At 69.6% G+C, this 115033-nt stretch carries 92 protein-coding genes and 1 pseudogene (2 of these 93 only partly in view); 47 read left to right on the top strand and 46 right to left on the bottom strand.

Translation table 11 applies throughout. From position 1 onward, the window contains the following. The 3 genes in view from aceE to gstA are tightly spaced (at most 50 nt apart) and all read right to left on the bottom strand, a layout consistent with a single transcriptional unit that may run on beyond the window. On the bottom strand, window positions 1-2359 hold the 5' portion of the coding sequence (aceE, locus tag AB5T46_RS12540; RefSeq protein ID WP_370564311.1) for a pyruvate dehydrogenase (acetyl-transferring), homodimeric type. 332 nt of this gene lie to the left of the window's left edge; only the first 2359 of its 2691 coding nucleotides appear in the window; it begins with the start codon at window positions 2357-2359; the stop codon falls past the left edge of the window. Window positions 2360-2409: 50 nt separating this feature from the next. After that, window positions 2410-2733, bottom strand: a complete 324-nt coding sequence (locus AB5T46_RS12535) for a DMT family transporter (protein ID WP_370564310.1) — start codon at window positions 2731-2733, stop codon at window positions 2410-2412. Window positions 2734-2746: 13 nt separating this feature from the next. Beyond that, window positions 2747-3361, bottom strand: coding sequence for a glutathione transferase GstA (gene gstA / locus AB5T46_RS12530; RefSeq protein WP_370564309.1), 615 nt, complete (start codon window positions 3359-3361; stop codon window positions 2747-2749). An 83-nt stretch (window positions 3362-3444) separates the two neighbouring features. Here gstA and AB5T46_RS12525 point away from each other — a divergent pair, with 83 nt between their 5' ends. The 3 genes from AB5T46_RS12525 (at window position 3445) to AB5T46_RS12515 (ending at window position 6770) form a co-directional block, all read left to right on the top strand. Next, the gene (locus AB5T46_RS12525; RefSeq protein WP_370564308.1) at window positions 3445-4311 is read left to right on the top strand and encodes a LysR family transcriptional regulator; all 867 of its coding nucleotides are present in this window, start codon (window positions 3445-3447) and stop codon (window positions 4309-4311) included. Window positions 4312-4530: 219 nt separating this feature from the next. Next, window positions 4531-6333 (top strand): sensor histidine kinase, encoded by a 1803-nt coding sequence (locus tag AB5T46_RS12520; RefSeq protein ID WP_370564307.1) that lies wholly within the window; start codon window positions 4531-4533, stop codon window positions 6331-6333. Next, window positions 6330-6770: a response regulator gene (locus AB5T46_RS12515; RefSeq protein ID WP_370564306.1), complete on the top strand. Its 441-nt coding sequence runs from the start codon at window positions 6330-6332 to the stop codon at window positions 6768-6770. Before AB5T46_RS12520 ends, AB5T46_RS12515 begins: the two co-directional genes overlap by 4 nt. 188 nt (window positions 6771-6958) lie before the next feature. On the opposite strand, the gene AB5T46_RS12510 is transcribed toward AB5T46_RS12515, so the two are convergent. Then, the gene (locus tag AB5T46_RS12510) at window positions 6959-9271 is read right to left on the bottom strand and encodes an NADP-dependent malic enzyme (RefSeq protein ID WP_370564305.1); all 2313 of its coding nucleotides are present in this window, start codon (window positions 9269-9271) and stop codon (window positions 6959-6961) included. 303 nt (window positions 9272-9574) lie between these two features. Here AB5T46_RS12510 and dgcN point away from each other — a divergent pair, with 303 nt between their 5' ends. The 4 genes from dgcN (at window position 9575) to AB5T46_RS12490 (ending at window position 14021) form a co-directional block, all read left to right on the top strand. After that, window positions 9575-10627 (top strand): N-acetyltransferase DgcN, encoded by a 1053-nt coding sequence (dgcN, locus tag AB5T46_RS12505; RefSeq protein WP_370564303.1) that lies wholly within the window; start codon window positions 9575-9577, stop codon window positions 10625-10627. After that, complete coding sequence (dgcA, locus tag AB5T46_RS12500) at window positions 10612-11628, top strand: N-acetyl-D-Glu racemase DgcA (protein WP_370564302.1); 1017 nt, start codon at window positions 10612-10614, stop codon at window positions 11626-11628. The genes dgcN and dgcA overlap by 16 nt, the downstream gene beginning before the upstream one ends. A 176-nt stretch (window positions 11629-11804) precedes the next feature. Next, a complete protein-coding gene (gene gltS / locus AB5T46_RS12495) occupies window positions 11805-13016 on the top strand; it encodes a sodium/glutamate symporter (RefSeq protein ID WP_370564300.1) in 1212 nt (403 codons plus the stop codon). A gap of 105 nt (window positions 13017-13121) precedes the next feature. Then, window positions 13122-14021 (top strand): LysR family transcriptional regulator, encoded by a 900-nt coding sequence (locus AB5T46_RS12490; RefSeq protein ID WP_370564299.1) that lies wholly within the window; start codon window positions 13122-13124, stop codon window positions 14019-14021. 48 nt (window positions 14022-14069) lie between these two features. Here the strand turns inward: AB5T46_RS12490 and AB5T46_RS12485 are convergent, their stop codons facing one another. From AB5T46_RS12485 to AB5T46_RS12470, 4 genes are read right to left on the bottom strand one after another with little or no spacing between them, the layout of a single operon-like run. Next, window positions 14070-14822, bottom strand: coding sequence for an SDR family NAD(P)-dependent oxidoreductase (locus AB5T46_RS12485; RefSeq protein ID WP_370564297.1), 753 nt, complete (start codon window positions 14820-14822; stop codon window positions 14070-14072). Window positions 14823-14854: 32 nt separating this feature from the next. Beyond that, window positions 14855-16135, bottom strand: a complete 1281-nt coding sequence (locus AB5T46_RS12480; RefSeq protein WP_370564296.1) for an MFS transporter — start codon at window positions 16133-16135, stop codon at window positions 14855-14857. Next, window positions 16132-18402, bottom strand: a complete 2271-nt coding sequence (locus AB5T46_RS12475) for an alginate lyase family protein (protein ID WP_370564295.1) — start codon at window positions 18400-18402, stop codon at window positions 16132-16134. Before AB5T46_RS12475 ends, AB5T46_RS12480 begins: the two co-directional genes overlap by 4 nt. Beyond that, window positions 18399-20618: a polysaccharide lyase 6 family protein gene (locus AB5T46_RS12470; protein ID WP_370564294.1), complete on the bottom strand. Its 2220-nt coding sequence runs from the start codon at window positions 20616-20618 to the stop codon at window positions 18399-18401. The genes AB5T46_RS12475 and AB5T46_RS12470 overlap by 4 nt, the downstream gene beginning before the upstream one ends. Window positions 20619-20852: 234 nt before the next feature. Between AB5T46_RS12470 and AB5T46_RS12465 the strand changes: the two genes are divergently transcribed. From AB5T46_RS12465 to mddA, 3 genes are all read left to right on the top strand, one after another. Further along, on the top strand, window positions 20853-23813 hold the full coding sequence (locus tag AB5T46_RS12465; RefSeq protein ID WP_370564293.1) for a TonB-dependent receptor: 2961 nt from the start codon (window positions 20853-20855) through the stop codon (window positions 23811-23813). Window positions 23814-23890: 77 nt separating this feature from the next. Then, entirely contained in the window at window positions 23891-24631 is a 741-nt protein-coding gene (locus AB5T46_RS12460) for a FadR/GntR family transcriptional regulator (RefSeq protein WP_370564292.1), read from the top strand. 511 nt (window positions 24632-25142) lie between these two features. Beyond that, window positions 25143-25898: a methanethiol S-methyltransferase gene (mddA, locus tag AB5T46_RS12455; protein ID WP_370564291.1), complete on the top strand. Its 756-nt coding sequence runs from the start codon at window positions 25143-25145 to the stop codon at window positions 25896-25898. A gap of 120 nt (window positions 25899-26018) precedes the next feature. Here the strand turns inward: mddA and rsgA are convergent, their stop codons facing one another. Next, on the bottom strand, window positions 26019-27128 hold the full coding sequence (gene rsgA / locus AB5T46_RS12450; protein WP_370564290.1) for a ribosome small subunit-dependent GTPase A: 1110 nt from the start codon (window positions 27126-27128) through the stop codon (window positions 26019-26021). 4 nt (window positions 27129-27132) lie between these two features. Here rsgA and AB5T46_RS12445 point away from each other — a divergent pair, with 4 nt between their 5' ends. The 6 genes from AB5T46_RS12445 to AB5T46_RS12420 all read left to right on the top strand — a co-directional run bounded on the left by AB5T46_RS12445 (window position 27133) and on the right by AB5T46_RS12420 (window position 35511). Further along, window positions 27133-27840: an RNA polymerase sigma factor gene (locus AB5T46_RS12445; protein ID WP_370564289.1), complete on the top strand. Its 708-nt coding sequence runs from the start codon at window positions 27133-27135 to the stop codon at window positions 27838-27840. Further along, window positions 27837-28820 (top strand): FecR family protein, encoded by a 984-nt coding sequence (locus tag AB5T46_RS12440; protein WP_370564288.1) that lies wholly within the window; start codon window positions 27837-27839, stop codon window positions 28818-28820. Before AB5T46_RS12445 ends, AB5T46_RS12440 begins: the two co-directional genes overlap by 4 nt. A gap of 90 nt (window positions 28821-28910) precedes the next feature. Then, window positions 28911-32135, top strand: coding sequence for a TonB-dependent receptor (locus AB5T46_RS12435; RefSeq protein WP_370564287.1), 3225 nt, complete (start codon window positions 28911-28913; stop codon window positions 32133-32135). Continuing rightward, entirely contained in the window at window positions 32135-33424 is a 1290-nt protein-coding gene (locus AB5T46_RS12430) for a M14 family metallopeptidase (protein WP_370564286.1), read from the top strand. Before AB5T46_RS12435 ends, AB5T46_RS12430 begins: the two co-directional genes overlap by 1 nt. A 133-nt stretch (window positions 33425-33557) precedes the next feature. Next, window positions 33558-34814: an aminotransferase class I/II-fold pyridoxal phosphate-dependent enzyme gene (locus tag AB5T46_RS12425; RefSeq protein ID WP_370564285.1), complete on the top strand. Its 1257-nt coding sequence runs from the start codon at window positions 33558-33560 to the stop codon at window positions 34812-34814. Window positions 34815-34878: 64 nt separating this feature from the next. After that, complete coding sequence (locus AB5T46_RS12420; protein WP_370564349.1) at window positions 34879-35511, top strand: SGNH/GDSL hydrolase family protein; 633 nt, start codon at window positions 34879-34881, stop codon at window positions 35509-35511. Here the strand turns inward: AB5T46_RS12420 and AB5T46_RS12415 are convergent. Continuing rightward, window positions 35466-35909 (bottom strand): hypothetical protein, encoded by a 444-nt coding sequence (locus AB5T46_RS12415; protein WP_370564283.1) that lies wholly within the window; start codon window positions 35907-35909, stop codon window positions 35466-35468. The two genes, AB5T46_RS12420 and AB5T46_RS12415, sit on opposite strands and share 46 nt — an antisense overlap. A gap of 45 nt (window positions 35910-35954) precedes the next feature. On the opposite strand from AB5T46_RS12415, the gene AB5T46_RS12410 reads away from it, so the two are divergent. Continuing rightward, window positions 35955-36689: a methyltransferase domain-containing protein gene (locus AB5T46_RS12410; protein ID WP_370564282.1), complete on the top strand. Its 735-nt coding sequence runs from the start codon at window positions 35955-35957 to the stop codon at window positions 36687-36689. Between the two features lie 96 nt (window positions 36690-36785). Here AB5T46_RS12410 and AB5T46_RS12405 read toward each other — a convergent pair whose 3' ends face one another. After that, complete coding sequence (locus AB5T46_RS12405) at window positions 36786-37610, bottom strand: polysaccharide deacetylase family protein (protein WP_370564281.1); 825 nt, start codon at window positions 37608-37610, stop codon at window positions 36786-36788. 55 nt (window positions 37611-37665) lie between these two features. Between AB5T46_RS12405 and grxD the strand changes: the two genes are divergently transcribed. Next, window positions 37666-38598 (top strand): Grx4 family monothiol glutaredoxin, encoded by a 933-nt coding sequence (gene grxD, locus AB5T46_RS12400; protein ID WP_370564280.1) that lies wholly within the window; start codon window positions 37666-37668, stop codon window positions 38596-38598. 323 nt (window positions 38599-38921) lie between these two features. Here grxD and AB5T46_RS12395 read toward each other — a convergent pair whose 3' ends face one another. Both AB5T46_RS12395 and AB5T46_RS12390 read right to left on the bottom strand, forming a co-directional pair. Beyond that, complete coding sequence (locus AB5T46_RS12395) at window positions 38922-39458, bottom strand: DUF924 family protein (RefSeq protein ID WP_370564279.1); 537 nt, start codon at window positions 39456-39458, stop codon at window positions 38922-38924. Between the two features lie 129 nt (window positions 39459-39587). After that, window positions 39588-40358, bottom strand: coding sequence for an AMP nucleosidase (locus tag AB5T46_RS12390; RefSeq protein ID WP_370564278.1), 771 nt, complete (start codon window positions 40356-40358; stop codon window positions 39588-39590). A 269-nt stretch (window positions 40359-40627) separates the two neighbouring features. On the opposite strand from AB5T46_RS12390, the gene AB5T46_RS12385 reads away from it, so the two are divergent. From AB5T46_RS12385 to AB5T46_RS12360, 6 genes are all read left to right on the top strand, one after another. Continuing rightward, window positions 40628-42055, top strand: a complete 1428-nt coding sequence (locus AB5T46_RS12385) for an amidohydrolase (protein WP_370564277.1) — start codon at window positions 40628-40630, stop codon at window positions 42053-42055. A 152-nt stretch (window positions 42056-42207) separates the two neighbouring features. Further along, complete coding sequence (locus tag AB5T46_RS12380; protein WP_370564276.1) at window positions 42208-43518, top strand: amidohydrolase family protein; 1311 nt, start codon at window positions 42208-42210, stop codon at window positions 43516-43518. 372 nt (window positions 43519-43890) lie between these two features. Then, window positions 43891-44511 carry a 2-hydroxychromene-2-carboxylate isomerase gene (locus AB5T46_RS12375; RefSeq protein WP_370564275.1) on the top strand — a complete coding sequence of 207 codons (621 nt, stop codon included), beginning with the start codon at window positions 43891-43893 and terminating at the stop codon, window positions 44509-44511. A gap of 71 nt (window positions 44512-44582) precedes the next feature. Continuing rightward, on the top strand, window positions 44583-45524 hold the full coding sequence (locus AB5T46_RS12370; RefSeq protein ID WP_370564274.1) for a DegV family protein: 942 nt from the start codon (window positions 44583-44585) through the stop codon (window positions 45522-45524). A gap of 55 nt (window positions 45525-45579) precedes the next feature. Then, complete coding sequence (locus tag AB5T46_RS12365; protein ID WP_370564273.1) at window positions 45580-45921, top strand: hypothetical protein; 342 nt, start codon at window positions 45580-45582, stop codon at window positions 45919-45921. Continuing rightward, window positions 45918-46658 carry a Dph6-related ATP pyrophosphatase gene (locus AB5T46_RS12360; protein ID WP_370564272.1) on the top strand — a complete coding sequence of 247 codons (741 nt, stop codon included), beginning with the start codon at window positions 45918-45920 and terminating at the stop codon, window positions 46656-46658. Before AB5T46_RS12365 ends, AB5T46_RS12360 begins: the two co-directional genes overlap by 4 nt. 126 nt (window positions 46659-46784) lie before the next feature. On the opposite strand, the gene fghA is transcribed toward AB5T46_RS12360, so the two are convergent. From fghA to ppc, 4 genes are all read right to left on the bottom strand, one after another. Beyond that, on the bottom strand, window positions 46785-47639 hold the full coding sequence (gene fghA, locus AB5T46_RS12355; protein ID WP_370564271.1) for an S-formylglutathione hydrolase: 855 nt from the start codon (window positions 47637-47639) through the stop codon (window positions 46785-46787). Window positions 47640-47734: 95 nt separating this feature from the next. Further along, a complete protein-coding gene (locus AB5T46_RS12350) occupies window positions 47735-48844 on the bottom strand; it encodes an S-(hydroxymethyl)glutathione dehydrogenase/class III alcohol dehydrogenase (protein ID WP_370564270.1) in 1110 nt (369 codons plus the stop codon). Window positions 48845-48880: 36 nt separating this feature from the next. Then, window positions 48881-49156: a formaldehyde-responsive transcriptional repressor FrmR gene (gene frmR / locus AB5T46_RS12345; RefSeq protein ID WP_149195883.1), complete on the bottom strand. Its 276-nt coding sequence runs from the start codon at window positions 49154-49156 to the stop codon at window positions 48881-48883. A 334-nt stretch (window positions 49157-49490) separates the two neighbouring features. Then, the gene (gene ppc / locus AB5T46_RS12340) at window positions 49491-52214 is read right to left on the bottom strand and encodes a phosphoenolpyruvate carboxylase (protein ID WP_370564269.1); all 2724 of its coding nucleotides are present in this window, start codon (window positions 52212-52214) and stop codon (window positions 49491-49493) included. A 158-nt stretch (window positions 52215-52372) separates the two neighbouring features. On the opposite strand from ppc, the gene AB5T46_RS12335 reads away from it, so the two are divergent. After that, complete coding sequence (locus AB5T46_RS12335; protein ID WP_370564268.1) at window positions 52373-52918, top strand: hypothetical protein; 546 nt, start codon at window positions 52373-52375, stop codon at window positions 52916-52918. Between the two features lie 67 nt (window positions 52919-52985). Here the strand turns inward: AB5T46_RS12335 and AB5T46_RS12330 are convergent, their stop codons facing one another. The 3 genes from AB5T46_RS12330 to yihA form a co-directional block, all read right to left on the bottom strand. Then, on the bottom strand, window positions 52986-54380 hold the full coding sequence (locus tag AB5T46_RS12330; protein WP_370564267.1) for a glutamate--cysteine ligase: 1395 nt from the start codon (window positions 54378-54380) through the stop codon (window positions 52986-52988). Window positions 54381-54523: 143 nt separating this feature from the next. Continuing rightward, window positions 54524-55087, bottom strand: a complete 564-nt coding sequence (locus AB5T46_RS12325) for a hypothetical protein (RefSeq protein WP_370564266.1) — start codon at window positions 55085-55087, stop codon at window positions 54524-54526. Between the two features lie 130 nt (window positions 55088-55217). Next, a complete protein-coding gene (gene yihA, locus AB5T46_RS12320) occupies window positions 55218-55823 on the bottom strand; it encodes a ribosome biogenesis GTP-binding protein YihA/YsxC (protein ID WP_370564265.1) in 606 nt (201 codons plus the stop codon). Window positions 55824-55958: 135 nt separating this feature from the next. Between yihA and AB5T46_RS12315 the strand changes: the two are divergent. The 4 genes and pseudogenes from AB5T46_RS12315 to AB5T46_RS12300 all read left to right on the top strand — a co-directional run. Then, window positions 55959-56732 (top strand): annotated as a pseudogene (locus AB5T46_RS12315) (c-type cytochrome); the annotation flags it as partial. 286 nt (window positions 56733-57018) lie between these two features. Further along, complete coding sequence (locus AB5T46_RS12310; protein WP_370564264.1) at window positions 57019-57678, top strand: thiol:disulfide interchange protein DsbA/DsbL; 660 nt, start codon at window positions 57019-57021, stop codon at window positions 57676-57678. A 52-nt stretch (window positions 57679-57730) separates the two neighbouring features. Beyond that, the gene (locus tag AB5T46_RS12305; protein WP_370564263.1) at window positions 57731-58561 is read left to right on the top strand and encodes a thiol:disulfide interchange protein DsbA/DsbL; all 831 of its coding nucleotides are present in this window, start codon (window positions 57731-57733) and stop codon (window positions 58559-58561) included. Between the two features lie 34 nt (window positions 58562-58595). Further along, a complete protein-coding gene (locus AB5T46_RS12300) occupies window positions 58596-59378 on the top strand; it encodes an endonuclease/exonuclease/phosphatase family protein (protein ID WP_370564262.1) in 783 nt (260 codons plus the stop codon). A 240-nt stretch (window positions 59379-59618) separates the two neighbouring features. On the opposite strand, the gene AB5T46_RS12295 is transcribed toward AB5T46_RS12300, so the two are convergent. The 3 genes from AB5T46_RS12295 to AB5T46_RS12285 all read right to left on the bottom strand — a co-directional run bounded on the left by AB5T46_RS12295 (window position 59619) and on the right by AB5T46_RS12285 (window position 64680). Continuing rightward, a complete protein-coding gene (locus AB5T46_RS12295; protein ID WP_370564261.1) occupies window positions 59619-62522 on the bottom strand; it encodes a TonB-dependent receptor in 2904 nt (967 codons plus the stop codon). Between the two features lie 161 nt (window positions 62523-62683). Next, window positions 62684-63895: an MFS transporter gene (locus tag AB5T46_RS12290; RefSeq protein WP_370564260.1), complete on the bottom strand. Its 1212-nt coding sequence runs from the start codon at window positions 63893-63895 to the stop codon at window positions 62684-62686. Then, complete coding sequence (locus AB5T46_RS12285; protein WP_370564258.1) at window positions 63892-64680, bottom strand: sulfite exporter TauE/SafE family protein; 789 nt, start codon at window positions 64678-64680, stop codon at window positions 63892-63894. Before AB5T46_RS12285 ends, AB5T46_RS12290 begins: the two co-directional genes overlap by 4 nt. 245 nt (window positions 64681-64925) lie before the next feature. Between AB5T46_RS12285 and AB5T46_RS12280 the strand changes: the two genes are divergently transcribed. The 4 genes from AB5T46_RS12280 (at window position 64926) to AB5T46_RS12265 (ending at window position 70111) form a co-directional block, all read left to right on the top strand. Then, complete coding sequence (locus AB5T46_RS12280; protein WP_370564257.1) at window positions 64926-66878, top strand: lytic transglycosylase domain-containing protein; 1953 nt, start codon at window positions 64926-64928, stop codon at window positions 66876-66878. A 174-nt stretch (window positions 66879-67052) separates the two neighbouring features. Continuing rightward, entirely contained in the window at window positions 67053-68273 is a 1221-nt protein-coding gene (locus tag AB5T46_RS12275; RefSeq protein ID WP_370564348.1) for a multifunctional CCA addition/repair protein, read from the top strand. A 168-nt stretch (window positions 68274-68441) separates the two neighbouring features. Further along, window positions 68442-69125 carry a class I SAM-dependent methyltransferase gene (locus AB5T46_RS12270; RefSeq protein WP_370564255.1) on the top strand — a complete coding sequence of 228 codons (684 nt, stop codon included), beginning with the start codon at window positions 68442-68444 and terminating at the stop codon, window positions 69123-69125. Then, window positions 69122-70111, top strand: a complete 990-nt coding sequence (locus AB5T46_RS12265) for a glycosyltransferase family 61 protein (RefSeq protein WP_370564254.1) — start codon at window positions 69122-69124, stop codon at window positions 70109-70111. Before AB5T46_RS12270 ends, AB5T46_RS12265 begins: the two co-directional genes overlap by 4 nt. 137 nt (window positions 70112-70248) lie before the next feature. Here the strand turns inward: AB5T46_RS12265 and AB5T46_RS12260 are convergent, their stop codons facing one another. From AB5T46_RS12260 to AB5T46_RS12245, 4 genes are all read right to left on the bottom strand, one after another. Next, window positions 70249-72006, bottom strand: coding sequence for a glycosyltransferase family protein (locus AB5T46_RS12260; protein ID WP_370564253.1), 1758 nt, complete (start codon window positions 72004-72006; stop codon window positions 70249-70251). Further along, a complete protein-coding gene (locus AB5T46_RS12255) occupies window positions 72003-75947 on the bottom strand; it encodes a glycosyltransferase (RefSeq protein ID WP_370564252.1) in 3945 nt (1314 codons plus the stop codon). Before AB5T46_RS12255 ends, AB5T46_RS12260 begins: the two co-directional genes overlap by 4 nt. A gap of 179 nt (window positions 75948-76126) precedes the next feature. Further along, complete coding sequence (locus tag AB5T46_RS12250) at window positions 76127-76432, bottom strand: helix-turn-helix domain-containing protein (protein WP_370564347.1); 306 nt, start codon at window positions 76430-76432, stop codon at window positions 76127-76129. Between the two features lie 201 nt (window positions 76433-76633). Beyond that, window positions 76634-77503 carry a LysR family transcriptional regulator gene (locus AB5T46_RS12245; RefSeq protein ID WP_370564251.1) on the bottom strand — a complete coding sequence of 290 codons (870 nt, stop codon included), beginning with the start codon at window positions 77501-77503 and terminating at the stop codon, window positions 76634-76636. A gap of 122 nt (window positions 77504-77625) precedes the next feature. Here AB5T46_RS12245 and bla (AB5T46_RS12240) point away from each other — a divergent pair, with 122 nt between their 5' ends. The 3 genes from bla (AB5T46_RS12240) (at window position 77626) to AB5T46_RS12230 (ending at window position 80583) form a co-directional block, all read left to right on the top strand. Next, window positions 77626-78501, top strand: a complete 876-nt coding sequence (gene bla / locus AB5T46_RS12240) for a subclass B3 metallo-beta-lactamase (RefSeq protein ID WP_370564250.1) — start codon at window positions 77626-77628, stop codon at window positions 78499-78501. Between the two features lie 100 nt (window positions 78502-78601). Next, entirely contained in the window at window positions 78602-79501 is a 900-nt protein-coding gene (bla, locus tag AB5T46_RS12235) for a class A beta-lactamase (RefSeq protein WP_370564249.1), read from the top strand. Beyond that, a complete protein-coding gene (locus tag AB5T46_RS12230) occupies window positions 79411-80583 on the top strand; it encodes a DUF2961 domain-containing protein (RefSeq protein ID WP_370564346.1) in 1173 nt (390 codons plus the stop codon). The genes bla (AB5T46_RS12235) and AB5T46_RS12230 overlap by 91 nt, the downstream gene beginning before the upstream one ends. Window positions 80584-80821: 238 nt before the next feature. Here the strand turns inward: AB5T46_RS12230 and AB5T46_RS12225 are convergent, their stop codons facing one another. The 7 genes from AB5T46_RS12225 to AB5T46_RS12195 form a co-directional block, all read right to left on the bottom strand. Continuing rightward, on the bottom strand, window positions 80822-81652 hold the full coding sequence (locus AB5T46_RS12225; protein WP_370564248.1) for a DUF72 domain-containing protein: 831 nt from the start codon (window positions 81650-81652) through the stop codon (window positions 80822-80824). 280 nt (window positions 81653-81932) lie between these two features. After that, complete coding sequence (locus AB5T46_RS12220) at window positions 81933-82961, bottom strand: aminoglycoside phosphotransferase family protein (RefSeq protein ID WP_370564246.1); 1029 nt, start codon at window positions 82959-82961, stop codon at window positions 81933-81935. 54 nt (window positions 82962-83015) lie between these two features. Beyond that, a complete protein-coding gene (locus tag AB5T46_RS12215) occupies window positions 83016-84092 on the bottom strand; it encodes an acyltransferase family protein (RefSeq protein ID WP_370564245.1) in 1077 nt (358 codons plus the stop codon). Between the two features lie 245 nt (window positions 84093-84337). Further along, window positions 84338-85498 (bottom strand): N-acetylglucosamine-6-phosphate deacetylase, encoded by a 1161-nt coding sequence (gene nagA, locus AB5T46_RS12210; RefSeq protein WP_370564244.1) that lies wholly within the window; start codon window positions 85496-85498, stop codon window positions 84338-84340. Next, window positions 85498-86574: an SIS domain-containing protein gene (locus tag AB5T46_RS12205; protein WP_370564242.1), complete on the bottom strand. Its 1077-nt coding sequence runs from the start codon at window positions 86572-86574 to the stop codon at window positions 85498-85500. The genes nagA and AB5T46_RS12205 overlap by 1 nt, the downstream gene beginning before the upstream one ends. 2 nt (window positions 86575-86576) lie before the next feature. Continuing rightward, entirely contained in the window at window positions 86577-87638 is a 1062-nt protein-coding gene (locus AB5T46_RS12200; RefSeq protein ID WP_370564240.1) for a LacI family DNA-binding transcriptional regulator, read from the bottom strand. 43 nt (window positions 87639-87681) lie between these two features. After that, window positions 87682-88974 (bottom strand): sugar MFS transporter, encoded by a 1293-nt coding sequence (locus AB5T46_RS12195; RefSeq protein WP_370564239.1) that lies wholly within the window; start codon window positions 88972-88974, stop codon window positions 87682-87684. Window positions 88975-89402: 428 nt separating this feature from the next. Between AB5T46_RS12195 and AB5T46_RS12190 the strand changes: the two genes are divergently transcribed. From AB5T46_RS12190 to AB5T46_RS12180, 3 genes are all read left to right on the top strand, one after another. Next, entirely contained in the window at window positions 89403-90395 is a 993-nt protein-coding gene (locus AB5T46_RS12190) for a glucokinase family protein (RefSeq protein WP_370564238.1), read from the top strand. A 135-nt stretch (window positions 90396-90530) separates the two neighbouring features. Continuing rightward, window positions 90531-93311 carry a TonB-dependent receptor gene (locus AB5T46_RS12185; RefSeq protein WP_370564237.1) on the top strand — a complete coding sequence of 927 codons (2781 nt, stop codon included), beginning with the start codon at window positions 90531-90533 and terminating at the stop codon, window positions 93309-93311. Window positions 93312-93571: 260 nt separating this feature from the next. Further along, on the top strand, window positions 93572-95833 hold the full coding sequence (locus AB5T46_RS12180; RefSeq protein ID WP_370564236.1) for a family 20 glycosylhydrolase: 2262 nt from the start codon (window positions 93572-93574) through the stop codon (window positions 95831-95833). 101 nt (window positions 95834-95934) lie between these two features. Here the strand turns inward: AB5T46_RS12180 and AB5T46_RS12175 are convergent, their stop codons facing one another. Together AB5T46_RS12175 and AB5T46_RS12170 are read right to left on the bottom strand one after the other, a co-directional pair. After that, entirely contained in the window at window positions 95935-96351 is a 417-nt protein-coding gene (locus tag AB5T46_RS12175; protein WP_370564235.1) for a VanZ family protein, read from the bottom strand. Continuing rightward, the gene (locus tag AB5T46_RS12170) at window positions 96348-97529 is read right to left on the bottom strand and encodes a class I SAM-dependent methyltransferase (protein WP_370564234.1); all 1182 of its coding nucleotides are present in this window, start codon (window positions 97527-97529) and stop codon (window positions 96348-96350) included. Before AB5T46_RS12170 ends, AB5T46_RS12175 begins: the two co-directional genes overlap by 4 nt. A 684-nt stretch (window positions 97530-98213) precedes the next feature. Here AB5T46_RS12170 and AB5T46_RS12165 point away from each other — a divergent pair. Next, window positions 98214-98954 (top strand): pteridine reductase, encoded by a 741-nt coding sequence (locus AB5T46_RS12165; RefSeq protein WP_370564233.1) that lies wholly within the window; start codon window positions 98214-98216, stop codon window positions 98952-98954. A 247-nt stretch (window positions 98955-99201) separates the two neighbouring features. Here the strand turns inward: AB5T46_RS12165 and AB5T46_RS12160 are convergent, their stop codons facing one another. The 5 genes from AB5T46_RS12160 to tsaD all read right to left on the bottom strand — a co-directional run bounded on the left by AB5T46_RS12160 (window position 99202) and on the right by tsaD (window position 103682). Continuing rightward, a complete protein-coding gene (locus tag AB5T46_RS12160) occupies window positions 99202-100032 on the bottom strand; it encodes a DUF6159 family protein (protein WP_370564232.1) in 831 nt (276 codons plus the stop codon). A 359-nt stretch (window positions 100033-100391) separates the two neighbouring features. Next, a complete protein-coding gene (gene folK, locus AB5T46_RS12155; protein WP_370564231.1) occupies window positions 100392-100874 on the bottom strand; it encodes a 2-amino-4-hydroxy-6-hydroxymethyldihydropteridine diphosphokinase in 483 nt (160 codons plus the stop codon). A gap of 1 nt (window position 100875) precedes the next feature. After that, window positions 100876-102144, bottom strand: coding sequence for a mechanosensitive ion channel family protein (locus tag AB5T46_RS12150; protein WP_370564230.1), 1269 nt, complete (start codon window positions 102142-102144; stop codon window positions 100876-100878). Window positions 102145-102182: 38 nt separating this feature from the next. After that, entirely contained in the window at window positions 102183-102539 is a 357-nt protein-coding gene (folB, locus tag AB5T46_RS12145; RefSeq protein ID WP_370564229.1) for a dihydroneopterin aldolase, read from the bottom strand. Window positions 102540-102599: 60 nt separating this feature from the next. Next, on the bottom strand, window positions 102600-103682 hold the full coding sequence (gene tsaD / locus AB5T46_RS12140) for a tRNA (adenosine(37)-N6)-threonylcarbamoyltransferase complex transferase subunit TsaD (protein WP_370564228.1): 1083 nt from the start codon (window positions 103680-103682) through the stop codon (window positions 102600-102602). Between the two features lie 134 nt (window positions 103683-103816). Here tsaD and rpsU point away from each other — a divergent pair, with 134 nt between their 5' ends. The 6 genes from rpsU (at window position 103817) to AB5T46_RS12110 (ending at window position 110408) form a co-directional block, all read left to right on the top strand. Next, entirely contained in the window at window positions 103817-104032 is a 216-nt protein-coding gene (rpsU, locus tag AB5T46_RS12135; protein ID WP_111267721.1) for a 30S ribosomal protein S21, read from the top strand. Window positions 104033-104231: 199 nt separating this feature from the next. Then, window positions 104232-104693, top strand: coding sequence for a GatB/YqeY domain-containing protein (locus tag AB5T46_RS12130; RefSeq protein ID WP_370564227.1), 462 nt, complete (start codon window positions 104232-104234; stop codon window positions 104691-104693). A gap of 9 nt (window positions 104694-104702) precedes the next feature. After that, window positions 104703-105212 (top strand): GNAT family N-acetyltransferase, encoded by a 510-nt coding sequence (locus tag AB5T46_RS12125; RefSeq protein WP_459558941.1) that lies wholly within the window; start codon window positions 104703-104705, stop codon window positions 105210-105212. Window positions 105213-105397: 185 nt separating this feature from the next. Continuing rightward, complete coding sequence (locus tag AB5T46_RS12120) at window positions 105398-106315, top strand: YihY/virulence factor BrkB family protein (protein ID WP_370564225.1); 918 nt, start codon at window positions 105398-105400, stop codon at window positions 106313-106315. A gap of 33 nt (window positions 106316-106348) precedes the next feature. Beyond that, window positions 106349-108094, top strand: a complete 1746-nt coding sequence (gene dnaG, locus AB5T46_RS12115; protein ID WP_370564224.1) for a DNA primase — start codon at window positions 106349-106351, stop codon at window positions 108092-108094. A gap of 304 nt (window positions 108095-108398) precedes the next feature. Continuing rightward, window positions 108399-110408 (top strand): S9 family peptidase, encoded by a 2010-nt coding sequence (locus AB5T46_RS12110; RefSeq protein ID WP_370564223.1) that lies wholly within the window; start codon window positions 108399-108401, stop codon window positions 110406-110408. A gap of 60 nt (window positions 110409-110468) precedes the next feature. Here the strand turns inward: AB5T46_RS12110 and cyoE are convergent, their stop codons facing one another. From cyoE to AB5T46_RS12090, 4 genes are all read right to left on the bottom strand, one after another. Continuing rightward, complete coding sequence (gene cyoE, locus AB5T46_RS12105) at window positions 110469-111377, bottom strand: heme o synthase (RefSeq protein ID WP_370564222.1); 909 nt, start codon at window positions 111375-111377, stop codon at window positions 110469-110471. Between the two features lie 126 nt (window positions 111378-111503). Beyond that, window positions 111504-112679, bottom strand: coding sequence for a COX15/CtaA family protein (locus AB5T46_RS12100; RefSeq protein WP_370564221.1), 1176 nt, complete (start codon window positions 112677-112679; stop codon window positions 111504-111506). After that, window positions 112679-113257: a hypothetical protein gene (locus AB5T46_RS12095; RefSeq protein WP_370564220.1), complete on the bottom strand. Its 579-nt coding sequence runs from the start codon at window positions 113255-113257 to the stop codon at window positions 112679-112681. The genes AB5T46_RS12100 and AB5T46_RS12095 overlap by 1 nt, the downstream gene beginning before the upstream one ends. Further along, window positions 113254-113952, bottom strand: coding sequence for an SURF1 family protein (locus tag AB5T46_RS12090; RefSeq protein WP_370564345.1), 699 nt, complete (start codon window positions 113950-113952; stop codon window positions 113254-113256). Before AB5T46_RS12090 ends, AB5T46_RS12095 begins: the two co-directional genes overlap by 4 nt. 99 nt (window positions 113953-114051) lie before the next feature. On the opposite strand from AB5T46_RS12090, the gene AB5T46_RS12085 reads away from it, so the two are divergent. Further along, window positions 114052-114270: a twin transmembrane helix small protein gene (locus AB5T46_RS12085; RefSeq protein WP_370564219.1), complete on the top strand. Its 219-nt coding sequence runs from the start codon at window positions 114052-114054 to the stop codon at window positions 114268-114270. Window positions 114271-114404: 134 nt separating this feature from the next. Here the strand turns inward: AB5T46_RS12085 and AB5T46_RS12080 are convergent, their stop codons facing one another. Further along, window positions 114405-115033 carry the 3' portion of a cytochrome c oxidase subunit 3 gene (locus AB5T46_RS12080; RefSeq protein ID WP_370564218.1) on the bottom strand. 262 nt of this gene lie beyond the right edge of the window, so 629 of the gene's 891 nt are visible here — the last part of the coding sequence; its start codon lies beyond the right edge, outside the window; the stop codon is at window positions 114405-114407.

Raw genomic sequence — 115033 nt, 5'->3', positions numbered from 1 at the left:
GGTTCAGGCGGTTGTGGCGGGCGGCGTCCAGGCCGTCGCGGCGCAACTCGTTGAAGCTGGGGCAGGACCAGATGTCGGCGGTGACGCCGAAGTCCTTGTCCAGCAGCTCGGCGGCGGCGATGGCCTCGCGCAGGATGGTGCCCGAGCCCAGCAGCTGCACGCGGTGCTCGCCCTTCTTCGGCTTGCCCGCGTCCTTGAGCAGGTACATGCCCTTGATGATCCCCTCGGCGGCGCCCTCGGGCATGTCCGGGTGGGCGTAGTTCTCGTTCATCAGGGTGAGGTAGTAGTACTCGTCCACCTGCTCTTCCAGCATGCGCTGCATGCCGTGCTGCAGGATCACGGTGACCTCGTAGCCGAAGGTGGGGTCGTAGGCGCGGCAGTTGGGGATGGCGCCGGCCAGCAGGTGGCTGTGCCCGTCCTCGTGCTGCAAACCCTCGCCATTCAGCGTGGTGCGGCCGGCGGTGGCGCCGAGCAGGAAGCCGCGCGCGCGCATGTCGCCGGCCATCCAGGCCAGGTCGCCGATGCGCTGGAAGCCGAACATCGAGTAGTAGATGTAGAACGGCAGCATCGGCAAATCGTTGGTGCTGTAGCTGGTGGCCGCGGCCAGCCACGACGAGAACGCGCCGGCCTCGGTGATGCCCTCCTCCAGCACCTGCCCGGCGGCGTCCTCGCGGTAGTACATGAGCTGGTCGCGGTCGACCGGCTTGTACTTCTGGCCCTGCGGGGCGTAGATGCCGAGCTGGCGGAACATGCCTTCCATGCCGAAGGTGCGCGCCTCGTCGGCGACGATCGGCACCACGTGCGGCGCCACCTGCTTGTCGCGCAGCACGATGCCCAGCGCCTGCACGAAGGCCATGGTGGTGCTGATGGTGCGCTCGCCGGTGGACTTGAGCAGGCGGTCGAACACCTCGAGCTTCGGCGCCTTGAGTTGCTGCGTGGTCTTGCGGCGGCGCTGCGGCAGGTAGCCGCCGAGCTGCTTGCGGCGCTCCTTGAGGTAGTTGACCTCGTCGGACTTCTCGCCCGGGTGGTAGAACGGCACCTGGCCGTCCTTGAGCTGGTCGTCGTCCACCGGGATCTTGAAGCGGTCGCGGAAGGCGCGCACGGCGGCGTCGTCGAGCTTCTTGGTCTGGTGGGTGGGGTTGAGCGCCTCGCCGGCGCTGCCCATGCCGTAGCCCTTGACCGTCTTGGCCAGGATCACGGTGGGCTGGCCCTTGGTCTTGACCGCGTTGTCGTAGGCGGCGAAGACCTTGTGCGGGTCGTGCCCGCCGCGGTTGAGGCGCCAGATGTCGTCGTCGGAAAGGTTGGCCACCATCTCCGCGGTCTCGGGGTATTTGCCGAAGAAGTTCTCGCGGGTGTAGGCGCCGCCGAAGGCCTTGCAGTTCTGGTACTCGCCGTCGACGGTTTCCATCATCAGCTTGCGCAGCATGCCGTCCTTGTCCTTGGCCAGCAGCGGATCCCAGTAGCTGCCCCAGACCAGCTTGGTGACGTTCCAGCCGGCGCCGCGGAAGCCGCCCTCCAGCTCCTGGATGATCTTGCCGTTGCCGCGCACCGGGCCGTCCAGGCGCTGCAGGTTGCAGTTGATGACGAACACCAGGTTGTCCAGGCCCTCGCGGCCGGCGACCGAGATCGCGCCCAGGCTCTCGGGCTCGTCGGTCTCGCCGTCGCCCAGGAAGCACCACACCTTGCGGTCGGTCTTGGGGATCAGGCCGCGCGCTTCCAGGTACTTCCAGTTGCGCGCCTGGTAGATGGCGGCGATCGGTCCCAGGCCCATGCTCACCGTGGGCGTCTGCCAGTAGTCAGGCATCAGCCACGGGTGCGGGTAGGAGCTGATGCCGCGGCCGTCCACCTCCATGCGGAAGTGGTCGAGCTGCGATTCGTTGAAGCGGCCCTCGAGGAACGAGCGCGCATAGATGCCGGGCGAGCTGTGGCCCTGCACGTACAGCAGGTCGCCGGGGTGCTCGCCCTCGGGCCCGCGCCAGAAATGGTTGAAGCCGACGTCGTACAGGGTGGCGGAGCTGGCGAAGCTGGCGATGTGGCCGCCCAGGTCGCCGGGCTTGCGGTTGGCGCGTACCACCATCGCCATCGCGTTCCAGCGGATGATCGAGCGGATGCGCCATTCCAGCTGCGCGTCGCCGGGCATCCGCGGCTCGAGGTGCGGCGGGATGGTGTTGATGTATTCGGTGGTCGGCGCGAACGGCAGGTGCGCGCCGGCGCGGCGGGTGAGCTCGACCATGTTGTCGAGCAGCTGGTGCGCACGCCCGGGGCCGTCGGCGTCGATGACGGCCTTGAGCGACTCGACCCACTCGCGGGTCTCGGTGGGGTCGGGATCGTTCTGCAGGATGTCGTTGAGCCAGTTCATGTGGGGGGAGCGCTCCGCCGCGGCCCGCCGGCCGCGCATTGGTCGTGAAATTAGAGTCGGGATTCTAGCAGGCGGTCGCGGCGGGACTGCCTGTCCGCGGGACAGTGGACGGGGAGCGTGGTGCGGGCGAGCAACACGCTGCCGGCCAGCACCGTGCCGGCGGCGCCGATGCCGGTCCACGCGGCATAGGCGCCGCTCACCGGCAATACGGTGAGCGCGCGTCCCAGCAGCCATACGAATAGCGCCAACGACAGCAGCGACGCCACGCTCCACAGCGGCCGCGTGTAGCCCTGCGACAGCTTCATGGTGATGGCCCAGACCACGTCGGCCAGGCCGGCGGCGACCAGCATGATCGAGGCGGTGGCGGGATTCATGCGCGCGACCCGTTCATGCCGCCTTTTCCAGCCGCAGCGCCTGCGCCACGCTGTCGCGGCCGCGCACGCGTTCCAGGTATGCGGCAAGCGCGGGCCAGGCGGCCAGCGGCATCTTCAGCGGCCGGGTCCAGTCGGCCACGGTGAACAGGTAGGCATCGGCAACGCTGAAGGTCTCGCCCAGCAGGTACGGATGCGTCTGCAGGTGCCGCTCGACATGCGTGAAGCGGCTGTCGATGCGCTGGCGCGCCACCTGTGCCGCCTGCTCGCCGTACTCGGGATGGAACAGCCACGGGCTGAAGGACTTGTGCAGTTCGGAACTGATGAAGGTCAGCCATTGCTGCAGCGTGGTGCGTTCGCGGCTGCCGGCGGGCGGCGCCAGGCCGGCTTCGGGCGCGAGGTCGGACAGGTACTGCAGCATCGCGACGCCTTCGGTAAGCAACGAGCCGTCGTCGAGCTCCAGTACCGGCACGTAGCCGAGCGGGTTGATGCGGCGGAAGTCGCTGCCGTCGGCGACGAGCACCGGCTCGGGGCCGATGCGCACGCGCCGCAGTTGCACGTCGAGGCCGAGTTCGCGGATCGCGATGTGCGGGGCCAGTGAACAGGTGCCGGGGGTGAAATAGAGTTTCATGACGGTCTCCGTGACGGGAACCGCTAATCTTTGTGCACCGCCCCGCCCGGCCAACACGGCGGGCCGACAAGGATCGCTTGCGCATGCGCCACCATCGGCTGTCCCTGGAAGACCTGGAGCTGGTCCACGCGATCGGCGCGCATGGCAGCCTCACCGGCGCGGCCAGGGCGCTGGCGCTGGATCATTCCAGCGCCTTCCGGCGCCTGGCCGCGATCGAAGCGCGGCTGGAGGGCACGCTGTTCCGCCGCAGCCGCCGCGGCTATGCACCCACCGAGAGCGGAGAACTGGTGATCGCCGGCGCCGGGCGCATCCTCGCCGACAGCGAGCGCCTGCAGCGCGCGCTGGAAGGCCGCGACACGCGGGTCGAGGGCCGCATCCGCATCACCATTCCCGACACGCTGACCGGAATCGCGGCCGCGATGTGCGCCGCGTTCACGCGGAAGCATCCGGGCATCCGCTGCGACCTGATCGTCGGCAACCGTTTCTTCGACCTGCAGCAACCCGACGCGGAGGTCGCGCTGCGCGCCAGCGTTTCGCCGCCGGACGGGTTGTCGGCCACGCGGATCGGCACGATCGCCACCGCCGCCTACGCGCCTGCAGGCGAGGCCGGCGCGTCGTGGGACGGTCCGTGGATCGGGTTCGACGACAGCCTGGGCCACTTGTCGTCCGCGCATTGGCTGCGCACGCACGTGGCGGACGCCGACATCGCGATGCGGGTCAATTCGCTTCCCGCGGCATTGGCCGCGTGCCGCGCCGGCATCGGCCGCGCGCTGTTGCCGCGCTACCTGGCCGATCCGGCGCCGGAGGTGACGCGGCTTTCGCCGCCACTGCCGGAGATCCGCACCGACCTGTGGTTCGCGATCCACGCCGACCTGCGCCGCATCGCACGGATCCGTTTGCTGCGCGGCTTCGTTCGCGACTGGTTTCCGTCCCGCCTGGACGGCGGCTGACGCGCACGCGGATCCGGTCATCGCACGGCCTTAACGCCGGGCGTCGATCATGCACGGTTCCGCGGACACCAAGATGCGCCGCAGGCAACGCGGTCGCGCGACGCGCGCGGCTGCCGGCCGCAATGGCCCGGCGGTGATCCGCGGTCCGGGGAGCGGGGCCTGAGCCGTGCGCCGATGTCCCGAACGTCGCAATTTCACGGCTGGCGGTTCCATTCATCGATGTATTCCACGACTCGCTACAACCCGTTCCCGCAATGGCGGCTCCTCGCGCTGGGCGCGGCGATCGTGCTGATCGTGGTGGCGCCATTCATGCTGCTGCGCAAGGCGACGCTGGACAGCCGCGAGGCCTGGGAGCGGGTGACCCATACCCACAACGTGGCCGCCGCCATGCGCGCGCTGGCCTCGGACGTGCGCAGCCTGGAGGCAGGCGCGTTGGCGATCGCGGCCGGCGTGGACAACGCCTCGGTGCGCATGCGCATCGCCGAGAGCCGAGAGCGGATCGCACCGACGGTGCTCGAGGTGCAGCGCCTGACCCGCGACGACGCCGACCAGCAGGTGCGGATCGGCGCGCTGCAGTCCAACATCGCGCTGCGGGCGCACCAGGCCGATCGGATCGTCGACGCCGGTGCCGGCGCCTCCCGCGAAGCCATCGAACGGCTGGTGACGGACTACCCGATCCAGCGCCTGATCGAGGAGATCATCACCGAGGAACAGGCGCGGCTGGAATCGCGCCAGGCGCGGGCCGAGCGCATCGGCCAACGCGCGACGATGACGAGCTGGGCGGCGATGATCGCGCAGCTGCTGCTGCTCGGCGGCGTGGTCTGGTTCTCGGCGCGGCAGCTGTGGCGCCGCGTGGACGCCGAACGCACCGCATCGCGCGCCAGCGCGCGCGCCGCGGTGGTGCTGGACACGGTGCGCGAGCCGATCGTGCTGGTCGACGGCGCGATGCGGGTGGTGATGCACAACGCCGCCTTCTCCGAACTCTACGGGGTGGAGGAGGACATCCAGGACAGGCCGCTGGCCGCGATCGGCGGCGGCGCCTGGGAGGACGACGAGATCCTGCGCCGCCTGTCCGACGTGCTCACCCGCGGGCGCGAGCTGTGGGACCACGAGCAGCGGCAGCGCACAGCGGACGGCGTCGAGCGCGCGATGCTGATCAACGCACGGCGGATGCCGCTGCCCGACAGCGCCGACGCGGTGGTGCTGGTCACCGTGAGTGACGTGAGCGCGCAGAAGGACAGCGAACAGCGGATCCACGACCTCAATCGCCAGCTGCAGGGCAAGGTGGAGCAGGTCTCGGACGTGAACCGCGAGCTGGAGGCCTTCAGCTACTCGGTCTCGCACGACCTGCGCGCGCCGCTGCGGCACATCGCCGGCTTCGGCGGCAAGCTGGAACGGCACCTGGGCGATGCGGTCGACGCCAAGGGCCGGCATTACCTGGAAGTGATGGTCGGCTCCGCCGGGCGCATGTCGGCGCTGATCGACGACCTGCTGGTGTACTCGCGCCTGGGCCGCAGCGCGCTGCGGCTGCAGCTGGTCGACATGCAGTCGCTGGTGGCCGAGACGCGCGCGATGCTCGATGCCAACAACGCCGCCGACAACCCCGGCCATCGCATCGAATGGCGCATCGGCCCGCTGCCGGTGGTGACCGGCGACGAGAACATGCTGCGCCAGGTGTGGCTGAACCTGCTCGGCAACGCGGTCAAGTACAGCCGCGACCGCGAGCCGGCGGTGATCGAGGTCGGCTGCGTGCGCGACGACGGCAACCACCGCTTCCATGTGCGCGACAACGGCGCCGGCTTCGACATGAAATACGCCGACAAGCTGTTCGGCGTGTTCCAGCGCCTGCACGCGGCCGACGAGTTTCCCGGCACCGGCATCGGCCTGGCGAGCGTGCGCCGGGTGTTGGTCCGCCACGGCGGACGCATCTGGGCCGAGGCCGCGCCCGGCGAAGGCGCCACCTTCCGTTTCATCCTTTCCGCCGCGGGCGACGCGCCCGCACCTGACGGGACTCCGACATGACCGAGATCCGCACCATCCTGCTGGCCGAGGACAGTCCGCACGACGCCGAGATGACGATCGACGCGCTGCGCGAGGCGCACCTGGCCAACCCCATCGTGCACGTCGAGGACGGCGTGGAGACGCTGGACTACCTGCGACAGCGCGGCCGCCACGCCGACCGCGAGGAGGGCCTGCCGGCGGTGCTGCTGCTGGACATCAAGATGCCGCGCATGGACGGGCTGGAGGTGTTGACGGAACTGCGCAACGACCCGCACCTCAAGCGCCTGCCGGTGGTGATCCTGTCGTCCTCGCGCGAGGAGAGCGACCTGGTGCGCAGCTGGGACCTGGGCGTGAACGCGTACGTGGTCAAGCCGGTGGACGCGGACCGCTTCTTCGAGGCGGTGCGCACCCTCGGCCGGTTCTGGGCGGTGCTCAACGAATCGCCGGACGAGGACTGACGCGCCTCGCATTCCGTAGGAGCGCGCCATGCGCGCGATGCCGCGGGTGCCGGCAGGATCCGGCGGATGCCGCGATTCCGGACCGGCAGGCGCGCCGGTCGGCAGAATTTTCGGGCGGCGAAATGCCCGCGGCATCGCGCGCATGGCGCGCTCCTACGAAGAACCGTCGCTGCGGCGCGGCTGCAGGGTCAGCCGCCCCCGCCGCGCTGGGCCTTGCGGATCTGCGCCTCGACGGCGGCGATCGCGGTCATGTTGATCACCCGCCGCGGGGTGGAGGTGGGGGTCATGACGTGCGCGGGGCGGCTGATGCCCATCAGGATCGGGCCCAGCGCGACGCCGTCGGTCATCACCCGCACCATGTTGTAGGTGATGTTGGCCGCGTCCAGGTTCGGCAGCACGAACAGGTTGGGGCGCCCGGCCAGCGTGGTGTTGGGGAAGATGCGCCGGCGCAGGATCTCGTCCCAGGCGGTGTCCGCCATCATCTCGCCGTCGACCTCCAGGTCCGGCTTGCGCTGGATGAGGATCTCGCGCACGCGGCGCATCTTGGCGGCGCTGGGATTGTCGTGGCTGCCGAAATTGGAGTGCGACAGCAGCGCCACCTTCGGCTCGATGCCGAACAGCCTGAGCCGGTAGCTGGCCTGCAGGGTGCTCTCGGCGATCTGCTCGGCGCTGGGGTCGAGCTGCACGTGGGTGTCGAGGAAGAACCACAGGCCGCGGTCGTTGACCACGCCGGTCATCGCCGAGGTGCTCTGCACGCCCGGATCGAGCGGGAACACGCTGCGGATGTAGCCGAGCTTCTTGTGGAAGCGCCCGACCAGTCCGCAGATCATCGCGTCGGCCTCGCCGCGCTCGACCATCAGCGCGGCGATCAGCGACGGCCGCGAGCGCAGCAGGTTCTTGGCCGAGTCCGGGGTGACGCCGCGGCGCTCGGTGATGGCGTGGTACTGCTGCCAGTACTCGTTGAAGCGCGGGTCGTCGTTGATGTTGGTGAGTTCGAAATCGCGCCCGGCCTGCAGCCGCAGGCCCATCCGCTCGATCCGGTTCTCGATCACGTCGGGGCGGCCGATCAGGATCGGGAAGGCGAGTTTCTCGTCGACCACGGTCTGCACCGCACGCAACACCTGCTCCTCCTCGCCCTCGGCGTAGACCACGCGCTGGCGGTCGCTGCGGGCGCGGTCGTAGACCGGCTTCATCACCAGGCCGGTGCGGTAGAGGAACTGGCCGAGCCGCTCGCGGTAGGCGTCGAGGTCGGCGATCGGGCGCAGGGCGATGCCCGAGTCCATCGCCGCCTGGGCCACGGCCGGCGCCAGCATGGTCAGCAGGCGCTGGTCGAACGGGCGCGGGATGATGTAGTCGGGACCGAAGGTGGGGGTGTCGTCGCCGTAGGCGCTGCCGAGGTCGCTGGCCTCGATCTTGGCCAGCCCGGCGATCGCCTTGACGCAGGCCAGCTTCATCGCCTCGTCGATGCCGGTGGCGCCGACGTCGAGCGCGCCGCGGAAGATGTACGGGAAGCAGAGCGCGTTGTTGACCTGGTTGGGATAGTCGCTGCGGCCGGTGGCGATGATGCAGTCGGGGCGCACCCGCTTCGCCTCCTCCGGCAGGATCTCCGGGTAGGGATTGGCCAGCGCCAGGATGATCGGGCGCTCGGCCATGGTGGCGACCATCTCCGCCTTGAGCACGCCGCCGGCGGACAGGCCGAGGAAGATGTCGGCGCCCTCGGCGATGTCGGCCAGGGTGCGCTTGTCGGTGTCGCGGGCGTAGCGCTGCTTGTCCGGATCCATGTCGCCGCGGCCGGTGTACAGCACGCCGTGGCGGTCGACGGCGAGGATGTGCTCGGGCTTCATGCCCAGCGCCACCAGCATGTCGAGGCAGGCGATGCCGGCGGCGCCGGCGCCGGCGGTGGCGAGTTTCACGTCCTCGATCTTCTTGCCGGCGATCTCCAGCGCGTTGATCACCGCGGCGCCGACGATGATCGCGGTGCCGTGCTGGTCGTCGTGGAAGACCGGGATGTTGAGGCGTTCGCGCAGCTTGCGCTCGACGATGAAGCACTCCGGCGCCTTGATGTCCTCGAGGTTGATGCCGCCGAAGGTCGGCTCGAGGCTGGCGATGATGTCGACCAGCTTGTCGGGGTCGCGCTCGTCGACCTCGATGTCGAACACGTCGATGCCGGCGAACGTCTGGAACAGCACGCCCTTGCCTTCCATCACCGGCTTGCCGGCCAGCGGGCCGATGTCGCCCAGGCCCAGCACCGCGGTGCCGTTGCTGATCACCGCCACCAGGTTGCCGCGCGCGGTCAGCTCGCTGGCGACATTGGGATCGGCGACGATCGCTTCGCAGGCATGGGCCACGCCGGGCGAATACGCCAGCGCCAGGTCGCGCTGGGTGAGCATCGGCTTGGTGGCGCCGACCTTGATCTTGCCCGGGGGCGCGAGGCGGTGGTAGTCGAGCGCGGCGTTGCGGAAATCCTCGGCGGTTTCGGTGCTGCTGGGTTTTTCGGACATCGGCCTTGGCGCTCTGGGTCTGTGCACGGGATTCTAATGGCAAAGCCCGGATCGCCGGCGGGAGCGGCGTCCGGCCGGTGCACGGCAGGCGACACGTCCGGACGCCACTTCCGCACCCGGCGCGTGCACGGCCTGCGCATCGGGCAGACCGTCCCGCCCCGCGCATAACCTGCGGCTATGCGTGACGGGCGTCTTTTCAATGGCGCGCGCGCGGCGCGGTGCCTATGGTGGCCGCAGGGCCGGCGCGCTCGGCGGTAGCGCCGGCCCCACCCCGGAACCTGCCGACAAGGAATGCGTGATCCGATGTCCCGACCCGACGAAGCCCGCGCTCATTTCGATCCCGCGGCGGGCTGGCCGCCGCCGTTCCTGCTGTACCTGGGCAACGCGCACGACGACCTCGCCGCCAAGACCGCGCGCGGCCTGGCGTTCTGGCGGCCCGAGTGGTGTGTGGGCCAGTTCCGCGACGCCGACTGCCGCACCACGCTCGGCCTGGCCGACATGGATTTCGCGCAGGCGCGCGCCGCCGGCGTGAACACCATGATCGTCGGCGTGGCCAATGCCGGCGGCCGGATGGACCCGCGCACGGTCGCGCACGTGGTCGCGGCGCTCGACGCCGGCATGAACGTGGCGTCCGGCCTGCACGAGCGGCTCGGCTCCCATCCCGAGATCACGGCCGCTGCGCAGCGCAACGGCCGCGTACTGTTCGACGCGCGCGAGCCGCCGAGGACGCCGGTCGGCACCGGCGCACGCCGCGCCGGCCGTCGCCTGCTCACCGTCGGCACCGACTGCTCGGTGGGCAAGATGTACACCACGCTGGCGCTGGAGCGCGAACTGCACCGGCGCGGCGTGCGTGCGGATTTCCGCGCCACCGGCCAGACCGGGATCTTCATCGCCGGGCGCGGCGTGCCGATCGACGCGGTGGTGGCCGACTTCATCTCCGGCGGCGTCGAATGGGTCTCGCCGGCGCGGCTGGACGACGGCTGGGAGCTGATCGAGGGCCAGGGCTCTCTGTACCACCCGTCCTATGCCGGGGTGTCGCTCGGCCTGCTGCACGGCGCGCAGCCGGACGCGCTGGTGCTCTGCCACGAGCCCGGCCGCCCGCACATGCGCGCGTTGCCGCATTTTCCGCTGCCCGACCTGCGCGAGTGCCTGGAGGCCAACCTGCGCGCAGCGCGGCTGACCAACCCGGACGTGCAGGCGGTCGGCGTGGCGCTGAACACCTCGCGACTGGCGCCGGCAGCCGCCGGGCGCGCCTGCCGCGAAGTGGAGGACCTCCTGGGCCTGCCCGCGCAGGACCCGGTGACCATGGGCATGGACCGGATCGTCGATCGGCTGCTGTCGTGCTTCGGCGGCTGAGCGCCCGCCACCAGAGCTGGCCGCTGGCCGCGCCGTTCCGCATCTCGCGCGGGGTCAAGCATTCGGCCGAGGTGGTGGTGGTGAAAATCCGCCAGGGCGCCTTGAGCGGCCGCGGCGAGGGCGTGCCTTACGCGCGCTACGGCGAGTCGATCGACTCGGTGCTGATGCAGGTGCGCGCTGTCGCCGGCCTGGTGGAGGCGGGCGCGACGCGCGGGGATCTCGCGCGGGCGCTGCCGCCGGGGGCCGCGCGCAGCGCGATCGACGCCGCGCTGTGGGACCTGGAGGCGGCCGCCAGCGGCGAGGCGGTCTCCACCGCCCTCGGCCACGGCCCGCCGCAGCCGCTGACCACGGCGCTGACCGTCGGCCTGGACACCCCCGAGCGCATGGCCGAGGCGGCGCGGTCGCTGGCCGGCGCGGCGCTGGTCAAGATAAAGGTCGACGCGAGCCGTCCGGAGGCGCAGATCCGCGCGGTGCGTCGGCACTGCCCGGACGCGCGGCTGATCGTGGATCCGAACGAGAGCTGGAACATCGACCTGCTGCGCACGCTGCAACCGGTGCTGGCCGAGGCGCGCGTGGACCTGGTCGAACAGCCGCTGCCGGCCGCCGACGATGCGGCGCTGGCCGGGCTGGGCCCGGCGGTGCCGATGTGCGCCGACGAGTCCTGCCATGTCGGCGACGACCTGCCGCGCCTGCGCGGCCTGTACCAGGCGGTGAACATCAAGCTCGACAAGACCGGCGGCCTGACCGAGGCGCTGCGGCTGCTCGCCGCCGCGCGCGCGGACGGCTTCCGGATCATGGTCGGCTGCATGATCTGCAGTTCGCTCGGCATCGCCCCGGCGCTGCAGGTGGCGCGCGAGGCGGAGTTCGTCGACCTGGACGGCCCGCTGTGGCTGCAGCGCGACCACGCCGGCGGCGCACGCACGCGCGCCGGGCTGCTGTCCCCGCCCGAGCCGGGGTTCTGGGGCGAACCGGTACCGCTGGCGTTGCGGGGCGCACGATGAGGCGCATGCTGGGCGGCGCGCTGCCATGCGCAGCGCTGGCGGCCTGCGCTGCTACGGACCAGACTACCCGCGCGCGCGCCGACCTGATCATCGCCGGCGGCCGGGCCGCGCGTGCTGCGGCACCGGCTACGGCGGGAACCTGTCCAACCCAACCCGGAGTTCCGGAACCATGACGCATGCTTGAACTCGATGCGGTACAGACGCTGGCCCTGGGAGGCCTGACCCTGTTTCTCGGCTATGCGCTGTGCCGCGCGATTCCGGTGCTGTCGCGCTACAACCTGCCCGCGCCGGTGATCGGCGGGCTGGTGGTGGCGCTGGCGGTGCTGGCGGCGCACACGCAGGACACCGTGCTGTTCACGCTGGACACCAGCCTGCAGACGCCGCTGATGATCGCGTTCTTCACCACCATCGGCGTCAACGCCAGCGTTGCGCTGCTGAAGATCAGCGGCCGCCAGGTGTTGCTGTTCCTGGCGCTGGCCAGCGGCTTCGCGGTGGTGCAGAACCTGCTCGGCATCCTGGTCGCGACCGGCTTCGGCCTGCACCCGCTGTTCGGGGTGCTGGCCGGATCGACCACGCTGACCGGCGGGCCGGCCACCGGGCTGGCGTTCGCGCCGCTGTTCGAGGAAGCGGGCGTGGCCGGCGCCGAATCGGTGGCGCTGGCCTCGGCGATGGCCGGCATCGTCTGCGGCGGCCTGGTGGGCGGCCCGGTGGCGACGATGCTGATCCGGCGCTTGCGCCTGCGTACGCCGGAGTCGTCACCGGACGCTGCGATGGTGGCGGCGATGGCGACCGTGGACGGCGACGGCGATCCGGCCCCGGACGAGGCGGCGCGCGAGTTCGGCGCGCTCAAGAGCATCGTGGTGATCCTGGTGGCGATGTGGCTCGGATCGTGGGTCAGCGCCGGCATCTCCGCGACCGGACTCACCCTGCCCGCCTACGTCGGCGCGATGCTGGTGGGCGCGCTGATCCGCAACATCGACGATCGCACCGGCTGGATCGGCCTGCCGGTGCGCACCACCGACCTGATCGGCAACATCTGCCTGGCGCTGTTCCTGGCGGTGGCGCTGATGAACCTGAAACTGTGGGAGCTGGCCGGCCTGGCCACGCCGCTGCTGGTGAACCTGGCGCTGCAGGTCCTGATCGTGGCGCTGTTCTGCGGCGTGGTGTTCCGGCTGATGGGCCGCGACTACGACGCGGCGGTGATGGGCGGCGGCTTCGTCGGCTTCATGCTGGGCACCACCGCCAACGCGATGGCGGTGATGCGCACCCTGGTCGAGCGCTACGGCCCGGCGCCGCGCGCGTTCCTGGTGGCGCCGCTGGTGGGTGCGTTCTTCATCGATTTCACCAATGCGCTGGTGATCACCGGGTTCATCAACTTCTGGCACTGAGCCCGCGCCGCCGGACCGCCGCGGCACCGGCGCTGCTGGCCGCCGCGCGCGCGGTGGCCCGGCGCGGCATGCTCCATAAGTGGTAACAGGCCCTAGAATCGGCCGATGCGCTTTCGCCAGATCGAAGTCTTCTACGCCGTCTACACCACCGGCTCCATCAGCGCCGCCGCGCGCTCGCTGCATGTCTCGCAGCCCTCGGTCAGCAAGGTGCTGCACCACACCCAGTCGCAGCTGGGACTGACGCTGTTCACGCTGGTGCGCGGCCGCCTGGTCGCCACCGACGAGGCGCATGCGCTGTTCATCGAGGTCGCCGAGATCTTCAAGCGCCTCACCTCGCTGCAGAAGACGGTGAGCAACATCAAGAACCTCGGCGGCAGCCACATCCGCCTGGCGGTGGTGCCCTCGCTCGGCCTGCACGTGGCGCCGCTGGCGATCATGCGCTTCCGCCGCCAGCACCCGGAAGTGACGTTCGACGTGCAGACGCTGCACCACGACAATCTGTTCGAGGCGCTGTACGAGCGGACCTGCGACATCGCCGTGGCCTACGACCCGCCGGCCCATCCGCGCATGCAGCGGCGCGAACTGGACACCGGCGAGCTGATGCTGCTGTTCCAGAAGGACAGTCTGCCGGACGTGGGGAAAAGCGTGCCGCTGCGGCTGTTGGACCGCCAGGACATGGTGGGGTTGACCACCAGCGGCCCGGTCGGCGACCTGTTCGCGGGCGAGGTGCAGCGCCACAACGTCTCGATCCGCGAGGTGGTCTCGAACCAGACCTTCTACATCGCCGCCGCGCTGACCCGTTGTGGCGCGGGGATGGCGGTGGTGGACGAATTCACGGCGCGCGCCAGCATCGACCGGGCCACCGCCTTCCGCCCGTTCGATCCGGCGATCCGCTTCAAGGTCGAATGCGTGTACCTGGAGGACCGCCCGCCGTCGAAGGCGGCCGACGCATTCGTCGCCATGCTCGCCTCGACGCTGCGCGAAATGCGCGTCACCACGGAATGACCGTGCCGCGGCGCATTGCCTTCGCCGCCCTGCCGCGGAATTCCGTGCTCAGGAGAAGAAGACGCCGCCGTTGACGTCGAGGTTGGCGCCGTTGATGAAGCTGGCGGCATCCGACGCCAGGTACAGCGCCGCGTCGGCCGCTTCCTCGGCACGTCCCTCGCGCCGCAGCGGCGTGGCGTTGGCTACCGCCTGGCGCACCTCCGGCTTGGTGAACTCGTCGTGGAAGCGGGTCGCGATCATGCCGCAGCACAGCGCGTTGATGCGGATGCCGCGCGGGCCGAGTTCCTTGGCCATGGCGCGGGTGAAGGTCATCACCGCGGCCTTGGAGGTGGCGTAGATCGCGGCGCCGGGGCCACCGCCGTCGCGCCCGGCGAGCGAGGCGAAGTTCACGATCGCTGAACCTTCCCGCATCAGCGGCGCCACCGCCCGGGTGGTGAGGTACACCGACTTCAGGTTGAGGTCCATGACCTTGTGGAAGTAGGCCTCGTCGATCTCGGCCAGCGGCTTCCGCGCGACCATGCCGCCGGCGACGTTGAGCAGCAGGTCGACGTGTTCGCCGAACGCGGCCCGGGTTGCCGCGACGAGTCCGGCGACAGCGTCCGCGGAGGTCACGTCGGCGCGATGCACGATGGCGGTGCCGCCGTCGGCCTCGACCTGGCGCAGGGTGTCCTGCGCGTTCGCCTCGTCGTTGGCGTAGTTGATGCACACGCGCGCACCCGCCGCCGCCAGCTTCAGCGAGATCGCGCGGCCGATGTCGCGGCCGCCGCCGGTCACGATCGCCACCTTGTTGTTGAAGTCCATAGCGTTGCTTTCCTCGGAATGTTGAGCGGCAGTCACTTGCCTGCCGGGGGGCCGTCGAGCTTCCTGATCGGGCCGGCGATCCACCAGATCGCGATCAACGACAGCGGCACCAGCACCGCGACCAGGATGAAGATGGGAGCGAAGGATTGTTTGGTCATCACCGGCACGAGCCAGGTCGTGACCAGGGTGCCGGCGACCGCCGCCATGCCGCCGATGCCGGCGAGCGATCCGACCGACCTGCCGTGGAACACGTCGCTCGGCAGGGTCTGGATGTTGCCGATGGCAACCTGGAAGCCGAACAGCACCGCGGCGATGGTCAGCACCGCGAAGACCGGTTGCACGGCCAGCACCGCGCCGAGCAGTCCCGGTGCCATGATCGCGCCGCCGACGGTGATGCTCCATTTGCGTGCGCGTTCCACGCTCCATCCGCGGGCGATCAGCCGGCCCGACAGCCAGCCGCCGAACAGGCTGCCGAACATGGCGCCGACGTACGGCACCCACGCGAAGAGGCCGATCTGCTTGATGTCGAAGCCGAAGGTTTCCGCCAGGTAGATCGGCAGCCACGCCAGGAACAGCCACCAGATCGGGTCGAGGAAGAACCGCGCCAGCACGATGCCCCAGCTCTGGCGATGCGACATCAATCCGCGCACGCCGGGCGCATAGACCGGCTGCACGGCGTCGCCGGCATCCTCCGGTGCGTCCAGGATCAGCACGCGCTCGGCTTCGCTCACCCAGGGATGGCGATCCGGGCCGGAACGGTAGATCACCAGCCACGGCAGCAGCCAGACGAAGCCGAGGGCGCCGATCACCACGAAGGTGCTCTTCCAGCCCAGCGACAGGAACAGCAGCGCGATCAGCGGCGCGGAGACGACCGAGCCGAGCGACGCCCCGGCGTTGAAGATGCCCTGCGCGAACGCGCGCTCCCGCGACGGGAACCACTCGGCGATCGCCTTGACCGCACCCGGCCAGGCGCCCGCCTCGCTGATGCCGAGCATGGCGCGGAACACGCCGAACGACAGGATCGAACTGGCGACGGCATGCAGTGCGATCGACACCGACCACGCCGCGATCGACAGCGTGAAGCCGAGCCGCACCCCGATGATGTCGAACAGCCGCCCGAACCCGAACTGGCCGGCGGCGTAGAACAGCATGAACACGGTGACCAGCAGCGCGTAGTCTTCCTTGGTCGCGCCGATCTGGCCGGCAATCTCCGGCCACATCACGGCGAGTGCGTTGCGGTCGATGTAGTTGACGATGGTGGCGACCGAGATCAGGCCGATGATGATCCAGCGCACGGCGGAGCGTTGCTTCACGGCATTTCCTCGGTCCGGGGTCGGTTGCTGCCGTCGTCGCCCGCCCGCGCGTCGAAGCGGGCATACGCGCCGGTCCAGGCATAGGTCCGGCCGTCCGCGGCCACGCGGTGGGCGCGGCCGGCGTCGGCATCGTCGGCCACCGCAAGCGCCAGGATGGCGCCGGAGGCGAGCGTCAGCACGATGACGTCGGCGTCCTCGCCGCGGACATGGACGACGCCGCGGATGCGGCTGTCGGCGCCGTGCACGGTCTCGGCGGTGCCGTCGTAGGCACCGTGCGGTTCCAGCACGCTAAAGAACGCGGCGTCGGTGCGGCCGTCCATGCGCCGCACCAGGGCGGGCTCGCGGCGCAGGTTGAACTCGGGATCGTTGGCGCCGCTCTCCACCAGCAGCGCGCGCGTCGGCGCGCTGGCGCCGAAGCGGTAGGTGTAGAAGCGGCCATCGAGCAGCCAGGTCAGCGAGCGGGTCCGGTCCGAGGCTTCGCTGTCCGCGTCCACCCACAGGTGCTGGTAGCCGTTGGCCTCGCCCAGCACCGGGCGCTCTTCGATGTTGCGACTTGCCTCGAACCCCACGGTCATGACGTGGCCGTTGAAGTGCAGCGGCAGGTCGTAGCGCGCCGGCCCTGCGCCGTCGACGCGCAGCAGATCCACCACCACGGGGAACGGCAACTCGGGATGCGCCACCAGCGCCTGGGTCCGGGTGAACGCGACGCCGTCGTATGCGCCGGCCATGCGCGCCGACACGATCTGCACGCCGTCGGCCACGTCGAACAGCAGCGGTGTCGGCGCATGCGCCTCTCCCCGCTTCCAGTCGCCGTCGAAGTGGCTGCGCTCGTCGACCACCAGTGTGTTGTGCGCGATCGTCTGCTTGGCCCAGCTGCTGTTCTCCGGCAGGTAGGTGCCGCCGGACTTGGCCTCGACGTTGAGGAAGCGCGCGGCGCCGTAGTCGGTGACCACGCGCTGGCCGTTGTCGTAGAACAGCCAGTTCAGCCTGTCGAAATGGCCGTGGCCCATGCCCTGCGAGGTGTTCTTCATCACCAGCGCCTGGCCGTCCTCGCCGCCCTCGCGAAGGATCGCCAGGCCGCCGCCGTTGCCTTCGGCGCCGTCGCGCAACATCATCGAACGGAACCGGTAGGGCTCGGCACGGCCCGCCGCCAGCGCTTCCGCCACGCCCAGGCCCTCGGGCGTCAGCACGGTGCGCCCCTGCCGCTGCGCGATCGACAGCAACCGGTCGTCGCCGCTGCGCGCGTACACGATCGCGATCGCGGCGACCAGTTCCGCGGTGTCCAGGCCCTTGTCGAGCATGGCGTCGTTGATGGGGAAGAAATAGCCGGCGTAGCTGCTCTGGATCAGCGCATCGACCGCCTTGAGCAGCACCCCGTCCTTGTGCGCGAAGATCTTCCGCTGCGGCTCGTTGCGCGCGATCGCGTTGGCGAAGATCACGAATGGCGCCAGTGCGTAGCGCTGGTAGTAGGGGCCTTCCTCGTAATAGCCGTCCGGCGAGAACAGGTCGTCGATCTGCTTGAGGAACCCGGCCTCGCCGTCTCGCGACAGGCCCAGCAGGGCCTTTTCCACCATCTCGCGATCGCGCAGTACGTAGCCGGTCATGCCCACGCCGGCGACCGCCCAGGTGGCGTGGTTGTGGATGCGGTTGAAGTTCTCCGGCGTTTCGTCGGACAGGAAACGCGCCGCGCGCCGGAACAGCGCGTCGACGCGACGGCGGTCCCGCGGATCGAGGGTTTCGCGGATGGCGTCGTAGCCCTGGATGGCGTGCACCAGCCACACCGAATCGTTCAACGTCTGCCAGAACAGGCGTCCGGGGATCTGGCCGCGGCCGGCGGGATGCGGGCCGAGGGTTGGATACAGGCGCGCGTAGGCCAGCAGCAGGTCGCGCGCGAAATCCGCGTAGGCGCGGTCGCCGGTCAGGCGATACAGGGTGCCGGCGCCCTGGATGACCAGGTAGTTGCGCTTGTGCTGCTCGTGGGTGTAGCCGCCGCCGGGGTCCTTCGGCTGCGGCACGACCACGCCTTCGGCCATCGCCGCGCGCACGCTGCGGGCGACGCGCGCCTGTTCGCCCGCGAACAGCGGGTAGCGCTTGCCCTCCTCCCGCATCCGCTGCCACTCCGGCGCGGAGACCAGTACCGGCGCCAGCACATCGGATGCGACCGCGGACGCGGACGCACCCGCCTGCGCCGCGCGCGACGGGCCGACGGCGCCGTCGGCGCCGTCGGCGGCGAGCAGCGCGGCGGCGAGCAGCACGGCGCCCCTCATTGCAGCGTCACCGCGGGAACGTCGGAGCGGATCTCCGGAGTGCCGTCGAACCCGTTGCGCTCCGCCACCAGCAACGGCGTGCCGACGGTGCGTTCGAACAGGACCGCGGCGCTGTCCTTGAAATCGTTGCCGACCAGCACGGCGCGCTGCACGCCGTGCAGGCGCAGCGAGGCGCCGGACCGGGTGCCGATGCGATCGAAAGTGGAGTCATGGACGCGGATCTTCGGTCCGAAGGTGCTCTCGTCGGTGCCGCCGCGGTACAGGTCGACCACCGCGCCGCCCACCCGGTGGAACCGCGACGCCTCGATCTCGACCAGTTCCACGTTGTAGGTACCGCGGTCGTCGGTCTCCGCGGCGGCCGACAGCACGTTGCCGCTGATGTCGTCGACCTCGACCCGGCGCAGCACGATCGAATCCGCCATGGTGTCCTTGCCGGTGGCGATGACGTCGAAGCCGCGGTTGACGGTGAGGCCTGCGATCCGCAGGTCTTCGAGCACCAGCACGTAGTTCGCCGCGCCGGAACCCGGAGGCACGCGGATCACCGCGTTGCCGGCCTGGTCGGGCGCGGTCTCCCCGACGATCGCCAGCCGGCCGAGTTTCAGCGAGCCGCCGCGCTGGATCTCGAACAGCGTCGAGCGCGAGAAGGCGATCGTCGCCACGCCGTCGCGCGGCCCGTACAGCGACAGCGGGCGATCGATCTTCAGCACCTGGTTGATCACGTAGCGGCCCGGCGCCAGTTGCAGCCTGTCGCCCGGGGCGGCGGCGGCCACGGCCGCCGACAGCGTGTCCTCGCCCGGTGCCACGCCGCGCTCGCTGCCGCCGTCGATGGCGGCGACCGGGATGTCCTTCGGATACCACGACACGCCGACCTCGTCGCGCGGGATCGGGCGCAGGTCGCGGCGCGCGCCGGCGTCTTCCGGCTGCGCCGGCACCTGCAGTCCGGTCGCCGCGCGGGTCATGGCGACCTCGCGGCCCTCGATGCCGCCGGGGATCCGCGGCGACGCGGCCGGGCTCTGCACGTTGCCTTCGAAGGCGATGCCGCCCATGTCGCCGAGCACCTCGACCGGGTCGCGCTCGGCCGCGATCAGGTTGCGGGCGAAGCGGCTGTCCACCGGCGCGGCCGAGCGCTCCTCGTCCATGCCCAGGCCCAGCAGGATGCTGCGCACGTCGACGAAGGTGTTGTCCTCGATCACCGCGTCGTCGACCCGGGTGTAGCGGTTGAGCGGCGAGTCCGGCACGCCGTACATCACGCTCAGCGCAGAACCGAAGCCGTCGCCGGCCAGGCCTTCCAGGTAGTTGTTGCGCACCGTCTGGCTGCGGTTGATGACGCGGATGCCGCCGGTGTGCGGCTTGTTGCCGCCGAGGAACACGTTGTCCTCCACCAGGTTGCCGTCGCCGTGGCGCAGCACCATCGCCCCGCGCGACTGGAAGAAGACGTTGCCGCGATAGACGTTGCCGCCGGACTTGTTGGAGACGATCTCGACCTCGCCGTCGCAGTGCTCGAACCAGTTGTACTCGACCGCGGTGTGGGAATCGGAAAGCGAGTCGTGGCTGGTGCCGACGCGGATGGTCTCGCCGCCGTTGGAGCCGAGGTTGGGGCGCGGACCGAACCAGTTGTGGTCGATGCGGTGGCGGTTGTCCAGCCCCTGCTGCTCGTCGCGGACGACCACCAGGGTCGTGCCGGCATTGGTCTTGCCGACGATGTGGTTGTGGTCGAAGCGGTTGTCGTGTCCGTACAGCGCGACCCAGTGGTCGGACAGGCGGCGGTCGGGGTTGTTGAAGCGATCGATGACGATGCCGGAAACGCGGCTGTGGTTGGCGCGCTGCTCGCGGGTGCGGCGGAAGGAGACGACCTCGCCGGTCGGCGACCAGCCGTCGCGGAACACCAGGTCGGAGACGTGCAGGTGTTCGCCGGCCATCCGCAGGTTCGACCGGCCGGTGAGGATCACTTTTCCGGGTGTCTGCGCGGTCAGGGTGATCGGCCGTCCCGATTCGCCCTTCCCGGTCAGTACGACCTGGAAGTCGCGCCATTCCCCGTCCGCAAGCACCAAGGTGTCGCCGGGCTGCAGGGAGTCGACGGCGTCGGCGTATTCGGCCTGGGTGGAGACCCGCAGCGACCGTCCCTGTGCCGCGCTTGCGGCCGCCGGTATCAAGATGCAAAGGGCCACCAGGCTGCAGCGCAGGCGCCAGGATCGTGTCGATGGAATGTCCCGCATCTCGTTCCTCCGCGCCCGGCTGCCGTTCGCTGCACCAGCAAGTGGTCAGGCCAATGAAGGTTATCTGGTCCGTACATCCGGCGCAAACTTTGCTGCACCCGCACATCAAAACTCGCCAAAATGGCCTAGCCAATGAATTAGTGCGATTAAATCTACCAATTGTTTGACATTGGCCGGCAATGGGTGAAATCTCCCGTCGAGCCCGACTACGGGCGCCAAATCCGGAGGGAGCACATGCGTCGCCAGCAACAGGTTGCCCGCGTTCACCCGATACGACCCTCGGCGCTGCGCAATGCGCTGTTCTGCGCCATTTGCGCCGCGTTCGCCGCCCAGGCGGCGCAAGCGCAGGGAACGCCGGCCCAGCCGCCGCCGGCCGGCCAGCCTACCGAACCCGTGCAGACGCCGACCCCCGAGGGCCAGGACGCCACGGAACTCGACGCGGTCGTGGTCACCGGCATCCGCGCCTCGATCCAGTCCTCGATCCAGAACAAGCGCGATGCCACCGTGGTCTCGGACGCGCTGTCGGCCAAGGACATCGGCGACCTGCCGGCGCTGTCGATCGGCGAGGCGATCGAGACCATCACCGGCGCGTCCACCCACCGCGAGAAGGGCGGCGCGACCGAGATCTCGATCCGCGGCCTGGGGCCGTTCCTGGGCTCGGCCAGCTTCAACGGCCGCGAGGCGACCAACGGCAGCGGCGACCGTTCGGTCAACTTCAACCAGTTCCCCTCCGAACTGATCAATACCGTCGAGATCTACAAGACCCAGCGCGCCGACTTCATCGAGGGCGGCATCGCCGGCACCATCAACATGGAAACGGTCAAGCCGCTGTCGTTCGGCGAGCGCCGGATCCAGTTCGATGGGCGGGCGACCTACCCGGAATACGACAGCAAGCTCAACGACGGCGAGGGCATCGGCTGGCGCGGCACGGCCAGCTACCTGGACCAGTTCGAGTTCGCCAACGGCGGCAAGCTCGGCGTCTCGCTCGGCGTGCAGAGCCTGGAAAGCAGCAATCCGGAGGAAGTGGCGGCCACCAGCTCCACCTGGACCGCCTGCGACGCGACGGTGGAACTGACTGGCAATTGCGACGGCGACATCACCGATGACATCCCGGGCAGCATCGTCCCGGGCGATCCCAGGGTGGGCAATACGCCGTTCTATCTGGTGCCAAATGGCCGCACCTATCGCCAGATCGTCGAGCACGACAAACGCGACGCGGTGTTCGCGGCGCTGCAGTGGCAGCCCAACGACACGATGGAGGTCAACTTCGACTACCAGTGGTCGGATCGGACCTTCACCGAGGACCGCAGCGAACTCGTACTTTCCGAAGGCAGGCGCGGGATCAGGAACGCGGTGTTCGACGAAAACGGCGCGCTGGAATCGTTCGACGGCCAGAGCGCGATCGAGGCCAATTCCAACTACAAGATCCGCGCCGAGGAATACGAGGGCGCGGGGCTCAACTTCCAGTGGCGGCCGAGTGCGGCATGGCTGTTCTCCACCGACCTGGCGTACTCGCACACCCTGCGCACCGAGAACGACTGGACCACGCGCCTGCGCGCCGACGACGAGGACATCGACGGCGAAGACGTGGCCGGCATCGTCGACTCGCGCCGCGTGAACTACCGCTACGACTATCAAGGCGATGTGCCGTCGGTGATCATCGATCCGGCCTTCGACATCACCCGCTGGGAGAACTTCGGCGACGTCCCGCGCATGCGCCGCGACGAACAGCAGCGCGAGCACACCCTGCGCGCGTTCCGCTTCGACGGCGCCTACTTCCCCGAGCGCGGCTTCCTCACCGCGGTCAAGGCCGGCGTGCGCCATGCCCAGTCGGATTATCGCGACTACGACGACCGGGTCGAGATCGAACTGGACCGTGACGACAACCTGGACCTGATCCGCGAGGCCAACATCGGCTGCCGGATCGACTTCCCGCAGGACGATTTCCTGGACGAGGCCGGCGGCAACACCATCGACCGTTGGGCGACCTTCGACTCGCGTTGCCTGTTCCGGGCGCTGACCGGGGTGGACGACACCGGCCGCAACCCGGACCTGCGCAACCCGGCCAACAACGACGTGGGCGAGAAGACGCAGGCGATCTACCTGATGGGCGAATTCGCTTCGGAGTGGTTCAGCCTGCCGGTCACCGGCAACTTCGGCGTGCGCTGGGTCAAGACCGACGTGCGCGCACTGGGCCTGCGCAGCGATCTGGACGTGATACGCAACGCCGACGGCAGCATCCGCCTGGAACCCACGGACGAGTTCGAGACCGAGGTCATCAAGGCATCCAACGACGTGCTGCTGCCCAGCTTCAACGCCGCGCTGGAACTGACCGAGGACAAGATCCTGCGCCTGGGCGTGTACCGCGCCATGGCCCGGCCCGACCTGAGCGCCATGGGCGCGGGCCGCGAAATCGACATCGAGGACGGCGAATTCGACAACATCGGAGACGCGATCGACGCCATTACCGCCACCGGCAACCCGCGCACCAGGCCGCTGCTGTCCTGGAACGGCGATGTCTCCTTCGAGTGGTATCCGAACCCCGACTCGCTGCTCGCCGTGGCGCTCTACTACAAGCAGTTCACCGGCGGCGAGATCCCGGTCCTGGTCGACGAGACGTTCGTGATCGACGGCGAGACCGTGGTGGTGCCGGTGGAGCAGCTCGACACCACCGACAGGAAGAGCGACCTGTTCGGCTTCGAGTTCACCGGCTCGCACCGCTTCTCCTACCTGCCTGCGCCGTTCGACGGCCTGGGCATCAAGGCCAGCTACAACTACGCCGACTCGAACTTCGAGAACCACGACCTCAGGCTCGGCGACCAGATCGACCCCGAAACCGGCGAGACCACGCCGGGGCTGGTCGAGCCGGCGAACATCTTCGGCCTGTCGAAGCACGTGGCGTCCGGGTCGCTGTACTGGACGTTGGGGCCGGTCGATCTGCAGGCGATCTACAAGTACCGTTCCGAGTACTACCAGCGCTTCGTCGGGGGCCCGTCCCAGAACCGCTATATCCAGAGCGGCAGCACGGTCGACTTCCGCGCCACCTGGCGCGCGAACGACCAGCTCTCGTTCTCGCTGGAGGCTTCCAACCTGACCGACGAACCGCGCATTTCCTACATGCCGGTGCCTGGCAATTTCCATGAGTACCATGGCTACGGACGACGCTATTATTTGGGTGTACGCTACCGCTTCTGAGCACCGGTGCGGTCCGGGACCCCGGTCCGGTGCGGTGGCGGATGCCCCACGTTCTCCAGAGTGCAGACGATCCCGAAATGTCCGAGAGCCGCCTTTACCAGTCCATCGTCGCGGAACTGCTGAAACTGATCGAATCGGGAGAATTCCCGCCGGGGTCGCGCCTGCCGGGGGAGCGCGACCTGGCCGAACGGTTCGGCGTCAGCCGGGTCACGGTCCGCGAAGCCGAGATCGCGCTGGAGGCCCGCGGCTGGATCACGATCAAGACCGGCTCGGGCGTCTACGTGAAATCTCGGCTCGACGCGCCGGGCGCGCTTCCCGACGTCACCGCGTTCGACGTCACCGCCGCGCGCTCGGTGATCGAAGCGGAGGCGGCTGCGCTGGCGGCCAGCCGGATCAGCGACGAGGAGATCGGCGAGTTGGAGGCATTGATCGCGGTCATGGCGGAGCCGAGCGCCACCGACCGGACGGCCGGGGAGGCCGACCAGTCGTTCCACATGGCGATCGCAAGGATCGCCGGAAATCCCGTCATCGAGCACTGCATCCAGCTGATATGGCGCATGCGCAACGACCTGCCGCGGGTCCGGCAGGTCTACGGCCGCGTCTGCCACAACGATGCCAGCGACCGGACGCGGGAACATGCGGCGATCCTGGCCGCATTGCGCGACCGGAATCCCGCTGCCGCCCGCACCGCGATGCAGAACCATTTCCAGCGCCTGTTCGAATCGATGCTCGAGGCCACCGAGAGCGATGCACTGGCCGAGGTCAAGCAGCGCATGCAGCAACATCGCGAACGATTCCTGGCGGCCACGCGGCTCTGATCGAGCGGCCGCGGGCGCAACCTGCGCTCGACGATGAAACCCTCCGGCGCCTTGCTGTCCTCCGGGATTGATGCCGCCGTCGGTCGGACATCGGGCTGGCGCGGCGAGGGAAACCGGGGATTGCCGCCGCCGCGGATGGCGCGCGGAGTCGGGCATACGGCCGGTTTCGGTCTCCCGCTACGTTTATTCCCGCATCCGGAGAAGCGCTCCCATTCCCGGCGCGGACACCGGAGCGGCGGTGGGAAAAGCCATCCCTCCCTCTCACCCCCGCGGTCCGCTCCCTCTCCCAAGGGACGGGGGAAGGCCCGAACCTGAGGTTCTTCCGCCGAACGGAGAAGGGAAGGACCTGGTGCCATGCCGCAAGCCGTTGATTCCGCTCGAGGTCACCGGATGACTATCACCGGCCGGGCGCTGGTCGCCGACCGGTCATGACCGGTCGGCCGCCGCGACCGGGAGTGTGGGCCACGGATGCCGCGTGGCGGCCCATCCGTCGATTTGCTGGAGACCCGCCATGAAACGCTTGCTCGTACTGCTCTACGGCGTCGTCAGCTATGCCGTGTTCTTCGCCACCTTCCTCTACGCGATCGGCTTCGTCGGCAACCTGTTGGTGCCGCGCTCGATCGATTCGCCGGCGCTCGTGCCGCTGGGGCAGGCGCTGCTGGTCGACCTGGGCCTGCTCGCCGTGTTCGCGGTGCAGCACAGCGTGATGGCGCGGCCGGCGTTCAAGCGCTGGCTGACCCGGTTCATCCCCGAGGCCGCCGAACGCAGCACCTACACGCTGGTCTCCAGCCTGGCGCTGATCGCGCTGTTCGCGCTGTGGCAGCCGATGGGCGGCGTGATCTGGCACGTCGAGAATCCGATCGGCACCGGCGTGCTCTACGGCCTGTTCGCCTTCGGCTGGGCGCTGGTGCTGATCTCGACCTTCCTGATCAACCACTTCGACCTGTTCGGCCTGCGCCAGGTGTGGCTGTACTTCCTTGGCAGGCCCTACACGTCGCTCAGGTTCAACACGCCCGGTCCGTACCGGTGGGTGCGGCACCCGCTCTACGTCGGCTGGCTGTTCGCGTTCTGGGCAACACCGACCATGACCGTCGCGCACCTGGTGTTCGCACTGTTGACCACCGCCTACATCCTGGTGGCGATCCAGCTGGAAGAGCGCGACCTGATCAAGGCGCATCCCGAGTACAGCGGCTATCGGCAACGCGTGCCGATGTTGATCCCCGGCCTCAGGCGCCGCGCCGCACGAGCCCGGGCCGCTGTCCACTGATCTTCTGCCCGAGGCGTGCGCGAATCATTCCCCCGATTCGCGCACGCCCGGCGGGAGGGGCGCCGCCGCACTTCGGCGGCGCTTTTTCCCGATCGCCCCGACACGGGAAAACCCTGCGATTCAGCGCTTCCCGTATTTGTCGTCCAGCCGCTTGTTCGAGGCCTTGCCCGCCACCTTCTGCTCGGCGTTCTGCGCCTTGCGGTGGGCCAGCTGACCCGCCGCGCCGGCCACCTCGTCGCGCAGCTTCAGGTAGCTGGCGAAACGCTGCGGGGCCAGCTGGCCCACCTCGATCGCCGCGCGCACCGCGCAGCCGGGTTCGCGCGCATGCGAACAGTCGCGGAACCTGCACTGCTCGGCCAGAGCTTCGATGTCGGCGAAATTCTCGGCGACGTCTTCCTCGCCGGTGGGCTTGAGTTCGCGCATGCCCGGCGTATCGATCAGGCAGGCGCCGGAGGGCAGCGGGATCAGGGCGCGGTGGGTGGTGGTGTGGCGGCCGCGTTCGTCGCTCTCGCGCACCGCGGCGGTCTTCATGCGCTCACTGCCGAGCAGGGTGTTGGTGAGGGTGGACTTGCCGGCGCCGGAGCTGCCGACCAGCACCGCGCTGACGCCCGGGCGCAACCACGCCTCGAGCGCGGCGACGCTGTCGCGTTCCTTGGCGTTGACCGCGAGCACCGGCACCTCGGCGCCGGCGACGTCGGCCAGCGCGGCCAGGGCAGCGTCCACGTCGGCGCCGGGCTTGTCGGCCTTGGTCAGCACCACCACCGGCTCGGCGCCGCCGCCGCGCACCAGCAGCAGGTAGCGTTCGATCCGGCGCGGGTTGAAGTCGGCGTCCAGGCCGCACACCACCAGCACCACGTCGACGTTGGCGGCGATCACCTGCTGGCGGTAGTGCTCGCCGGCGGCGCCGCGCTTGATCACCGTGCGCCTCGGCAGCAGCGCGACGATGCGCGCACCCTCCAGCAGCACCCAGTCGCCGACCGCGGCGCGCTGTTCGGGCGGCAGGGTCGCCCGCTGCCATTCCGGCGGCGACTCGACCGGAAAACCCGCGGACGGGCCTTCGGCCACCAGGTAACCGGTGCGGTGCTGCTCGACCACCCGCGCCGGCCGCGCCCGCGGGTGTGCCGCCAGCGGCGCGCGCCAGTCCTCCGGAACCTCCCCTCCCGCTACGGCCGACGGCCAGCCGATCGCGTGCAGCGCGGCGTCGCCGACGGCGGCGGGGCCGGGGTTCAAACGGATGCGGAAGTCGGTGCCATGCGGCGATTCTAGCGCCGACGCGGGCGGCGGGTGCTTGGCAATCCGCCTGTCAACTGCCACCATCCGGCGACGCCACCCACGGAATACGACGATGGGATGCGATCATGACGAACGCGCATACTGGCTGGCCGACCGGATCCTGCCCCATGAGCCGGCACTGCGGCGCTGGCTGCACCGCCTGACTTCGGCCCGGATCGAGGTCGACGACGTGGTCCAGGAAACCTACGGCGTGCTCTCCGCCCTGGGCAACGTGTCCCACATCCGCGACCCGCGCGCCTACCTGTTCACCACGGCACGTTCGATCCTGCTGCAGCAGGTACGGCGAGCGCGCATCGTGCAGATCGAATCGGTGGCGGAAATCGAGGCCATGATCATCCATCAGGATGAATCCCCGGTGGAGAGCGCCGTTTCCGACCACCAGCAGCTGTCCCTGCTCGCCGAACAGATCGCGCGGCTTCCTGGCAAGTGCCGCGAAGCCTTCGTGCTGCGCAAGATCCATGGCTGCAGCCAGCGCGAGATCGCGACGCGGATGGGCATCTCGGAGAACACGGTCGAGAAGCACATCGGCAAGGGCCTGCGCCTGCTGATGCGGGCGATGGCCGTGGAGGCCCCCGCAGCGAAGCAGCGCGGCGACGGGCCCGCACGACAGGGACTGCTGCGCCGGCCCCGGAACGGAGAACAGGCATGAACGCGTCACGGATCGACGACATCGCAGCGGACTGGGTGGCACGGCTCGATGCCGGCCCGCTGCCGCCCGAGTCGGCCGCCCTGCTCGACCGCTGGCTGGCGGAGGACCCGCGCCATGCCGGCGCGTATGCGCGCGCACGCGCCGTGTTCGCGCAGCTGGACCGCGCGCGCGCGCTGGGGCCGGGCTACGATCCGCGGCGCCATGCCCGCGACGGGGGGGCTGTGTCGCCGCGCATGCGGCGGCGCGGATGGATCATGGCCAGCGCGGCGACGGTGCTGCTTGCACTCGGGGCCGGCTTCGGCCTGCAACTGCTGACCGGCGGCGGCAGCACGTACGGCACGTCGCTGGGCGAAGTGCGGCACCTGCCGCTCGACGATGGTTCGACCATGAGCCTCAACACCGGATCCCGCGCGCGGGTCGTGTTTTCGGCGCAGGAGCGCCGGGTCCTGCTGCTGGAGGGCGAAGCGCTTTTCGACGTCGCCCGCGATCCGCTGCGGCCGTTCGTGGTGGAGTCCGGCGGCATCCGCGTGCAGGCGATCGGCACCAGTTTCACGGTGCGCCGCCTGCCCGGTGCGACGGTCGAGGTGACCGTGCGCGAGGGCGAGGTCCGGTTGCAACGGGCCGACGATCCGGAGGCGGCGCCGGCTTCGCTGGTTGCGAACATGCGCGCGCTCTCGATGCCGGGCAAGCGGCCACAGGTCCAACGAATCGACAGCAGACGCGTCGAGCAGCGCCTGAGCTGGCGCGACGGCATGCTGTCGTTCAACGGCGACACCCTGGCCGAGGCCGCCGCGGAATTCTCGCGCTACAGCCGCACCCGGATCCTGATCGAGGACGATGAAGTGGCGCGCCTGCGCGTCGTCGGGCTGTACGCCGCCAACGATCCGGGCGGTTTTGCGCAGGCGGTGGCATTGAGCCAGGGGCTCGATTCGGAGCGGGTGGACGGCGACGTACGCCTGAGGAAGCGCGCGCGGCACTAGCGAGATGGCGGAATCCCCGCGTTCATGCATCCAGATGCATGTGGCCGCCACCGTGCGGCCCCTCTCGACCATCACTCCGGGGAGGAGACCATGCGGAAATCCGCAATCCGCCATTCCGCGATCTGCGCCGCCGTGCTGCTGGCCCTCGCGGGCATGCAGGTGCATGCGCAGGTACAGGATCCACCGCCGGCCAGCGTCCAGCAGCGCAGTTTCGATGTTCCGGCCGGTACGGCCACCACCTCGATCCCGGAGTTCGCCCGACAGGCCGGCGTGCAGATCGTCGCGCCGGGTGAACGGCTGGCCGAACAGCGCACGCCGCCGGTGCGCGGCACCATGGACAGGCGCGCCGCGCTGGCGCAACTGCTGTCCGGCACCGAACTTCAGGTGGCGAGCGACGACGGACGCACCATCACCCTGACAGGCGACAGTACGGGCGTGGGGAACGGTGGCGTATCGGAGCCGCAGGAGACGCAGGGCGGTGGCGCCGACAATGCGCAGCCGCCGCCATCCGGACCACCACCCGTGGATCCAGCCGTCTCGCAGCCCCCGTTGCCGGCACCACGGCGCGAACGCGTCGCCGAAGTCGATGCGGTGATCGTCACCGGTACGTTCCTGCGCCGTACCGACGCCGAAACCGTGCTGCCGGTGACCACGATCGGCCAGACCGAGATCGAGTTGAGCGGCGTCAACACCGCCTCCGAACTGCTCTCGCAGCTGCCGCAGTCGGCGGCGTTCGACAACGCCGAAACCGCCACCGGCCCCAACGACGCGCGCGGCGACGCCGCCTCGGTCAACCTGCGCGGGCTGGGCTCGGGCAACACCCTGGTACTGCTCAACGGACGCCGCATCGCTCCGCACCCGATCTCGGCGGGCGCGGTGCCGCGGCTGTCGAGCAACATCAACCAGATCCCGCTGGGCGCGGTGCAGAGCATCGAAGTGCTGCGCGACGGCGCTTCGGCCCTGTATGGCTCCGATGCGGTCGCCGGCGTGATCAACACCCGGCTCAAGCGCGACTACCAGGGTTTCGAGACCAGCCTGCGCTACGGCAATGTCAGCGACGGCGGCCTCGACGAGATCTCGGCCTCGGCCCTGGGGGGCGTGACCTTCAACGGCGGCCGCAGCAACTGGATGGGTTTCGCCAGCCTCTACGACCGCGACAGCCTGAGTGGCGCCGAGCGCGGTATCACCGCCGACCTGCGCGAGCGCGCGGGCAGCGACGCGGCGGCCTGGAACAACACCTCGGTCAGCTCGCCCTGGGGCCGGTTCACCGCCGGCATCGCCAATCCCGACGGCAGCTTCACGCCGCACCAGACGCCCGGCGGCGCCGAAAACGGCCAGTTCCATACTCGTCCGGAAGACGGCGGCGCCGGCGTCGCGCCGGGCGCACTGCCGACCGCGTTGCGCTACGACTTCGCGCCGGAGTACATCCTGATCCCGGAAACCCGGCGCGTGCAGCTGTTCTCGTCGCTGAGCCACGACTTCAGCGGCACCCTGAGCGGCTTCGTCGACGCGTTCTACTACAACGCGGATTCGCACATGTCCAACGCCACCGCGCCGGTGTCGGCCAACTCGGACAACCAGATCCACGTTCCCGCCAGCAACTACTGGAACCCATACGGCACGCGCTTCTACGGCCCCGGCACGGCCAACCCGGACATCGCGCCGTCCGACGTGCTGATCCGCAACTACCGCCCGCTCGAGATCGGGCCGCGCACGGCGGACGTCGAGTCCACCTCGTACCAGGTGCTGACCGGACTGCGGGGACTGCTCGGCAGCTGGGACTGGGAAGTGGGCGCCGCCTGGGGCGAGGGCCGTACCACCGACATCGGCCGCAACATGATCAGCGAGAGCCGCCTGCGCCAGCAGCTGGCGCTGGACACGCCGGACGCCTTCAACGTATTCGGCGGCCCCGGCGTCAATCCCGCGCACGTGCTCGACGCCGTGCGCGTGGACACCTGGCGCCGGGGCGAGAGCGGGCTGGGACTGCTGGACGCCAAGGCCACCGGACCGCTGTTCGAGCTGCCGGGCGGCGAGGTGCTGGGCGCGGTCGGCGTCGAGTACCGCTACGAGGATTTCAGCGACCGGCGCGACGAGCTCTCCAACGGCGACGACATCATCGCCCAGAGCCAGAGCAGCGATTCGGACGGCAGCCGCAACGTGAAGTCGGCGTTCCTGGAACTGTCGGTGCCGCTGTTCGGCGAGAACAATGCGATCCCCGGCCTGCGCCGGCTGGAACTGTCGCTGGCCGGGCGCACCGAGCACTACAGCGATTTCGGCTCCGCCACCAAGCCCAAGGTCGGCCTGGCGTGGTCACCGGTGTCGTGGCTGATGCTGCGCGGCTCCTACAACGAGGGATTCCGCGCGCCGACCCTGGCGCAGGTGTTCGTGGGCGAGATCATCCGCCGCAACACCGGCACGCCCGACCCCTGGCGCGCCGACGTCACCGGTACCGCCGCCGACCTGGGCGTGGAGTCGCGCCAGGTGATCCGCGGCGGCAATCCCGGCCTGGGCCCCGAGGAAGCCAAGGCGCGCAACTTCGGCATCGTGCTGGACGTGCCGTTCGTCGAAGGCCTGTCGTTCACCGCCGACTATTTCCACATCCGCCAGAGCGACGTGATCGACACCTTCGGCGAATCCGACCAGCTGGCTCTCGACTTCCTGCTGCGCAGCACCGGGCAGGGCTTCAATCCCGACGTGGTGCGCCTGCCGGTGACGGCGGGCGACCAGGCCGCGTTCGACGACTACAACGCCGCCAATCCCGGCGCGACGCGGCAGGCGACGGGCGCGGTGGACTACATCCTCGACACCTACATCAACATCTCCTCTCGCGAGGTGTCGGGCGTCGACCTGGGCATGCGCTACCGGATGCCGGAAACCCGGCTCGGCCGCTTCACCCTGCGCGCCGACATGGCGCGCCTGAACCGCTTCGAGCAGCGCCGCGACGACGACGCGCCGACGGTGTCGCAGATCGGCGTCAACGGCCTGCCGCGCACCCGTGGCGTGGCCAGCGTGCACTGGCGCCGGGAAGCGGTGAACGCCGGACTGCAGGCCAACTACGTCTCCAGCTTCCAGGACACCAGCGCGCCGGCCGACGCCAACGGCTCGCCCTACACCGTCGGTTCCTGGACGACCTGGAACGCCTTCTTCGGCTACCGCTTCGAAGCCAGCGCGCTCGACGGCACGGCGTTGCGGCTGGGCATGAACAACCTGTTCGACCGCGCGCCGCCGCTGGCCGACGACGATCGCGGCTTCGACGCCGGCGTGCACGACCCGCGTGGCCGCTTCATCTATGCCGAAGTACGCAAGCGCTGGTGATGGCGTCGCTCGCCCGGCGGCGCGTGTTGCCGCGCCTTTGCCTGCTGCTGGTCGCGGCCTGCACGTTGTCGGCCTGCGCCATCGGCGGCCGGCCCGCCTCCACGCCCGGTCCCGACGCGGAAGTCGCAATCGCGGTGCAGGAACGGCGCGAATGGGTGTTCCACGAGGACGGGGTGCGCTTCGACAACCACCTGCCGGCAGCGCGCCTGAACGCGGTGACGCGCGTGGCGGCGCAGCACTACCTCGTCACGGTCACGCCGGAAACCGAGCCGGTCAATCCCAGCCCCTGGTACGGCTTCCGCGTGGTCACAACCCGCCCGCAAACGTTGCGCATCGATTTCGACTACCCGGGATACCGACATCGCTACCACCCCAAGCTCGGCAGTGGAGACGGACGCTGGCGCGAAGCTTCGGCCCGGGAGTTCGTGCCTGAGCGGGACGGCCGCCCGGCGCGGCTGCAGGTCGAAGCCGGGCCGCAGCCGCTGCTGGTCTTCGCGCAACCGCCGCTCGTTCCCGACGATTTCGAGGCCTGGATCGACTCGATCGGGCGCACGCTGCCGATCGAGCACAGCGTCTTCGGCCGTTCGGTGCAGGGCCGGCCGCTGCATCTGTTCGAGTTCGGCGGCAGCGACGGCTCACCGCTGCTGATCGTGATCGGGCGCCAGCACCCGCCCGAGAACACCGGCTCGCAGGCGCTGTTCGGTTTCGTGGAAACCCTGGCCGCCGATACGCCGCAGGCGCGCGCGTTCCGCGAACGCGTGCGCACGGTGGTGGTGCCGCTGGTCAATCCCGACGGCATCGTCGAGGGCCACTGGCGCAGCAACCTGCACGGCAAGGACCTCAACCGCGACTGGGGGCCCTTCGACGAGCCGGAAACCCGGGCCCTGGCGCAGGCACTGTTGGTGCGCAGCGAAGGCGCCGGGCGCCGGGTCGCGTTCGCGATCGACTTCCACTCCACCTTCCGCGACGTGCTGTACACGGTGGCCGAGGACCCTTCGCGACGGCTGGACGGGGTCCTCGGGCAATGGATCGCGGCGATGCGCACACAATCGCCCGGGCTGGAGGAAAAAGCCTATGCCGCCACCAGTTCGGTGTTCAAGAACTGGGCCTGGTGCCGGTTCGGTGCGCCTGCGGTGACCTACGAAGTGGGCGACGCCACCTCCGCGGACGCGCTCGACGCGCTCTCCCGCCACGCCGCCGGCAGCCTGATGGCCCTGCTCGACGCCACCGGCACCGATGCCGCACCGGCGGCACCCGGCTGCGAGGCCGCCGCGCCGGCGCCAGGGTGACGCCCGCGGCACGCAGTGCGCGCCGGTTGCCCACCTGTAACCCCGCTCCGGGCGGCCCGGACCTGACGGAGGCATGGGCGCCGCATTTCCGCTAGGCTTTGCCGCTGTTTCGCCGCATCCACGTGTGCCGCCCATGCCCCCGCTCAAGACCCGCGAACGCCTGTCCGAAGTCCGCTACGAGATCCGCGGCGAGCTCGCCCGTCGCGCGCGCGAACTGGAGGGCCAGGGACGCACGCTGATCAAGCTCAACATCGGCAATCCCGGCGCGTTCGGATTCCGCGCGCCGGAACACCTGCAGCGCGCGATCGCCGACCACATCCACGATACCGATCCCTACACCCACCAGCAGGGCCTGCCGGAGGCGCGCGAGGCGATCGCCGCGCACCATCGGCGCCGCGGCACGCCGAATGCCTCGCCGGAGCGCGTGTTCATCGGCAACGGCGTCAGCGAGCTGATCGACATCTCGCTGCGCGCACTGCTCAATCCCGACGACGAGGTGCTGCTGCCCTCGCCCGACTACCCGCTGTGGTCGGCGGCGACGATCCTCAACGACGGCCGCCCGGTGTTCTACCGCTGCAACCCCGAGAACGGCTTCCTGCCCGACCCGGACGAGATCGAGTCGCTGGTCTCCGCGCGCACCCGCGCGATCGTGCTGATCAACCCGAACAACCCGACCGGCGCGGTCTATCCGCGCGCGCTGCTCGAGCGCATCGTCGCCGTCGCCGAGAAACACCGCCTGCTGCTGATGGTCGACGAGATCTACGACGGCGTGCTCTATGGGGACGCGAAGTTCGAACCGCTGGCGCCGCTGGCCGGCAACCTGCCCTGCCTGTCGTTCAGCGGCCTGTCCAAGGTGCACCGCGCCTGCGGCTGGCGCGTGGGCTGGGCGGTGCTGTCGGGCGACCCCACCGCCTGCGGCGACTTCCACCACGCCATGGACCTGCTCGGGGCGCTGCGACTGTGCGCCAACGTGCCGGGGCAGTTCGCGATCGAGGCGGCGCTCGACGGCGGCGACACCATCGGTCCGCTGTGCGCGTCCGGCGGCCGCCTGTTCGAGGCGCGGCGCGCGGTGATCGAGAGCTGCGAGGCCAGCGAGTCCCTGCGCCTGGTGGCCCCGGCCGGCGCGCTGTACGCGTTCCCGGGCGTGGCCGGCGCCGCCGCGGAAGGCTTCGACGACCACGCCTTCGCACTGGAGATGCTGGAGACCGAGGACGTGCTGATCGTGCCCGGCTCCAGCTTCAACGTGCCCTATCGCAACCATTTCCGCGTCACCCTGCTGCCGGAGCCGGCGCTGCTGCGCGAGGTGTTCCACCGCATCGACCGGGTGCTGCAGCGGCACGCCGGCCGCGCGCGATCGCCCGGGGAAGTCTCGCGTGCCGCGGTGGCCTGAGGCGGTGAGGGTGGTCGCGCTGGCCGCCGCGGGCGCCTGCACCATCGGCGCGCATGCCGGCGAGGTGTCGTACCTGGCCCTCGGCGACAGCTACACCATCGGTGAATCGGTGCCCGAGGCCGGCCGCTGGCCGCTGCAGCTGGCGCGGACGTTGCGCGCGGAAGGCATTCCGTTGGCCGATCCGCACATCATCGCCGTCACCGGCTGGACCACCGACGAGCTGTCGGCGGCGATCGACGCCGCCGAACCGCTCGGGACGTACGGCTTCGTCAGTCTGCTGGTCGGCGTCAACAACCAGTATCGCGGCCGCGACGTGGACGACTACCGCGAGCAGTTCGCGGCGTTGCTGCAACGCGCGATCGGCTTCGCCGGCGGCCGCGCCGACCGCGTGCTGGTGCTGTCGATCCCGGATTGGGGCGTGACCCCGTTCGCGGCGCAGTCGGGGCGCGATCCGGCGCGGATCGCGCGCGAGCTCGATGCCTACAACGACGCCGCGGCGCGGGTCTGCGCCGCACACGGCGTTGCCTTCGTCGACATCACCGCGGTCAGTCGCGCGCGCGGCGCCGAGGCGGACATGCTGGCCGAAGACGGCCTGCACCCCTCGGCCGCGATGTACACGGAGTGGACTCAGCTGGCGCTGCCGGTCGCGCGTCAACGGCTGTCGCTGTCGGGGCCGGGCGGCATGCCCGGGAACTGATACGCCAGCGTCATCGCCGCCGCGACCAGCAGCGGCGAGGCCAGCATCAGCAGACCGACGCCGATGTCGGCATCAGCGGTCGCCGACGCCGTCGCCCGCCACCCGGCCCAGCCGTGGTACAGCGCCCAGAATGCGGAGGTCGCCAGCGTGCCGGCGAACAGCGCGCGCAGCGCACGCCGGTGCTCGAGCCTGACCGCGACCATGAGCGCCGCCAGCAGCAGCACCGGTCCGCCGCAGATCAGCGACAGCACCGGCAGCAGCGTGGGCGCGTCCAGCGGCGTCGGGCGATCGAGCCAACGGTCCAGCAGCAGCGGCACCGCCAATACCCAGACCAGCACCAGCGCCAGGGCGACGCCCAGCGCGGCCGCGGCGAGCTTCGGCTGGCGACGGAGGCTCATGGCGGCATGGTAGCGTGTCGGCAACGCGGCGCCATGACCCCACGCATGCAAACCCCGTCTCTCGAATCCGCTCCCGCGGACCCGCCGCCCGGCACCGGCCAGCCGCTCGACCGCGCGCGTTCGGCGCGGATCGCCCGCGCGTTCCTGCCGAAGCATCCGCTGGGCAACCGCCACGATTATTTCTACACGCTGTTCAAGCTGCGCAGCGACCCGCTGTATCCGGGGGTGCTGGCGGCGCTGCGCGGCAGCCACGCGCCGCTGCTCGACCTCGGCTGCGGCCTCGGCCTGCTGGCGCACGCGCTGCGCAGCGACGCGCAGGCGATGCCCTACCGGGGCGTCGACATCGACGCGGCGAAGATCGCGCGGGCGCAGCGCAGCGCCGCCGCGACCGGCCTGGCCGATGCCACGTTCGAAACCGCCGATCTCGCCCACGGCATGCCGCCGCATCGCGGCAGCGTCGCCATCCTCGACGTGCTGCAGTACCTCTCGCACGCGGCACAGCGCGAACTGCTGACCACGGCGTCCGCGATGCTCACCGCGGACGCGCGGCTGGTGATCCGCACCGGCCTGGGCGACCGCACGCACCGCGGCCGCACCACCCGCGTCACCGACCGCCTCGCCAACCTGATCGGCTGGATGCAGGAGCGGCCGAAGTGCTACCCGACCGCCGACGGCCTGCGTGCGGTGCTCGCGGATGCGGGCCTGCAGGTGACGTTCGCCCCGCTGTACGGCCGGACCCCATTCAACAACTGGCTGGTGGTGGCGCGGCCGCGCGGGTGATCGCGCATCCGTCTCCGTTCTTGTGGGAGTGGCGGTGACATGTCACCGCCGGGAATTCGCGACGCCGGCGAACTCAGGGTTGCGGAGGTCGCACGTCTAGCTCGCAGCGGCGTCCACGTGAACGGACTGCACCGCGGGCGCGGCGTCGGATGGCAGCACGGTCCGGTAGCCCAGCGCCTCCAACCGCTCCAGCAGGCGCTCGATCGTCTCGACGCTGCGCCCGTGCGGCGCGCCCTCGTGCAGCAGCACGATCGCCCCCGGCGCCAGGTCGCGCTCGATGCGCGCGACGGCCGCCGCGGGATCGCCGTGCACGGCGTCGTAGCCGCGCGCGCTCCAGGCCACGCGCGCCAGGCCGTGCCGCCGCAGTGGCGCCGCCACGAACGGATTGGTCATGCCGACGACCGAACGGAACCAGCGCGGCGCCGTGCCGGACAGCGCGGCCAGCGTCGCCTGCGCTTCGCCGATCTCGCGCGCCATCCGCCGCGGCCCCAGCGCCCAGAACCAGGCCTGCGGATGGGTCTGGCTGTGGTTGCCGATGTCGTGGCCGCGGCGCAGGATCTCGCGCACCAGTTCCGGCCGCGCCGCGGCGCGGGCACCGACCAGGAAGAACGTCGCCCGTGCGCGATGCCGGTCGAGCAGGTCTAGGACCGCGGCGGTATCGTCCGAAGGCCCGTCGTCGATCGTCAGCCACACGGCCGGCCCGGCCAGCGGCAGGCGCGCCAGCACCGGGCCGTAGAGCGTGGCGCGCGGCAGCAGCACCGACAGCCAGAACGGCAGGTGGCTGAGCATCATCGCCGGCAGCCCGATCTGCCAGCCGAACCCCCACCACAGCGCGATCACCAGCGCCTGCGAGGGCAGCAGCCAGGCCAGCCATGCGTATGGACGGCGGGGAATGCGATGCAGTGTTTGCCGGCCGCTCATGCCGCGATGATGCCACGCGCGTAAAATGGCCGGTTCTCCCGCACCGAGCTCCGCCATGACCCTCGATCCCGCCCTGCGCGAACGCATCGACACGCTGCTGCACGGCAACCGCGTGGTGCTGTTCATGAAAGGCCGGCCGGACATGCCGCAGTGCGGCTTCTCGGCCAAGGCGACCGGCCTCCTCAGTGGTCTCGGCGTCGACTTCGCGCACGTCGACGTGCTGGCCGATCAGGAGATCCGCGAAGGCATCAAGGCCTACGGCAACTGGCCGACGATCCCGCAGCTGTACATCGACGGCGAGCTGGTCGGCGGCAGCGACATCATCGAGGAGATGGCCAACTCCGGCGAGCTGAACCAGGCGCTCGGGCTGCCGCCGGTCGACCGCACGCCGCCCAGGGACGTCACCGTCACCCCGGCCGCCGCGCAGATGCTGCGCCAGGCGCTGGCCGATGCCGGCGCCGGGACCGCGCTGGCGCTGGCGATCGACGCGCGCTTCCAGCCGCGCTTCCAGATCGCCGCGGCCGGCGACGACGCGATCGCGGTCGAGTGCGAGGGCGTGCGCATCCAGTTCGATCCGGCCAGCGCGCGCCGCGCCGACGGCATCACCATCGACTGGGTCGACGACATCCGCGGCAAGGGCCTGGCGATCGACAATCCCAACGCGCCCAAGCCGGTGCAGGCGTTGACGCCGGCCGAGGCCGACGCCCGCGTGCGCGCCGGCACCCTGACCCTGGTCGACGTACGCCCGCCGGAAGAGCGCGCGCAGGCATCGTTGAACACCCCGTTCGAGGTGCTCGACGGCGACGCCCGGCGCACGCTCGAGGCGCTGCCCAAGGACACCCCGCTGGCGTTCCTGTGCCACACCGGCCAGCGCAGCCGGGAGGCGGCGGAGCATTTCCGCGGGCTGGGCTTCGGCGGGGTGTACAACGTCGAGGGCGGGATCGAGGCCTGGGCGCAGGACGTGGACGCGTCGATTCCGCGGTATTGATCGGCGATCCGTTGGCAGCAGGAATGACCCGACGGCCCGTAGGAGCGCCCCATGGGCGCGATACCGCGCCAGGCAGCCTTCTCCGTTGCGGCGAGACAAGCCCCGTCGCCACGGGCGGTACCAATCAATAGCCAAGCCCATCACGATGGACCTCATCTTTTGGCTTGGGGTGTGGGCTATTCACTGACACCGCCCCGTGGCGACGGGGCTGGCTGCGTCGCAACGGAAAGGACTGCCTGACGCGGCATCGCGCGCATGGCGCGCTCCTACGGGGAGGTTCGGTTCATGCGGGGAAATCCGCGTTCGCGCCGGTGGGTGGGCAATCAGAATCCGCCGCCGGCGTCCAGCCACACCTGTTCCTCGGGCGTGCTCTCGCGCCCCAGCGCGCGGTTGCGGTGCGGGAAGCGGCCGAAGCGCCAGATCACGTCCTGGTGCGCGATCGCGTACTTGTCGTAGTCGACGTCGCCGATCGTGGCGAACAGCTCCACCGAGCGCTGCTGGTCGTCCGGATCCTCGGAGTGCTCGAACGGCAGGTAGAGGAAGGCGCGCAGGGTCGGCTCGATCTCGCGGTCCAGCCCGGCCGACACCGCGCGCCGGGCGTAGTGCAGCGCCAGCCCGTCGGTGGCGAACGCGTGGCCGCTGCCGCGGAACACGTTGCGTGGGATCTGGTCGAGCAACAGCACCAGGCCGAGCGCGCCCTCGGCCGTTTCCATCCAGGCCTCGTATTCGCGGCGCGCGGCGCACAGGTGCGCATCGAGGAAGCGCGTCTCGCACTCGCGGTCGAAGGCGTCGCCGCCCTGGAACCATTTCTTGTAGCCGGCTTCACGCCAGAAGGTGACGACGTCCAGGGCGGTGGTCATGGGGCTGCGCTCTCCCGAAGCAGGCCCGCAGGATAGCCGGCGCGCCGGTTTCCGGCACCCGTCGCGCGGGCGGCCTGCGGATGGCGCATCCTTGCCGGATGGACCTGCGAACTGAGCGGGCCTGCCGCCTCAGAACCGCAGGTGCCGCACCGACTTGCCGTTGCGGCGGATCAGGCGCAGCGCCTCGATGCCGATCTGGATATGGCTCTCGACGTATTCGTTGCTGACCCGCGCGTCGCTGGCCTCGGTCTTCACCCCTTCCGGGATCATCGGCTGGTCCGAGACCAGCAGCAGCGCGCCGGCAGGGATGCGGTTGGCGAAGCCGGCGGCGAAGATGGTCGCGGTCTCCATGTCGATCGCCATGCAGCGCAACCGACGCAGGTAGCGCTTGAAGGTCTCGTCGTGCTCCCACACCCGCCGGTTGGTGGTGAACACGGTGCCGGTCCAGTAGTCGTGGCCGAGGTCGCGGATCATCGTCGAGGCGGCGCGCTGCAGGGCGAACGCCGGCAGCGCCGGCACCTCCGGCGGCAGGTAGTCGTTGCTGGTGCCGTCGCCGCGGATCGCCGCGATCGGCAGGATCAGGTCGCCGAGCTGGTTCTTCTTCTTCAGCCCGCCGCACTTGCCCAGGAACAGCGCCGCCTTCGGCCGAATCGCCGACAGCAGGTCCATCATCGTCGCCGCGTTGGGGCTGCCCATGCCGAAGTTGATCATGGTGATGCCGTCGGCGGTGGCGCTGGGCATCGGCCGGTCGATACCGACCACCTCGGCACCGGTCAACTTGGCGAAATGGCCGAGGTAACCGCCGAAGTTGGTCAGCAGGATATGTTCGCCGAACGACTCGAGCGGCACGCCGGTGTAGCGCGGCAGCCAGTTTTCTACGATCTGTTCTTTTTCCTTCATGGGACCGCATGGTAACCGAGGCTTTCTCACCGTAGAGCGGAGCTTGCTCCGCTGCTTTCGGCTCCGGAGACCGCACAGCCGAGCAAGCTCGGCTCTACGGGGATGGGCTCCGGAGGCCGCGCAGCCGAGCAAGCTCGGCTCTACCGGGGAGGGGCTCCGGGGATCACGTCGCGGGCGCAGCCTTTCATGCCATGACTTTCGCCGGGTTGGCAGCCGGCCCGGCGCGGGCTAGCTTGGGGGTTTGCTCCGTCGCTCCCGGGGAACCGCCGATGCTCCGACCCTTGACCGCCGCGCTGGCCGCGGTGCTGCTGATCGCTCCCGTCCACGCCGACGACGGCGCGCGCAAGTCGCGTTTCGCCGACGATCCCTATGCCAGCACCTACCGTCCGGTCGCGGCGCCGCCGCTGCTGATTACCGACGCAGTGGTGCTGACCGGCACCGGCGAACGCCTCGACGGCGCCGACGTGCTGCTGGTCGACGGCAAGGTGGCCGCGGTCGGCGCCGGCCTGCAGGCGCCGGAAGGCGCCACGCGGGTCGACGGCAGCGGCAAGTGGGTCACGCCCGGGCTGATCGACGTGCACTCGCACCTGGGCGTGTATCCCAGCCCGGGCATGCGCGCGCACAGCGACGGCAACGAGATGACCGACCCGGTCACCGCCGAGGTCTGGGCCGAGCACTCGGTCTGGCCGCAGGATCCCGGCTTCGCCGCGGCGCTCGCCGGCGGCGTGACGGCGCTGCAGATCCTGCCCGGTTCGGCCAACCTGGTCGGCGGCCGCGGGGTCACGCTGAAGAACGTCGCGGCCACCTCCGTGCAGGGCATGAAGTTCCCCGGTGCGCCGCACGGGCTGAAGATGGCCTGCGGCGAGAACCCCAAGCGCGTCTACGGCGAGAAGGGCGGACCGGCCACGCGCATGGGCAACGTCGCCGGCTACCGCGCCGCGTTCATCGACGCCGCCGAGTACCTCGGCAAGCACAAGCCGAAGGACGAAAAGCCCCGCCGCTGGTGGCAGTCGTCGTCCAATGACGACGACAACGGCGACAACGGCGACAACGGCAAGCGCGATCTCAAGCTCGACACCCTGGGAGGCGCCATCAACGGCGACATCCTGGTGCACATCCACTGCTACCGCGCCGACGAGATGGCGGTGATGATGGACCTGGCGAAGGAGTTCGACTTCAGGATCGCCGCCTTCCACCACGGCGTGGAGGCCTACAAGTTGTCCGACCGGCTGGCCGAGGAGGGCATCTGCGGCGCGCTGTGGGCCGACTGGTGGGGCTTCAAGATGGAAGCCTTCGACGGCATCCAGGAGAACATCGCCCTCGTCGATCGCCCCGCCAACAGCTGCGCGATCGTGCACTCGGACTCGAGCGAGGGCATCCAGCGCCTCAACCAGGAGGCGGCCAAGGTGATGGCCAACGCCCGCCGCGCGGGCATGGACATCCCGCCGGAACGCGCGATCCGCTGGGTCACGCGCAATCCGGCGCTGTCGATGGGCATCCTCGAGCAGACCGGCACCCTGGAGCCCGGCAAGATGGCCGACGTGGTGCTGTGGAACGGCAATCCCTTCAGCGTGTATGCGCACGCCGAACAGGTCTACGTCGACGGCGCCCGCATCTACGACCGCGACGACCGTTCGCGGCAGCCGGTTTCGGACTTCATGCTCGGCCAGTCCGGCCCGCAGGGAGGTGTGCGATGAACGCCGCGGGCACGTTCGTTTCGCCGTCATCCCGGCGCACGCCGGAGCGCTTTACAACAGCCGCAGGCGGGTCATCCATGGCCCTCGATCGCACATGCGGCAACGGCGCCGGGAAACCGCGCGAAAGGCGCTGGGTCCCGGCATGCGCCGGGATGACGGGCAAGCTGGTCTTCGCTGTCGTGCTGGCGTTCTGCCTGCTTCCCGTGTTCGCACAGGATCCCGGATCGAATCCGGGCCAGGGGCTGCTGATCCGCAACGCCACCGTGCACACCGCGACCGATCGCGGCACGCTGCGGAACGCCGACGTGCTGGTGCGCGGCGGCCGCATCGCCCGGGTCGGCAGCGGACTGGTCGCCGACGGCGTACAGACGATCGACGCGCAGGGCAAGCCGCTGACCCCGGCGCTGTTCGGCGGCATCACCGGCCTCGGCATCGAGGAGGTGTCCGCCGAGGACACGACCAACGACACCGCGCTGGCGCTGGGCATGGATGCCAAGCACATGGTGGTGCGGCCGGAGTTCGACGTCACCCTGGGCTACAACCCGGAATCGGTGCTGATCCCGGTCTCGACGATCGAGGGCATCGGCTTCACCCTGCTCGGCGCCGGCAGCAACGCCGGCGGATCGATCATCGGCGGCCAGGGCGCGGTGATGCGCCTGGACGGCGATCCGGAGCCGACCGGGCCGAAGCTGCTGTTCGTGCAGATCGGCGCGCGTACGGCCGAACTGACCGGCAACGCGCGCGCGGCGCAGTGGATGCTGCTCGACCAGCTGGTGGACGAGGCCCGCGGCCGCATCGCAGCCGATTCCCACGCCGCCCTGCTCACGCCCGCCGGCCGCGCCGCCCTGGCGCGCTACCTCGACGGCAACGGCCGCATCGTGGTCGGCGTGCATCGCGCCGCCGACATCCGCCAGCTGCTGCGCTGGGCGAAGAAGCACGGCGTAAGCATCGCCATCAGCGGCGGCGCAGAGGCCTGGAAGCTGGCACCGCAGCTGGCGGCGGCGAAGGTGCCGGTGTTCGTCGATCCGCTCGCCAACCTGCCCGCCAGCTTCGACCAGATCGGCGCCACGCTGGAGAACGCGGCGCGGCTGCGCGCGGCCGGTGTCGAGGTCGGCTTCACCCAGTCCGGCGACGCCTCGCACAACGCCCGCAAGGTGCGCCAGCTGGCCGGCAACGCGGTCGCCAACGGCCTGCCCTGGGAGGACGGCCTCGCCGGGCTGACCCGGGTGCCCGCCGAGGCCTTCGGCGTCGCCGACCGCATCGGCACCATCGCCCCGGGCATGCGCGCGGACCTGGCGCTGTGGAGCGGCGATCCGCTCGACATCGCCAATGTCGCCGAGCAGGTCTGGTTCGACGGCCGCGCGATCCCGATGCGCTCGCGTCAGACGGAGCTGCGCGACCGCTACCTGCGCACGCTGACGCCGGCGTCGGAGGGCGGGCTGCCAAGGGCCTATTCGCACTGACGGAACGGCGGTCCGATCGCCGCTCCCGAGCGTCGGCGGCGACGAATCGTGTCGTGGGTCTATGATTGTGGGAGCGGCGGAAGTCGCGACGGACGGGGATCGGTCGCCGGTTTAGAGGGCTGCCGAAGCGATGCGTTGCACTGCAGGAGCGACCCTGCGGCATGCTCGGGGCAGCCTTCGTCGCGGCTGGGGATCAGCGGCGTCGCGACGTAAGTGTTGGCGATGTCGTGACTCCCCGGCAGTGGCATGCCACCGCCACTCCCACAACGGCAACCGCGACTACGCCGGCAGCGCGGAGACCGGCACAGGCCACCCGATCAGCGCCGGGCGCATTTGCGGATAATGCCGACATCTCCCGCTCAGGAGCGCGGCATGACGGTCCGATGGTACTTCGATTTCATCTCGCCCTATTCCTATCTGCAGTGGCACAAGCTGCGCGAGCTGCTGGACGAGCACGGCATCGTACCGGTGCCGATCCTGTTCGCGGCGGTGCTCGACGCGGTCGGCAACCGGGGGCCGGCCGAGATTTCCGGCAAGCGCGAGTTCGCCTATCGCCACATCCTGTGGCGCGCGCGCCGCGACGGCGTGCCGCTGCGGTTCCCGCCGGCACATCCGTTCAACCCGCTGGCGGCGCTGCGGCTGTGCATCGCCGCCGGCAGCACGGCGGCTGCCATCGACGCCGTGTTCGACTGGATCTGGGCGCAGGGCAACGCCGGCGACAGCGTGCTGGCGCTGGCACCGGTGATCGAGCGCCTGGGCCTGCGGGCCGCGGCGGTGTCCGATCCGTCGGTCAAATCCGCGCTGCACGCCAACACCCGCGCCGCGATCGAGGCCGGCGTGTTCGGGGTGCCGACCCTGGCGATCGGCGACGACCGTTTCTGGGGCGACGACGCGCACGAGTTCGCGATGGCGGTGCTGCGCCAGCCGGACCTGCTCGAGGATCCGGAGATGCAACGGCTGGCCTCGCTGCCGGTCGGCGTCACGCGCGGTTGACCGCGACGGTGATCGCCGCCGCAAGGATGGCGTAGAGTGCGCCAGGGGACCGCTCCCAGGGAGGGATGCACATGCGCATCGGCATCGTGGTCGACTCGGCCTGCGACCTGCCACTGGCGTGGCTGGAGGCCAACGACGTGCGGCTGCTGCCGGTCACCGTGCGCATCGGCGGGGCCGAACTGGCCGACCATCGCGACGAGCAGGCCACCCTCGATTTCGTCAATGCCCACGTGGTCGAACGCGGACACACCGCCGAGACATCGGCGTTCCCGGCCGAGAGGATCAAGGACCTGTTCCTCGACCAGCTGGTGATCGATTACGACTACGTGTTCTGCCTGACGGTGACCCGGAGCCGCAGCCAGATCCACGACAACGCCACCGCGGCCAGTTTCGCGATCCTCAACGAATACCGGCCGATCCGCGCCCGGGCCGGGCACAACACTCCGTTCGCGCTGCGGGTGATCGACTCGCAGCAGGTGTTCGCCGGGCAGGGCATCCTGCCGGTGGAGGCGGTGCGCCTGCGCGACGCCGGCGCCGCCGCGCCGGACATCCGTTCGCGGCTCGAGCTCCTCGCCGGCCACAGCTACGCCTACATGGTGCCGCGCGACCTCGGCTACCTGCGCGCGCGCACCAAGCACCGCGGCGACCGCAGCGTCGGCCTGCTGGCGGCGACCATCGGCGGCGCGCTGGACATCAAGCCGATCCTGCACTGCCATCGCGGCGACACCGGCCCGGTCGCCAAGCTGCGCGGGTTCGAGCCTGCCATCGAGAAACTGTTCGGGTTCGCGACACGACGCGTCGAGGCCGGCCTGCTCACCCCGACGCTGTGCCTGAGCTACGGCGGCGAACTCGAGGCGATGCGCTGGCTACCCGGCTATGAAGCGCTGATCGCGGCCTGCAAGGCGCACAACATCGAGGTGTTCGAGACGGTGATGAGCCTGACCGGCATGGTGAACGTCGGCGTCGGCTCGCTGACGATCGGCTTCGCCGCCGAGGCGCACGCGTTCTCGTGACGAACCGCTCACGGCTTGCACGGCACGCTGTCGTTCCGTCACCATCCGACCGATCATGACCGCACGCTACTTCATCCGCCTGCCTGACCCGGACGCGCTGCGCGGCAACGGCGAGTTCTCGTTCCGCTCGCAGGGCGCAGAGGGATTCGCCGGCGAGCTGCAGGATGCGCTGCGCAACGACGCCCTGTTCTCGCGCTGGCGCGACGCGCAGGAGGATCCGGACAGCGTCGACCCGGGCCTGGGCGCCACCGATCCGGAGGCGCACGTGCACGGCGAGCAGCACGACCTGCAGATCGACCTGGTCGCCACCACCTCGATTCCCGGCAATGTGTTCAAACACCGCCTGCGGCTGCTGGCCGGCAGTGCGTGGGAGTTGCGCGACGTCCGCGCGGGATGAGCCTGGCCCGCGACGCAATGGAGGGCAACGACGGGAGCGCCGCGGTGAGCCGTCCCGATCCGGCGCTGCTGTCGTGGAGCGGCGGCAAGGATTCGGCGTGGACCCTGCATGTGTTGCGGCAGCGCAGCGACGTCGAGGTGGTCGCGCTGGTCACCACGCTCACCGAGGGCTACGGCCGTTCGTCGATGCAGGGCGTCCGGCGCGAGGTGCTGCTGGCGCAGGCGGCCGCGGCCGGGTTGCCGCTGGTCGAAGCATGCATTCCGCGCGACTGCGACAACGCGATCTACGAGGCCGCGTTCGCCGAGGCGCTGGCGCAGGCGCGGCGGCGCTGGCCGGACCTGCGGCGGATCGCGTTCGGCGACCTGTTCCTGGCCGATATCCGCGCCTGGCGCGAGGCGCTGTGCGAACGGCTCGGCTGGACGCCGCTGTTCCCGCTGTTCGGCGCCGGCACCGCGGCGCTGGCCGGCGAAATGATCGCCGCCGGCATGCGCACGTACCTGTGCTGCGTGGACACGCAGCAGCTGGATGCGGGGTTCGCCGGCCGCGATTTCGATCGAACGCTGCTGGCCGACCTGCCGGAAGGGGTCGACCCCTGCGGCGAGAACGGCGAGTTCCATACCTGCGTCGGCGACGGCCCGATGTTCGCGTATCCGCTCGACCTCGCACGCGGCGAGACCGTGCTGCGCGACGGGCGCTTCGCCTACACCGACTTCCTGCTGTCCATGGATTCCCCGTAGAGCGGAGCTTGCTCCGCTGCGCGGGCTCCGAAGCCGGCTCCTGTAGAGCCGAGCTTGCTCGACTGCATGGGCTCCGGAACCGGAAGCAGCGGAGCAAGCTCCGCTCTACGTCACAGCGGATGCGCCTCAGGCCTTCAGGGCGCGGGCGTGATGGGCGATGTGCTCACCGATGAAGCTGGCGATGAAGTAGTAGCTGTGGTCGTAGCCGGGCCGCATGCGCAGCCGCAACGGGTGGCCGACGGCCTCGCAGGCGGCCTGCAGCAGCTGCGGACGCAGCTGGACATCGAGGAACTCGTCGCCTCCGCCCTGGTCGACGAGCAGCGGCAGTCTTTCGGTGGCCGAGCGCACGAGCTCGGTGGCGTCATGGGCCTTCCATGCCTCGCAATCCTCGCCGAGGTAGGCGGCGAACGCCTTCTCGCCCCAGGGCACCTGCGACGGCGCCACGATCGGCGAGAACGCCGAGACGCTGCGGTAGCGCCCGGGGTTCTTCAGCGCGATCGTCAGCGCGCCGTGGCCGCCCATCGAATGGCCGCTGATCGCGCGCGCGTCGCTGGCCGCCGGATCGGCTTCCACCCAGGCCGGCAGCTCGTCGACGATGTAGTCGTACATCCGGTAGTGCCGCGCCCACGGCTCGCGCGTGGCGTTGAGGTAGAAGCCGGCGCCCTGGCCGAGATCGTAGCCCTCGGCATCGGCGACGCCTTCGCCGCGCGGACTGGTGTCCGGTGCCACCAGGATGATCCCGTGCTCGGCCGCGTAGCGCTGCGCACCGGCCTTGGTGATGAAGTTCTGCTCGTTGCAGGTCAGTCCCGACAGCCAGTACAGCACCGGGCACGGCGCGTGCCGCGGATGCGCCGGATCGGCCTGCGGCGGAAGGTACACGCCGACCGTCATCTCGCAGCCGAGCACTTCAGAACGATGCCGGTAGACGTCCTGCCAACCGCCGAAGCAGGCGTGGTGTTCTAAACGCTCGAGATTAGGCATTGGGGATTAGGGATTCGTAGAAGCGGGTTCGCGGCGAGTGGATGATCGGGCGGGGTGCTCTTGCCAATCCCGAGTCCCCAATCTCCAATCCCGGCTCAAAAATGAATGACCGTCCGGATCGACTTGCCTTCATGCATCAGCTCGAAGGCTTCGTTGATGCGCTCCAGCGGCAGGGTGTGGGTGATGAACGGGTCGAGGTCGATCTCGCCGCGCATGGACTGTTCCACCATGCCCGGCAGCTGGGTGCGGCCCTTGACGCCGCCGAACGCCGAGCCGCGCCAGACGCGGCCGGTGACCAGCTGGAACGGCCGGGTGCGGATCTCCTGGCCGGCGCCGGCGACGCCGATGATCACCGATTCGCCCCAGCCCTTGTGGCAGCACTCGAGCGCGGCGCGCATGACGTCGACGTTGCCGATGCACTCGAAGCTGTAGTCGACGCCGCCGTCGGTCATCTCGACGATGACCTCCTGGATCGGCTTGTCGTGGTCCTTCGGATTGACCGTGTCGGTAGCGCCCATCGACCTGGCCAGCTCGAACTTGCCCGGGTTGGTGTCGACGGCGATGATGCGAGCCGCCTTCGCCTGCACCGCGCCCTGGATCACCGCCAGGCCGATGCCGCCGAGGCCGAACACCGCGACCGTCGCGCCCTCCTCCACCTTCGCGGTGTTGTGCACCGCGCCGATGCCGGTGGTGACGCCGCAACCGAGCAGGCAGACCTTCTCCAGCGGCGCCTCGGGATCGATCTTCGCCAGCGAGATCTCCGGCACGACCGTGTACTCGCTGAAGGTGCTGGTGCCCATGTAGTGGTAGATGGGCTTGCCCTGGTAGGAGAAGCGCGTGGTGCCGTCGGGCATCAGGCCCTTGCCCTGGGTGGCGCGCACGGCCTGGCACAGGTTGGTCTTGCCCGACTTGCAGAACTTGCACTCGCGGCACTCGGCCGTGTACAGCGGGATCACGTGGTCGCCCGGCGCGAGTGAGGTCACGCCCTGGCCGACCTCGACCACCACGCCGCCGCCCTCGTGGCCCAGCACCGCCGGGAACACGCCCTCCGGATCGTCCCCGGACAGGGTGAAGGCATCGGTGTGACAGACGCCGGTGTGGGTGATCTTCACCAGCACCTCGCCCTTCTTCGGCGGCTCGACGTCGATCTCGACGATCTCCAGCGGCTTGCCGGCTGCGAACGCGACGGCGGCACGTGACTTCATGGGGTTTCCTCCCGGATCCGGATCATTTGTGGCAGCTCATTTCAGATAGGAGCGGACCAGCGCGACGGCGTCGTCGATGCTGGCCTGGCTGCGCGGCGACGGCGCGGCGATCTGTCCGAGCTCCTCGCGCAGGTGGCTCTGCAGCACCTCCGACATCAGCCCGTTGACGGCGCCGCGGATGGCGGCGATCTGCTGCAGCACCGCGCCGCACTCGGCCCCGGCTTCGAGCGCGCGCTCGAGGGCCTCGGCCTGGCCGCGGATGCGGCGCAGGCGGGTGAGGACGCGCTTCTTTTCGGCGGGGGAGTGGGGCATCGCGGCGCCCTCAATACTGGAGGGGAGTATAGCGCGTAGGAGCGCGCCATGCGCGCGATACCGCCGCGGTGGGAAGCCGCCGCGGTTCGCCGCCACGGCAACCGGAGCCACCCGCGGCTTCGCGGCCATGGGCCGCTCCTACGCGGGCGGTGGCACGTAGGAGCGCGCCATGCGCGCGATACCGCGGGTATCGTGCCGCCCGCGAATTCCGGTGACCGGCGCGCCGGCCGGTCCAGAATTGCGGCGTCCACCGGATCCTGCCGGCACCCGCGGCATCGCGCGCACGGCGCGCTCCTACGAGGGCGGGCGTGTCGGCGGCGCGATTCGTCGCCGCTCACCCCGTGTTCTGGATGCCCGCGGCGATGCCGTTGACGGTCGCGATCAGCGCGCGCAGGGTGGCGGCGTCCTCGCCGCCGCCGGCGCGCCAGCGCCGCAGCAGTTCCACCTGCAGCAGGCTGATCGGATCGACGTAGGGATTGCGCAGCCGGATCGACAGCCGCAGGCGGTAGTCGTCGGCGAGGATCTCGTCGCGCTGCTTCAGCGCCAGGATCGCATCACGGGTGCGCGCGAACTCGCCGGCAATGTCGTCGAAGAACGCCGCATGCGCCTTGCCGGCCAGCAGCGAGTAGCGCTCGAAGATCGCCAGGTCGGACTTGGCCAGCAGCATCTCGACGTCGTCGATGGCGGCGGCGAAGAACGGCCACTCGCGCGCCAGCCCCCGCATCTCCTCCAGGCCATGGCGTTCGATGCCGTGCGCGAGCGCGGTGCCGACGCCGTACCAGCCGGTCAGGCCGGAGCGGTTCTGCGACCAGGCGAACACCCACGGGATCGCGCGCAGGTTGCCGACCCCGCCGTCGCGGCGCCGCGACGGCCGCGAGCCGATCTGCAGGCGCTCGATGACGTCGATCGGGGTGGCGGCGCGGAAGTAGTCGACGAAACCCTCGCGCTCGTGCACCAGTGCGCGGTAGTGCGAACGCGACACCGACGCCAGCTCCGACATGATCGCGCGCCAGCGGTCTTCGCGTGGCTCCGGCGGGCGCGGGCGCAGGCTGGCGCGCAGCACCGCGCCGGTTGCCTGCTCCAGGTTGCGCAGCGCCAGCGCGCGGATGCCGTATTTGCGGTGGATCACCTCGCCCTGCTCGGTCACGCGCAGGCTGCCGTCGACCGAGCCGCGCGGCGCGGCGATGATCGCGCGCTCGGTCTTGCCGCCGCCGCGGCTGACCGAACCGCCGCGGCCGTGGAAGAACACGATGCGCACGCCGGCCTGCTTCGCCAGTGCGGTCAGTTCCACCTGGGTGCGCTGCAGCGCCCAGCGCGAGGCCAGCAGGCCACCGTCCTTGGCGCTGTCGGAATAACCCAGCATCACCGTCTGCCGCCCGCCGCGTGCGGCCAGGTGCCGGCGGTACAGCGGATCCTCGAACAGCGCGCGCATCACGCCGGGCGCGGCCTCGAGGTCGTCGACGGTCTCGAACAGCGGCGCCACGTCCAGCGGCACCGCGTCGTCCTCGACGCAGCCGGCGATGCGCGCCAGCGCCAGCACCGCCAGCGCGTCGGCGGCGTTGCGGCTCATGCTGATGATGTACGGCCCGAACGCATGTTCGCCGTAGCGTTCGCGCGCGCTGCGCACGGCGCGGAACACGGCGAGGGTCGACTCCGCCTCGGCGGCGTCCGGCAGCGCCGGTGCCTCGCCCTCGATCCAGGCGTGCAGGTCGCCGGTGCGGGTGGCCAGCGCGCGCGACGGCCACTCGGGATCGTCGCGCAGCGCGGCGATCGCGGCATCGTGCACGGCCGAGTCCTGGCGCAGGTCGAGCGCGGCGAGGTGAAAGCCGAAACTGCGCGCGCGCAGCAGCACCCGCTGCAGCGCGTAGCGGCCGGCGTGCTCGCCGCGGCCGTTGGCCAGGCTGGCGTCGATCAGGGCGAGATCGGCGATGAAGTCCGAGGCGCTGCCGTAGCCGCTCGCGTCCTCGCGCTCGGTCGCCGACAGGCGCGCGACCATCAGCGCCAGCAGCTGGCGGTAGACCATGTCCGCCTGCCGCGGCTTGAGCCGCGCCGCCGCGCCCGGCAGCAGCGTGCGGTACTCCTCGATGCGCCGCGTCACCGCGTCGTCGATCGTCACCCGGTCCTGCGTCTGGGTCAGGATGCTCATCAGCCGGCGCAGGTCCTGGCGGTAGTTGCCCAGCACCTGCGCGCGCTGCGCGGCCAGCGTCGCCAGGATCGTGTCGGCGCCGACGTTGGGATTGCCGTCCATGTCGCCGCCGACCCAGGTGCCGAACTTCAACAGCGTCGGCAGCGCGAGCGGGCGGCCGTAGACGCGCTCGATCGCCTCGGAAAAGGTGCGGAAGAACGCCGGCAGCACCCGGTACAGCGCGTCGCCGAGATAGAAGCCGACGTGCTCCATCTCGTCGATCACGGTCGGCCGCGTCGGCGGCGCCTCCGAGGTCTGCCAGGTCGCGGTGAGCGCCTGGCGGATGCGCTCTGTGTCCGACACGCGTTCGTCCGGTGTGCGGCCGCGGTCGATGTCGACGACCAGGCGACGCACGATGTCGCGTTCCTTCTCCAGCAGCGCGCGGCGGATCGCCTCGGTCGGATGCGCGGTGAACACCGGCTCGATGCGCAGGCGCGGCAGCAGCGCGTCGAGCTCGTCGAGGGTGACGCCGTCGGCGCGCAGCTGCGCCAGCACCGCCTCCAGGCCGCCCGGCTGCGGCGAACCGCCGACGCGCTGGTAGTCGCGGCGGCGGCGGATGCGGTGCACGCGCTCGGCCAGGTTGATCGCGCCGAAATAGGCGGCGAAGGCGCGCACCAGCGCCTCGGCGTCGGCCAGCGGCACCCGCGCCAGCTGCTCGGCCAGTTCGTCGACCGGCTCGCCGGCCTCGCGGCGCGCGATGGCCGCGCGGCGCACCGCCTCGACCTCGTCCAGCAGCGCCGGCGAGCCCTGCTCGGCCAGCACCTCGCCGACCAGCGCGCCGAGCCGGCGCACATCGTCGCGCAGCAGTGCATCGGTGTCGGCGAATTCGATCTCGCGCAGCGGTTCTTCGCGCGTGGGTGTTGTCGTGCTCATCCCCTGAGACTAACGCAGGATCGCCGTCGTCGCGCGGGCGGCGGCGTATGTCCCAGGACAGGCAGCCGTCGTGATCGCATGCCGTCGCAGCTGTCACCGCCGCTCGTGCGGCGCATGCGTCGACCCGCAGGTCGGGCCTGCTTGAAAGAGACCGGGACTTGAACGAGACTGCCGCGGCGCGAGGGCCGAAACGGCCCGAGCCGATCCTCCCGACACGCCCTTCGCAACAAGGATGTCATCCGATGCCGAATCAATTCCGCCCGCTTTCCACCCTTCTGCTGTTCACCATCATTTTCGCCGCTGCGGGCATGACCGCCTGCTCCGGGCCGGCCTCCCCGGGCGGCAACGCCGCGAGCGACGCGGCAACCGGCCAGGCCGAGCTCGATCCGATCCTGGCCGATCCCAGGCCTGGCGACCTGTACGCCGCGGAGCTTTCCCATTTCTCCGGCGCCACGTTCAGCGAGGACGAGGACCAGTCGGCCTACGGCCTCATGAAAGTGAGCGAAGTGTCGCCCGACCAGGTCATCGTCATCACCGAAACCGGCGCCTGGCCGAAGGGCCGCGGCGCCATCAACGAGCTGCGCGGCGATCTCGCCGATATCACCTGGGACGAAGAGGAAGTCATCCCGCTGTATCGCACCGAGCTTGCCAAGCTGGTCGCCGACGGGAAGATCCTCGAGGTCCGCCGGCTCGACGCCGAGTAAGCGGCCGCACCGGCTCCGATACAGCGCCGCGGACGCCAGTTTCCGGACGGCTTTCAACCGGACGACTTCAATAGGCGAACTCGCGGAACACCCGGTCGATGTCGCCGCCCCACTCGCCGTGGTACAGCGCGAGCTTGCGCTCGGCCGGGGTCTCGCCGGATTCGGCGAACTCGATCAGCGGCTCGAGGAAGCGCGTCTCGTCGGCGCCCTGGGCGTTGCGCGCGTCGCGGCGGCGCAGGCCGGCGGCGGAGATCTTCAGCGCCTCCATCGCCAGTTCGCGGACGCTGGCGCCGCGGACGTTACCGATTCGAGCCGGCAGCCGCAGCGCGTGCCGGGGCACGCCGTCGCGCAGCGTGTGGCGCTCGGCCAGGGTGAAGTCCTTCACCAGGTCCCAGGCGGCGTCGAGCGCGGCATCGTCGTACAGCAGTCCGGTCCAGAACGCCGGCAGCGCGCACAGCCGGTTCCAGGGGCCGCCGTCGGCGCCGCGCATCTCCAGGTATTTCTTCAGCCGCACTTCCGGGAAGGCGGTGGTCATGTGGTCCGACCAGTCGCGCAGCGTCGGCAGCACCCCGGGCGCGGCCGGCAGGCGGCCGTCGAGGAAGTCGCGGAAGCTCTGCCCGCTGGCATCAGCGTAATTCTGTCCTGAAGCCGCGCCGGCGCGGTAGACGAAGTACATCGGCACGTCGAGGATGTAGTCGACGTAGCGCTCGTAGCCGAAGCCGTCGTCGAACACGAAGTCGAGCATGCCGGTGCGGTCCGGATCGGTGTCGGTCCAGATGTGCGAGCGGTAGCTGAGATAGCCGTTGGGCCGACCCTCGGTGAACGGCGAGTCGGCGAACAGCGCGGTGGCGACCGGCTGCAGCGCCAGCGACACGCGGAACTTCTTCACCATGTCGGCCTCGTCGGCATAGTCGAGGTTGACCTGCACGGTGCAGGTGCGGGTCATCATGTCGAGGCCGAGGTCGCCGACCTTGGGCATGTAGGCGCGCATGATCCCGTAGCGGCCCTTGGGCATCCACGGCATCTCGTCGCGCCGCCACTTCGGCTGGAACCCCATGCCGAGGAAGCCCAGGCGCAGCTCGTCGGCGACGGTCTTGACCTCGAGCAGGTGCGCGCCGACCTCGCTGCAGGTCTGGTGGATGCTTTCCAGCGGCGCGCCGGACAGTTCCAGCTGCCCCGCGGGCTCCAGGGTGACCGAAGCGCCGTCGCGCAGCAGCGCGATGGTGCGGCCGCGCTCGCGGATCTCCTCCCAGCCGAAGCGGGCCATGCCCTGCAGCAACGCCTCGATGCCGCGCTCGCCGTCGAACGTCGGCGGACGCAGGTCGTCCAGGCGAAAGCCGAACTTCTCGTGCTCGGTGCCGATGCGCCAGTCCCGCCGCGGCTTCTCGCCCTCGGCGATGTAGTCGACCAGCTGCTGCCGGGCACGGATCGGGGCGTCGCTGGCGTAGCTCGGGCTGGACAAGGACGCGCTCGGTTCGGAAACGGGCGCGACGGCCTTTCCCGCCGCCGCAAGCATGCACTATAACGGCAGCCCGGCGGACGATCCGCGCCATCGCCGGGGCTGCTGTGTTCCGCGCGTGCCTCTTCTACAACGGCGGCGGACGCTCAGAGCGGCCGCAGGTACACCTGGAACGCCAGGTCGCGCACGCCGCCGGCACCGAACAGCTCGATCCAGGCGGGGCCGTTGCCGTCGGCGATGAAGAAACCGCGCCCACCGGGATAGGTGCTGCCGTTCGGCCCGACGTAGACGCCGCAATCGCCGCCCTTGGCCGTCAGGGTGAAGGCGTATTGCCCGGCTTCGAGTTTCGCCGGCCTGACGAACTCCACCATGCGCATGCCGATCGCCGGCGTCGGGATCGAGGTGAACACGTAGCCGGGCACCTTTTGCGCAGCGAGGATCGTGCCGTCGGGCACGCCGCCGCTGGTCTTCTCGATGGTGACGTAGATCGTCGCCTTCGGCTGGCAGGACATCGGCACCATCACGTGGCTGAGCACGCCGGGCTCGAACAGTTCGAACGCCTGTGCCAGGCGCTGTTGCACCGAGCCGCCCAGGGCCAGCAGCTGCGTGGTATCGAGGTTCACCTGCTCGGCGGCGACCTCGGGTTCCACCGCGGCCGCATTGCCGGCAGCCAGCAGCGCCGCCAGCAGTCCAAGCTTCCGGATCGTCATCGCGTACTCCCATGGGTGCGCCGGCCCGCGGCCGGCATCACTGGTCAATACGCGGTTCGGCGCCCGAAGATGCCACCGCCATGGGCGGCCGACGCGCCGACGATCGCCGGCACCATCGTAGAGCGGAGCTCTACAGCCCGAGCCAGCCCGCGACCACCGCGCGGGCCTCGTCGACGCCCTGCTTGGCCAGGGCCGAGAACGTCTGCACGCTCACGCCGTCGCCGTAGTCCGCCTCCAGGTCGCGGCGCACCGTCTGCAGGACGTTACCGGATCCGCCGCGGCCGAGCTTGTCGGCCTTGGTCAGCAGCACGTGCGCCGGCAGACCGCGCGGCACCGCGTAGCCGAGCATCTGCCGGTCGTAGTCGCGCAGCGGATGGCGGATGTCCATCACCACCACCAGCCCCTTGAGCGCCTGGCGGCGCTCGAAGTAGCCGGCGACGAAGGCCTGCCAGTGTGCCTGCAGCTCGCGCGGCACCTTGGCGTAGCCGTAGCCGGGCAGGTCGACCAGGTGACGGTCTTCGTGCGGGGCGATCTGGAAGAACACCAGCTGCTGGGTGCGTCCGGGCGTCTTCGAGACCCGCGCCAGCGCGTTCTGCCGGCACAGCGCATTGAGCGCGCTGGACTTGCCGGCGTTGGAGCGGCCGGCGAAGGCGACCTCGTAGCCGGTATCGGGCGGCAGCTGGGCCGGCGTGTGCGCGGCGAGCCGGTATTGCGCGCGGGCGAGGGGATCGGACATGGCGCTAGCATCGCACGGCCGGGCACGCCCCGCCGTGTAACGGTGCTGGTTTGACCGCGCTTGCGGCCGCCGACGATAATTCCGCGTCATGCCGGGCGCAGGTCGCGCCCGATCCCCGTGTTTCGGAGCCCAGCAATGCGCCACGCTCGCGCTTACGGTATCGCTGTCCTGGCCGCCCTCGCGGTGGCCGGTGCAGTCGCTTTCGCCCAGTCCACGACCGTCCCCCTGCCCGAGGAAGCGCCGGTCGATGCCGCGCCGCTGGAGGAGTCCGCGGTCGCCGACCTGGCCGACGCCGAGTGGGGCGACCCCGAGCGCGGCGCCACCCTGGCCAGCACCTGCGCCGCCTGCCACGGGCTCGACGGCAACAGCACGGTGCGCGACATCTACCCGAGCATCGCCGGCCAGAGCGAGCGCTACGTCGCCCGGCAGCTGGCGCTGTTCAAGAGCGGCGAGCGCGCCAACGCGATCATGCAGCCGTTTGCCGCGCCGCTGAGCGCGCAGGACATGCGCGACCTGGGCGCACATTTCGCGCAACAGCAAGCCGGCGCCGGCATCGCCGACGACACCGTGGTCGAATCCGGCCCCTACGAGGACATGAAGTTCTTCGAGGTCGGCCAGCAGCTGTTCCGCGGCGGTGACAGCGAACGCGACATCCCGGCCTGCATGGCCTGCCACGGCCCGACCGGCGCCGGCAATCCCGGCCCGGCCTATCCGCACGTCGGCGGCCAGCCCACCTGGTACACCGCGCGGCGCCTGCAGGAGTACCGCGACGGCACCACCAACGAGCGCGACAGCGGCCTGTTCGAGATCATGCACACGGTGGCCGAGGGCCTCACCGACGAGGAGATCCAGGCCCTGGCCAGCTACCTGGAAGGCCTGCACCCGCGCCCCGACGCCGCCATGCGCGCGGCGATGGCGCAGGTCGACCCGGACGAGGTGCCGCTGCCCGCGGCCCCGGAAACCGGCGCCGCCGCGACCGACACCGACGGCACGGATGAAGCGGGCGCGGAACCGGAGGCCGCCTCCGACGAGGCAGGCGTGACGGAAACCGAGGCCACGCCTCCCGAGCCCGAATCCCCGACCCGGCAGTGAACTTCCGGGCCGATCGCGGGTCGGAGTCTTCACAGCCCTTGAATCGATCCGCCGGCCGGGCCGCTTCGGCCGGCGTTTTTTTGTCCGCGCGGAGAACATCCGGATGAAGCTTTCCCCCGGCTTTCGACCATTCGACTGGCTGCTCGGCCTGCTGCTGGCGCTGCCGCTCGCGGCCGCCGCCGCGCCCGCCGATGCCGATCCCCCCGTGGAAGGCCGCGACTACGTGCTGATCGCCGACGGCAGCCCCTGGCAGCCGCTCGCCGACGGCGAGGTCGAGGTGGTGGAGATCTTCTCCTACGCCTGCCACATCTGCGACGAACTCCACCCCCGGGTCGAGGCCTGGCGGAGGACGTTGCCCGAGAGCGTGCGCTTCACCTACCTGCCGGTGGCCTACCGGGTGCAGGACCCGTTCGCCACCGGGTTCTTCGCCGCCGAGGCGCTGGGCGAACTGCCGCGGGTGCACGGGGCGACCTTCGACGCGGTGCATCGCAACGGCAGCCTCGCCCGCAACGCCAGCACCGGCGAGATCGCCGGGTACTACGGCGAGCTCGGCGTGGACCGCGAGCGCCTGGAACGGGCGATGGCCGCCGACGAGACCCGGCAAAAGCTGAACGCGGCGCACGAATTCCTGCTGCGCAGTGGCGCGCAGGGCACGCCAACGGTCATCATCAACGGCCGCTACCGGGTCCAGGCGCGCAGCCTGCAGGATCTGCTGCGAATCTCCGACCAGCTGATCGCGAAAGTGCGCGCCGAAAGCCGCTGACCCGGCCGCGCCGTTCGCCACTCCCGAATCCCACCGATCGAGGCATACCGCCATGAACCAGCGCCTGGGCCTGCTTCCCCTGCTCCTCACCGTGCTTCTCGCGGCCTGCTCGCAGAACGACGCACCCGCCGATGCCGCACCGCCGCCGACCACGGCACAGCCGGCGCCGACCGACGCGGATGCTGCGGCACCCGCCGACGCGGACGCCGCGCCGGATGCCAGCACCGACGCCGCACCGGCGGCCGAAGCAGCGGACGTCCCGGATGACGCTCCGGCCGTTGCCGCGGCCCCGCCGGCGCCACAGGGCCCCGAACCACAGCCGGGCACCGACTACGTCGAGATCCCCAATGGCCAGCCCTACCAGCCGCTCAACGGCCAGATCGAGGTGGTCGAGGTGTTCGGCTACACCTGCCCGGCCTGCGCCCAGTTCGAGCCGCTGCTGTCGGCCTGGAAGCGGCGCCAGCCGGCCGACGTCCGCGTGACGGCGGTGGCGGCGCCGTTCGGCGGCTACTGGATGCCCTACGCCAGGGCGTACTTCGCCGCCGAGTCGATGGGGCTGGTCGACAAGACCCACCAGGCGATGTTCGAGGCGGTCCACGTCCAGCGCAGCCTGCCGGTGCAGGACGCCACCCCGGAAGCCATCGGCGGGTTCTATGCCCAGCACGGCACCGACGCCGGCAAGTTCGCCAGCACCATGCAGAGCTTCGCGGTCAACGGCAAGCTCAAGCGCGCCGAACAGTTCATCGCCCGCGCCGGCGTCGATTCCACGCCGACCCTGATCGTCAACGGCAAGTACCGGGTGACGAGCGGGCGCTCCTACGAACAGGTGCTGAACACCGCCGAACACCTGATCGCCCGCGAGCGCGCCGCGCAGCAGCCGTAGGCTGCGTGCCGCCAGGCTGGCCGATCCCCACGCCATGCCGTCAGCCCCCGAATCCGGCCAGCGCCTCAGGCTGCTCAGTGCCAACATCCAGGCCGGGTCCAGCACGCGTCGCTACAGCGACTACGCGACGCGCAGCTGGTCGCACGTGCTGCCGGCCGGCAACAAGCGGCGGGCGCTGGACCAGATCGCCGAGCTGGCCGGCGAGCACGACATCGTCGGCCTGCAGGAGAGCGATCCCGGCAGCTGGCGCTCCGGGTTCACCAACCAGACCCACTACCTGGCCGAACGCGGCGGTTTCGACTACTGGAGCCACCAGCCCAACCGCCGCGTCGCCAACGTCGCCTCCAGCGCCAACGGCCTGCTGAGCAGGTACGAACCGATCGAGGTCCACGACCATCCACTACCCGGTCGCGTGCGCGGACGCGGGCTGCTGCTGGCGCGGTTCGGCGACGGCGACGCCGGCCTGACCGTCGCCGTGGCCCACCTGTCGCTCGGCACGCAGTCGCGACGTGCGCAGCTGAGCTACATCGCCGAGCTGCTGCACGACCATCCGCACGCAGTGCTGATGGGCGACTTCAACTGCACCGCCGACCGCCCGGAAATGGACATCCTGTACCGCAACACGTCGCTGCAGCCGCCGTCCTGCGCCGTGCACACCTTCCCCAGCTGGCGTCCGCAGCGTGCGATCGACCACGTGCTGGTCACCAGCGCGCTGACCTGCGACAACATGCGGGCGATGCCGGCGGCGCTGTCGGACCATCTCGCATTGTCGGTGGAGCTACAGGTGCCGGAAGCCGCATTGCGGATCGACCGCTGACGCTGCGCAGGCGCGGGTCATCCGCGCGCACGGCGTGCTCCTACGAACATTCCGCCGCTCTTCGTAGGAGCGCGTCATACGCGCGATGCCGCGGACGGCTTCGCCGCCGGCGACTCTGATCGCCAGTGTGCGTACCGGCTCGACACGACGGGCGACGCTTCGCCGGAGGCTGTGACATGACCGGCATCGCGCGCATGGTGCGCTCCTACGAAGCGTATCGTTCTCTCGCGTCGTCTCGGATCAGAACCGCAGGTCCGCGCGCAGGTACCAGAAGCGGCCGCCGGGGATGTCGTAGGTCGAGGCGTCGTAGCCGTTGAGCGAGCACGACAGGCAGTACGGCGGATCCTTGTCGAACAGGTTGTTGACGCCGGCTGTCAGCTCCAGCCCGCGCATCCAGCCGAAGCGGTAGCCCAGCTGCATGTCGTGGTAGGTGGTGGCGTCGAGGGTGTTGGTGCCGCTGGCCTGGTCGCTGCAGACCGGGAAGGCAACGGCATCGCCGCAATCCTCGGTGAGTTCGGAGATGTGGCGCACTGCCCACGAGGCGCGCCAGCCGTCGAGCTCCCAGTCCAGGGTCGCGGTCGAGGTCCATTCGGGGATGGCGCTGTCCTCCACCTCGATCCCGGGTTCGCGCGGCTGCCGCTGCCCGGCGCCGCCGACGGCCTCGTAGCGGCCGACGAAACTGTTCTGCCAAGCGAACTTGAACTGTCCGGCGTCGCCGGCCGGCAGCGTCCAGTACAGGTCCACGTCCCAGCCGTCGGTCTTGATGTGGCCGAGATTGGTGAGACGGTTGTTGAAGGCGTTGATGCCACCGGTCGCGGCGCGGCTGATGCCGTCGCAGAACAGCGGATCAAGAGTTTCCACGCATTGGTCCAGCTGCGCCTGGGCGCTGAGCGCCTGGATCGGCCCGTCGATGGTGTGGCGGTAGAAGGTGACCTCGAAGTCCAACCGCTCCGACCAGCTGGCGCCGCTGGCGAACCATGGGCTCCAGACGAAGCCGGTGGTGAAGCTGCGCGCACGCTCGGGATCGAGTTCACTGTTGCCGCCGGTGGTGACCGAGATCTGCGAGTTGGTCTGTTGCGCGCCAGCCGGCACGCCCAGCGCGGCGCAGTTGTCCGGATCGCCCGTCGGCGGCGATCCGTCTGTGCCGATCAGGCAGGGATCGTCGAGCGTCGCATCGAAACGACTGTCGGAACCGAACAGCTCGCCGATCGACGGCGCGCGGAAGCCTTCGGCATAGGTCGCGCGCAGCAGGAAGTCATCGGTCACCTGCCAGCGCAGGCCGTACTTGGGCGTGAACTCGCCGCCGAAGGTGGAGTAGTCGGAATAGCGCCCGGCGAGGCTCAGGTCGAGTTTCTTGCCCAGCGGCGAGTCGGCGAAGATCGGCACGCTGAGTTCGACGAAGACCTCGTTGACGTCGTACTCGCCCGAGGTCGGCAACGACGGCACGCCGTTGTAGTCGCCGCGCACGGTCAGCGGATCGGGCTGGTACCAGCCCTCGTACTTGCGGTATTCGTAACCCGTGGCGAAGGCCACGTAGCCTGCCTCGCCGGGCATCCGGAACAGGTCGCCCGAGAGGTTGGCGGAGACCAGCGTGAGCTCGTTCTCGCTCTCGTCGCGTACCACGGGCTGGATCCACGCCAGCATCTCCGGGGTGATGGTGCCCGGCCCGCCGAAGATGTTCAGCGGCACGCAGCCGCTCACGGCCGCGCAGCCGGCCGGATCGCCGAGCGCCAGGGCGATGTTGCGGATGTTGTAGCTGCCGTAGTTGGTCTGCTCGGCCTTGTTCTTGCTGTAGGCGGCGTTGACGTCCCAGAACCAGATGGTGTCGCGCACGTCGAAGCTGCCGATCAGCCCGGTGTTGAAATAGGACGTGTCGACCTCCTGCTCGAACACGCGCGGCCCGCCCTCGACGGGACGGCGACCGATCAGGACCAGATTGCGATCCGCCGCGGGCGTGGTCAGGCGCCCGTCGAGATCGAAGCCGAATGGGTTGTAGGGATTGAGCGCCGAGATGAAGATCCCGTCGGCCTGCGGGTTGCCGGTGCCGGCCTCAGGCCCGAGGAAGATCGGCTCGGGCGCCGCCTGGTTGGTCGACTCGCGGCGGTTGTACAGCGCCTTGGCGTACCACTGCAGGTTGGGGTTGATGTCGAAGCGGAACTGGCCGAACACGCCGGTGCGCTCGGACGGCGTCATCAGCAGGTTGTATTCGGCGAAGTTGAAGCGGTCGTCGGTGGCGAAACAGTGGAATCCGTCGGTGCGGTCGCAGCCGGTCTGGGCGGGGTCGTACGTCGGGTCGCTGTCGCCGCTATTGGGGGTGATATCCAACGTCGCACCCGTGTTCGGGTCGGTGACGATGAAGCGGCCGGTCGGCGTGCCGGAACTGCCGAAAGCGACGCCGGTCCCCGGCACCGGGAACCGCGACTGCTCGCGGTCCCTGGCATACACCGCGCCCTGGTCGGTATGGCTGATCCCCAGGAACAGGTTGCTGCGCTCGGTGGTGCGGCCCCAGGCGAAGTCGACGCCCTTGATGCTGCCGTCGCCCTCGCCGAACTCGCCGTAGTTGAGCGTGACCTGGCCGCCGTCGAAATCGCGCCGGGTGATGATGTTGACCACGCCGGCGATGGCGTCCGAGCCGTACAGCGACGAGGCGCCGTCCTCCAGCACCTCGATGCGCTCGACGATCGCCAGCGGAATGGTGTTGAGGTCGGTCGAGGCGCCCACGCCGGAGGCCGAGGCCTCGTTGACCCAGCGGATGCCGTCGACCAGCACCAGCACGCGCTTGGACCCAAGGTGCCGCAGGTCGACCTGCGCCGAGCCGGCACCGACGCCACCACCATCTGGGGGGAAGCCGAAATTGCCGGACGAGTTGAACTTGGTGTTGAGCGCCGAGCCCGAACCGGTCAGCTGCTGCACCACGTCGCCGATCGAGGTCAGGCCGCTGCGCTCGATGTCCTCGCGGCTGACGACGTGCACCGGCACCTGGCCTTCGATCTCGGCGCGCTTGATGCGGGTACCGGTGACCTGGACAGCGTCCAGGGTGCGGGTCTGGTCCTCGTTGTCCTGGGCGGACACCACGGCGGGAACGGCGAGCAGCAGGGATAGCTGGACCGCGAGGGCCAGTCGGCAGGGGGTGGGCGACGTCATCGTTCTCTCCTCGGTATGAACGGCCGCCGCGTGCCCCTGTCCACGCGACAATGCCCGTGTTGTAAACAATCTGTAAAAACCAAACTGCGACGACCGTCACCTAAAGGCACTAGAATGGGACAGCTCTCGTCCTATTCATCCACATTCGGACGGGATTCCGATCAGGCGGGCCGGTGATCCGTCTTCGGCCGGGCCCGCATCAGCGCCAGCATCGCCGCGATGCCCAGCAGCGGCCCCGGCAGCAGCACCAGGAACACCCAGCGCCAGCTGCCCAGCGCGGCCGCCAGCAGCGGCACGACCCAGATCGTCGCCACCGTCAGCAGGAAGCCCAGGCCCAGCTGCAGGGTGAGCGCGGTGCCGACGGTGCGCGGATCGCCGTGTTCGGTGACCAGCGCCGAGAACTGCGCCGAATCGGCGATCACGCTGATCCCCCACACCATGCCGATGGCCAGGAACAGCCAGAGCGGCGCGACATGGGCCCAGCCGGCGGCGGCGCAGCAGGCGCCGGAGATCGCCATCGCCGCGGCCGCGGTCCTGGCCCGGCCGGCGCGATCGGCCACCGCGCCGGCCAGCACGCAGCCGAGGAAACCCGCCGCGATCACCACGAACGTCAGCAACGACGCGCGCACGGCATCGCCGGCGACCGCCGCGGCCGACAGCGCGAACGTGGAGAACCACGCCCACATCGCGTACAGCTCCCACATGTGGCCGAAATAGCCGAGCGAGGCCAGCACCACGCCGCGGTTGCGCAGGATCGCGCCGATGTCGCCGAACCGGAACGCCGCGCGCGGGAACGGATACGGCCCCTCGCGCACGCCGGCGGCGACCACGACCGCGCCGGCCAGCGTCGCCGCCGTGGTCCAGGCGATCACCGCCTGCCAGCGCGCGCCGCCGAGCGCGTTGATCAGGTGCGGCAGCGCCGAACCGACCGTGATCGCGCCGATCAGCGTGCCCAGCGCCAGCCCGCGCCCGCGCACGAACCAGGTCGCGATCAGCTTCATCGCCGGCGGATACACCGCCGCCAGGCAGGCGCCGGTCGCCATCCGCGCCAACAGCAGCTGCGCCGGCGACTGCGCCGCCAGCACCGCCGCGTTGGCCAGCGCCGCGCCGACGGCAGCGGCCACGATCAGGCGTCGCGCGGGAATGCGGTCGGCCAGTCCCAGCAGGGCCGAGCCGAGCGCGCCGGCGACGAAGCCCAGCTGCACCGCGATCGTCAGCCACGCGGCGACCGAATCGCCGAAACCCCATTGCGCCCGCAGCTGCACCACCACCGCGGTGGCCGAGAACCACGGCGACATCGCCAGCACCAGCGCCAGCGCCATCAGCAGCAGCGCCCGGCGACGGCCGGGCGCCGCGTCCGCGACGGCGCTCACCACAGCAGCAGGCTCGCGCCCACCAGCACCATGAACGCCGCGAACACGCGTTTGAGGGCGGCGCCGCTGATCGCATGCGCCAACCGCGTGCCCAGCGGCGCGGACAGCACCGAGGCGACCGCCACCCCGATCGCCGCCGGCAGGTAGACATAACCGATCGCGTGTTCCGGCAGCGCGCCGGCCGGCGCCTGCAGCGCATATCCCGCCGCCGCCGCGATGCCGATGAAGATCCCGCAGGCCGACGAGGTGCCGACCGCGCGCACCGGCGCCACCCCCAGCCACACCAGCAGCGGCACGGTCATGCTGCCGCCGCCGATCCCGACCACCGCCGACACCGCGCCGATGCCGCCGCCGGCCGCGGTGATGCCGGCGCCACGCGGCACCACGTCGGCGCCGGTGCCGGCGCGCGTGCGCGAGAACGCCATCTGCGCGCCGACCAGGAAGCAGTAGATCGCCACGCACCACTTCAGCACGTCGCCGTCGAGCGCGATCGCGAAGCGGCTGCCGAGCCAGCCGCCGACCAGCACGCCCGGCACCATCCACGCCACCGTCGGCCACAGCACGCCGCCGCGACGATGGTGCGCGAGCGCCGACGAGGCCGCGGTGAAGACGATGCTGGCCATCGAACTGGCCAGCGCCGCATGCATCGCCGCCTCCTTCGGCAGTCCGTACAGCGGCAGCAGCCATGCCAGCGCGGCCACCAGCACCAGTCCGCCGCCGATGCCGAGCAGCCCGGCGAGGATCCCGGCGATGGCGCCGAGCACGAGGAAGGCGAGCAGGAGCATGCGAGTTCTTCCATGCACGGCGACGCCGGCAGCATATTGCAGGTGCGCATCCTACGCGCGGTGTCGGTTTGTCCTGGTCCCGCGACGACGCAAGGCAACGCCTCGCCTTTCGTAGGAGCGGGCCATGCCCGCGATGCCGCGGGTGCCGGACGCACCGGTGCATCGATAACGTGCAGGCCGCGCCCGCGGGTATCGCACGCATATCACCAACGGCGCTTCATCTTCGCTGGGCTATAGTCCCGCGCATGCTGCCGCGCCCATTTCGCACGAAGACCGGATTCGTCGCCGCCCTGGCGCTGTCCGCCGTTGCCGCCCAGGTCGTTGCCCAGAGCAACGACCTGCAACTGCGCCAGGCGCTGGAGGCCGCCGCGCGCGGACAGCCGGTGCCCGCGCACATGGCCTCGCATCCCGCCTACGGCTGGATCGAGTACGCCGGCCTGCGCCGCAACATCGACACGCTGCCCGCGGCGCAGGCGCAGGCCTTCCTGTCGCGCTACCAGGGTCAGGCGGTGGCCGAGTCCTTCCGCGAGGACTGGCTGCGCGCGCTCTACAAGCGCCTGGACTGGGCCGGCATCCGTGCTGCCTGGTCGCCGTCGATCGGCAACACCGCGCTGCGCTGCATCGAGCTGGAAGCGCGCCAGCGCAGCGGTGCGGCCGACGCGCAGTGGGACCGCGACGTGCAGGAGATCTGGCGCAGCAGCGGCAACTCGCTGCCCGACGAGTGCGACGCACCGTTCGCGGCGCTGGCCGCGCGCGGTGGGCTGACGCCGGAGCTGCGCTGGGAGCGGATCGAGATGGCCGCGGCGGAATGGAACGCCGCGGTGATGCGCAGCGCCGCCGCCGGCCTGCCGGACGACCAGCGCGCGCTGGCCGACGACTACGCCGCCTTCCTGCAGTCGCCCCACGAGCGCGCACTGGCCTGGCCGAAGACACCGCGCAGCCGCCTGGTCGCCTCCCACGGCCTGGCGAAGCTGGCCAAGGGCGACCCCGCCGCGGGCGAGGCGCAACTGCCGCGCTACGCCGCCGCGCTCGGCTTCACCGAGGAGGACCGCAGCCGCGTGCTCTACCAGGCCGCGCTATGGACGGTGGCCTCGTACCTGCCCGACTCCGCACGGCGGTTGAACCTGGTGCCGGAGGCGTCCTACGACGAGCGCCTGCACGAATGGCGCACGCGCGAGGCGCTGTCGCGTTCCGACTGGCGCGCCGCGCTGGCCGCGATCGGGGAGATGGACGACGCGCAACGCAACGACGCACGCTGGACCTACTTCGCCGCACGCCTCAACGCGCTGCTGGGCGATCGCGCGCGGGCGCAGGCGCTGTACGCGCAGGCCGCGCGCGAGCCGAACTTCCACGGCTTCCTGGCCGCCGATCGCATCGAGCAGCCTTATGCGCTGTGCCCGTGGTCGGTCGATGCCGATGCCTCGGCGCGTGCCAGGGTCGCCAACGAGCCGGCGATGATCCGCTCCATGGCACTGTTCCGCGCCGACTATCCCGGCTGGGCCACGCGCGAGTGGAACGCGGCGCTGGACGGGTTCGACGACACCCAGCGGCGCATCGCGGTACGGGTGGCGCAGGACAACGGCTGGTTCGACCGCGCCCTGTTCGGCCTCGGCCGGCAGCCGGAGGAGACGCGGCTGTACGAACTGCGTTTTCCGCTGCATCACGATGCCGTGATCCGCAGCGAGGCGGAGAAGCACGCGCTCGACCCGGCCTGGATCGCCGCCGAGATCCGTGCCGAGAGCGTCTTCAACCCGCAGGCGCGCTCGTCCGCCGACGCGCGCGGGCTGATGCAGGTGCTGCCCGGCACCGGCGCCGCGGTCGCGCGTCGCATCGGCCTGTCCTGGCGCGGCGGCGACAGCCTGTACGACCCGGCCACCAACATCCGCCTGGGCACCGCCTACCTGCGCGAGATGAAGGAAAAGTATGGGCAGCCGTACGTGGCCATCGCCGCCTACAACGCCGGGCCCACGCCGACCGCGCGCTGGCAGTCGCAGCGGCCGGCGATGGATCCGGACTTCTGGATCGAGACGATCAGCTACAAGGAAACCCGCGAGTATGTCGCCCGCGTGCTCGCCTTCAGCGTGATCTACGACTGGCGCCTGCACGGCGCGGCGGTGCCGGTGAGCGACCGCATGCAGGGCCGCTCGGGCACGAAGCGCAAGCAGTTTATCTGCCCGGCGGACGACCCGGCGCCGTAGGAGCGCGCCATGCGCGCGATGCCGCGGGCGCTTCGCCGCCGACGAGTCCTGGTGACCGGTGTGCCTGCCGGTCCAGAATCGCGGCATCCACCGGATCCTGCCGGACCCGCGGCATCGCGCGCATGGCGCGCTCCTACGGAGGTCGCGCCGAGCGGATCAGGCATCATGCACGCCATGAAAAGCTATCTCGTCGGCGGCGCGGTGCGCGATCGGCTGCTGGGCCTGCCGCCCGGCGACCGCGACCATGTCGTCGTCGGCGAAACCGCCGAATCGATGCGCGCCGCCGGCTTCCGCCCGGTCGGCCGCGACTTCCCGGTGTTCCTGCACCCCGACAGCGGCGAGGAATACGCGCTCGCCCGCACCGAGCGCAAGACCGGACGCGGCTACCGAGGCTTCGAGGTGCACGCCGATCCGTCGGTGACGCTGGAGCAGGACCTCGAGCGGCGCGACTTCACCATCAACGCCATCGCCGAGGTCGACGGCACACTGGTCGATCCGTTCGGCGGCGCGCGCGACATCGAGGCGCGGGTGCTGCGCCATGTCGGTCCCGCCTTCGTCGAGGATCCGCTGCGGGTGCTGCGCGCGGCGCGTTTCATGGCGCGCTTCGCCGGGCTGGGCTTCTCCGTCGCCCCGGAGACGCTGGTCCTGATGCGCGAGATGGCCGCCGGCGGCGAACTCGCCGAACTGGTGCCCGAGCGCGTCTGGCAGGAACTGTCGCGCGCGTTGGCGGCGCCGACGCCGTCGGCGTTCCTGCGCACCCTGCGCGATGCCTGCGCACTGTCGGCGGTGCTGCCGGAAGTCGATGCGCTGTACGGCGTGCCGCAACGCGCCGAATACCATCCCGAGGTCGACACCGGCGTCCACGTCGAGCTGGTCTGCGACATGGCGGCGCGGCTCGCCCCCGGGGACGCCGTCGTCGGCTTCGCCGCGCTCACCCACGACCTCGGCAAGGCGCTGACGCCGGCGGACGAGTGGCCGAAGCATATCGCCCACGAGCGCCGCGGCCTGAAGCCGCTCGCCGCATTGTGCGCGCGGCTGAAGGTGCCCGGAGTGCACCGCGAGCTGGCGATGGCCGCCTGCCGCGAACACCTCAACGTCCATCGCCTCGACCAGCTGCGCGACAGCACCGTGCACGACCTGCTGGCGCGCTGCGACGCGTTTCGCAGGCCGGAACGCATCGCCCCGCTAGCGCTGGTCTGCGAAGCCGACAAGCGCGGCCGCCTGGGCCGCGCGGACGACGACTATCCGCAGGGTCGCGAACTGCAGCGCCTGCATGCCGCCGCGATACGGGTGGTCGCGTGCGACATCATTGCTGACGGCCTGACTGGGCCTGCCATTGGCGAGGCGCTGCGCAAGGCCCGTATCGCCGCGATCGGCAAAGCACGCCGCGGGTGATGCGCAATGCGTCAACGAAGGCCGCATCACGTCTGCCAGATGTACCTGGGCGAGGGACCGTAAACAGCTGATTGCCCCATGCCCGCTGGCTCTCGATTCGCCCGATGCTGGTGGTAAGACAGTGTAAAGTGACTACGGATACTCGCCCCATACTCAGGAGACTTGCTGGTGGCAGTTAAACGAAAAGATGCCGTTCAGGGCCTTCTCTCTCTGTTCGATCGGCCCCGATACCTGGAAATCGGAGTCAACCGCGGCGAAACGTTCCACGATGTGATCGCTCACGAGAAAGTCGCCGTGGATCCGAAGTTCCTGTTCGACGTCGACCGGGCACGGACGACGGTTCAGGGCGCTACGTACCATGAAGTCACCAGTGATGAGTACTTCGGGTCCATCGTCAGGCCGGAGGAACGGTTCGACGTCATTTATCTCGACGGGCTTCACACATCGGAACAGACGCTACGCGACTTCATGAGCGCCATCCTGTTCCTTCGAGAAGACGGCGTGATCCTGATCGACGACGTTCGGCCGCCTACCTATGTGGCATCGCTTCCGAACAGGAAGAATTTCTTCAAGGTGCGTCAGTTCCTGGGTTCAGACAAGAAGTCATGGATGGGCGATGTCTATCGCCTTGTCTACTTCATCGAGACATTTGCGCAACAGTTCGCATACCGAATCATTGCAGACAACCACGGCCAGGCAGTCATCTGGCGGAAACCGCGCAAGATCGTCCCGCATCGGACCATCTCGGACGTCGGCTGCAAGACGTTCGAGGACATGGTCATCGAGGAAGACACGTTTCCGCGCATGCCGTTCGGAGAGATCGTTGCGCTGATCAAGCAAGACCGCCAGTGATCGAAACATGCCGTAATGTCCTGGTAACCCCATACGAAAGCATATGGGTCGGCGGCCCCGATCACGACCGGATTCCTCAACACGGCCGTATCATTTGGGGCAGGGATGCGAAAGACGAATTTCCGGATCGGCTGCGAGATGAGCCCGCATCCACGATCGAGGGCCGCTATCTCTATGGAGGCCCGCTCAAGTTCCATTTCGGCCATGTCATGGTCGATACGATCATCCGCCTTTGGGCGTTCGACAGAAGCCGGCATGACGGCGTCGTCTTCCCCTGTCTTGACATGCCGGATCCGCCAGCGTGGTTCTATGAAATCGTCGCGATCTTCGGCCTCGACCGTTCGGATGTCGTCGTCGTCGAGAAGCCTGTGGTCTTTCGTGAACTGGAGTTCGCCGAGCCCGGAAGCTCCCTCAAGAACGGGCCGAAGGGCTGGTACCTGGATCGCTTGAAGTCACTTCCGATTCGCCTCGTCGACGACATACCCGGCGACAGTCTTTACTTCGGCCGGACGCACATGATCCGCAAAGGTACGCTTATGGGCGAAAGCTACTTTGGCGACCTTCTTTGCCGGAATGGTTTCACGAGCGTTCGCCCGGAGAAATTCGACATCCACGTTCAAATATCGATGTTGGCGAAAGCGCGCCGGATCGTCTTTACGGAAGGAAGCAGCATCTATTCCATGGAACTCCTTGCCTCGACCGACGCCGAATTGTTCATGATTCCTCGACGCGCCGCCGGTGCCGGCCTCTTTGCCCCGCACCTGACACCGAAGGCTTCGAAGTTCGCCATCCTCGGAGATCGGCACGCAATCGGCAGGAAGCTCAACCGGAGCCGAAAAGACCGCCCTAGTTCCCCGAGTTTCACCTCGCGGCCGGAGACGATCCTCGGCGATCTGATCCGGCATGGATTGGTTGGAGAAACGCCATTTGACGCGCGAGCTTTCAGAGAGACGGAAGAGCGGGATACTGCGACTTACTTTTCCTAGGGAACCTCTGAACAAGTTCAGAGGTTCCCTAGGACGTATCAAGGTTCAGGGTGCTGCCCTGTTCCCCGGACTGGAGCGCGCCTTCGCGATACCGGGAAAGGAATGCCCACGGTCGCGACGTTCTGCGCAGGTACCGTTCAAGCCTTTCGACAATCGAATATCGGCGAGGGCTTGAGTCCGAGACGCCGGCGCAGATCCGGGTCCAGCGGCGGAACGAACGTTCTGACCCGCAAGCCTGCACCGGCAAGTCTTTCGGCAATATCGCGGCCGTACTTGCGCACATGATCGCGCTGGCCGAAGGCCGCAAGGCGGCCTTCTTCGCTGGTGATGGAGAAATCCTCGTAGGTCGTCTCGCCGTAGACGGGAACCTGGATCACGGCGATTCCTCCGGGCGTCAGAATACGGAACATCTCCCGCATGGCCTTGGCATCGTCGGGGATGTGTTCGAGCACGTGCGAGCAGACGATCGCATCGAAGCTCTCGTCCGGATATTGGATGTCGGTGAGATCCATCTTCACCATGACATGCTCGCTGCACAGGTCCGCGCTGAGATAGGAAACGTTCTCGAGCTTGCTCAGGATTCCAGCGATAGGCGGCTCGGGGGCGACATGCAGCAGCCGTCGCGGCCGGCCGTCGAAAAGCGGCGTATCCGAACGGAGATACAGCGCCATCAGGCGATGACGCTCCAGCACCCCGCAATTCGGGCAGCGCGCGCGTTTGCGCTTGACGACCACCCCGCCCGCGATGAAATCCTCGACCGCTGTCTCGCAAACGGGGCAATAGCAGCCGGGGACTCCCGGATAGCCCTCGGCAACGGTGACATGGACTTCCGTTTCCGCGCTGCTTCGCTCGGCATCCGCGTTCCCGGCAGCCATGTGCACGCGTGCAGGCCCGGGCAGGGGAGGCGCGGGCGGCGCCGGTTCGGCCGCCTTCACGGGAATCCGCACCGGCGGCCGGGGGCGCGGAACGACTTTGCCGCCTCGCGCCTGGATCCGGGCTTCGACGATGTCCGCGAGTTCATCGGCGCGTGCCTCGAATGAATCGCGGACGCGGACCTGTTCCGCCTCACGCTGCACCATGTCGAAGACGCGCGGATATTCGTGAACGTACCGGTCCACGGCAGCCTGCAGCGACGTGCCGGCATCGTAGTAGATGATGGTGTCGCCGAACCGGCGCACCAGTTCCGGATGGCGGTCCGAAATCACCGGCAAGCCGCAGGCCAGCACATCGTAGATCCGGTTGTTGATGAAGCCATGGTTGCGCATGTCCGGCCAATGGTCGTTCAGGCTCACGCGCGCGGCGCCATAGGTCCGGCCCAACTGCTCGTTCTCGATATAGTCCGAGACGACGCGACGCGACGCTTCGGGCCAGGCGCTCCAGCCGCGCCCCCAGATCTTCAGCGGGTAGCCCTGACGCAACCATTCGATCACGCACCACCGCTCCACATTGCGGCTGTTGCCGACGAAGATCGCGTCGCGCCTGTCTCGCGCGGGCAGCGACAGCGACAAGTTGAACTCCTCGGCGTCCGTGCACTGCAGCAGCGGAATGACGCGTTCGCGTCCATGAAGCTGCGCCAACTCCCTGGCGTGCGATTCGGATGCGACGGCAAAGACGTCGTAGTCGCGGATCTCTTCGGCGCCGACGTCTTCCGGATGGCTCAGGTTCCACGCTACGTGCAGCGCATCACGGTTGCGCGGCGCGTACCGGTATTTGCCGCGCACGACCAGGATCACGTCCGCGTCGTCGTCGCCGTCGCTCCATTCCGGTTCGTACTGGATCAGCACATCGTAGCCATGGCGGGCGAGCTGCTTGCGCAGCGAGCGGGCGAAGTGGAAATCGCCCCATTTCTGCTGGCGACTGTCGGTCGGCGCCGGGCACTTGATGATCCATCTCATTGCATCGCTCCCGCCATCTGGGGCGCCTGGTCGTCCGCATGGGCGCGGACCCGTTCGCAGAAACCGGCGAAATCGTGCGCGAAGCGTTCCGCGACCGGCAACACGCCGCGTTGCGCGTCGGCATGCTCGTAAAGCACCTTCAACATGGTGTTGGCTGCGGCGTAGGAGAACTGGCGAAGGTAGAGTTGACGCGCCATCGCTGCCATCGCCGCAGTGGATTCCTTGTTGTCGAACGTGGCGCGAACGGCCTCGCGCAACGCGGCGAAATTGCCGAACTCGACCAGGCGCAGATAACCCTGGCTGGCCAGCGGACCGAGATCGGAGATGTCGTTGGCGATCACCGGCACATGCATGGCGATGGCGTCGGTGAACTTGTAGGGCATCTGGTACTGGCTCGCGGGTATGCGGGGATCGAGCCACAGCACGACGAGATCGGCGGCATAGTTGATCTCGGCCATCCGGTTCCGTCCCTGCGGCGGCAGCACCTTGACCTCGTCCGCGTATTCGCGCACGAACCGTTCCTGGTCGGGGCTGACGCGCGAGCCGGCGAACAGCAGCTTGTAGCGCGGGTCTTCGAGCGACCGGACGAGCTCGACCAGCTCATGGATTCCCTTGTGCTTGCGCAGCAGGCCGCCGAACAGGATGACGCGGTCTTCTGGGCCGAAACCGAGTTCCCGGCGGATGGCCTCCCGGTCGTAGCGGTGCGGATCGTAGTGGGTCTCGTCCTTCAGGTTGCGCAGGCAATAGCCTCTACCGCCATAGTGCGCATCCAGGTTGCGGTTGTGCGTGACCGCGAGGGGAACCTCGCGCGCGTAGCCGTCCATGACCTGCGACCAGGCGTCGGAATAGGGATTGAGCAGATCCTCGATCCGGCAGTCGTCCAACCTGAGCACGGTGCCGTCGTTGCGGCGCTGCGGGTCGGAAACATGCGCTTCGCTGTCGTTCGACTCCAGGATGACCGGAACGCCGGTATGGTAGTTCGCGAGCAGCGCCAGGCCGAGACTGGGCAGGCGCGGCTTGACGCAGTACACGGCGTCGCCGTCGATCCGCGCCCATGCCCGGGTGAGGCGCTCGAAGAACCCGGGAAACGACCGCCCCTCCAGGTATTCGGTCCGGAACGGCGGGCGCTCGCCGCGGTAGGGTTCGAATACCTCGGGACCGAAGAAATGGAACCCGACAAGCTGCGGGTCGAACGATTGCTGCGCGGCTTCGGCAAGGTTGTACGCCTTGGAGAAATGGTTGCGGCATACGTCCCAGGCGAGCACGCTCAGCCGCGGGCGCGCCCGCTTCCAGGAGCGCCGCGCCAACGCGCCCGAATAGTAGGTCGCGACGTTCGCCTGCACCCGGCTCTTCGTGCGCGCAGTGTCGGCCTTGCGCTCGATGGTGATCTGCGCCCACGCCTTGTTGCGCCGATAGAGCACGAGCGGCAGGTCGATCATCAGCGGATCGCGCAGATATGTCATCTTGAGGATGAGGTCCCAGTCCTGCTGGCGGCTCAACGATTCGGTGAATCCGCCCACCACGCGCAGCAGCGAGGCGTCGTGGGCGAAGGCGTTGAGGTCGATGTAGTTCTTTTCCGACAGCGCTTCGTAGGAGAACGGCCGAATGCGATTCGGACGAAGTTGGTACCGGCCGTCCGTGCACTGGACGTCCAGGTAATCGGTGTACACCGACAGGTGTCCGGGTGACGACAACAGGCCCGCCACGACGTGCGCCAGGTATTCCGGGTGCCAGAGGTTGTCCGTGTCGAGGTAGGCGATATAGCGCCCGCGGGCCGCCGCAAGCCCGCTGTTTCGCGCCGCCGCGGCGCCGCGATGCTTCAGTGCAAGGAAGCGGATGCGCGGGTCCCCGAGTGCCGTCACTCGCGCCCGGGTGTCGTCATTGCTGCCGTCGTCGCAAACCAGCAGTTCCCAGTTCGGGTAAGTCTGTTCGAGCACGCTGCCGATCGCCTCGCCAATCAGCGCGGCCCTGTTGTAGGTTGGCATCACGATACTCACCAGCGGCTGTTCCGCATGCAGGCGCATGCGCGCGTCGGCTTCCTGCGGCGCGTTCCGATAACGCTTCGACAGCTCGTCGCGACCGCGCGCGTCGAAGATCAGCGCGACGTGCCGCGCGAACAGGCCGGGGGCGGAGAGCAGCCGGGTTGCCATGGCGATTGCATCGACTCGTTTCGCGATCGTCTTGCCTTCCTCGAGCACGGCTTTCGCATCGCGATGGAGCGACGACATCCGGGCATCACCGGCGTCCAGGCTGCCGCGCATGCTGCTTACGGCGCGTCCGAGGCTCTGATGGCGCGCCACCCATGCCGGTCTGCGCCGCAATACCCGCTCGGCCATGCGCATCAACCAGTCGACTGCCCGCCAGCTCCGGCTCGCGTGCAGCGCCGTCAGCTCATGATCGATCTGCTTGCAGGTCTTGCCGATGCTCTCGTGATTGGCGCGCGTGGAGTGTGTGCTGCGCTGCAGCGCATGCAATTGCGGCAACAGGCCCTGCAGCGAAGTGTCCAGCCGCTCCAGGTGGCGCATCTGCTCACCGAGCGCCGAATGCAAGGCGAGGCGTTGGCTCGCGCGCTCGACGAGCAGGTCGAGCGGCATCCCGGCTTCGCCCGCGCTTTCCCCGAGCGTCGCGGCGAGCTGCAGCCGCATGCGTTTCGCTTCCTGCGCCTGAACCGACTGCGCCTGCTCGGCGCTGCGCAGCGCCTCCTGCAGCGCCTCCCGCTCGACACGAAGAGCGGCCTGGCGGTCTTGAAGAAGCTCGAGTTCACCGACCTTGTCGGACAGGCTGCGCTCCATGTCTGCCAAGGCCGCTTCCAGGGCCGCACGCCGTTCGGCCTCCGCTTCGCATCGGGCATCGCTCGCCATGTTCCGGTGCTCGAGCTTTCGCAGGCGCTCTTCCAGCTGCGCATCGCGCTCCGCGGCTTCGCGGCGTTGCCCCTGCAGCCGCGTGATCTCCGCTCTCAGTTCGCGGCAGCGCTCGATCGCCCGGCCGGTCGCCAGGGCGATCTCATCCTCGACCCGGTCGACGGTCGCCGCGATGGCGACCGACGGATTCGGCTCACTGGCCGCCGATTCCAGCAGCTGGTCCTTGAGTTCCTGCCATGAACTGGCGGCCGTCGCCTTCGCCTTTTTCAAGCGCCGCTCATGCGCAGCAAGCTCCGACGCGCTACGTGCGGACAGTTCGCCGGCTGTCCCGGCAACATCCCGCGCCCCTGCTGCGCAGATGCCCGAATATAGTGTCATCGCCGGATGTTCGTGGTAGTACGGGCCGAGATCGCCGACGCGCGAGCGGTACAGCGCCGGGTCGATGAACGCGCGCAGTTCGTTTTCTTTCGGAACCGCGAGCCGGTCGACGCCGCGCGCAGTCAACGCTTCGTGGAGTCGCCCGGCCTCGTCGACCGGATCGGCGATCAACGCCTCGTAGCGGATCACATGGACATCGCGTCCGGCCAGGTCGCGCAGCGCTTCCAGCGTGTAGGCCTCCCAGAGCGCGAGCCCGACATCGAGCGGAAACCCGTTGCGATTCTGCAACGACGAGGCCACCTCCAACGGACTGCGCAACGGCATGACGATGTGCGGCAGCTCGAGCCGCGGGAGCCATGCGGACAGCGTGAGGCACAACCGCGGATCCTTGACCATCCATGGACGTTGCGGCTCCAGCTTCGCGATTATCCCGAGCAGGTCCTTCTCCACCTTCGGAGAGACTTTCCGCGGCGACGGCCGCTCGAGCCATGGCGTCAGCCGATCCCAGTCGGCGCCGGCGTCTACGAGCATCTGCTCGTTGACCCGGCGCACATCGCGCCGCTCCCAGAAGCCCTTGGGATTTTCCTCGTTGACCACACCGGTACCGTCGGCCTCGGTGCCGAAATACGCGCCCATGAGATTGAGCACCCGGGTCACCATGGAGGTCCCCGAGCGGTGCATGCCGACGACAAGTATTTGCATTGCTTTTCCTTAGAACGTGTTAACGATTACCCGATCCCATGATCTGCGCACCCTGCAAAACCGCAAGGCATCCCGTGCCGACCGCTGGCGAGCCGTTCCGCGCCATCCACTTTACGCATCGCCGCATTCGTCGATACCGGATTCCGACGCCTGCAGATACCGCTTCGAAGAGCCTGGTTTCAGCCGCAAGTGACAAGTTCCTGCAGCATTGCCGCCACCTCGGCGCGCCTGGCCTCCGGGAGCCCGGAAAAGGCAAGGAGGACGTTCGCCGTGTGCTCGTCCTCGGCGACGAGATACGCCACCGGTACGTTCAACGCCCCGGCAAGCCTGGCCAAGCCGTCGAGATCGATGCCACGAGCCTCCGTCTCATAGCGATTGATGCGACTGCTGGCCAGCTTCTTGTCCAAGCCCAGGCGCAACCCCAGCGCGCGCTGGCTATCGATGCCGCGCAGCGCGCGCGCCTGCCTGAGGCGCGCGGCAAAGATGCTGCGCGGAGAAGGGTCGGATCTCGGAGGCACGCGGGTCCGATGTTAGATCTGGGAAAAAAGCATGACGAAAACTCTTCCTTTGCGGCAGACTCTGCCTTAAAGGTAGCATAGCAACGACGGCCCCCAACCGGTAGGCGGAACGGCTTCGAATGCGTGAATGCCTTTTGCGGTGGCCGCTGGCGCCGCAGCGGTTGTGCATCAGGCACTCGCACTCTCTGCCACCCATTCCCGGAACACCTGCATCACCGCCGTCTCCGGCCGCGTACGCAGGCGGGTAAGCCAATAGGCACCGACATCCACCTCGACGTCGAACAGCCGCACCAGGCGCTCGCTGGCCAGGTCCCGCTCGAACATGCGCAGCGGCAGCAGCGCCACGCCGATGCCGGCGGCGGCGGCGCTGGCGATGGCGAGCGAGGAATCGAATACCGGCCCGCGTAGCGGCGGCTCCGGCAGCTTCGCCGCGCGGAACCAGCGCGACCATTCGTCCGGACGGTAGGAGCGCAGCAGCGGCACGCCGGCCAGGTCGCGCGGATGGCGGATGCGCCGCGCCAGCGCGGGCGCGCACACCGGCGCGAACGGGGCGTCGCCCAGTCGCACGGCCTCCAGCCCCTGCCAGGTGCCGTCGCCGAAGCGGATGGCCAGATCCAGGCCTTCGCCCGCCTGGTCGATGCGGTTGTTGTGGGTGAGCAGGCGCAGGTCCACGCCCGGGTGCGCGACGGTGAAGCCGTCCAGCCGCGGCAACAGCCAGCCGGTGGCGAAGGTGGCCACCGCACTGACGGTAAGCGCCTCGCGCAGCTGCCCGCCCTCGAAACGGCCGAGTACGGCGCCGATGCGGTCGAAGGCGTCGTTGATCACCGGGAACAGGGCCGCGCCTTCGTCGGTCAGGGCCACGCCGCGCGGCAGCCGCCGGAACAGCGCGAAGCCCAGCCGCGCCTCCAGCCCCTTGATCCGGTGGCTGAGCGCGGCCTGGGTGACGCACAGCTCGAGCGCCGCGCGGGTGAAATTGAGGTGGCGGGCAGCCGCCTCGAAGGCGCGCAGGCCGTTGAGCGGCAGGTTCGGGCGATCCATGGAGCCATCAATTCAGTTCATGCCTTCGATGAGATAACGTCGCTTGTCGCCCGCGGTCAAGCTTTCCAGAATCCTTGCACCAGGCAGACCGCCAGGATCGAGACCGGAACGAGACGATGGGAATGAAAGCCAGGGCCGCCGTCGCGGCAGTCGCGATCTGCGCGACCGCCTGCGCGGCTTACGCGCAGGACGCCGCGCCGCTGCCGCAGCTGCAGGCCTACGAGGTCCGCGCCGCCTGGCGCCAACCGGTGGCGCCACTGCGCATCGCCGAGCGCACCTGGCAGATCGGCACCGCCGGGCTGAGCGCGATCCTGCTGAAAGGCAGCGAGGGCGCCATCCTCATCGACGGCGGCATGCCGCAGGCCGCCGACCACCTGCTCGCCAACCTGCAGGCGCTGGGCCTGGCACCCTCGGACCTGAAGCTGATCCTGCACAGCCATGCGCACGCCGACCATGTGGGCCCGCTCGCCGCGCTCCGGCGCGCGACCGGCGCGCGCGTGTTGAGCAACGCCGAGTCCGCCCGGCTGCTGGCGCAGGGCGGCGCCGACGACATCCACTTCGGTGACGACCTGCTGTATCCGCCCGTCCACGTCGACCGGCTGCTGCACGACGGCGAAAGCGTGGTCCTCGGCGACCTGCGGCTGCGCGTGCATTTCACGCCCGGCCACACGCCCGGCAGCATGAGCTGGACCTGGGACGACCGCCGCGACGGCCGGACGCTGCGCATCGCCTATGCCGACAGCCTCAGCGCGCCCGACTACCGCCTGCTGGACAACCCCCGCTACCCGCGCATCGTCGACGATTACCGCGCCGCGTTCGCCACGGTACGCGCCCTGCCCTGCGACCTGCTGTTGACGCCGCACCCCGACGCCAGCGGATGGCGCTTCGACGACGCGGCGACGCAGCCAGAGCCGGTCGACTGCCGCGGGTATGCCGATGCCGCCGAGACCAGGCTGGAGGCGCAACTGGCCGCCGAACGCCGCAAGGCGGAGCACTGACGCAGACGCGCGGGTCTTCGCCGCCACCGGCATCGACCGGCGCCGCTCCCCATCGCCGGCCACCGGGCTTTCCGAACCCACTCACCATACGGACACCAGCATGATCGATAGACGTGGATTCCTATGTGCCGCCGGCGGCGCGATCGCGATCGCCGGGCTCGGCCGGACGGCGGCGGCGGCGGGCGCGCCCGGGTTTTCAGGACTGGCGCCGGCATTGGCCGAAGTGGAGCGCGACAGCGGCGGCCGGTTGGGCGTCGCGGTCCTGGACGGCGGCTCCGGGCAGCAGGTCGGCCTGCACGCGGACGAGCGCTTCCCGATGTGCAGCACGTTCAAGTTCCTGTTGGCTGCCGCCGTGCTGCAGCGGGTCGACCGCGGCCGCGAGCGCCTGGACCGGAACGTACCCATCGCCGAATCCGACCTGGTGCCGCATTCGCCGCAAACCGGAAAGCACGTCGGGGCGGAAGGCATGCGCGTGAGCGACCTGTGCCGGGCCACCATGATCTGGAGTGACAACGCCGCCGCCAACCTGCTGTTGCGGACTCTCGGCGGTCCGGCCGGGCTGACCCGCTTCGTGCGCGGTCTCGACGATCCGCACACCCGGCTGGACCGGTGGGAGCCCGAACTCAACAGCGCCGTTCCCGACGATCCGCGCGACACCACCACACCCGCGGCGATGGCGCGCAACCTGCAGCGCCTGCTGCTGGGCGATGTGCTGCACGACGCTTCGCGCGCGCTGCTGACAGGCTGGCTGGTCGACAACCGCACCGGCGATGCGCGCCTGCGTGCGGGCCTGCCGGGCCGCTGGCGCGTGGGCGACAAGACCGGCACCAGCATCAATGCCGACGACCAGGGCACCGCCAACGACATCGCCATCGTCTGGCCGCCCGGGCGCCCGCCGCTGCTGATCGCCTGCTATCTCACCGGGGCAGCGCCGGACATCGATGCGATGAATGCCGTGCATGCGGCGGTCGCGCGCGCGGTGATGGCGACAGTCGCCTGACGGTTGGCGCAGGCGACGCCGGCGCGGGATTCGCAATCGACTACGCCCTGACCGCGATCCCCGGGGACGCCGCCTATTTCCATGCCCAGTTCCGCCGGGTGAACCCGCTGCCGTACAAGGAGGTGTTCGCCATCGTCGACGGCATCCGCGGCAAGGGCCACTACGTCGGCACCTATCTCGCCCACGGCGCCAACAGCCCCGGCTGGTGGGGCGAAGGCGAGGTGAAGTTCTACATCGACGGCGACGACGCGTTCCCGACCATCGCCGGCACCGGCAAGGAGGACTACTTCCTCGGCTCCTACGCCTACCTCTCGCGCCATCCCGACGGCGAGAACCGCGCGACCGACTACACGACGCCGTTCGCCGGCTACCACCAGATCGTGGATCCGGATTCGAACGTCGACCAGCGCCGGTTCGGCCAGTACCGCTGGCACATCCCGGATCCGATCCGCTTCGAGCGGGATCTGAAGGTGACCATCCAGAGCCTGGGCTGGCGCGGCGATGGCCCGTACCTGCCGCTGCAGGACGACCTGGTGGCGGTCGCCTACTGGTACCAGACCGAACCGCACCGGCCGTTCCCGCCGCTGCCGGACCGGGAGGAGCTGCTGATCGACTGGACCGCACCGCTCAATCACCTGGGCAGGCTCGGCGAGATCCGCCTCGAGAATCCGCCCGGCGACCGCTACAACATCGACCCGCAGGCGCTGCTGGACGGCGAGACCGGCTCGGACGATCCCGGCGACGGCCAATGGCTGGGGTTCGAGGGCACGGACCTGGTCGCGGTGGTCGACCTGCAGTCGATCCGGGCAGTGCAGGAGATCGCGGTCCGCTTCCTGGAGCAGCAGGACGAGGGCATCTCCGATCCCACCGCGGTCGACATCCTGGTGTCGGCGGACGGGAAGACGTACGAATCCGTCGCCCTCGCCGATGCGGACGAGCCGGAGCAGGGCCGGATCCGCACCCACCGTGCGACGCTGCCGCACCGGGAGATCCGCTATGTGAAGATCGTCGCCGGCAATGACGGCGGCACGCAGGCGGCGCAACGGGCGTGGCTGCTCGCCGACGAGATCGTCATCCGCTGATCCCGATCGCACTGCCCGGTGTCCCGCGGATCGCCATTGCGTCCTCCCCGACGGCTTCCGCTTCCCGTAGAGCGGAGCTTGCTCCGCTGCTCTTCGGCCAGAGCAGCCGAACAAGCTCGGCTCTACGTCTCCTGCGGATCATTGCCGTGCCCGGCAGCGCGGCTCCTCTTCGGTGACGCTGCCGGCAAGCCGTCTGCGCCCTTCGGCGAACTGGTGGCGGACGGCGTCGCTCGGCTCTCTACAGGCGCGCGTGCAGCGCCATTGCGGCATGGGGATTGCGCGCCTTCCCCGCGCCGATGAAATAGACGAAGACCTCGCGCGGCCGCACGGGGGCGGCGTGGGCGGCCTCGACATAGGGCAGGCCCGTCGGCGCCTCGCCGGCTGCCCAGGCCCGCGCCCGGCGCGCCCAGGCATCGAGTGCGTCATCGGGATAGCCGCTGGCGACGTCCTCGCGGCTGCGCATCAGTCGCGCATAGACGAAATCGCCGGTGAGGTCGGCGAAGGAGGGATGGTCCGGAGAGTCGGTGAACACCGTCGGCAGGCCATGGCCGCGGGCTAGCGCGAGATACTCCGCGCACGCGAAGCTCGCGTGGCGCACCTCCAGCACGTGCCGCAACGGTACGCCGTCGAGTTCGCACGGCAGCAGGTCGAGGAAGGCGGCGAAGTCGTCATGCTCGAAGGAGCGGCGTGGATTGAACTGCCACAGGATCGGGCCGAGGCGGTCGCCGAGTTCGGACAGGCCGCCGGACACGAAGCCTTCGATGGTCCTGCCGGCGCCCGCGAGCCGCTTCGCCTCGGTGCAGTAGCGCGGCGCCTTGAGCGAGAACACGAAACCGTCGGGCGTTTCGGATCGCCAGCGCGCGTAGGTGGCCGGCTTCTGCGCGCCATACCAGGTGCCGTTGATCTCGATCGCGGCAAGGCGGCGGCTGGCGTACTCCAGCTCGTGCTTCTGCGCCAGGCCGGCCGGATAGAAGTTGTCGCGCCAGGGCGCGAAGGTCCAGCCGCCGATGCCGGTGCGGATGCCGTGCCGGCTGGCCGGCGGTGCGGTGAACAGATCGGGGCTGGTCATGGGAATCGGGAATCGGGAATCGGGAATCGGGAATCGGGAATCGGGAATCGGGAATCGGGAATCGGGAATCGGGAATCGGGAATCGGGAATCGGGAATCGGGAATCGGGAATCGGGAATCGGGAATCGGGAAAAGGCTAAGGATCCGTCGTCCCAGCGCAAGCTGGGATCCATGTTGCTGTTGCCCGAGCAACTTCAAAAGCAAGATCAAAATGGATGACCAGCTTCGCTGTTGTAAAGCGCCTCCAGCTTGCGCTGGGATGACGACAGGAACCGCTCTCCTTACCTCCCGTCCTCGACCGCAAGCCCAGGGCGCACGTGCCGGTCCAGGATCGACCGCAGCGGCGACAGTTCCGGATACTTCGACAGCACCTCGTCCAGATAGGCGACGAAGCGCGGTGCGTCGGCCAGGTACTTCGGCTTGCCGTCACGGTAGTGCAGGCGCGCGAACAGGCCGAGGATCTTGAGGTGGCGCTGCACCCCGGCGAAATCGGCATCGCGGCGGAAGTCGTCGTACGCGGTGGGCACCGGCAACCCGGCCGCGCTGGCGCGGGCGTGATAGCGCTCGAGCCAGGCATCGACGCGTTGCGGCGGCCAGCTGTGGAAGGCGTCGCGGAACAGGCTGGCCGGGTCGTAGCCGATCGGACCGCAGACCGCACCCTGGAAGTCGATCACCGCAAAGCCGCCGGCGACCGGCATCAGGTTGCGCGGCATGAAGTCGCGGTGCACGAACACCTGCGGCTGTGCGAGCAGGTTATCGATCAGCGTTTCATGCCCCTGGCGCAGTTCGGCGCGATCGCCATCGTCGAGCGCAACCCCCAGGTGGCGGACGAGCAGCCAAGGCTCCAGCAGGTCGAGTTCCTGCTGCAGCATGGCGCGGTGGTAGCGCGGCAGGTCCGGCGGGCAGGCGATCGCCTGCAGTTTCAGCAACTGCTCGAACGCGGCCTCGAACAGGGCGTCGGCGTTGTCGTCGTCGATGATCTGCAGGCAGGTATCGCGGCCCAGGTCCTCCAGCAGCAGGAAACCCGCGTCGAGGTCCTGCGCCAGCACCTGCGGCACGCGCACGCCGGCGTCCAGCAGCAACTGACGGATGCGCAGCCAAGGGCGCGCATCCTCTAGTGCCGGCGGCGAATCCATGACGATCCGGCTGCCGTCGGCGCAGACGGCGCGCCAGTAGCTGCGGAACCCGGCATCGACCGAGGCGCGCTCGAGTTCGAGCGCGGGATCGCCGGTGACGGCGCGGGCCCAGGCCAGGCGGGCGGCGGCCCGGGCGGCCTCGGGGACGAGCGCGGCGATCTGGATGGCGGTCATGCGCGCAAGGGTAGCAAGCGCGCAGCGCGTTCAAGAAGCCGGCGCCAGGGCGACTCAGATCTTCAGGTACCAGCCGCGGCGGTCCATCGCGACCATCAGCAGCCACCAGAACCCGACGAAGGCGAGCGCGAACGCCAGCGACGGAACGTAAGGGCCGAAGCGCGGCGTCATCCAGCCGGCGAAGCCGATCCGGTAGATCGCGTCCCACCAGCCGACCGCGACCAGCAGGTACACCATGGTGGCGGAACCGGCGTATGCGGCGATGGCGTTGACGCCGAAGCGGCGGCCGATCGCCGGCCAGCCCCGGCGGTCGATCAGCGCATGCGCCGCGGCCAGCGCCAGCAGCGCCCAGCCGCCGGTCCAGAGCAAATACGACGGCGTCCACAGGTTCTTGTTCAACGGCAGCAGCAGCGCCCACGCGGCGCCGAGCGCGAGCGCGGCCATGCCGGCCTGCCACAGGCGATCGCGACGGCCGCCGCGCAGCCAGGCGCCGGCCCGCAGGCCGAGCAGCGTGGTGGCGACGGCCCCGAGCGTGCTGACGAGGCCTTCGGGATCGTGGCCGCGGCCGCTGGCCGGATCGAACTGGTACAGCAATGGACCGAACAGCGCGGTATCGATGCGGCTGGCGAGATTGTGCGACGGCGCCTCACTGCCGCCCGTCGCCAGCAGCGCCCAGTAGCCCAGCAGCAGCGCGCCGAGGACCGCCCATTGCGTGCGCGCCTGCGCGTGCAGCGCGAGCGATCCCACCACCAGGAAGCACACGCCGATCCGCTGCAGCACGCCCCAGGGCCGATAGTGCCCGGCATCGAGCGCCCACCACGCCAGCAGGTGCAGGAGCAGTCCCAATGCGACGATCCGCAGCGCACGCACCAGCACCGCGCGCTGCAGACCGGCGCGGTCGACGCCGGCTTCGATGCGCGGCACCAGGCCGAGTGCGATCGAAACCCCGACCACGAACAGGAAGAACGGGAAGATCAGGTCGGTCGGCGTACAGCCGTGCCATTGCGCGTGCAGCAACGGCGCGTAGACATGCCCCCAGTCGCCGGGATTGTTGACCAGCAGCATCGCGGCCACGGTGAGCCCGCGCAGGGCATCGACGGAGGCGAAGCGGGGTGGCGAACGGGCGGTCATCGTATTCCCCGTAGGAGCGCGCCATGCGCGCGATACCGCGCCAGGCGGTCTTCTCCGTTGCGGTGACACAAACCCCGTCGCCACGGGCGGTGCCAATCAATAGCCAAGCCCGTCACGATGGACCAACCCCTCGTCTTCTTTGGCTTGAGATACGGGCTATTCACTGACACCGCCCGTGGCGACGGGGCTTGCTTTGTCGCAGCGGAACGAACTGCCTGGCGCGGTATCGCGCGCATGGCGCGCTCCTACGGTGTGGCACCGGTAACCAGGGATTCGCCGGCGATCCAGGTGGCGGCGACATGCAGCTCCGCATCGAGCAGGACCAGGTCGGCGCGGCAGCCAGGCGCGATGCGGCCGTGGCTGGCTTCCAGCCCCAGGCACTGCGCCGGATAGGTCGAGGCCATGCGCGCGGCCTCGTCCAGCGGCAGGCCGAGCAGGTGCACCGCGTTGCGCACCGCCGTGGCCATGTCGAGCGCGGAACCGGCCAGTGCGCCGGCGGCGTTGCGGCAGATGCCGTCGACCACGGTGATGCGCTCGCCATAGAGCGCGTAGCCCGGGTCGTCCGATCCCACCGGCGGCATCGCATCGGTCACCAGGAACACCTTGCCGCGCGGCTTGGCGGCGATCGCCAGGCGCAGGCTGGCGGGATGCGCGTGCACGCCGTCCAGGATGATGCCGCACCAGCTGTCGCGATCCTCCAGCGCGGCGCCGACCGCACCGGGCTCGCGCCCTTGCAGTGGGGTCATCGCGTTGTAGAGATGGGTGAAGCCGCGCACCCCGGCGTCGAGGCCGGCACGGATCTCCTCGTAGGTGCCGGCGGTGTGGCCGGCGAAGACGATGGCGCCGCGCTCGACCAGCGCACGGATGGCCTCGGCCGGCACCTGCTCCGGTGCCAGCGTGACCAGCGTGGGGCCGTTGTCGAGCGAGGTGGCGAGCGCGATCTCGTCGGCGTCCGGCACGCGGAACTTGCCGGCGTCGTGCGTGCCCTTGCGCGCCGGCGCCAGGTATGGCCCCTCCAGATGGATGCCGAGCACGCCCGGCGCTCCCTGCGCGATCGCCGTATGCACCGCGGCAATCGCGGCGCGCATGACCTCCACGTCGTCGCTGATCAGCGTCGGCAGCAATGCAGTGGTCCCGAACCGGCGGTGCGCGCGGGCGATGGTCCGCACGGTCTCCACCGTCGGCGCGTTGTTGAACAGCACGCCGCCGCCGCCGTTGACCTGCAGGTCGATGAAGCCCGGCAGCAGCGACCCGCCCTGCAGGTCGAACGTGCGGGCATCCTGCCGCCGCGCATCGCCGGGAGCCGGCAATGCCGCGATGCGGCCGTCGTCGTCGATCAGTACGGCAAGGTCGTCGCGAAAGCCGTCGTCGGTCAGCACGCGGCCGTTGACCAGCACCGTCGCCATCACACCGTCTCCGTCACCTTGTTGAGATGCGGCGGCGCGTCCGGATCGAACCCGCGCGCGCGCGCCAGCGCCTCGACCGCGCGGTAGAAACTCTGCACCGTCAGCAGCGGCGCGGCAGCCGGATGCGGCGCCTCCGCCACGGGCAATGCCTGCCCCGGACTCGATCCCGGATCGCCATGCCGCGAGGCCGTCCACATCGACGCCCCGCGCACGCGGAGTTCATGCGCCAGCGCCAGGGTGCCGCTCTCGGTCTCGTCGTTCTGTGCCAGCACCAGCACCGGAAACCCGGGGCCGACCAGCGCCATCGGGCCGTGCTTCACCTCGGCCGAACTGTAGGCCTCGGCGTGCAGTCCGCAGGTCTCCTTGAACTTGAGCGCCGCCTCCTGCGCGGCGCCCAGCCCGAGCCCGCGCCCCAGCACGAACAGGTTGTGCGTCTGTACCAGGCCGTCGACCAGCGGCGACCAGTCCTGCGCCCATGCGTCGCGCATGGCGTCGGGCGTGCGCGGCAGCGCATCGAGCAGCGCGGCGTCGCCCTTCCAGCAGGCGGCCAGCTGCAGCAATGTGGCCAGCGACGCCAGGTAGCTCTTGGTCGCGGCGACGCTGCGCTCGCTGCCGGCGTGCAGCGGGATCACGGTGTCTGCAAGCGCGGCCAGCGGCGAGTCCTCGACGTTCACCATCGCCACCACGCGGGCGCCGGAGCGGCGTGCGTCCTCGGCGTTGCGCAGCAGGTCGGGACTCTTGCCGGACTGCGAGATCACCACGTAGAGCGCGCCCTGCAGCTGCTGGCTCGCGGCGTACACCGATCCGACCGAAGGCGACGCCGAGGCGGTCACCCGCCCGAGCTGGGTCTCGAACAGGTACTTGCCGTAGGTGGCGGCGTGATCGGAACTGCCGCGCGCGCAGGTGACCACGAACGGCGGCGGATTGCGCCGCAATTCGCGTGCGAGTTCCGCCACCACCGCGGCATTGCGCTCGAACTGGCGCGCGACCACGTCCGCCGCCTGCGCGGCCTCGCGGAACATCCAGCTGGTCCCGTCCTGCGTAGTCTCCGCGCCGAAGGCGGCCGGTGTCTGCATGTTCATTCCTCTGCGGGTGCGGGCGGGCGCGGCCGCATCGGCGCGGTGGAGCCGCGCACCACCAGCTGCGGCACGAAGCCATGGTTGTGGACGGGCGCCGTGCCGTCCGCGTCGGGGCTCTGGCGCAGCTGCGCGATCAGCAACCGCGCCGCGTGGCGGGCGATGTCCTCGGTCGCCTGCTTGGCGGTGGTCAGCGGCGGCCACGACTGCTTGGAGAACGGGCTGTCCTCGAACCCGGCGATCGACAGGTCGTACGGCACGTTCATGCCGGCCGACTTGGCCGCGGCCAGCACGCCGGCGGCGATCTCGTCGTTGGAGCCGAAGATCGCGGTCGGCGGATCGCGCAGCGCCAGCAGCCGGCGCGCGCCGCGGAAGCCGTCGTCGAACGTGTAGTCGCCCGGGATCACCAGGTGCTTGTCGAGGGTGATGCCGTAGTCCTTCAACGCCTTCTCGTAGCCCAGGTAACGCTCGGAACTCGAACGGTGCTCCTGCCCGCCCCACAGGAAGCCGATGCGCTGGTGGCCGAGCTGGATCAGGTGCTCGGTGACCTCGTAGGCGGCATCGCGGTCGTCGACGAAGACGCAGGGATGGCCGTCCTGCGGATCCTCGGCGGCGGCGATGATCCGCACCAGCTTCACGCCGCGGGTGGTCAGCGCCTCCAGCAGCTCCATGCGCTCGGACATCGGCGGCGCCAGCACCAGCCCGGCCAGGCGCGAGCGCCGCATCCAGTCGCACAGCTCGTCCACCAGCAGCGGCGAACTGGCATCGCAGGGATGGATCTGCAGGTCGAAGCCGGTCTCGCGGCAGGCGGCCAGCACCCCGTTCTGCACGCTGATGATGTAGTACGGGTTGGGATTGTCGTAGGCCACGCCGATCACGAAGGCGGTCGCGCTGCGCAGGTTGCGCGCCGACGGATCCGGCTCGTAGTCGAGCTCGGCGACCGCATGCAGCACCCGCGCGCGCGTGGCCTGCATCACCGACGGCTCGTTGTTGATCACGCGCGACACGGTCTTCAGCGATACCTTCGCCCGTTCGGCGACGTCCCGGATGGTCGGTCTGCGCACTGGTTCGTCTACCTCGCCGTGGAGCGGCCCATGATGCCGCGGATCAACGCCCGCCACGCATGCCGGCCCGGTGGCCGCTGCGCGCGTAGAACAGGATGTACAGGTAGCACGGCAGCATCAGCAGCAGGAACACCAGCTGGAAATCGAAGTGCTGCTTGAACACCGCGAACGCCTGCGGAATGATCGCGCCGCCGGCGATGCCCATCACCAGCAATGCCGAACCGGTCTCGGTCGACCGCCCCAGGCCGCGGATCGCCATCGGGAAGATCGCCGGCCACATCATCGCGTTGGCGAAACCGAGCGCGGCGACGAACCCCACCGACAGGTAGCCGCCGGTGAAGAATGCGCCCGTGGTGAACGCGATGCCCAGCATCGCGGACACGCTGAGGTAGCGCTCCTGCGAGATGAAGCGGGGGATCAGCACCAGCCCCGCCAGGTAGCCGAGCAGCATCGCGAACAGGGTGAACGAGGTGAAGAACTTGGTCCGGTCCAGCGGCAGGTTCAGCGCCTGGCCGTAGGTGCCGATGGCGTCGCCGGCCATGACCTCGACGCCGACGTAGGTGAACAGGCACAGCACGCCCAGCCACAGGTGCGGGAACTGGAAGATGCTGCGCCGCGAGCGCGGCGCCTCGCCATCCGCGCCGGTCTCGGCATTGGCTTCGGCCGGCTTGAGTTCCGGCAGCGGCGAGAACAGCACGCCGACGGCGACCAGCATCAGCAGCCCGGCCATCGCCAGGTAGGGGGCGTGGATCTTGGCGGCGAAGGTGTCGAGCAGCTGCGCGCGGGTCGCGAGATCGGCGGCCTCGACCTGGGCCGCCAGGTCGCCGATGCCGTGCAGCACCAGCGTGCCCAGCAGCAGCGGCGCGAGGATGCCGGCGGTCTTGTTGCAGATCCCCATCAGCGCGATCCGTTGCGCGGCGCTGTCGATCGGTCCGAGGATGCTGACGTAGGGATTGACCGCGGTCTGCAGCAACGCCAGGCCGCCGCCGATCACGAACAGTCCCGACAGCGCACCCGGGTACCAGCGCTGGGTGGAGAACTCGCCGAACAGCATCGCCCCCACCGCCATCACCGCCAGGCTCAGCGCCAGGCCCTTCTTCATCCCGGTCCATTTCAGCACCCAGGCCGCGGGCAGGGCGAGGAAGAAGTACGAGAGATAGAACACCATCAGCACCAGGAAGGCGTTCACCTCGTCCAGCTCGAAGGCCAGCTGCACGAAGGTGATCAGCGGGCCGTTGATCCAGGTGAAGAAACCGATGATGAAGTACAGCAACCCCATGATCGCGATGGCCATGGTGAGGTGCGAGCGTGCGCTCATGGTCGCGACAGCGGACATCCTGGCGTCTCCTGTGTGATGGATCCCGGCTTGCGCCGGAGATCGCCGGCCACGGGTGTCTTGCCGAGGCCATTCGAGTCCAACGTTGTCATATCTTTCTTCGATTTACCACGTTCCACGCCGGACTGCGACCGCATATCCCTGTTGTCCTGCAGCATTTGTCCACAAACAACCACATTTGTCCTGCCTGAGACAGCCTGGATTAACGCCATTCATGCTGCCTTCCAGGGAAGCAATTCACCAAAACTTACAGAAATAGGACCAATGAACCCGAAACTGCAACAAACCCTATCCGGCCTGTTGACATCGTTGTCAAACTATTTTCAAACTCGACCACAGCTTCCGGTCCGCATCGTACCGGGACCCGCGCACCTTCCAGCAACGGGAAACACGTGGCCGCCATCGCAAGCCCACTGCGGATCGACGCCATGACCGGCAACGCGAAGCCGTTCATCGCCGCGGACGTCGGCGGCACCCACGTCCGTATCGGCCTGGTGCGCCGCAACGACGATCCGTCGCATCCGGTCGCGGTGCTGCAGTACCGCAAGTACGTCTGCGCCGAGTGGCCCGGGCTGGTCGACATCATCGAGGATTTCCTCGGCCGGCTGGACGGGGTGCGGGTCGACGAGGGTGCGATCGCCAGCGCCGGCTACGCGCTCGAGGACGGCTCGGTGATCACCGTCAACCTGCCCTGGCGGATCTCGCTCAACGCCATCCGCGACCGTCTCGGTTTCCGCGAGTTCCGCCTGGTCAACGACTTCGAGGCGGTGGCCCACGCCGCCGCCTACGTCGACGCCAGCCAGGTGCTGCAGCTGACCGGACCGGAGACCGCCCCGCGCGGCCCGACCCTGGTCGTCGGCCCCGGCACCGGCCTGGGCGCGGCGGTGTGGATCCCGACCGCGAAGGGGCCGGTGGTGCTCGCCACCGAGGCCGGCCAGGCCGCGCTGACCACCGGCAACGCGCTGGAAGCGGCGCTGCTGCACGAACTGCAGCGCGAACGCGACCACGTGCCGAACGAACACGCGCTGTCGGGGCCTGGCCTGATGAACCTGCATGCCGCGCTGGCCACATTGCGCGGCGCGGCGCACGACTACCGCTCGCCGGGCGAGATCACCGCGGCGGCGCTGGACGGCAGCGACCCGCTGGCGCGCGAGAGCCTGGAGGTGTTCTGCGGCCTGCTGGGCAGTACCGTCGGCGACATGGCGCTGCTGTACGGCGTCAGCGGCGGCATCTATCTGGCCGGCGGAATCCTGCCGCAGATCCGCGAATTCCTGCTGCGGAGCAGCTTCGTCGAGCGCTTCCTCAACAAGGGCCCGATGCGCGAGGCGCTCGAGCGCATTCCGGTGAAATTGGTCGAGCACGGACAGCTGGGCGTGATCGGCGCGGCGACCTGGTACCTGTACCGGCGCGAGGCGGCGTGAAGTGCGGGGCCGGCTGTCGGCGAGGGGACGAGACATGCCGCCCGTGTGGGCGTCATGCGGAACGGACACATAGGTACGGCCGCGGGGGCGCGAAGCTCCCGCCGCCGCAACTCAAACAGTGACGGGAGAGAGACCATGACATATCGCAAATCCGTTCTTTCGGCGGCGATCGTGACCTGCCTGGCGTTCAATGCGCAGGCACAGGAGAGCACGGACACCGGCTCCCAGGAAGACGCCACCGATCTCGAGACGGTCACCGTGGTCGGCATCCGCGGGAGCGTGCAGCGCTCGCTGGACACCAAGCGCGAGGCGCAGTCGCATGTCGAGGTGGTCACCGCCGAAGACATCGGCAAGCTGCCGGCCAAGAACGTGGCCGACACGCTGCAGCGCCTGCCGGGCGTGAACATCAGCTCCTCCAGCGCCACCGAGGGCGGGTTCGACGAAAGCGACCGGATCAGCCTGCGCGGCACCAGTCCCAGCCTGACCCAGACGCTGGTCAACGGCCATACCGTCGGCACCGGCGACTGGTTCGTGCTCAGCCAGGTCCAGACCGTGGGCCGCAGCGTCAGCTACAGCCTGCTGCCGGCCGAGATCGTCAGCCAGGTGGTGGTACACAAGACCTCGCAGGCCAAGCTCACCGAAGGCGGCAGCGCCGGTTCGGTCGACATCATCACCCGCAGGCCGCTGCAGTTCGCCGACAACCTGACCCTGGAAGCCACCGTCGGCGGCGTCTACGCGGACCTGCCCAGCGAGACCGACCCGCAGTTCAACGGTCTGTTCAACTGGAAGAACGACGCGGGTAACGTCGGCGTGCTGTTCCAGGCGTTCTACGAGAAGCGCAGCCTGCGCCGCGACGGCCAGGAAGTGGTAGGCGGGTACGGCTCGATTCCTACGACACTCCCCGATGGTTCTCCCAACCCGCTGATGGCCACGAATCCCGATCTGGCCAACGTGCTGTATCCCAACCTGACCGGCTCGGTGCTGTTCGAGCAGGAACGCGAGCGCAAGGGCGGCGTGCTGGACATCCAGGTCAAGGCGACCGACAACCTCACCCTGGGCCTGAGCGGCTTCTACTCCAAGCTGGAAGCCGACAACTACAACCGCAACTACATGATGTGGGCCAGCCGCTTCGTACCGTTCCTGGCGCCGCAGGCCGGCTATCAGGTGGTGGATGGCGTACTGACCAATGCCCAGTACGCGCAGGTCACCGATCCCGGCCTTCTTTGTGGGCCCAACCCGACCGACACCTGCATGTCCACGCCGTTCGGCGTCTACGACCAGATCTCGCGCCCCGGCGCCAGTTCCGAGTCCAAGTACCTGACCCTCGACGCCGATTGGCAGGCCACCGACAACCTCGGCATCAAGTTCCAGGCAGGCACCACCGAGGGCCACGGCCGCAGCCCGACCCAGGACGTGATGGAGCTGGGCATCAACGCCGGCGCCGGCGCCGGCTGGGCCATGCACGGCATCGGCAACGCCATCGACTGGCACCTGGGCGGCGACAACGCATCGCCTTCGGGCATCCGTCCGCAGGACGGCTGGATCTTCGGCGGCCAGGGCATCGATGCGCTGGACGAGGAGCAGTGGGCCCAGGCCGACGCCGAGCTGTTCTTCTCCGGCGGCGCGCTGGCGACGCTCGACTTCGGCGTGCGCTATGCCGAGCACACCCGCGAAAACCTGTTCGAGGTCGCGCAAGGCCCGAACTTCGATACCGACTGGCAGAACCCGGCCAATTATCCGACCGCGCACCAGAACTATCCCGGGGATTTCGGCAGCGACATCGGCGGCAGTTTCCCATCCGACATCTGGTACTGGACGCCGGAACAGCTGGCCGCCATCAACGCGCAGTTCGCCAACCGCGATCCGGTCGAGCGCTTCTTCTGGCAGGACCTGTACAGCGTGAAAGAGAAAGCCAGCGCAGCCTATGTGCAGGCCAATTTCCAGGGCGACCGCTGGAGCGGCAACGTGGGCCTGCGCTATGTGCGCACCCAGCAGCGCACGCTCAGCAACGTCGGCGTCAATCCGAACCTGGCGCCGGAGGACCAGCCGGAGGGCACGGTCAACGGTTCGGCGTTCGGCCCGTACCTGCCGACGCTGGTGCGCAAGACCTACAACGAACTGCTGCCCAGCGCCAACTTCAAGTACGAGCTGAGCGACGACCTGGTGCTGCGCCTGGCGGCGTCCAAGACCCTGACCCGTCCGGACTACTCGGCACTGGCCGGGGCGGTGTCGCTGGACGACCTGACCCACACCGGCAGCGGCGGCAACCCGGACCTGGATCCGATCGTGTCCACCAACCTGGACGCTTCGCTGGAGTGGTACTTCGCTCCGCGCGCGCTGCTGGCCGCCAGCATCTTCCAGATGGACATGAACGACTACGTCGCCTTCGGCACCGACACCCGCCAGTACCTGGACCAGGCTGCCTCGGCCGCCGCCGGCGAGGACGTCTTCGCCGACTACCAGGTGTCGATCCCGGTCAACACCGACGCCAAGGTGAAGGGCGTCGAGCTGACCTACGAACAGCCGATCGGCGAGAACTTCGGCGTCGCGGCCAACTACACCTACGCCGACAGCGATTCGGACGGCGTCAAGCCGGTCTTCGGCACTTCGAAGAACACCTACAACGTGTCCGGCTACTACGAAAGCGATCGCTTCAACGCCCGGTTGAGCTACACCCATCGCTCCGAGTTCTACGCCGGCGTCAGCCGCACCGACGACTTCTTCCAGGAGAGCGTGGGTAACCTGGCGCTGTCGCTCGGCTACAACGTGAACGATTGGATGTCCATCAGCCTGGACGGCCTGAACCTCAACAACCCGGAGCTGAAGTACTACAGCGAACGGGACGGGATGGCGCTGCCGTACGCGATCTACTCGAACGGCCGTCAGTACTACTTGAACTTCCGCTTCAAGTTCTGATGCCGGCTTTCGCGGGCGGGCACGGAAGCCGTGCCCGCCCGCGTGCCGTCCGCCCGAATGCATTGCCGGCGGCGGATGGTGGACCAGGGCATCCCTGCGCGGCTCCGGTAGCGTTTCGAATGGTTCGCTTCCGTTTGTCGGAGAATCGGGGCTCGCGGCCGGATGACCGCCCCTACAGGCCGGCAAGGCCTCGGAGTAGTGAACACATGCGCGATCATCGTTCGGTTCGGCGCGTCGCCATGGCGGCCATGGCGTCGTGCATGGCCACTCTTCTCGGCTGCTCGCCGACTTCGCAGGGCGAATCCCCGGCGGCCGCGGTACCTTCGCTGGTCCCGCTGCCGGCGATGCTGGACACGCGCGACGGGGAATTCGGCCTGGACCAGGACACGCCCGTCTTCGCCGCGGACGAAACGGCGGTGGCCGCGGCGCAGCGGTTCGCCGAACTGGCCGGCAGGACGCATGCCCTGCCGCTCGACGTGACAACCGGTATCGACACCGGCCAGCGCGGGGTTTTCTTCGTCATCGATGCCAGCCAAGCAGGCGAATCGCCCGAAAGCTATGCGTTGGAAGTCTCCCCGCGAAACGTCCGCGTCACCGCGGGCGACGCACGCGGCCTGTTCCACGGCGCCACCACGCTTTGGCAGCTTCTGGATGCCGAGGGCCGGCTGCCGGCCGTGCGTATCGAGGATGCGCCGCGCTTCGGCTGGCGCGGGCTGATGCTGGACTCGGCACGGCACATGCAGTCGGTCGACGAGATCAAGCACCTGCTCGATGCGATGGCCCTGCACAAGCTCAACGTCTTCCACTGGCACCTGACCGACGACCAGGGCTGGCGCATCGAGATCAAGCGCTATCCGCGCCTGACGGAGGTCGGCGGCTGCCGTATCCCGGCCGGCGACGCCGGCACCGATCCGGCCACCGGGCGAGCCCGCCCGTACTGCGGTCACTACACCCAGGCGCAGATCCGCGAGATCGTCGCCTACGCGGCCGAGCGCCACATCACCGTGGTGCCGGAGATCGACATGCCCGGCCACGCGCAGGCCGCGGTGGCGGCTTACCCGGAGCTGGGTACGGTGACGGGCGAGACCGCGGTGTCCAACGAATGGGGCATCCATACCTATCTGTTCAACGTCGAGGAGGGCACGTTCGAGTTCCTCGAGAACGTGCTGGCCGAGGTGCTGGAGCTGTTCCCGTCCGCGTACATGCACGTCGGCGGCGACGAGGCGGTCAAGGACCAGTGGCAGGCATCGCCGCGGGTGCAGGCGCGCATGCGCGCGCTCGGCGTGGCGGACGAGACGCAGCTGCAGGCGTATTTCATCGCCCGCATCGAACGCTTCCTGTCCGGCCACGGCCGCAGGCTGATCGGCTGGGACGAGATCCTCGAGGGCGGGCTGCCGGCCGACGCGACGGTGATGTCGTGGCGCGGCATCGAAGGCGGCATCGAGGCCGCGCGCCAGGGCCACGACGTGGTGATGTCACCCTCGTCCGACCTCTACCTGGACTACCTGCAGACCGAATCGCCGAACGAGCCGCCGGGACGTCCCGCGACCATTCCGCTGCGGCAGGTCTACACGTTCGAACCGGTTCCCGAGGCGCTCGACGCCGTGCAGGCACGCCACGTGCTCGGCGTGCAGGCCAACGCCTGGACCGAGCACATGCGCGATTACGCCCGCGTGCAGCACGCGATCTTCCCGCGGCTCGCGGCATTGGCCGAGACCGGCTGGTCGCCCGCGGACAAGCGCGACTACGACGACTTCCTGACCCGGCTGCCAGCGCAGCTGCGGCGCTACCGCGCGCTCGGCATCGCCTACGCGCAGACACCGTTCGAGGTGCGCATGACCGCCGAAACCGCGGACCGCGACGCGGGCACCGCCATGGTGACGCTGTCGAACGCGCTCGGCTATGACGGCATCCGCTATACCACCGACGGCGGCGATCCGACCGCGGAGTCGCCGTCGTACGAAGCGCCGCTGGCGCTGGGGCTGCCGGCCGAAGTGCGCGCGCGGGTCTTCATCGGCGGAGAGGCCTTGGCCGACACCAGCGTGCAACGCTTCGACGGCACCTCGCTGCTGCGCCGCTCCGACGAGGCGCTGAAGATGTGCACCGGCGCGTTGATGTTGCGGCTGGAGGACGACGGCCCCGCCGACGGCGACCGCGCGCTGTTCAACGTCGACATCTTCAATCCCTGCTGGCAATGGGACGGCACCGACCTGGACGGCATCGCCGCGGTGCAGGTCCGCGCCGGCCGCATCCCCTATTACTTCCAGCTGCATCGCGACGAATCCAACCGCAGGTTCCGCACGCCGAAGGCCGCGCACGGCGAGCTGGAGATCCACGCCGGTTGCGACGGCGAGCTCCTGGCCAGCGCGCCGTTGCCGGAACACCCCGATGCCGATGGCTTCGTCGTCCTGGATGCGGCGCTGCCGGAACAGGCGGGCACGCAGGACCTGTGCATCACCTTCACCGGCGATACGCGGCCAACGATGTGGGTGCTGGACGAAGTCCGGCTGGTCCCCCGGTAGGCGCCTTTTGCGGCTGTAGGAGCGCCTCATAGGCGCGAAGTCCACATGGTGCCGGTTCACCGCGCGTCCGGCGACGCCGGTATCGCGCGCATGGCGCGCTCCTACGCGTCGCGGGTCCGGCCTCGATCGAGGTGGAGCAGCCCATCCCGCCACGGCGTCAGCCGCACCGCCAGCCCCGCAACGACGCCCAGCGTGTTTGCCAGCGCATCGGCGCGCTCCATCTGCCGGGTCTCGGTCAGTGCGCCCTGGGCGTACTCCAACCCGACGCCCAGCAGCACCAGCCCGATTCCCGCGCCCAGCAGCGACGGCCAGCGCGCATAAAGCTGCACCGCGCCGGCGGCAAGCACGAAGTACGCGATGAGGTGTCCGAGCTTGTCACCGCTTTGCACCGGCGGCATCGGCGGCGGCGGCGCCAGCGAGAGCACCACCACGATCGCGATCGCAGCGCACCACAGTCCGGCCCACAGCCGCGGCCGGCGGAACGGCTTCAGCGCGCGTCCCAGGCGCAGCCGGCTCACAACCGGTCGCTCAGGTCGCCGGCGAGGAAGGCGTGGTCGAACGCGACCTCGCGCGCGAAGCCCATCGCCTGGAAGCGCTCGCCCATGGCGTCGGGCAGGGTCAGGGTCTTGACCTGCTGACGCAGCGCATAGCGGCCGGCCTCGTCGCTGGCGCGTCCTTCGTGCTCGGCCAGCAGCCCCGGCAGGCCGTTGCCGAGCAGGAAACTCGCCTGCGTACAGTAGCCGGCGAAGTCGAACCCGGCGCCGGTGCCGGCCTCGGCCAGGGCGGTGAAGTCGACCGATGCGGTGAGATCCTGAAGTCCCGGGCGCGCGAGTACGTCGTCGACGAGTTGGTGGCGGTGGAACGCGCGCAGGGTGCCGTCTTCCCGCTGCGGCCGGTAATACGCGCGGCGCGGATGGCCGTAGTCGACGAACAGCAGCGCGCCGCGGTCGAGACCGCCGATCACCGCCTGCAGCCAGTACGGCAGCTGCGGTAGCAGTTCGGAGCGGTAACCGTCGGCGAACGGAGCGTCGAGCTGGCGCTCGACATGGCGCACCGCGGCGGCGAGGAGCGCATCGGCAGGCCGGTCGGCGCGGATGAAACCGCCGTCGTCGTCCAGCGCGACGTGTTCCTCGAAGACCTCGCCCCCGTGCAGGGTGAAGCGCGGCGTCGGCAGCGCGTCGATGACCTCGTTGGCGAACAGCACGCCGTTCCAGCGCGCCTGCGGCGGCCCGTCCAACCACGCGACCCGCGCGAACGCCGCCGGCGATAGGCATTGCTGCAGGTGCGTGCGCTGGCGTTCGCACAGATCGGCGCTGGGTTCGAGGATGGCGTAGCGTGCAGGCATGGCATCGATCGCCAGCAGCCGCTTGATCGCATCCTCGGCGAAACGGCCGCTGCCACCGCCGATCTCGACGAACTCCGCAGCGGCGCCGAGCTGCCGCAGGACCGGCGCCACCGCCTCGGCCACGCATTCGGCGAACAGCGATCCGAGCTCGGGCGCGGTGACGAAGTCGCCGGCGGCGCCGAACTTGGTCGCGCCGGCGCTGTAGTAGCCCAGGCCGGGCGCATAGAGCGCCAGCTCCATGAAGCGCGAGAACGGGATCGCGCCGCCGGCCTGGGCGATCTGTTCGCGGATCAGCGCCTGCAGGCGCTCGCTGTGCGCGAGTGCATCGGCTTCCGGGGCAGGGATGGGCATGCGGGCTCCTGGCTTTTCGGTCGCCAGTTTACGGAAAGCATTTTTTGGATGCCGCGGATGCGGGGCGGAGGATCCGGTCCAAGTCGCTCCCCGATACTCGCTTGGTTGGATCGGATCCCCCGCCCCCTGCAAGCTTCGTCGCGTGTCGGTGACTCCCCGATCGGGGACGGCATGGATCTGCCATCACGGACCCCGATGCCTCTCCTCAAGCCATAGTAGGTAAAGTGCGCATGCATCCCTTTGAAAAAGGGGGCTGGGGAATTTGCTGGGGCGGCCGAGCCAAAGCCAGAGCAAATCGCTTTGCGATTCCCGGCCCGCGCCAGCGGCGCGGGCGCTCAACCCCTTCTTCGAAGGGGAAGCACAGCCGATGGCCAATGCTGACGTCGCTTGCACGGGCGCCTGGACAGCCGCAGTCCGGAAACGCAAGGAAACGCCAGGCCATCCGGAGCGGTGAAGGATCTTTCCTGGGCGCCGGCGATACATGGGAGCCTTCGGGGTGGCCTTCAGGGTGGCCTTCAACCAAGCGAGTATCGGGGAGCGACTTGAAGGCCACCCCGCCCGAAGGCGCGACTGCACGACCGACAGGGACATTCTCCGGCACTGTAGGCATCGGTACCCGGCACGCGGCGACGGTCCACGCGAATGACGTTATCGTGTCCGCAACATCGCCGACACGGATCCGCCATGGCAGACCGCCGCCCCGTCGCCCTCGTCACCGGCGCCGCACGCCGTCTCGGCGCTGCCATCGCACGCCGGCTGCATGCCGACGGCTACGACCTCGCCCTGCACTATCGCAGCTCGCAGGCCGAGCTCGGCGCGCTGGTCGCCGAACTCGAGTCCGCGCGCCCGGGCAGCACCCTGGTACTGCAGGCGGAACTGGGCGAATTCGACCGCCTGCCGGAAATGATCGCCGCCACCGTCGGCCGCTTCGGCCGCCTCGACGCGCTGGTCAACAACGCCTCGGCCTATTTCGCCACACCGCTCGGGAAGGCGACGCCGGCGCAGTGGGACATGCTGTTCGCCAGCAACGCGCGCGCGCCGTTCTTCCTCGCCCAGGCGGCGGCGCCGCACCTGAAGGCGACGCGTGGCGCGATCGTCAACATGACCGACATCTACGCCGAACGGCCGCGCCCCGGGCACGCGCTGTATTGCATGGCCAAGGCCGCGCTGGCGATGGCGACCAAGGCGCTGGCGCTGGAACTGGCGCCGGACGTTCGGGTGAACGCGGTCGCCCCCGGCGCGATCCTGTGGGGCGACGACGAGACCGACGAAGCCCGCAAGCAGCGGATGCTGGCGCGCACGCCGCTGGCGCGCACCGGCACGCCCGAGGAGATCGCCGGCACCGTGGCCTGGCTGCTGCGCGATGCCGGCTACGTCACCGGCCAGGTGATCGCCGTCGACGGCGGGCGCCTGATCTCCGGGTAACCGCGCCAGGCAGATCTCTCCGATGCGGCGAAGTCAGGCCCGTCGCCACGGGCGGTGTGAATGATGCGCCGGTGAGGCCGTAGAGCGGAGCTTGCTCCGCTGCTCTCGGCTCCGGAGCCTACTAGCCGAGCAAGCTCGGCTCTACAAGGCTCGGCTCCGGAGCCCATGCAGCCGAGCAAGCTCGGCTCTACGAGACTCGGCTCCGGAGCCCGCGCAGCCGAGCAAGCTCGGCTCTACGCGAAGGCGATCAACGCTTGTCGAACGCGTGCTCGAGCTGCAGGCCGCGGAACGCCTCGGGCGCGTCGTGCGAGACCGCGTAGCGGTACAGCACCGCCGAGTACACGCCGCTCAGCGCCGCCTGGAACACCCCCAGCAGCAGCACCGCGACCAGGAACAGCCCGCCCACCAGGATCGCCAGGCCCAGCCAGGCCTGCAGTGCCAGCACCGTCAGGGCGATGCCGAGCAGCACGGTGCCGAACGTGATCAGCCCGAACGCCGCGCCGATGCCGATGTTGCCGATCGCGTTCTCGCCCCAGGTGCGCTTGAGCAGCGACATGCTCTGCTTCAACGCATCGATCGGCCCGACGTCGCGGCTGACCAGCACCGGCACCACCAGGAAGGTCGCCAGGGTCCAGGCCGCGCCCAGGCCGCTGCCGATCAGGCGCACGATGAAGTTGCCGTCGCGGTTCTTCAGCGACTGCAGCAGCACGCCGACGGTGGCGGCGATCGCGGCATAGCCGAGGATCGCCGGCAACCGCCGCTTGGCGGCATCGAAGCCGTCGGACAGCGTGGGATCGCCGCCGTCCAGGCGGATCATCGCCGCCGCCACCAGCGCGCTGTTGCAGAAGATCATCACGCTGTACTGGCAGAAATAGAACAGGAAGCCGAACACCACCGAACCGGCGCCGAACCCTTCCGCGAACACCCCGAGCAGCGACATCGGGATCAGGAACGTGGCCAGGACCACCAGGGTGGCGGCCCCGGAGATGACCGGAAACAGCATCAGCTCCTTGTCGGAGCGCAGCACTGCCGCGCTGGCCTTGACCAGCGCCCAGCTGCGCGAAAATTTCTCGAACATGCGTACACCTCCCCGTGGACGACAGACACATCCTGCCGCCACCGGATGACGGCCACAAGCGCCGGAAGTCACTGGACGCCGGCACCGCGGCCGCTGTGACCGCCATTGCGACTATCTCCTCCAATCGGTGGGAGCGCGCCATGTGCGCGATGCCGCGCCAAGCAGCCTTCTCCGTTGCGGCGAGACAAGGCCCGTCGCCACGGGCGGTACCAATCAATAGCCAAGCCCATCCCGATGGACCAACACGTCACCCGATGGCTTGAGGTGTGGGCTATTCATTGGCGACAGCCGTGGCGACGGCCCGTTTCTCATCGCGGCGAAAGGGCTGCCTGGCGCGGCATCGCGCGCATGGCGCGCTCCTACAGGGCGACCGGCGTCATCGGCGTGTCGCGCTCGGGCGATCCGGCCCACAGCTCGGCCAGGGTGCGCCGGCTCAGCGGCTCGACGATCTCCGGCGCGATCTCGGCCAGCGGCCGCAGCACGAAGGCGTGGCGCAGCTCCGGCCGCGGCAGTCGTAAATGGCCCGGACCATCCAGCACCAGGTCGTCGTAGAGCACCAGGTCGAGGTCCAGCGTGCGGTCGCCGAAGCGCGGGCCGCTGCGGTCGCGGCCGTGCGCGTCCTCCAGCGCGTGCAGCCAGGCATCGAGCGCATACGCGTCCAGGTCGCTGTCGATCACCGCCGCGGCGTTGAGGAAATCGGCGCCGTCGAAGCCGACCGCGCGGGCGCGGTAGATTCGCGACACGAGCGCGCCGGGAAACCTGGCTTCCAGCGCGGCGATCGCCGCCCGCAGGTGCCGTTCCGGTTCGAGATTGCCGCCCAGGCTCAGGCAGGCACGGCCCACCTCAGGCGACGTCCGGCTGCGTGCCGTGCCCTTGCCGCCGTGCCAGCGCCGCAGCCACGTCGGCGCCACCCGGCGCCTGGAACAGCCGCAGGCCGAACTCGGGCAGCACCGCCAGCAGATGGTCGAAGATGTCCGACTGGATGCCCTCGTACACGGTCCATGCGGTGGTTGCGGTGAAGCAGTACACCTGCAGCGGAACGCCGGTGGCGCCCGGCTCGAGCTGGCGCACCATCAGGGTCATGTCCTGGCGGACCTGCGGGTGTGCGCGCAGGTAGGCCTCCACGTAGGCGCGGAAGGTGCCGAGATTGGTCACCCGGCGGGTGTTGACCGGATCCTTGCCGGCGGCCTCCAGCTGCGCGTTCCATTCCTCCAGCTCGCGGCGCTTGGCGTCGAGATAGCCGTCGATCAGCGCGATCCGGCGCAGCGCGTCGCGCTCGGCGGGTTCCAGGAACCGCACCGACGACTGGTCGATCAGCAGCGCGCGCTTGATCCGGCGCCCGCCAGACTCCTCCATGCCGCGCCAGTTCTTGAACGACTCGCTGATCAGCCGGTAGGTCGGGATGGTGGTGATGGTCTTGTCCCAGTTCTGCACCTTCACCGTGTTGAGCGCGATGTCGATCACGTCGCCGTCGGCGTCCAACGCCGGCATCTCGATCCAGTCGCCCACGCGCAGCATGTCGTTGCCCGACAGCTGCACGCTGGCCACCAGCGAGAGGATGGTGTCCTTGAACACCAGCAGCAGCACCGCGGTCATCGCGCCGAGGCCGGACAGCAGGATCAGCGGCGAACGGTCGATCAGCGCGGCGATCGCCAGTACCGCGGCGATCAGGAACACCACCAGCTTGGCGACCTGCAGGTAACCCTTGATCGGCCGCGCGCGCGCGCGCGCGGCGTCGCGGGCGTACAGGTCGCCAAGCGCGTTGAACAGGTTGCCGAGCGCCAACGCCACCGTCAGCACCACATAGGCGCGGGCGACGTTGCGCACCACCAGCACCGCCGCCTCCGGCAGGTCGGGCACGAGGGCGATGCCGGACGAGATCACCAGCGCCGGGACCACGTGCGCCAGCCGCGACAGCACGCCGCGCGCCAGCAGCGCGTCGTCCCAGTGCATCGACGAGGCCTGCACCACGCGGCGCACGATCCGCAGCAATACCCCGCGAACGATCCAGTTGGCGAGCGCGGCGCCGAGGATCAGGGCCAGCAGGCCGAGCAGGGTATCGGCGTAGGGCACGCCCGCCAGGGCGGGAATGGCATCGATCAGACGTTGCATGCGGACAGGTTAACAGGGCACCGTGACACGCCGCATCGTCAATCCGCGCGGCCGCGCTCGATGATCACGCCGACCGCACGTGCCCCGCGCACCGCGCCGGGCTTGCTCAGCTTCAACCGCAGCCAGTCGACGCCGAACTCGTCGAGCACGATCTGCGCGCAGCGTTCGGCCAGCGTCTCCACCAGCCCGAATTCGGACTGCGACACGTACTCGATCAGGCGCTTGCTGACCGCCTTGTAGTTCAGGGTGTCGGCGATGTCGTCGCTGGCCGCCGGAACGCGGTTGTCGAATCCCATCTCGAGGTCGAACAGCAGCGGCTGGCGGATGCGCCGCTCCCAGTCGTAGATGCCGATGACGGTCTCGATTTCGAGCGCTTCTATGAAGACTTTGTCCATGAGGGCCGGGAATCGGGAATCGGGAATGGGGAATGGTAAGAGCAAAGGCAGGAGCGCGTTTTACGATTCCCGATTTCCCATTCCCGATTCCCGGCCTGCCGCCGCCAGCGGCGGCAGGCTCGCCATGTCCCAGCGCGGCAGCGCCCGCACCGTCGCGTCGTCGCGCTGGCCGGCGGCGAGCCGCAGGGCGCCGGCGAAGGCGATCATGGCGCCGTTGTCGGTGCACAGTTCGGGCCGCGGGAAGCAGACGCGGCCGCCGCGGGCGGCCGCCATCGCCTGCAGGCGCGCGCGCAGGCGGCGGTTGGCGCCGACGCCGCCGGCGACCACCAGCACCTCGCCGGCGGCCGCGTCCAGCGCGCGCTCGCACTTGATCGCCAGGGTCTCGACCACCGCGTCCTCGAAGCCGCGCGCGATGTCGGCCCGCGTCCGTTCGCTCTGGTCGCTGTCCCGCCAGGCCAGCAGCACCTGGGTCTTGAGCCCGCTGAAGCTGAAATCCAGCCCGGGCCGGTTGGTCATCGGCCGCGGGAAGCGGTACGCGCCCGGTTGGCCCTGCTCCGCCAGCGCCGCCAGCTGCGGACCCCCCGGATACGGCAGGCCCATCAGCTTGGCGGTCTTGTCGAAGGCCTCGCCGGCGGCATCGTCCAGGGTCTCGCCGAGCAGGCGGTAGCGGCCGATGGCCTCGACCGCGACCAGCTGGGTGTGGCCGCCGGAGACCAGCAGCGCCACGAACGGCGGCTCGGGCCGGCCGTGAACGGGATCGGGGTCCTCGATCAGCGGCGCCAGCAGGTGGCCTTCCATGTGGTGCACGCCGAGCGCGGGCACGTCCAGCGCCCAGGCCAGCGACCGCGCCACCCCGGCGCCGACCAGCAGCGCGCCGGCCAGGCCGGGGCCGGCGGTGTAGGCGACGCCGTCGATGTCGGCGACCGCCAGCCCGGCCTCGGCCAGGGTCTGGCGGATCAGCGGCAGCAGCTTGCGGACGTGGTCGCGGCTGGCCAGCTCCGGCACCACCCCGCCGTATTCGGCGTGCAGGGCGATCTGACTGTAGACCGCCTGCGCGCGCAGCCCGGCCGCGCCCGCCAGCGCCGTGTCGTAGACGGCGACGCCGGTCTCGTCGCAGGAGGTTTCGATGCCGAGGACGCGCATGGGGCGGAGAATGGGGATCCGAGGACGGGAATTCACCCGCGACGCCCGCCGTGGCTTGCGGGCACGGGGCCACGGCGGCTATCATACGCGGCTCGCCGTGCCCTGCCCGGCGGAGATACCGTCCCGGAGATTCCATGCCAAGCGTCAAAGTTCGCGAAAACGAGCCGTTCGAGTTTGCCCTCCGCCGCTTCAAGCGCACCTGCGAGAAGGCCGGCGTGCTGGCCGAAACGCGCAAGCGCGAGTACTACGAGAAGCCGACCCAGGAGCGCAAGCGCAAGGCCGCGGCCGCCGTCAAGCGCCAGGCCCGCCGCGCCTCGCGCGACGTCACCAAGCGTCAGCGCCTGTACTGAGTCCCGCCCCGCGCCGAACGCGCGGAGCGACCGTACTCCAGCGAGAAGCCGGCACGCGCGAGCGTCGCCGGCTTTTTGTGTTGGGGCGGGGATTGGAGATTCGTGATTGGGGATTCGTTAGAGCAATCTCCCCGAAACCGAAAAGTCACCCCGCCTTTGCCAATCCCGAATCCCCAATCCCCAATCCCGGCTCTTACCCATGACCCTGAAGCAGACCCTCACCGACGACATGAAGGCCGCGATGAAGTCCGGCGACAAGGCCTCGCTCGGCGTGATCCGGCTGATCAACGCCGCGATCAAGCAGAAGGAAGTCGACGAGCGCATCGAGCTCGACGATGCCGCGGTGATCGCGGTGATGGACAAGATGGTCAAGCAGCGCAGGGATTCGGTGGCGCAGTACGAGGCCGCCGATCGCGAGGACCTGGCAGCGGTGGAGCGCGCCGAGATCGCGGTGATCGAGCGCTACCTTCCGGCGAAGCTGGACGAGGCCGCGATCCTGGCGGCGATCGATGACGCCATCCGCGAATTGTCCGATGAGAACGGCGGCGCCCCCGGCCCGGCCGACATGGGCCGGCTGATGGGCGCGCTGAAGCCGAAGCTGGCCGGGCGGGCCGACATGGGCGAGGTCTCGCGGCTGGCGAAGCAGAAACTCGCCGGCTGACGCGCGGCGATGTCCGTGTCCGCGCCTTCCGGCATCGTGCTGCGCGCCGCAACGCGCGCGGACGTGCCGCAGATCCTCGCCTTCATCCGCGAACTGGGCGAGTACGAGCGCCTGGCGCACGAGGTGGTCGCCGACGAGGCGACCCTGGCCGAGAGCCTGTTCGGCGCGCGTCCCGGCGCGGAGGTGGTGATCGCCGAGGTCGATGGCGCGCCCGCCGGCTTCGCGCTGTTCTTCCACAATTTCTCCACATTCCTCGGCCGTCCCGGGCTGTATCTCGAGGATCTCTACGTCCGCCCCGGCTTCCGCGGCTACGGCATCGGCCGGCGGCTGATGACGCACCTGGCGAAGCTCGCGCTCGAACGCGGCTGCGGTCGCTTCGAGTGGTCGGTGCTGGACTGGAACGCACCGGCGATCCGCTTCTACCGCGCACTCGGCGCGGTGGGCATGGACGGCTGGACCGTCCAGCGCGTCGACGGCGAAGCGCTGCACCGGCTCGCCACGGGCGATTCCACGCTGTAGCACGCGCCACGCCGGTTCCGCATGCGTCACGGTGGCCCAGCCCATGTGGGAGTGGCAGCGGCATGCCGCTGCCGGGAAGTCGCGACGCCCGTGACAGCATGCGCCGCTCCCATGCCGGTGCCGTACATGCCAACGGGCTGGACACGGTCACGCATCGCCAACGCCGCTCTGGCATGCTGAATGCCATGCACCCGTCGCTCGACCCGTTCCAACCCCTGGTGCGCAAGCTCCAGGACAGCCTGCCGGCCGCGGTGGTACGGCGCTTCGTCGAGATCGACCTGCTCGCCCATGCGGCGTCGCTGTCGTTCTTCACCCTGATCTCGCTGGCGCCGCTGCTGGTGCTGCTGCTGTGGCTGACCTCGCTGCTCTATCCCTCGGCGCAGGAGGCGCTGCTCGCACAGGTCGGCGAGCTTGCCGGCACCAGCGCCGAGAAGGTCGTGGGCACGGTCATCGACAATGCGCGGCAGCGGCCCGACCTGGGTTCGCTGGCCGGGCTGTGGGGCACGCTGCTGCTGCTGCTCGGCGCGACCGTGGTGTTCGCCCGGCTGCAGAAGACGCTGAACCTGATCTTCCATACCAACGCCAGGCGCCTGGCGCTGCTGGCCTGGCTGCGCAAGCGGATCTTCTCGTTCGGCGTGGTGCTCGCGCTGGGCTTCCTGGTGCTGGTCTCGACCCTGCTGTCCACGGTGCTGGATCTACTCTTCTCCGGCGTGCCGTCGCTGCTGCCGGCGCTCGGCAACGCCAGCGCATTCGCGCTGTACGCGCTCGCCTTCGCCCTGCTCTACCACTACCTGCCGGACCGCCGCGTCGGCTGGCGCCGGGCGCTGCTCGGCGGCCTGATCACCGCCGGGCTGTTCGTGCTCGGCCGCTGGGGGATCGGCCTGTACATCAGCCGCGCCGCGCCCGGCAGCGCCTACGGCTCGATGGGCACGCTGGTGGTGCTGCTGGTATGGATGTACTACGCGGCGATGGTGTTCTTCGTCGGCGCGCTGATCACCTCCGTGATCGACGATCGCGCGCACGAGCGTGCCGATTCCGCGGCCGGCAGCCGCGACCAGGCCCCGGAGCCCGATGCGGTGCCGCCGGGACCACGAACGCCGTAATCGCGGGCAGCGGCGTGGCATCCTAGCGCAGCCATGGCCCGCATCCCCGACGCGTTCATCGATGACCTGCTCGCCCGCACCGACATCGTCGAGGTGATCGGCGCGCGCGTGCCGCTCAAGCGCCAGGGCAAGGAATACGCCGCCTGCTGCCCGTTCCATGACGAGCGCTCGCCCTCGTTCACGGTCTCGCCGACCAAGCAGTTCTATCACTGCTTCGGCTGCGGTGCGCACGGCAGCGCGATCAGCTTCCTGATGAACTACGACCGCATGGAGTTCCTCGATGCGGTCGAGGAACTGGCGCGCAGCACCGGCATGGAGATACCGCGCGAGACGCAGCAGCGCAACCAGGACGGCGACACCCAGGCGCTGTTCAACGCGCTGGATGCCGCCGCCGGTTTCTTCCGCAAGCAGCTGGCCGCCAACGCCAAGGCGCGCGCCTACCTGGACGGACGCGGCGTCGACGACGCCCTGCGCGAGCAGTTCGGGATCGGCTACGCCCCGGACGGATTCTCCGCCCTGAAGGATGCGCTCGGCAGCGACGAGCGCCGGCTCGGGCTGCTCGAGCGTGCCGGGCTGCTGTCGAAGAACGACCGCGGCCACAGCTACGACAAGTTCCGTGACCGGGTGATGTTCCCGATCGCCGACCGCCGCGGCCGCACCATCGCTTTTGGTGGCCGCGTGCTGGACAAGTCCGACGGCCCCAAGTACCTCAACTCGCCCGAGACCGCGCTGTTCCACAAGGGCCGCGAACTGTATGGCCTGTGGCAGGTGCGGCAGGCCAACCAGAAGATCGCGCGACTGATCGTGGTGGAAGGCTACATGGACGTGATCGCGCTGTTCCAGCACGGCATCGCCCAGGCGGTGGCCACGCTCGGCACCGCGACCACGCCCGACCACGCCGAGCTGCTGTTCCGCAATGCGCCGGACGTGTATTTCTGCTTCGACGGCGACGCCGCGGGCCGCCGCGCCGCCACCCGCGCGATGGAGTCGGTGCTGCCGCGCATGCGCGACGGCCGCCAGGCGTTCTTCCTGTTCCTGCCGGACGGCGAGGATCCCGATTCGCTGGTGCGCGCCGAGGGCGCCGCCGGCATCGACGCGCGCCTGCGCGAGGCGGTGCCGCTGTCGCGGTTCCTGTTCGACAGCCTCGGCGCCGACGTCAACCTCGGCACGCTGGACGGCAAGGCGCGACTGGCCGAACGCGCCCAGCCGATGCTGGCGCAGATCCCCGACGGCGCCTTCGCCGACCTGATGCGCCAGCGGCTGACCGAACTCACCGGCGTCGGCGCCCGCGGCAGCGCGCCGCAGACGCACGTGCCCACGCATCGCGTGCGCCGTGGCGCATCCATGGTGCCCGCGCCCAAGCGCAGCCTGGTGCGGGCCGCCATCAGCCTGCTGCTGCAGCGTCCGGCGCTGGCGCTGGAACTGCCCGACTCCTACCGCTTCACCGCGTTGCGCCAGCCCGGCATCACCCTGTTGACCGAGCTGATCGCACTGGTGCACGCGCGCCCGGGGATCACCACCGGCTCGCTGCTGGAGCATTTCGAGGAACGCGAGGAAGCCGAGGCGCTGCAGAAGCTCGCCGCCCAGTCGATGCCGGGCGAGGAGGCCGGCTGGCGCGACGAATTCGTCGGCGCGATCGCCCAGCTCGACCGCCAGACCCTGCAGCAGCGCATCGACGAACTGCAGACCCGCGTGAGCGAGGGCGGCTTCTCCTCCCTCACCGACCAGGAGAAGGCCGAATTGCGCGACCTGCAGCAGGCGCCCGGCAAGCGCATCTGATCCGATCCCGCGAGCGGCCATCCGCGTTTCCTCCAGGAGCGCGCCACGGTTCGCGATGCCGCGCCAGGCAGCCTTCTCCGTTACGACGAGACAAGGCCCGTCGCCATGGGCGGTGCCAATCAATAGCCAAGCTCTTCACGATGGACCAACACCTCACCCGTTGGCTCGAGGTGCGAGCTATTCACTGACACCGCCCGTGGCGACGGCCCATGCTTCACTGCGGCGGAAAGGGTTGCCTGGCGCGGCATCGCGCGCATGCCTTTCTTCGCGCTAAGCTCGCGTTTCCGACATTAGGGGAATGCCGATGCCACGCACCGCCCTCCTGGCCCCGATCCTTGCCCTGGCTTGCGTGCCTGCGCTCGCCCAGACCGGCGACGCATCCTCGCAGGCCGTCGTTCGCGAGGAACGCGGCAACCGCGTCACCGAGAACGTGCCGGAGATCCCGGCCGAGCTGCTGCAACGCCTCAACCGGTACCAGAACACCCGCGGCGCGAGCGTCGCCGGCTGGACCCGCGACGGCTGCCTGCTGGTCGGCACCCGTTTCGCCGAGACCACCCAGGCACACCGGGTGTGCGAGCCGCTGGGCATGCGCGAGCAGCTGACCTTCGAGGCGGAGCGCATCGGCATCGGCGACACCGCGCCGGCGGGCTCGGGGCTCGACGGCTTCGTCTACAGCAAGGACGTCGGCGGCGACGAGTTCTGGCAGCTGTTCTGGTACGACCTGGCGACGCGCGAGAGCACATTGCTGACCGACGGCAAGCGCAGCCGCAACGAGGAGCCGCTGTTCTCGCACGATGGCGGGCGGCTCGCCTACAGCAGCACCGCGCGCAACGGCACCGATACCGACGTCTGGGTGATGGATTTCGCCTCCCGGCAGGCGCGCCCGGTGGTCACCGAGGGCGGCAACTGGGGCGCAGAGGACTTCTCGCCCGACGGCGGCCGCATGCTGGTCACCCGGTACGTCTCGATCAATGAGTGGTATCCCGGCGAGGTCGACCTGGCCAGCGGCGAGCTGCGAATGTTCCCGGTCGACGGCGGCAAGGCCGGATTCGGCGGCTTCCGCTATGCGCCGGACGGCGACGGCGTGTTCTACGTCTCCGACGAGCCGATCGACGGCGAGCCGCAGGAGTTCCGCACATTGCGCTACCACGCGCCCGGCAGCGGCGCGCCGAAGATCCTCAGCGGCCATATCCCGTGGGACGTGAGCGGTTTCGAGGTCTCCGACGACGGGCGCCACCTGGTCTACGCCACCAACGAGGACGGCATCGCCCGGTTGCACCTGCTGCGCCTGCCCGGGCTGACGCCGGCCGCGCTGCCGGAACTGCCGGTCGGCGTGTTCGGCGGCGCCAGCTTCTCGCCCGACGGCCGGCGCCTGGCGCTGACCCTCAACACCGCCACCTCGCCCAGCGACGTCTACGTGATCGACCTGGCGGGCGGCGGGCTCGCACGCTGGACCCGCAGCGAGGTCGGCGGCCTGGACAGCGACGCCTTCGTCGCGCCGACGCTGATCCGCTATCCCACCTTCGACGCCGTCGACGGCCGGCCGCGCACCATCCCCGCGTTCTACTACACGCCGAAGGCGCCGGCGCCTGGCGGAAAGTACCCGGTGGTCGTCAGCATCCACGGCGGCCCGGAAGGCCAGGCGCTGCCGACCTTCAACCCGACCTTCCAGTTCCTCGCCAACGAGCTCGGCGTGGCGGTGCTGGTGCCCAACGTGCGCGGCTCCTCCGGCTACGGCAAGACCTACCTGCAGCTCGACAACGGCATGCGGCGCGAGGACTCGGTGAAGGACATCGGCGCGCTGCTGGACTGGATCGCGCAGCAGCCGGAGCTCGACGGCGAGCGTGTCGGCGTGTACGGCGGCAGCTACGGCGGCTACATGGTGCTGGCCTCGCTGATGCACTACAGCGACCGCATCCGCGCCGGCATCGACATCGTCGGCATCTCGCACTTCGGCACGTTCCTGAAGAACACCGAGGACTACCGCCGCGACCTGCGCCGGGCCGAGTACGGCGACGAGCGCGATCCGGAAATGGCGGCGCACTTCGAGCGGATCTCGCCGCTGAGCAACGCCGGCCGCATCGCCGCGCCGCTGTTCGTCGCCCAGGGCCGCAACGACCCGCGGGTGCCGTATACCGAGGCCGAGCAGATCGTCGAGGCGGTGCGGAACAACGGCCAGCCGGTGTGGTTCCTGATGTTCGACGACGAGGGCCACGGCTTCGCGAAGAAGTCCAACAGCGACTACTTCGGCGCCGCGGCGGTGCTGTTCTGGCAGCGGTTCCTGCTCGACCACGGGACGGGCGCGACGGATTGACCATCCCGCCGCCGACGTCGCAGGCCGCACTTCCGACCGGCGTACACCGGCGGCCCGTCGTCAGCCGATCTGCCGGAACTCCAGCAGCGGCGCGGACGCCAGCCACGGCTGCAGCCAATGATCGACCAGCAGGAACGCGAACAGCGCCATCAGGTAGACCACCGAATAATTGAACACGCGCATGGCGAAGAACTCGTCCGGCGGATCGAGCAGCCGCCATGCGTACCAGAGGAACATGCCGCCCAGCACCAGTGCGCCGCCGAGATAGAACACGCCGCTCATGCCGGTGACCCAAGGCAGCAATGTGGCCAGCAGCAGCAGTACGGTGTAGAACAGGATCTGCCAGCGGGTGTAGGTGACGCCGTGGGTGACCGGCAGCATCGGGATCAGCGCGCGCGCGTAGTCGGCGCGGCGGAAGATCGCCAGCGCCCAGAAGTGCGGCGGCGTCCAGACGAAGATGATCAGCACCAGCAGCAGCGCATGCGGGTCGAGGGTGCCGGTGATCGCGGCCCAGCCGAGCGCCGGCGGCGCCGCGCCGGCGATGCCGCCGATGACGATGTTCTGCGGGGTGGCGCGCTTGAGATAGCCGGTGTAGACGACGGCGTAGCCGATCAGCGAGGCGAAGGTGAGCCCGGCGGTGAGCGGGTTGACCAGCAGGATCAGGATCGCCATGGCCGCCGTGCCCAGCAGCACCGCGAATACCAGCACCTGCATCGGTTTGAGCGTGCCGGTGGCCAGCGGCCGGTGCGCGGTGCGCGTCATCAGCTTGTCGATGCGCTGGTCGATGAGATGGTTGATCGCGGCGGCCGAGGCCGCGGCCAGCCAGACCCCGAGCAGCCCGAACAGCACCGGCCGCAGCGGCGGCAGGCCCGGCACCGCCAGGAACATGCCGACCAGCGCGGTGAACACGATCAGCGCCACCACGCGCGGCTTGGTCAGGCTCCAGTATTCGTGGGCGATGCTCGGCATGCTAGCGCCGCCTCCCCGCCCGATGCGCCCGTCCCACGTAGAGCGGAGCTTGCTCCGCTGCCTTCCGCTCCGGAGCCCGGCGCAGCGGAGCAAGCTCCGCTCTACGATGGAAGCGACGTGGCGCGCTCACGCCGGCTCCTCGAGCCGCGCCAGCAGCGACACCAGCACGAACAGCAACAGCGCGGCGCCGGCGTTGTGCAGCACCGCCACCGACAGCGGCAGCGACAGCTTGACGTTGAGGATGCCCAGCAGCACCTGGCCGACGGCCAGCCCGCCCAGCATGCCGCCCCAGCCACGCAGGCCGGGCGTGCGCAGCAGCCGGGCCGCGATCCACATCAGGGCGGCGAAGACCACCACGGCCATCATCCGGTGCGCCATCTGGATGGCGATCCGCGCCTCGCCGCCGAGCACGCCGCCCTCGTAATCGGCGCCGAGGCCGCGCCAGAGCACGAAGCCCTCGCGGAAATCGCTGCGCGGCCACCACTGCCCGACGCACCGGGGAAAGTCGTTCCAGTGCGCGCTGTCGGTCACCCAGCCGCCGCCGCCGCAGGCCAGCGCCGCGTAGTTGGCGCTGACCCAGCCGCCGAGCGCGACCTGCAGCGCCAGCAGCGTCACGCCGGCGATCAGCCAGCGCCGCAACGCGATCGCACCGGCCAGCCGGATCGGCATGTCGGTCGCGCGCCAGGCCATCCAGGTCAGCAGCGAGAAGGTCAGCAGGCCGCCGAGCAGGTGACCCATGACGATGACCGGCTTGAGCAGCAGCGTCACCGTCCATTTGCCGAGCAGCGCCTGGAACACGATCACCGCCAGCGTCAACGCGGCCGCGCGGGCGAGATCGAGATTGGACCAGCGCATCGCCGCGAACAACAGGATCGCCTCGCCCAGCCCGGCCAGCCCCAGCGCGACGCCGTGATGCCCGGCCATGTAGGCCGGAATCGCGCCCGCCACCAGCAGCGAGGCGCCGACGATCTGGGCGATTCCATGGCGGCGCCGGCGCGCTGCCAGCAGCGCCAGCACCAGCACCAGCACGCCGAGCGCGGCGGCGATGTGGCGGTGCACCTGCTCGCGCCAGGCCTTGTGCGCCTGCAGCGGGCGGATCTGGCTGGCGGCGTGATCGCTGACCTCTTCCGGCGCCTGCGGCCAGGCGGCGCGCCCGTAGCAGGTCGGCCAGTCGGGACAGCTCAGGCCGGCGTCGGACAGCCGCACGAACGCGCCGAACACCACCACGCACAGCGTCAGCGCCACCGCGAACCAGGCGATGCGGTGGAAGTGCTTGTAGACGGTCGGCGACAGTCTGCTCATCACCTGAGTTTCAGCAGTCGGGCCATGTCGCTGCGCAGGTGGCCCGGATCGAAGCCGGGAGCGTAGCGCAGAATCACGAACCCGTTCGGATCGATCACGTACACCGGCACGCCGGCGGGATCGTCGACGCGCGGCAGGCCCGCGCGCAGCGCCGGGTCGGGCACCAGCTCGCGCAACGCCGTGTTGCGCACGGCGGCCTCCGGCAACTCGCCGATCCACAGGATATGCACGCGGTCGGCCTCGCGTCCGAACAGCTGCCACACGGTGTCGAGCTGCGTCGACAGCGTCACGCAGGGTTCGCCGCAGTCCGCCGGCGGCGCCACGGCGATCCGCCACTGGCGTTCGATCGGTTGCCAGTGGTACGCGTCGCCGTCGCGCAGCCGTGGCACCACCTCGCGCAGGTCGCCCGGCGGCCGCAGCAGTTCACCGTGGTTGCGCGTGCCCTCCGGGCGCCAGCCGGAAAACCGCAGCACGCCGGCGACGACGGCGCTGCCGAGAAAGATCACCACGATCAGGATCAGCAAGCCGCGGTTGCGGTTGCGCTGGCGATCGGGGCGGTCGGATATGGGAGCGTTCATGGCGTGCTGTTCGGATGTCGCCTGCGACGGCGGAAGGTGAGGACCAGCGCGGTGACCAGCACCGCGAGCGCGAGGCCGTACCACTGCACGGCGTAGCCGAGATGCCGCTCGGGCGGCAGCGTGTTCGGCAGCACGTCGAGATCGCGCGCGTAGCCGACGGGCAGGTCGGGGTCGAGCCGCAGCACCCGCGGCGCCAGCGCCGGCAGCCCGAGCGCGTCGGCGATCGCGGCGGGATCGAGCGCGATCGCCAGCAGGGTGCCATCGGACTGCGGCTGCAACGCGGCTGCAGCGATCCCGGCCGACGGCGGCGGGGCCAGCAGGCCGCGGACGTGCGTGTCCGCCGGCGACGGTGCGATCGGTGGCATGTCGCGGTCCGGAGGCAGCGGCAGCCAGCCCAGATCCACCAGCAGCGGATCGCCCGCATCCGGCACGAACACGCGGTACACGCGCACGCCGGGACGGCCGCCGCGCTGCTGGTTGTCGAGCAACACCGGCGGCAGGTCCGGGTAGCGGCCCTGCCCCGCGGCCCAGTCGTAGTCGCGCGCGGCGGCGGGATCGGCAGCGACGGCCAACGGCCGCGCGTCGCGCTGCTGCAGCGTGCGCGCCGCCGCGTCCAGCAGCGCCTGTTTCTGCTGCTGGCGCCCGAGTTGCCAGCTGCCGAGCGCGGCGAACAGCGCGATGCCGGCAAGCGCCATGGCCCAGCCGAACAGCAAGGTCCGGGTTCGGGTCACGCCGGTTTACCGCGCAACTGCGATAATAATGCGCGTTCGCACAACCGCGCGCCGGAGACCGCCATGAGCGATTCGCTGAAAACCCTGCTGGTCGTCGCCTTCCTGATACTCATCCTCTGGAACCTCGGCGCGGGCCTGTACTACATGCTGGTCGACAAGGGCGAGACCAAGCGCACGGTGAACGCGTTGACCAAGCGCATCGGCCTGTCGGTGGCGCTGATCCTGCTGGTGATCCTGGCGATCTGGATGGGCTGGATCGAGCCGCATGGCGTAGGCGGCTAACGCCGCCGACGGGATTCGAGATTGGAGATTCGGGATTGGCAAAAGCAAAGAGCGACGGCATGCGTCGCTTTTCTGCCAAGGACGCCGGGATTTTCGCTCGACGAATCCCGAATCCCTACTCTCGAATCCCCGCCTTACAACACGTAGACGAACAGGAATAGCCCCAGCCACACCACGTCGACGAAGTGCCAGTACCAGGCCACCGCCTCGAAGGCGAAGTGGTTCTCCTTGGTGAAATGGCCCTTGAGGCAGCGGAACCAGATCACCAGCAGCATGATCGTGCCGAGGGTGACGTGCGCGCCGTGGAAGCCGGTCAGCATGAAGAACGTCGAGCCGTAGATCCCCGAGCCCAGGGTCAGGTTGAGCTCGCGGTAGGCGTGGATGTATTCCTCGGCCTGGAAGAACAGGAACAGGCCGCCGAGCAGCACGGTCAGGCCCAGGAACAGCAGCAGGCGCGTGCGCTGGCCGGCCTTGAGCGCATGGTGCGCGATGGTGACGGTCACGCCCGAGGTCAGCAGGATCAGGGTATTCATCAGCGGCAGACCCCAGGCCGGGATGGTCTGGAAGGTGCCGCCGATCTCGCCCGGGCCGCTGGTCGGCCAGGCTGCGCTGAAGCCTTCCCATAGGTAGGTATTGGTCGCCACGCCCTTCACGCCCTCGCCGCCCAGCCAGGGCAGCGCGTACTGGCGGGCATAGAACAACGCGCCGAAGAACGCGGCGAAGAACATCACCTCGGAGAAGATGAACCACACCATCCCCATCC

Origin of the sequence: Luteimonas salinilitoris, from assembly GCF_041300785.1 — a bacterium.
Classification (GTDB): domain Bacteria; phylum Pseudomonadota; class Gammaproteobacteria; order Xanthomonadales; family Xanthomonadaceae; genus Luteimonas; species Luteimonas salinilitoris.
Note: the sequence above shows the minus strand (reverse complement) of the source record. Positions and strands in the feature narration are given on the sequence as shown.

What these genes read in the sequence shown, in the direction of transcription:
- AB5T46_RS12535 (WP_370564310.1), bottom strand. Translation starts at nt 2,733, where the DNA reads ATGAATCCCGCCACCGCCTCGATCATGCTGGTCGCCGCCGGCCTGGCC.
- gstA (WP_370564309.1), bottom strand. Translation starts at nt 3,361, where the DNA reads ATGAAACTCTATTTCACCCCCGGCACCTGTTCACTGGCCCCGCACATC.
- AB5T46_RS12525 (WP_370564308.1), top strand. Translation starts at nt 3,445, where the DNA reads ATGCGCCACCATCGGCTGTCCCTGGAAGACCTGGAGCTGGTCCACGCG.
- AB5T46_RS12520 (WP_370564307.1), top strand. Translation starts at nt 4,531, where the DNA reads ATGTATTCCACGACTCGCTACAACCCGTTCCCGCAATGGCGGCTCCTC.
- AB5T46_RS12515 (WP_370564306.1), top strand. Translation starts at nt 6,330, where the DNA reads ATGACCGAGATCCGCACCATCCTGCTGGCCGAGGACAGTCCGCACGAC.
- AB5T46_RS12510 (WP_370564305.1), bottom strand. Translation starts at nt 9,271, where the DNA reads ATGTCCGAAAAACCCAGCAGCACCGAAACCGCCGAGGATTTCCGCAAC.
- dgcN (WP_370564303.1), top strand. Translation starts at nt 9,575, where the DNA reads ATGTCCCGACCCGACGAAGCCCGCGCTCATTTCGATCCCGCGGCGGGC.
- gltS (WP_370564300.1), top strand. Translation starts at nt 11,805, where the DNA reads ATGCTTGAACTCGATGCGGTACAGACGCTGGCCCTGGGAGGCCTGACC.
- AB5T46_RS12490 (WP_370564299.1), top strand. Translation starts at nt 13,122, where the DNA reads ATGCGCTTTCGCCAGATCGAAGTCTTCTACGCCGTCTACACCACCGGC.
- AB5T46_RS12485 (WP_370564297.1), bottom strand. Translation starts at nt 14,822, where the DNA reads ATGGACTTCAACAACAAGGTGGCGATCGTGACCGGCGGCGGCCGCGAC.
- AB5T46_RS12475 (WP_370564295.1), bottom strand. Translation starts at nt 18,402, where the DNA reads ATGAGGGGCGCCGTGCTGCTCGCCGCCGCGCTGCTCGCCGCCGACGGC.
- AB5T46_RS12470 (WP_370564294.1), bottom strand. Translation starts at nt 20,618, where the DNA reads ATGCGGGACATTCCATCGACACGATCCTGGCGCCTGCGCTGCAGCCTG.
- AB5T46_RS12465 (WP_370564293.1), top strand. Translation starts at nt 20,853, where the DNA reads ATGCGTCGCCAGCAACAGGTTGCCCGCGTTCACCCGATACGACCCTCG.
- AB5T46_RS12460 (WP_370564292.1), top strand. Translation starts at nt 23,891, where the DNA reads ATGTCCGAGAGCCGCCTTTACCAGTCCATCGTCGCGGAACTGCTGAAA.
- mddA (WP_370564291.1), top strand. Translation starts at nt 25,143, where the DNA reads ATGAAACGCTTGCTCGTACTGCTCTACGGCGTCGTCAGCTATGCCGTG.
- AB5T46_RS12445 (WP_370564289.1), top strand. Translation starts at nt 27,133, where the DNA reads ATGCGGAAGTCGGTGCCATGCGGCGATTCTAGCGCCGACGCGGGCGGC.
- AB5T46_RS12440 (WP_370564288.1), top strand. Translation starts at nt 27,837, where the DNA reads ATGAACGCGTCACGGATCGACGACATCGCAGCGGACTGGGTGGCACGG.
- AB5T46_RS12435 (WP_370564287.1), top strand. Translation starts at nt 28,911, where the DNA reads ATGCGGAAATCCGCAATCCGCCATTCCGCGATCTGCGCCGCCGTGCTG.
- AB5T46_RS12430 (WP_370564286.1), top strand. Translation starts at nt 32,135, where the DNA reads ATGGCGTCGCTCGCCCGGCGGCGCGTGTTGCCGCGCCTTTGCCTGCTG.
- AB5T46_RS12425 (WP_370564285.1), top strand. Translation starts at nt 33,558, where the DNA reads ATGCCCCCGCTCAAGACCCGCGAACGCCTGTCCGAAGTCCGCTACGAG.
- AB5T46_RS12415 (WP_370564283.1), bottom strand. Translation starts at nt 35,909, where the DNA reads ATGAGCCTCCGTCGCCAGCCGAAGCTCGCCGCGGCCGCGCTGGGCGTC.
- AB5T46_RS12410 (WP_370564282.1), top strand. Translation starts at nt 35,955, where the DNA reads ATGCAAACCCCGTCTCTCGAATCCGCTCCCGCGGACCCGCCGCCCGGC.
- AB5T46_RS12405 (WP_370564281.1), bottom strand. Translation starts at nt 37,610, where the DNA reads ATGAGCGGCCGGCAAACACTGCATCGCATTCCCCGCCGTCCATACGCA.
- grxD (WP_370564280.1), top strand. Translation starts at nt 37,666, where the DNA reads ATGACCCTCGATCCCGCCCTGCGCGAACGCATCGACACGCTGCTGCAC.
- AB5T46_RS12395 (WP_370564279.1), bottom strand. Translation starts at nt 39,458, where the DNA reads ATGACCACCGCCCTGGACGTCGTCACCTTCTGGCGTGAAGCCGGCTAC.
- AB5T46_RS12390 (WP_370564278.1), bottom strand. Translation starts at nt 40,358, where the DNA reads ATGAAGGAAAAAGAACAGATCGTAGAAAACTGGCTGCCGCGCTACACC.
- AB5T46_RS12385 (WP_370564277.1), top strand. Translation starts at nt 40,628, where the DNA reads ATGCTCCGACCCTTGACCGCCGCGCTGGCCGCGGTGCTGCTGATCGCT.
- AB5T46_RS12380 (WP_370564276.1), top strand. Translation starts at nt 42,208, where the DNA reads ATGACGGGCAAGCTGGTCTTCGCTGTCGTGCTGGCGTTCTGCCTGCTT.
- AB5T46_RS12375 (WP_370564275.1), top strand. Translation starts at nt 43,891, where the DNA reads ATGACGGTCCGATGGTACTTCGATTTCATCTCGCCCTATTCCTATCTG.
- AB5T46_RS12370 (WP_370564274.1), top strand. Translation starts at nt 44,583, where the DNA reads ATGCGCATCGGCATCGTGGTCGACTCGGCCTGCGACCTGCCACTGGCG.
- AB5T46_RS12365 (WP_370564273.1), top strand. Translation starts at nt 45,580, where the DNA reads ATGACCGCACGCTACTTCATCCGCCTGCCTGACCCGGACGCGCTGCGC.
- AB5T46_RS12360 (WP_370564272.1), top strand. Translation starts at nt 45,918, where the DNA reads ATGAGCCTGGCCCGCGACGCAATGGAGGGCAACGACGGGAGCGCCGCG.
- fghA (WP_370564271.1), bottom strand. Translation starts at nt 47,639, where the DNA reads ATGCCTAATCTCGAGCGTTTAGAACACCACGCCTGCTTCGGCGGTTGG.
- AB5T46_RS12350 (WP_370564270.1), bottom strand. Translation starts at nt 48,844, where the DNA reads ATGAAGTCACGTGCCGCCGTCGCGTTCGCAGCCGGCAAGCCGCTGGAG.
- frmR (WP_149195883.1), bottom strand. Translation starts at nt 49,156, where the DNA reads ATGCCCCACTCCCCCGCCGAAAAGAAGCGCGTCCTCACCCGCCTGCGC.
- ppc (WP_370564269.1), bottom strand. Translation starts at nt 52,214, where the DNA reads ATGAGCACGACAACACCCACGCGCGAAGAACCGCTGCGCGAGATCGAA.
- AB5T46_RS12325 (WP_370564266.1), bottom strand. Translation starts at nt 55,087, where the DNA reads ATGACGATCCGGAAGCTTGGACTGCTGGCGGCGCTGCTGGCTGCCGGC.
- yihA (WP_370564265.1), bottom strand. Translation starts at nt 55,823, where the DNA reads ATGTCCGATCCCCTCGCCCGCGCGCAATACCGGCTCGCCGCGCACACG.
- AB5T46_RS12310 (WP_370564264.1), top strand. Translation starts at nt 57,019, where the DNA reads ATGAAGCTTTCCCCCGGCTTTCGACCATTCGACTGGCTGCTCGGCCTG.
- AB5T46_RS12305 (WP_370564263.1), top strand. Translation starts at nt 57,731, where the DNA reads ATGAACCAGCGCCTGGGCCTGCTTCCCCTGCTCCTCACCGTGCTTCTC.
- AB5T46_RS12300 (WP_370564262.1), top strand. Translation starts at nt 58,596, where the DNA reads ATGCCGTCAGCCCCCGAATCCGGCCAGCGCCTCAGGCTGCTCAGTGCC.
- AB5T46_RS12295 (WP_370564261.1), bottom strand. Translation starts at nt 62,522, where the DNA reads ATGACGTCGCCCACCCCCTGCCGACTGGCCCTCGCGGTCCAGCTATCC.
- AB5T46_RS12285 (WP_370564258.1), bottom strand. Translation starts at nt 64,680, where the DNA reads ATGCTCCTGCTCGCCTTCCTCGTGCTCGGCGCCATCGCCGGGATCCTC.
- AB5T46_RS12280 (WP_370564257.1), top strand. Translation starts at nt 64,926, where the DNA reads ATGCTGCCGCGCCCATTTCGCACGAAGACCGGATTCGTCGCCGCCCTG.
- AB5T46_RS12275 (WP_370564348.1), top strand. Translation starts at nt 67,053, where the DNA reads ATGAAAAGCTATCTCGTCGGCGGCGCGGTGCGCGATCGGCTGCTGGGC.
- AB5T46_RS12260 (WP_370564253.1), bottom strand. Translation starts at nt 72,006, where the DNA reads ATGAGATGGATCATCAAGTGCCCGGCGCCGACCGACAGTCGCCAGCAG.
- AB5T46_RS12255 (WP_370564252.1), bottom strand. Translation starts at nt 75,947, where the DNA reads ATGCAAATACTTGTCGTCGGCATGCACCGCTCGGGGACCTCCATGGTG.
- AB5T46_RS12245 (WP_370564251.1), bottom strand. Translation starts at nt 77,503, where the DNA reads ATGGATCGCCCGAACCTGCCGCTCAACGGCCTGCGCGCCTTCGAGGCG.
- bla (WP_370564250.1), top strand. Translation starts at nt 77,626, where the DNA reads ATGAAAGCCAGGGCCGCCGTCGCGGCAGTCGCGATCTGCGCGACCGCC.
- bla (WP_370564249.1), top strand. Translation starts at nt 78,602, where the DNA reads ATGATCGATAGACGTGGATTCCTATGTGCCGCCGGCGGCGCGATCGCG.
- AB5T46_RS12225 (WP_370564248.1), bottom strand. Translation starts at nt 81,652, where the DNA reads ATGACCAGCCCCGATCTGTTCACCGCACCGCCGGCCAGCCGGCACGGC.
- AB5T46_RS12220 (WP_370564246.1), bottom strand. Translation starts at nt 82,961, where the DNA reads ATGACCGCCATCCAGATCGCCGCGCTCGTCCCCGAGGCCGCCCGGGCC.
- AB5T46_RS12215 (WP_370564245.1), bottom strand. Translation starts at nt 84,092, where the DNA reads ATGACCGCCCGTTCGCCACCCCGCTTCGCCTCCGTCGATGCCCTGCGC.
- nagA (WP_370564244.1), bottom strand. Translation starts at nt 85,498, where the DNA reads ATGGCGACGGTGCTGGTCAACGGCCGCGTGCTGACCGACGACGGCTTT.
- AB5T46_RS12205 (WP_370564242.1), bottom strand. Translation starts at nt 86,574, where the DNA reads ATGCAGACACCGGCCGCCTTCGGCGCGGAGACTACGCAGGACGGGACC.
- AB5T46_RS12195 (WP_370564239.1), bottom strand. Translation starts at nt 88,974, where the DNA reads ATGTCCGCTGTCGCGACCATGAGCGCACGCTCGCACCTCACCATGGCC.
- AB5T46_RS12190 (WP_370564238.1), top strand. Translation starts at nt 89,403, where the DNA reads ATGACCGGCAACGCGAAGCCGTTCATCGCCGCGGACGTCGGCGGCACC.
- AB5T46_RS12185 (WP_370564237.1), top strand. Translation starts at nt 90,531, where the DNA reads ATGACATATCGCAAATCCGTTCTTTCGGCGGCGATCGTGACCTGCCTG.
- AB5T46_RS12180 (WP_370564236.1), top strand. Translation starts at nt 93,572, where the DNA reads ATGGCCACTCTTCTCGGCTGCTCGCCGACTTCGCAGGGCGAATCCCCG.
- AB5T46_RS12170 (WP_370564234.1), bottom strand. Translation starts at nt 97,529, where the DNA reads ATGCCCATCCCTGCCCCGGAAGCCGATGCACTCGCGCACAGCGAGCGC.
- AB5T46_RS12165 (WP_370564233.1), top strand. Translation starts at nt 98,214, where the DNA reads ATGGCAGACCGCCGCCCCGTCGCCCTCGTCACCGGCGCCGCACGCCGT.
- AB5T46_RS12160 (WP_370564232.1), bottom strand. Translation starts at nt 100,032, where the DNA reads ATGTTCGAGAAATTTTCGCGCAGCTGGGCGCTGGTCAAGGCCAGCGCG.
- AB5T46_RS12150 (WP_370564230.1), bottom strand. Translation starts at nt 102,144, where the DNA reads ATGCAACGTCTGATCGATGCCATTCCCGCCCTGGCGGGCGTGCCCTAC.
- folB (WP_370564229.1), bottom strand. Translation starts at nt 102,539, where the DNA reads ATGGACAAAGTCTTCATAGAAGCGCTCGAAATCGAGACCGTCATCGGC.
- tsaD (WP_370564228.1), bottom strand. Translation starts at nt 103,682, where the DNA reads ATGCGCGTCCTCGGCATCGAAACCTCCTGCGACGAGACCGGCGTCGCC.
- rpsU (WP_111267721.1), top strand. Translation starts at nt 103,817, where the DNA reads ATGCCAAGCGTCAAAGTTCGCGAAAACGAGCCGTTCGAGTTTGCCCTC.
- AB5T46_RS12130 (WP_370564227.1), top strand. Translation starts at nt 104,232, where the DNA reads ATGACCCTGAAGCAGACCCTCACCGACGACATGAAGGCCGCGATGAAG.
- AB5T46_RS12125 (WP_459558941.1), top strand. Translation starts at nt 104,703, where the DNA reads ATGTCCGTGTCCGCGCCTTCCGGCATCGTGCTGCGCGCCGCAACGCGC.
- AB5T46_RS12120 (WP_370564225.1), top strand. Translation starts at nt 105,398, where the DNA reads ATGCACCCGTCGCTCGACCCGTTCCAACCCCTGGTGCGCAAGCTCCAG.
- dnaG (WP_370564224.1), top strand. Translation starts at nt 106,349, where the DNA reads ATGGCCCGCATCCCCGACGCGTTCATCGATGACCTGCTCGCCCGCACC.
- AB5T46_RS12110 (WP_370564223.1), top strand. Translation starts at nt 108,399, where the DNA reads ATGCCACGCACCGCCCTCCTGGCCCCGATCCTTGCCCTGGCTTGCGTG.
- cyoE (WP_370564222.1), bottom strand. Translation starts at nt 111,377, where the DNA reads ATGCCGAGCATCGCCCACGAATACTGGAGCCTGACCAAGCCGCGCGTG.
- AB5T46_RS12100 (WP_370564221.1), bottom strand. Translation starts at nt 112,679, where the DNA reads ATGAGCAGACTGTCGCCGACCGTCTACAAGCACTTCCACCGCATCGCC.
- AB5T46_RS12095 (WP_370564220.1), bottom strand. Translation starts at nt 113,257, where the DNA reads ATGAACGCTCCCATATCCGACCGCCCCGATCGCCAGCGCAACCGCAAC.
- AB5T46_RS12090 (WP_370564345.1), bottom strand. Translation starts at nt 113,952, where the DNA reads ATGGCGCTTGCCGGCATCGCGCTGTTCGCCGCGCTCGGCAGCTGGCAA.
- AB5T46_RS12085 (WP_370564219.1), top strand. Translation starts at nt 114,052, where the DNA reads ATGAGCGATTCGCTGAAAACCCTGCTGGTCGTCGCCTTCCTGATACTC.